97 protein-coding genes and 1 pseudogene (2 of these 98 only partly in view) are annotated in these 115,343 nt (G+C 43.9%); 46 read left to right on the top strand and 52 right to left on the bottom strand.

Annotated features, from left to right (window positions below):
* From ACXAGK_RS16235 to ACXAGK_RS16220, 4 genes are all read left to right on the top strand, one after another.
* Positions 1 to 1,029, top strand: the 3' portion of a protein-coding gene (locus ACXAGK_RS16235) for an AGE family epimerase/isomerase (protein ID WP_474857021.1). 153 nt of this gene lie to the left of the window's left edge; only the last 1,029 of its 1,182 coding nucleotides appear in the window; the start codon falls outside the window, past its left edge; it ends in the stop codon at positions 1,027 to 1,029.
* Between the two features lie 21 nt (positions 1,030 to 1,050).
* Positions 1,051 to 2,217 carry a mannonate dehydratase gene (gene uxuA, locus ACXAGK_RS16230; RefSeq protein ID WP_474857020.1) on the top strand — a complete coding sequence of 389 codons (1,167 nt, stop codon included), beginning with the start codon at positions 1,051 to 1,053 and terminating at the stop codon, positions 2,215 to 2,217.
* A 27-nt stretch (positions 2,218 to 2,244) separates the two neighbouring features.
* Positions 2,245 to 5,232, top strand: coding sequence for a glycosyl hydrolase 115 family protein (locus ACXAGK_RS16225; RefSeq protein WP_474857019.1), 2,988 nt, complete (start codon positions 2,245 to 2,247; stop codon positions 5,230 to 5,232).
* 468 nt (positions 5,233 to 5,700) lie between these two features.
* On the top strand, positions 5,701 to 5,829 hold the full coding sequence (locus ACXAGK_RS16220; protein ID WP_474857018.1) for a hypothetical protein: 129 nt from the start codon (positions 5,701 to 5,703) through the stop codon (positions 5,827 to 5,829).
* Positions 5,830 to 5,845: 16 nt separating this feature from the next.
* Here ACXAGK_RS16220 and ACXAGK_RS16215 read toward each other — a convergent pair whose 3' ends face one another.
* The 4 genes from ACXAGK_RS16215 to ACXAGK_RS16200 all read right to left on the bottom strand — a co-directional run bounded on the left by ACXAGK_RS16215 (position 5,846) and on the right by ACXAGK_RS16200 (position 11,474).
* Positions 5,846 to 6,709, bottom strand: a complete 864-nt coding sequence (locus tag ACXAGK_RS16215) for an alpha/beta fold hydrolase (protein WP_474857017.1) — start codon at positions 6,707 to 6,709, stop codon at positions 5,846 to 5,848.
* A 140-nt stretch (positions 6,710 to 6,849) separates the two neighbouring features.
* Positions 6,850 to 8,202 carry a sensor histidine kinase gene (locus ACXAGK_RS16210; RefSeq protein WP_474857016.1) on the bottom strand — a complete coding sequence of 451 codons (1,353 nt, stop codon included), beginning with the start codon at positions 8,200 to 8,202 and terminating at the stop codon, positions 6,850 to 6,852.
* Positions 8,199 to 9,728 carry a DUF3369 domain-containing protein gene (locus ACXAGK_RS16205; RefSeq protein ID WP_474857015.1) on the bottom strand — a complete coding sequence of 510 codons (1,530 nt, stop codon included), beginning with the start codon at positions 9,726 to 9,728 and terminating at the stop codon, positions 8,199 to 8,201. The genes ACXAGK_RS16210 and ACXAGK_RS16205 overlap by 4 nt, the downstream gene beginning before the upstream one ends.
* A 243-nt stretch (positions 9,729 to 9,971) precedes the next feature.
* A complete protein-coding gene (locus ACXAGK_RS16200) occupies positions 9,972 to 11,474 on the bottom strand; it encodes a catalase (RefSeq protein ID WP_474857014.1) in 1,503 nt (500 codons plus the stop codon).
* A 229-nt stretch (positions 11,475 to 11,703) separates the two neighbouring features.
* Here ACXAGK_RS16200 and ACXAGK_RS16195 point away from each other — a divergent pair, with 229 nt between their 5' ends.
* A complete protein-coding gene (locus ACXAGK_RS16195) occupies positions 11,704 to 12,375 on the top strand; it encodes a nitroreductase (protein WP_474857013.1) in 672 nt (223 codons plus the stop codon).
* Positions 12,376 to 12,478: 103 nt separating this feature from the next.
* Positions 12,479 to 13,135 (top strand): NADPH-dependent FMN reductase, encoded by a 657-nt coding sequence (locus tag ACXAGK_RS16190; protein ID WP_474857012.1) that lies wholly within the window; start codon positions 12,479 to 12,481, stop codon positions 13,133 to 13,135.
* Between the two features lie 78 nt (positions 13,136 to 13,213).
* Here ACXAGK_RS16190 and ACXAGK_RS16185 read toward each other — a convergent pair whose 3' ends face one another.
* From ACXAGK_RS16185 to ACXAGK_RS16175, 3 genes are all read right to left on the bottom strand, one after another.
* On the bottom strand, positions 13,214 to 14,320 hold the full coding sequence (locus tag ACXAGK_RS16185) for an NADH:flavin oxidoreductase/NADH oxidase (protein ID WP_474857011.1): 1,107 nt from the start codon (positions 14,318 to 14,320) through the stop codon (positions 13,214 to 13,216).
* 99 nt (positions 14,321 to 14,419) lie between these two features.
* On the bottom strand, positions 14,420 to 15,574 hold the full coding sequence (locus ACXAGK_RS16180; protein WP_269918120.1) for an iron-containing alcohol dehydrogenase: 1,155 nt from the start codon (positions 15,572 to 15,574) through the stop codon (positions 14,420 to 14,422).
* A 14-nt stretch (positions 15,575 to 15,588) separates the two neighbouring features.
* A complete protein-coding gene (locus tag ACXAGK_RS16175) occupies positions 15,589 to 16,455 on the bottom strand; it encodes a type 1 glutamine amidotransferase domain-containing protein (protein ID WP_474857010.1) in 867 nt (288 codons plus the stop codon).
* Positions 16,456 to 16,564: 109 nt separating this feature from the next.
* Here ACXAGK_RS16175 and ACXAGK_RS16170 point away from each other — a divergent pair, with 109 nt between their 5' ends.
* Positions 16,565 to 17,473, top strand: a complete 909-nt coding sequence (locus ACXAGK_RS16170; RefSeq protein ID WP_474857009.1) for a LysR family transcriptional regulator — start codon at positions 16,565 to 16,567, stop codon at positions 17,471 to 17,473.
* 75 nt (positions 17,474 to 17,548) lie between these two features.
* Here ACXAGK_RS16170 and ACXAGK_RS16165 read toward each other — a convergent pair whose 3' ends face one another.
* A complete protein-coding gene (locus tag ACXAGK_RS16165) occupies positions 17,549 to 17,953 on the bottom strand; it encodes a type 2 periplasmic-binding domain-containing protein (protein ID WP_474806144.1) in 405 nt (134 codons plus the stop codon).
* A 169-nt stretch (positions 17,954 to 18,122) separates the two neighbouring features.
* On the opposite strand from ACXAGK_RS16165, the gene ACXAGK_RS16160 reads away from it, so the two are divergent.
* The 5 genes from ACXAGK_RS16160 to ACXAGK_RS16140 all read left to right on the top strand — a co-directional run bounded on the left by ACXAGK_RS16160 (position 18,123) and on the right by ACXAGK_RS16140 (position 26,583).
* Positions 18,123 to 18,374 (top strand): hypothetical protein, encoded by a 252-nt coding sequence (locus ACXAGK_RS16160; RefSeq protein WP_474806145.1) that lies wholly within the window; start codon positions 18,123 to 18,125, stop codon positions 18,372 to 18,374.
* Positions 18,375 to 18,613: 239 nt separating this feature from the next.
* Positions 18,614 to 20,533, top strand: a complete 1,920-nt coding sequence (locus ACXAGK_RS16155) for a methyl-accepting chemotaxis protein (RefSeq protein WP_474857008.1) — start codon at positions 18,614 to 18,616, stop codon at positions 20,531 to 20,533.
* A gap of 417 nt (positions 20,534 to 20,950) precedes the next feature.
* On the top strand, positions 20,951 to 24,970 hold the full coding sequence (locus tag ACXAGK_RS16150; protein WP_474857173.1) for an ExeM/NucH family extracellular endonuclease: 4,020 nt from the start codon (positions 20,951 to 20,953) through the stop codon (positions 24,968 to 24,970).
* Positions 24,971 to 24,986: 16 nt separating this feature from the next.
* Positions 24,987 to 25,580, top strand: coding sequence for a PEP-CTERM sorting domain-containing protein (locus tag ACXAGK_RS16145; protein ID WP_474857007.1), 594 nt, complete (start codon positions 24,987 to 24,989; stop codon positions 25,578 to 25,580).
* Positions 25,581 to 25,695: 115 nt separating this feature from the next.
* Positions 25,696 to 26,583 (top strand): WYL domain-containing protein, encoded by an 888-nt coding sequence (locus ACXAGK_RS16140; protein WP_474857006.1) that lies wholly within the window; start codon positions 25,696 to 25,698, stop codon positions 26,581 to 26,583.
* Positions 26,584 to 26,647: 64 nt separating this feature from the next.
* On the opposite strand, the gene ACXAGK_RS16135 is transcribed toward ACXAGK_RS16140, so the two are convergent.
* The 4 genes from ACXAGK_RS16135 to ACXAGK_RS16120 form a co-directional block, all read right to left on the bottom strand.
* Positions 26,648 to 28,771, bottom strand: a complete 2,124-nt coding sequence (locus tag ACXAGK_RS16135; RefSeq protein ID WP_474857005.1) for a response regulator — start codon at positions 28,769 to 28,771, stop codon at positions 26,648 to 26,650.
* Between the two features lie 89 nt (positions 28,772 to 28,860).
* A complete protein-coding gene (locus tag ACXAGK_RS16130) occupies positions 28,861 to 30,051 on the bottom strand; it encodes a pectinesterase family protein (protein WP_474857004.1) in 1,191 nt (396 codons plus the stop codon).
* Between the two features lie 10 nt (positions 30,052 to 30,061).
* Positions 30,062 to 31,528 (bottom strand): glycoside hydrolase family 28 protein, encoded by a 1,467-nt coding sequence (locus ACXAGK_RS16125; RefSeq protein ID WP_474857003.1) that lies wholly within the window; start codon positions 31,526 to 31,528, stop codon positions 30,062 to 30,064.
* 32 nt (positions 31,529 to 31,560) lie between these two features.
* Complete coding sequence (locus ACXAGK_RS16120) at positions 31,561 to 32,766, bottom strand: glycoside hydrolase family 88/105 protein (protein WP_474857002.1); 1,206 nt, start codon at positions 32,764 to 32,766, stop codon at positions 31,561 to 31,563.
* A 678-nt stretch (positions 32,767 to 33,444) separates the two neighbouring features.
* On the opposite strand from ACXAGK_RS16120, the gene ACXAGK_RS16115 reads away from it, so the two are divergent.
* Both ACXAGK_RS16115 and ACXAGK_RS16110 read left to right on the top strand, forming a co-directional pair.
* Positions 33,445 to 36,144, top strand: coding sequence for a TonB-dependent receptor (locus ACXAGK_RS16115; RefSeq protein ID WP_474806158.1), 2,700 nt, complete (start codon positions 33,445 to 33,447; stop codon positions 36,142 to 36,144).
* Positions 36,145 to 36,347: 203 nt separating this feature from the next.
* Positions 36,348 to 37,283, top strand: coding sequence for a rhamnogalacturonan acetylesterase (locus ACXAGK_RS16110; protein ID WP_474857001.1), 936 nt, complete (start codon positions 36,348 to 36,350; stop codon positions 37,281 to 37,283).
* Positions 37,284 to 37,455: 172 nt separating this feature from the next.
* Here the strand turns inward: ACXAGK_RS16110 and ACXAGK_RS16105 are convergent, their stop codons facing one another.
* From ACXAGK_RS16105 to kduD, 11 genes are all read right to left on the bottom strand, one after another.
* The gene (locus tag ACXAGK_RS16105) at positions 37,456 to 38,427 is read right to left on the bottom strand and encodes a sugar kinase (protein WP_474857000.1); all 972 of its coding nucleotides are present in this window, start codon (positions 38,425 to 38,427) and stop codon (positions 37,456 to 37,458) included.
* Positions 38,424 to 39,062 carry a bifunctional 4-hydroxy-2-oxoglutarate aldolase/2-dehydro-3-deoxy-phosphogluconate aldolase gene (gene eda, locus ACXAGK_RS16100; protein WP_474856999.1) on the bottom strand — a complete coding sequence of 213 codons (639 nt, stop codon included), beginning with the start codon at positions 39,060 to 39,062 and terminating at the stop codon, positions 38,424 to 38,426. The genes ACXAGK_RS16105 and eda overlap by 4 nt, the downstream gene beginning before the upstream one ends.
* Positions 39,062 to 40,603 carry a mannitol dehydrogenase family protein gene (locus tag ACXAGK_RS16095; protein WP_474856998.1) on the bottom strand — a complete coding sequence of 514 codons (1,542 nt, stop codon included), beginning with the start codon at positions 40,601 to 40,603 and terminating at the stop codon, positions 39,062 to 39,064. The genes eda and ACXAGK_RS16095 overlap by 1 nt, the downstream gene beginning before the upstream one ends.
* A 2-nt stretch (positions 40,604 to 40,605) precedes the next feature.
* Entirely contained in the window at positions 40,606 to 42,021 is a 1,416-nt protein-coding gene (uxaC, locus tag ACXAGK_RS16090; protein WP_474856997.1) for a glucuronate isomerase, read from the bottom strand.
* 11 nt (positions 42,022 to 42,032) lie between these two features.
* Entirely contained in the window at positions 42,033 to 43,523 is a 1,491-nt protein-coding gene (locus ACXAGK_RS16085; RefSeq protein ID WP_474856996.1) for a UxaA family hydrolase, read from the bottom strand.
* 204 nt (positions 43,524 to 43,727) lie between these two features.
* Entirely contained in the window at positions 43,728 to 44,744 is a 1,017-nt protein-coding gene (locus tag ACXAGK_RS16080; RefSeq protein ID WP_474856995.1) for a LacI family DNA-binding transcriptional regulator, read from the bottom strand.
* Between the two features lie 147 nt (positions 44,745 to 44,891).
* Positions 44,892 to 46,187 (bottom strand): TRAP transporter large permease, encoded by a 1,296-nt coding sequence (locus ACXAGK_RS16075; protein WP_474856994.1) that lies wholly within the window; start codon positions 46,185 to 46,187, stop codon positions 44,892 to 44,894.
* Entirely contained in the window at positions 46,187 to 46,672 is a 486-nt protein-coding gene (locus tag ACXAGK_RS16070; RefSeq protein WP_474806174.1) for a TRAP transporter small permease, read from the bottom strand. Before ACXAGK_RS16070 ends, ACXAGK_RS16075 begins: the two co-directional genes overlap by 1 nt.
* Before the next feature lie 2 nt (positions 46,673 to 46,674).
* A complete protein-coding gene (locus ACXAGK_RS16065) occupies positions 46,675 to 47,658 on the bottom strand; it encodes a TRAP transporter substrate-binding protein (RefSeq protein WP_474856993.1) in 984 nt (327 codons plus the stop codon).
* 31 nt (positions 47,659 to 47,689) lie between these two features.
* Positions 47,690 to 48,535, bottom strand: coding sequence for a 5-dehydro-4-deoxy-D-glucuronate isomerase (gene kduI / locus ACXAGK_RS16060; RefSeq protein WP_474856992.1), 846 nt, complete (start codon positions 48,533 to 48,535; stop codon positions 47,690 to 47,692).
* Positions 48,536 to 48,664: 129 nt separating this feature from the next.
* Positions 48,665 to 49,423, bottom strand: a complete 759-nt coding sequence (gene kduD, locus ACXAGK_RS16055) for a 2-dehydro-3-deoxy-D-gluconate 5-dehydrogenase KduD (RefSeq protein ID WP_474856991.1) — start codon at positions 49,421 to 49,423, stop codon at positions 48,665 to 48,667.
* Between the two features lie 174 nt (positions 49,424 to 49,597).
* On the opposite strand from kduD, the gene ACXAGK_RS16050 reads away from it, so the two are divergent.
* The 3 genes from ACXAGK_RS16050 to ACXAGK_RS16040 all read left to right on the top strand — a co-directional run bounded on the left by ACXAGK_RS16050 (position 49,598) and on the right by ACXAGK_RS16040 (position 55,000).
* Positions 49,598 to 50,830, top strand: coding sequence for a DUF4861 family protein (locus tag ACXAGK_RS16050; protein WP_474856990.1), 1,233 nt, complete (start codon positions 49,598 to 49,600; stop codon positions 50,828 to 50,830).
* 506 nt (positions 50,831 to 51,336) lie between these two features.
* Positions 51,337 to 53,193 (top strand): alkaline phosphatase PhoX, encoded by a 1,857-nt coding sequence (locus ACXAGK_RS16045; protein WP_474856989.1) that lies wholly within the window; start codon positions 51,337 to 51,339, stop codon positions 53,191 to 53,193.
* Between the two features lie 64 nt (positions 53,194 to 53,257).
* Positions 53,258 to 55,000, top strand: coding sequence for a hypothetical protein (locus ACXAGK_RS16040; protein ID WP_474856988.1), 1,743 nt, complete (start codon positions 53,258 to 53,260; stop codon positions 54,998 to 55,000).
* A gap of 34 nt (positions 55,001 to 55,034) precedes the next feature.
* On the opposite strand, the gene ACXAGK_RS16035 is transcribed toward ACXAGK_RS16040, so the two are convergent.
* From ACXAGK_RS16035 to ACXAGK_RS16015, 5 genes are all read right to left on the bottom strand, one after another.
* Complete coding sequence (locus ACXAGK_RS16035) at positions 55,035 to 55,628, bottom strand: DUF1989 domain-containing protein (RefSeq protein WP_474856987.1); 594 nt, start codon at positions 55,626 to 55,628, stop codon at positions 55,035 to 55,037.
* Positions 55,629 to 55,652: 24 nt separating this feature from the next.
* Entirely contained in the window at positions 55,653 to 56,318 is a 666-nt protein-coding gene (gene gntA / locus ACXAGK_RS16030; RefSeq protein WP_474806191.1) for a guanitoxin biosynthesis heme-dependent pre-guanitoxin N-hydroxylase GntA, read from the bottom strand.
* Positions 56,319 to 56,365: 47 nt separating this feature from the next.
* On the bottom strand, positions 56,366 to 57,346 hold the full coding sequence (locus ACXAGK_RS16025; RefSeq protein ID WP_474856986.1) for a glycosyltransferase family 2 protein: 981 nt from the start codon (positions 57,344 to 57,346) through the stop codon (positions 56,366 to 56,368).
* Positions 57,347 to 57,677: 331 nt separating this feature from the next.
* Positions 57,678 to 58,370: a response regulator gene (locus tag ACXAGK_RS16020; RefSeq protein ID WP_474856985.1), complete on the bottom strand. Its 693-nt coding sequence runs from the start codon at positions 58,368 to 58,370 to the stop codon at positions 57,678 to 57,680.
* The gene (locus tag ACXAGK_RS16015) at positions 58,370 to 59,809 is read right to left on the bottom strand and encodes an ATP-binding protein (RefSeq protein ID WP_474856984.1); all 1,440 of its coding nucleotides are present in this window, start codon (positions 59,807 to 59,809) and stop codon (positions 58,370 to 58,372) included. The genes ACXAGK_RS16020 and ACXAGK_RS16015 overlap by 1 nt, the downstream gene beginning before the upstream one ends.
* Positions 59,810 to 60,026: 217 nt before the next feature.
* Here ACXAGK_RS16015 and ACXAGK_RS16010 point away from each other — a divergent pair, with 217 nt between their 5' ends.
* A complete protein-coding gene (locus tag ACXAGK_RS16010; RefSeq protein ID WP_474806199.1) occupies positions 60,027 to 60,263 on the top strand; it encodes a hypothetical protein in 237 nt (78 codons plus the stop codon).
* A 298-nt stretch (positions 60,264 to 60,561) separates the two neighbouring features.
* Entirely contained in the window at positions 60,562 to 61,110 is a 549-nt protein-coding gene (locus tag ACXAGK_RS16005; RefSeq protein WP_474806201.1) for a hypothetical protein, read from the top strand.
* A 16-nt stretch (positions 61,111 to 61,126) separates the two neighbouring features.
* Here ACXAGK_RS16005 and ACXAGK_RS16000 read toward each other — a convergent pair whose 3' ends face one another.
* Positions 61,127 to 62,110 (bottom strand): endonuclease/exonuclease/phosphatase family protein, encoded by a 984-nt coding sequence (locus ACXAGK_RS16000; protein WP_474856983.1) that lies wholly within the window; start codon positions 62,108 to 62,110, stop codon positions 61,127 to 61,129.
* Between the two features lie 434 nt (positions 62,111 to 62,544).
* Between ACXAGK_RS16000 and ACXAGK_RS15995 the strand changes: the two genes are divergently transcribed.
* Complete coding sequence (locus ACXAGK_RS15995) at positions 62,545 to 63,144, top strand: BON domain-containing protein (RefSeq protein ID WP_474856982.1); 600 nt, start codon at positions 62,545 to 62,547, stop codon at positions 63,142 to 63,144.
* Positions 63,145 to 63,764: 620 nt separating this feature from the next.
* Here ACXAGK_RS15995 and ACXAGK_RS15990 read toward each other — a convergent pair.
* Positions 63,765 to 64,841, bottom strand: a pseudogene (locus tag ACXAGK_RS15990) (polysaccharide lyase family 7 protein); the annotation flags it as partial.
* A 665-nt stretch (positions 64,842 to 65,506) separates the two neighbouring features.
* Here ACXAGK_RS15990 and ACXAGK_RS15985 point away from each other — a divergent pair.
* Positions 65,507 to 65,884, top strand: a complete 378-nt coding sequence (locus ACXAGK_RS15985) for a hypothetical protein (protein WP_474806206.1) — start codon at positions 65,507 to 65,509, stop codon at positions 65,882 to 65,884.
* A 130-nt stretch (positions 65,885 to 66,014) separates the two neighbouring features.
* Here ACXAGK_RS15985 and pyk read toward each other — a convergent pair whose 3' ends face one another.
* Both pyk and ACXAGK_RS15975 read right to left on the bottom strand, forming a co-directional pair.
* Positions 66,015 to 67,451, bottom strand: a complete 1,437-nt coding sequence (gene pyk / locus ACXAGK_RS15980) for a pyruvate kinase (RefSeq protein WP_118493982.1) — start codon at positions 67,449 to 67,451, stop codon at positions 66,015 to 66,017.
* 238 nt (positions 67,452 to 67,689) lie between these two features.
* On the bottom strand, positions 67,690 to 68,541 hold the full coding sequence (locus ACXAGK_RS15975) for a MurR/RpiR family transcriptional regulator (protein WP_474806210.1): 852 nt from the start codon (positions 68,539 to 68,541) through the stop codon (positions 67,690 to 67,692).
* Positions 68,542 to 68,825: 284 nt separating this feature from the next.
* On the opposite strand from ACXAGK_RS15975, the gene zwf reads away from it, so the two are divergent.
* Genes zwf through ACXAGK_RS15950 form a run of 5 tightly spaced genes read left to right on the top strand, consistent with a single transcriptional unit; the run spans position 68,826 to position 74,450 of the window.
* On the top strand, positions 68,826 to 70,319 hold the full coding sequence (gene zwf, locus ACXAGK_RS15970; protein WP_458730979.1) for a glucose-6-phosphate dehydrogenase: 1,494 nt from the start codon (positions 68,826 to 68,828) through the stop codon (positions 70,317 to 70,319).
* 1 nt (position 70,320) lies between these two features.
* Positions 70,321 to 71,013 (top strand): 6-phosphogluconolactonase, encoded by a 693-nt coding sequence (pgl, locus tag ACXAGK_RS15965; RefSeq protein WP_474856981.1) that lies wholly within the window; start codon positions 70,321 to 70,323, stop codon positions 71,011 to 71,013.
* A gap of 9 nt (positions 71,014 to 71,022) precedes the next feature.
* Positions 71,023 to 72,849 (top strand): phosphogluconate dehydratase, encoded by a 1,827-nt coding sequence (edd, locus tag ACXAGK_RS15960; protein ID WP_474856980.1) that lies wholly within the window; start codon positions 71,023 to 71,025, stop codon positions 72,847 to 72,849.
* The gene (locus ACXAGK_RS15955; RefSeq protein WP_474856979.1) at positions 72,849 to 73,802 is read left to right on the top strand and encodes a glucokinase; all 954 of its coding nucleotides are present in this window, start codon (positions 72,849 to 72,851) and stop codon (positions 73,800 to 73,802) included. The genes edd and ACXAGK_RS15955 overlap by 1 nt, the downstream gene beginning before the upstream one ends.
* 3 nt (positions 73,803 to 73,805) lie before the next feature.
* Entirely contained in the window at positions 73,806 to 74,450 is a 645-nt protein-coding gene (locus tag ACXAGK_RS15950) for a bifunctional 4-hydroxy-2-oxoglutarate aldolase/2-dehydro-3-deoxy-phosphogluconate aldolase (RefSeq protein ID WP_179983754.1), read from the top strand.
* Positions 74,451 to 74,633: 183 nt separating this feature from the next.
* Here the strand turns inward: ACXAGK_RS15950 and ACXAGK_RS15945 are convergent, their stop codons facing one another.
* The 3 genes from ACXAGK_RS15945 to gap all read right to left on the bottom strand — a co-directional run bounded on the left by ACXAGK_RS15945 (position 74,634) and on the right by gap (position 77,781).
* Positions 74,634 to 75,515 carry a hypothetical protein gene (locus ACXAGK_RS15945; protein ID WP_474856978.1) on the bottom strand — a complete coding sequence of 294 codons (882 nt, stop codon included), beginning with the start codon at positions 75,513 to 75,515 and terminating at the stop codon, positions 74,634 to 74,636.
* 244 nt (positions 75,516 to 75,759) lie between these two features.
* Entirely contained in the window at positions 75,760 to 76,611 is an 852-nt protein-coding gene (locus tag ACXAGK_RS15940) for a D-hexose-6-phosphate mutarotase (RefSeq protein WP_474856977.1), read from the bottom strand.
* A gap of 174 nt (positions 76,612 to 76,785) precedes the next feature.
* A complete protein-coding gene (gap, locus tag ACXAGK_RS15935; protein ID WP_179983752.1) occupies positions 76,786 to 77,781 on the bottom strand; it encodes a type I glyceraldehyde-3-phosphate dehydrogenase in 996 nt (331 codons plus the stop codon).
* Between the two features lie 236 nt (positions 77,782 to 78,017).
* On the opposite strand from gap, the gene malQ reads away from it, so the two are divergent.
* The 5 genes from malQ to msrB all read left to right on the top strand — a co-directional run bounded on the left by malQ (position 78,018) and on the right by msrB (position 87,236).
* Entirely contained in the window at positions 78,018 to 80,216 is a 2,199-nt protein-coding gene (gene malQ / locus ACXAGK_RS15930; RefSeq protein ID WP_474856976.1) for a 4-alpha-glucanotransferase, read from the top strand.
* 157 nt (positions 80,217 to 80,373) lie between these two features.
* Positions 80,374 to 82,548 (top strand): 1,4-alpha-glucan branching protein GlgB, encoded by a 2,175-nt coding sequence (glgB, locus tag ACXAGK_RS15925; protein ID WP_474856975.1) that lies wholly within the window; start codon positions 80,374 to 80,376, stop codon positions 82,546 to 82,548.
* A 48-nt stretch (positions 82,549 to 82,596) separates the two neighbouring features.
* Complete coding sequence (gene glgX, locus ACXAGK_RS15920; protein WP_474856974.1) at positions 82,597 to 84,696, top strand: glycogen debranching protein GlgX; 2,100 nt, start codon at positions 82,597 to 82,599, stop codon at positions 84,694 to 84,696.
* Between the two features lie 458 nt (positions 84,697 to 85,154).
* The gene (gene gndA / locus ACXAGK_RS15915) at positions 85,155 to 86,708 is read left to right on the top strand and encodes an NADP-dependent phosphogluconate dehydrogenase (protein ID WP_474856973.1); all 1,554 of its coding nucleotides are present in this window, start codon (positions 85,155 to 85,157) and stop codon (positions 86,706 to 86,708) included.
* 99 nt (positions 86,709 to 86,807) lie between these two features.
* Positions 86,808 to 87,236 (top strand): peptide-methionine (R)-S-oxide reductase MsrB, encoded by a 429-nt coding sequence (gene msrB / locus ACXAGK_RS15910; protein WP_039216559.1) that lies wholly within the window; start codon positions 86,808 to 86,810, stop codon positions 87,234 to 87,236.
* Positions 87,237 to 87,388: 152 nt separating this feature from the next.
* Here msrB and ACXAGK_RS15905 read toward each other — a convergent pair whose 3' ends face one another.
* A complete protein-coding gene (locus tag ACXAGK_RS15905) occupies positions 87,389 to 88,273 on the bottom strand; it encodes a DUF2989 domain-containing protein (RefSeq protein ID WP_474856972.1) in 885 nt (294 codons plus the stop codon).
* Positions 88,274 to 88,465: 192 nt separating this feature from the next.
* Between ACXAGK_RS15905 and ACXAGK_RS15900 the strand changes: the two genes are divergently transcribed.
* From ACXAGK_RS15900 to ACXAGK_RS15870, 7 genes are all read left to right on the top strand, one after another.
* Complete coding sequence (locus ACXAGK_RS15900) at positions 88,466 to 89,911, top strand: glyceraldehyde-3-phosphate dehydrogenase (RefSeq protein WP_474856971.1); 1,446 nt, start codon at positions 88,466 to 88,468, stop codon at positions 89,909 to 89,911.
* Between the two features lie 168 nt (positions 89,912 to 90,079).
* The gene (locus ACXAGK_RS15895) at positions 90,080 to 91,219 is read left to right on the top strand and encodes a M14 family metallopeptidase (RefSeq protein ID WP_474856969.1); all 1,140 of its coding nucleotides are present in this window, start codon (positions 90,080 to 90,082) and stop codon (positions 91,217 to 91,219) included.
* 109 nt (positions 91,220 to 91,328) lie between these two features.
* On the top strand, positions 91,329 to 92,987 hold the full coding sequence (locus tag ACXAGK_RS15890) for an alanine/glycine:cation symporter family protein (protein WP_474856968.1): 1,659 nt from the start codon (positions 91,329 to 91,331) through the stop codon (positions 92,985 to 92,987).
* Between the two features lie 265 nt (positions 92,988 to 93,252).
* A complete protein-coding gene (locus ACXAGK_RS15885) occupies positions 93,253 to 93,579 on the top strand; it encodes a zinc ribbon domain-containing protein (RefSeq protein WP_014949837.1) in 327 nt (108 codons plus the stop codon).
* Positions 93,580 to 93,873 (top strand): YeaC family protein, encoded by a 294-nt coding sequence (locus ACXAGK_RS15880; protein WP_474856967.1) that lies wholly within the window; start codon positions 93,580 to 93,582, stop codon positions 93,871 to 93,873.
* Positions 93,863 to 96,805 (top strand): DUF349 domain-containing protein, encoded by a 2,943-nt coding sequence (locus ACXAGK_RS15875; protein WP_474856966.1) that lies wholly within the window; start codon positions 93,863 to 93,865, stop codon positions 96,803 to 96,805. Before ACXAGK_RS15880 ends, ACXAGK_RS15875 begins: the two co-directional genes overlap by 11 nt.
* 12 nt (positions 96,806 to 96,817) lie before the next feature.
* Entirely contained in the window at positions 96,818 to 97,036 is a 219-nt protein-coding gene (locus ACXAGK_RS15870) for a hypothetical protein (RefSeq protein WP_049587608.1), read from the top strand.
* A gap of 83 nt (positions 97,037 to 97,119) precedes the next feature.
* Here the strand turns inward: ACXAGK_RS15870 and ACXAGK_RS15865 are convergent, their stop codons facing one another.
* The 12 genes from ACXAGK_RS15865 to ACXAGK_RS15810 form a co-directional block, all read right to left on the bottom strand.
* Positions 97,120 to 97,314, bottom strand: a complete 195-nt coding sequence (locus ACXAGK_RS15865) for a hypothetical protein (protein ID WP_025255565.1) — start codon at positions 97,312 to 97,314, stop codon at positions 97,120 to 97,122.
* A gap of 30 nt (positions 97,315 to 97,344) precedes the next feature.
* Positions 97,345 to 97,521 carry a DUF1328 domain-containing protein gene (locus ACXAGK_RS15860; protein WP_049587611.1) on the bottom strand — a complete coding sequence of 59 codons (177 nt, stop codon included), beginning with the start codon at positions 97,519 to 97,521 and terminating at the stop codon, positions 97,345 to 97,347.
* A 307-nt stretch (positions 97,522 to 97,828) separates the two neighbouring features.
* Complete coding sequence (locus tag ACXAGK_RS15855) at positions 97,829 to 98,473, bottom strand: phosphoribosyl-AMP cyclohydrolase (RefSeq protein ID WP_474806234.1); 645 nt, start codon at positions 98,471 to 98,473, stop codon at positions 97,829 to 97,831.
* Between the two features lie 550 nt (positions 98,474 to 99,023).
* Positions 99,024 to 99,602 carry a CC0125/CC1285 family lipoprotein gene (locus tag ACXAGK_RS15850; protein WP_474856965.1) on the bottom strand — a complete coding sequence of 193 codons (579 nt, stop codon included), beginning with the start codon at positions 99,600 to 99,602 and terminating at the stop codon, positions 99,024 to 99,026.
* Positions 99,603 to 99,626: 24 nt separating this feature from the next.
* Entirely contained in the window at positions 99,627 to 99,884 is a 258-nt protein-coding gene (locus tag ACXAGK_RS15845; RefSeq protein ID WP_474806238.1) for a hypothetical protein, read from the bottom strand.
* Between the two features lie 93 nt (positions 99,885 to 99,977).
* On the bottom strand, positions 99,978 to 100,502 hold the full coding sequence (locus ACXAGK_RS15840) for a hypothetical protein (RefSeq protein WP_474856964.1): 525 nt from the start codon (positions 100,500 to 100,502) through the stop codon (positions 99,978 to 99,980).
* 4 nt (positions 100,503 to 100,506) lie between these two features.
* Positions 100,507 to 100,836 carry a DUF883 domain-containing protein gene (locus tag ACXAGK_RS15835; RefSeq protein WP_474856963.1) on the bottom strand — a complete coding sequence of 110 codons (330 nt, stop codon included), beginning with the start codon at positions 100,834 to 100,836 and terminating at the stop codon, positions 100,507 to 100,509.
* 180 nt (positions 100,837 to 101,016) lie between these two features.
* Positions 101,017 to 103,110: a response regulator gene (locus ACXAGK_RS15830; RefSeq protein WP_474856962.1), complete on the bottom strand. Its 2,094-nt coding sequence runs from the start codon at positions 103,108 to 103,110 to the stop codon at positions 101,017 to 101,019.
* Between the two features lie 12 nt (positions 103,111 to 103,122).
* Positions 103,123 to 103,575, bottom strand: coding sequence for a response regulator (locus ACXAGK_RS15825; RefSeq protein ID WP_039216546.1), 453 nt, complete (start codon positions 103,573 to 103,575; stop codon positions 103,123 to 103,125).
* Entirely contained in the window at positions 103,565 to 105,082 is a 1,518-nt protein-coding gene (locus ACXAGK_RS15820) for a sensor histidine kinase (protein WP_474856961.1), read from the bottom strand. Before ACXAGK_RS15820 ends, ACXAGK_RS15825 begins: the two co-directional genes overlap by 11 nt.
* A gap of 4 nt (positions 105,083 to 105,086) precedes the next feature.
* On the bottom strand, positions 105,087 to 105,311 hold the full coding sequence (locus tag ACXAGK_RS15815; protein ID WP_474806248.1) for a hypothetical protein: 225 nt from the start codon (positions 105,309 to 105,311) through the stop codon (positions 105,087 to 105,089).
* Positions 105,312 to 105,326: 15 nt separating this feature from the next.
* Entirely contained in the window at positions 105,327 to 106,658 is a 1,332-nt protein-coding gene (locus ACXAGK_RS15810) for a sigma-54-dependent transcriptional regulator (protein WP_474856960.1), read from the bottom strand.
* A 486-nt stretch (positions 106,659 to 107,144) separates the two neighbouring features.
* Between ACXAGK_RS15810 and ACXAGK_RS15805 the strand changes: the two genes are divergently transcribed.
* Positions 107,145 to 107,750 (top strand): exopolysaccharide biosynthesis protein, encoded by a 606-nt coding sequence (locus tag ACXAGK_RS15805; RefSeq protein ID WP_474856959.1) that lies wholly within the window; start codon positions 107,145 to 107,147, stop codon positions 107,748 to 107,750.
* A 19-nt stretch (positions 107,751 to 107,769) separates the two neighbouring features.
* On the opposite strand, the gene ACXAGK_RS15800 is transcribed toward ACXAGK_RS15805, so the two are convergent.
* Positions 107,770 to 108,681 (bottom strand): LysR family transcriptional regulator, encoded by a 912-nt coding sequence (locus ACXAGK_RS15800; protein ID WP_474806254.1) that lies wholly within the window; start codon positions 108,679 to 108,681, stop codon positions 107,770 to 107,772.
* Between the two features lie 55 nt (positions 108,682 to 108,736).
* Positions 108,737 to 109,087 (bottom strand): rhodanese-like domain-containing protein, encoded by a 351-nt coding sequence (locus ACXAGK_RS15795; RefSeq protein ID WP_474856958.1) that lies wholly within the window; start codon positions 109,085 to 109,087, stop codon positions 108,737 to 108,739.
* A gap of 189 nt (positions 109,088 to 109,276) precedes the next feature.
* Here ACXAGK_RS15795 and ACXAGK_RS15790 point away from each other — a divergent pair, with 189 nt between their 5' ends.
* Complete coding sequence (locus ACXAGK_RS15790) at positions 109,277 to 109,588, top strand: ArsR/SmtB family transcription factor (RefSeq protein WP_474806257.1); 312 nt, start codon at positions 109,277 to 109,279, stop codon at positions 109,586 to 109,588.
* A gap of 75 nt (positions 109,589 to 109,663) precedes the next feature.
* Here ACXAGK_RS15790 and ACXAGK_RS15785 read toward each other — a convergent pair whose 3' ends face one another.
* Together ACXAGK_RS15785 and ACXAGK_RS15780 are read right to left on the bottom strand one after the other, a co-directional pair.
* Entirely contained in the window at positions 109,664 to 110,416 is a 753-nt protein-coding gene (locus ACXAGK_RS15785) for a PRC-barrel domain-containing protein (RefSeq protein WP_474856957.1), read from the bottom strand.
* Positions 110,417 to 110,618: 202 nt separating this feature from the next.
* Entirely contained in the window at positions 110,619 to 110,975 is a 357-nt protein-coding gene (locus tag ACXAGK_RS15780) for a MaoP family protein (protein WP_474856956.1), read from the bottom strand.
* Between the two features lie 399 nt (positions 110,976 to 111,374).
* Here ACXAGK_RS15780 and ACXAGK_RS15775 point away from each other — a divergent pair, with 399 nt between their 5' ends.
* From ACXAGK_RS15775 to ACXAGK_RS15750, 6 genes are all read left to right on the top strand, one after another.
* Positions 111,375 to 111,542, top strand: coding sequence for a hypothetical protein (locus ACXAGK_RS15775; protein WP_474806263.1), 168 nt, complete (start codon positions 111,375 to 111,377; stop codon positions 111,540 to 111,542).
* A gap of 126 nt (positions 111,543 to 111,668) precedes the next feature.
* Positions 111,669 to 112,499 carry a LysR family transcriptional regulator gene (locus tag ACXAGK_RS15770; protein WP_474856955.1) on the top strand — a complete coding sequence of 277 codons (831 nt, stop codon included), beginning with the start codon at positions 111,669 to 111,671 and terminating at the stop codon, positions 112,497 to 112,499.
* Between the two features lie 72 nt (positions 112,500 to 112,571).
* Complete coding sequence (locus tag ACXAGK_RS15765) at positions 112,572 to 112,922, top strand: DUF2750 domain-containing protein (protein WP_474806266.1); 351 nt, start codon at positions 112,572 to 112,574, stop codon at positions 112,920 to 112,922.
* Between the two features lie 165 nt (positions 112,923 to 113,087).
* Entirely contained in the window at positions 113,088 to 113,321 is a 234-nt protein-coding gene (locus ACXAGK_RS15760) for a DUF2789 domain-containing protein (protein ID WP_014949810.1), read from the top strand.
* 69 nt (positions 113,322 to 113,390) lie between these two features.
* Entirely contained in the window at positions 113,391 to 114,779 is a 1,389-nt protein-coding gene (locus tag ACXAGK_RS15755) for a ribonuclease J (protein ID WP_474856954.1), read from the top strand.
* Positions 114,780 to 115,024: 245 nt separating this feature from the next.
* Positions 115,025 to 115,343, top strand: partial view of an EAL domain-containing protein gene (locus ACXAGK_RS15750; RefSeq protein ID WP_474856953.1) — the start only. Its footprint extends 3,854 nt past the window's final position; 319 of the gene's 4,173 nt are visible here — the first part of the coding sequence; the start codon lies at positions 115,025 to 115,027; its stop codon lies off the right edge, out of view.

Genomic DNA, 115,343 nt, shown 5'->3' with positions numbered 1-115,343 from the left:
GTCAGCTCTACTCGGATGATCTTCAACTACTGCAAAGCCTATCAGCATTTTCAACGTGAAGAAGATCTCAAATGCGTTGAACACGGTTTGGCGTACTTGCTCACTTGGCATTGGGATGCAGATCGACAAGCGTACAACTGGTTTTTAGATGCTAATACACCAGTGGACCAAACCAACCATGCTTACGGACTAGCTTTTGTGATCCTTGCGCTTGCGACCTGTGTGAAAACAGGCTTTAAACAGGCTGAGGCGCCTTTGTATCAAGCGTGGGACATACTCAATGAGCGATTTTGGCAAGAGTCAGATGGTTGCTATGCCGATGAAGCCTCACCAGATTGGTCAACGCTAGGTACGTATCGCGGCCAGAATGCCAATATGCATTGCTGTGAAGCTCTATTAATTGCCTTTGATGCAACCCAAGACGAGGCGTTCTTAACACGTGCTTATACACTGGCAAAAACCTTTGCGGTAGACAAAGCAGCACAGACTCAAGGTCTTATTTGGGAACACTATCATGCTGATATGTCGATTGACTGGGAGTACAACAAAGACGACCCCAAAAATCTGTATCGTCCGTGGGGCTTCCAACCCGGTCACCAAACGGAGTGGACTAAATTACTGTTAATTTTACATCGCCATCAGCCCGAAAGCTGGATGGTGGAAAGAGCGCAAGCCCTATTTGATAGTGCCTTGTCACTGTGTTGGGACGAGGAAAACGGCGGTATTTTTTACGGCCATGCTCCAGACGGCGAAATTTGCGACAGTGACAAATATTTCTGGGTACAAGCCGAGTCGTTAGCTGCGGCAGCGTTGTTAGCGAAAGCAACGGGCAATGAAGCTTATTGGCAATGGTACGAAAAAATTTGGGCGTATTGCTGGAACGCCATGATTGACCACACATACGGTAGTTGGTACCGCGTACTCACGGCGGACAACAAGCCTTACAGCAACGAGAAAAGCCTGGCTGGCGCGAAGTGTGATTATCACACCCAAGGCGCGCTCTGGGAAATTATCGAACAGGCATTATAACTTTTATAAGAGTAACTATTTATGATTGAAACGTGGAGATGGTTTGGTCCTGATGACACCATTACCCTAGAAAAAATTAAACAGGCCGGCGCGACCGGGATAGTCACGTCATTGCACGATGTTGCGACTGGCGAAGCCTGGGAACTTGACCGCGTTAAAGCGCGTAAAACCATGATCGAAGAAGCAGGCTTAGCCTGGGACGTGATTGAGAGTATTCCTGTTCACAACGATATTAAAAGCCGCACTGGTGATTACGCTCGTATGATAGAGAACTACAAGACTTCTCTTCGCAATGTTGGCGCCGCCGGTGTGACCACGGTTTGCTATAACTTTATGCCAGTGGTGGATTGGACACGTACTAACCTCAACTATCAATTGCCCGATAAAACTTACGCCCTTCGTTTTGAATACTCAGACTTTGCGGCGTACGACGTGTACATCATGCAACGGGAAGGGGCAGAAAAGGATTATCCAGAAAGTTTACTCGCCAAAGCTAAAGCGCGCTTAGATGTTATGTCTGAAGAAGAAAAAGCCTTGCTTGAGCAGAATATTATTGCCGGCTTGCCGGGTGGTGAAGGGTCTTATGATCGCGCCAGTATCAAAGCCACCATTCAATCTTTCATCGACCTTGGTGAAGACGGCTTGCGTAACAACTTGTTTGCGTTTCTTGCAGAAGTGGTTCCCGTTGCCGAAGAAGCGGGTGTGAAACTGTGTATTCACCCTGATGATCCACCGTTCTCTTTATTTGGTTTACCTCGTGTTGTCTCAACTCAAGATGACGCACAACGCTTGTTGAATGCCGTACCCAGTGAAGCAAATGGGCTAACCATGTGTGCAGGTTCATACGGTGCCCGAGGCGACAACGACTTGGTGCAAATGGTGAATACATTCGGCAATCGCATTTACTTTGTGCATTTGCGCAATGTTAAACGCGAAGAAGATGGGTCGTTTTACGAGTCGGCTCACCTCGACGGTGACAATGACATGGTTGGCTTGATTCAAGCACTACTGCGTTGTGAAAAAGACTTTCAGTGCAAAATACCAATGCGCCCTGACCACGGGCATTTATTGGCAGATGAGCAAGGCAAAGACGGTATTAAACCCGGCTATTCTTATCTTGGTCGCTTGAAGGGCTTGGCTGAATTGCGTGGTGTAATTAGCGCGGTATCGTATATTCAATCTCGTTAATAGTATTTTCTGCAAGGAGTAAGCGCAGTGGCAGTGTGGTGGAAACCCAAAAAGTGGGTGATCGTAATATTATGTAGTGTTGGCCTGAGTGTGCAAAGTGGGGCCGCGCCTTTTTCTTTGGTTGGGGAAAAAGGCGTAGCCACGCTCTTTGTTGATGAGTCAGATGCAACAGTAGTACACAAAGCTGCGGGTATGCTAGCTGGTGATGTGGCGGCGATAAGCGGCCACAAGTTGTTACTCGCGTCACATTTTAATTCGGTTCCTCACACAGCAATTATTGCGGGAACCTTAGGTCAGAGCGCCTTGATCGATCAGTTGATCGAGCAAGACGACATTGATCCATCTTCAATTCAAGGTCAGTGGGAACGCTATCAAATTTGGTTGAAGCCTATTGCCGTTCTTGGCGATAAACCGGCGTTAGTTATTGTGGGCAGTGACCGACGCGGTACTGCCTATGGTTTACTGTCATTGTCACGTCAGCTTGGCGTGTCTCCGTGGGAATGGTGGGCCGATGTCACGCCCGCTATGCAGTTCCCTTTGTCTGTTGATGTAAAAGCATGCGCATCTTCATCACCGAGTGTGAAGTACCGTGGTATCTTCCTCAATGACGAAGATTGGGGCTTACAGATTTGGGCGGCAAAATACTATGAGCCGGAAATCGGCGATATAGGGCCAAAAACTTACGCCCGCGTATTTGAGCTTTTACTGCGTTTGCGCGCCAATACTATTTGGCCTGCCATGCACAAAACCACCACGCCGTTTTATCAAATACCCGAGAACAAGCAAGTCGCCGATGATTACGGCATTGTAGTTGGCACCTCCCATGCAGAGCCCATGTTGTCGAACATCAATGGTGAGTGGAATAAACAGACTATGGGGCAATATCGCTACGACACTAATGCTGCAGCGGTAAAGCAGTTTTTTAGCAAGCGTATTGAGGAAACCCAAGACTTCGAAAGCATTTATACCGTCGCAATGCGTGGTGAGCACGACTCGCCAATGATCATGCGCGACAGTTCTATGGCTGACCAAGTGGCGCTGCTCGATAAGGTGATCACTGATCAAAGAGAGTTGTTGTCATCCATCACCGGCGAAGAAGCCGATGCCATTCCGCAAGCTTTTGTGCCTTACAAAGAAGTATTAACGTACTATCAAAACGGCCTCGAAGTACCCGATGACATCACGTTAATGTGGACCGATGATAATTATGGTTACCTGCGTCAACTCAGCAGCCCTGAAGAACAAAAACGCGCAGGTGGGGCGGGAATTTATTATCACACGTCTTACTGGGGGCGCCCTCATGATTACCTGTGGTTAAATTCGACTAATCCTATTTTAATGTGGCAAGAAATTACTAAAGCGTGGGATCTCAACGCCAGAGAACAATGGGTGTTGAATGTCGGAGATATCAAGCCTCACGAATACAATACCGAATTGTTTATGGACATTGCGTGGCAGCGAGACCACTTTAACTCTGCAGATGATGTTTACACGCAAATGGCGAGGTATTTTGCTCGTGATCTATCGGCACAAGCATCGGCCAAATTGGTCGCTATGTTCAAGCAGTATTTTCACTTGGTGTATCAACGCCGTCCTGAGTTTATGGCATGGAGCCATGTTGAGCCTGTGTCATTGCCTCAGCCCAGCGAACTAACACAAACTCATTACGGTGATGAAGTGAGCACACTTATCACCCAGTGGCAGGCTTTGATCAAGGAAGTGGAAACCTTACAACCGCAAATCGATAAAACCCGCCAAGATGCGTTTTACCAGTTGGCTTATTACCCCATTGTTGCTGCTGGGAATATGAGCCTGAAATGGCTTTATCACTATAAAAATGCCTTTGCCGCAGCCCAAGGTCGAGGTGATACTAACTGGTATGCGGAACAAATGGCATCAAGTTATCAAACCATCCAAGACATTACCCGTTACTACAATACCGAGGTAGCAAATGGTAAGTGGAAGCATATCATGTCGGCGTCTCCGCGCTACTTGCCTGTGTTTGATATGCCTTCTTCAGCGCAGCCTCATCGCGAGCAGAAGCAGTCTGTAGGTTTTGTGTTAGAAGGCTTTGATATGCCGGCTAATTCGCATATCACCAATAGCCATGCCCGCACCTTACCTGTGTTTAACGCTTTTAGTCGCAAGCCACGTTTTATTGATATTTATTTGAATGGCGATAAAGCGAGTGAGTGGACTATTTCGCCTCAACAGCCTTGGATTTCACTGTCTAAGACCAAGGGGACATTAAGTAAAGCTAATCCTCATGAGCGTGTTTGGGTTGATATCGAGTGGGATAAAGTGCCTACTGGCGAAGCCTTGAAAGAGCCGCCGCTAGGGCATGATCACCAACTCATCCCTCCTTCATTTAAAGTGCCAGGCAAGCTAGTTTTTGCGACTGAAGGTTTTCAGACTGATATTAGTTTAAATGTGTTTAATCCTGATTTACCCGCGTTGAAGACCTTTGATGGTTTTGTCGAAGACTTGGGGTATGTGGTGTTAAATGCAGCTACATTTCAGCGTCAAACAAACGTTTCAAACCGTCGTTGGCAGAAAATTAACGGTCTGGGTTACAGTGGAAGTGTTATGCAAGCCGTTCCCGTTACTGCTGACTCGGCGTCTGTAAAACCTTTGTCCCTCAAAGGGCCCGCACTGGAATACGATTTCTTTACCTTTAATCACGGTTTAGCAGAAATTAGCGTCTATGTTGTACCCACCCATCCGATGTATGAAGGGCGTGGCGTTCGCGTTGCTATTGCTATCGACGATAACAAACCTGAGATATTGGATTTCCGTACGCAAGGTCGGAGTGATACATGGAAGCAAAATGTATTAAGAAACCAAGCCAGTGCGTCCATAAAGCAGCTTGTCGATAAACCAGGTAAACACACATTGACTGTTTATTTTATTGATGCCGGTGTAATGTTAGATTCAATGTTAATTGACTTTGGGGGCAAGAAGCCGAGTTATGCTTTGCCGCTAGACACCATTAACCAAGCTTTTGAGATTAAATAACGGTTGAGTCAGTGCAGCCAATTACATCGAAATCGTTAAAGCTAAAATACACTGATGGCACAAAAGTCTAACCCCTGAGGGCTACGCCTTGTCATTTTGAGGCAGTGGCTCTGCGGGGCTGAAATGTTCGTAAAGCTGTCATTAGATAATTGTAATTTTAGTGGCAGCTATGGCGTGAGGGGGGCATTGGGTATTACATTTTGGCTAGTCCTCTTAAAACAAGGAGCGGACCTTCAGTTTTCTGTCTATTCGAAACCAAATGAGTGGCAGTTTAATTTGTATTATTCACCTTCTGGTCTTAAAGAAGAAGCATTTTCAAATTATCAGGCTTTTAGGAGAAATGCTGGTACTGATTTCTATTGTGCATTTCACTATACGTTGACAGAAAAAGTACCAGGCTACTTTTCATTCTAGAGGGAAATTCCGAAAAAAAAGTACCACCTTGCAGAAGCTCTTTACAAGGGGCGCTTGTACAGAGTCAAAGAGCGCCTTACTGAAGATGCATCTGTTATTGAAGGGCGTATCGATGAATTTAAGAAAAGTAATATATTTATTCGCGATAGCGAATTATCAGCCAATAAGGATATACTTTATTAATCCGTTCATTTGTTTTTCAAAGTGGAGGGCTGCTAATAAACCCAATAATCGACTCTGAAACCAATTCTGCACGTTCGATCTGCGGATAATGCCCTATATCAGCAAGTTCAACTACGTCAGCATTGGGTATAAGTTCTCTATATCTTTCTACCATATGCGCACCAGAAATTGGGTCTGCCATGCCTGCGGTTAGTCGAACCGGCACGTCAGCATTTTGAAGGGCACCTACCCAACGCTCTCTGTATTGCTTGCGCTGTTTCATATAGTCCAAAAGCAAGTGCATGTATTTGTGGCCATTGTTTTCAGTTATAAGCGCCCAAAAATCATCAATGTCTTGGTCTGCAGGAGGCGTATTTGGGCCAAAAATATTGTGCGTGCTTTTTCTAATTGCGTTTTTGCTTAAAAAAGGAATAAGCAGCCCGCCAATAGGGGAAAGTAGAAGCTTTTGAATCGGTAATGCTTGATGGGTTTCAGGAAAAAGGCCGCCATTTAGCAAATGCAGCGACTGCATACGAAACGCAAGGTTGCCGTCTAACTGTCGGGCTATTAACTCCTGCGCAACAGTATCACCGTAATCGTGAGACAGCACGTGAGCATGCATAATTTGAAGATGCTCCATTAAGGCTTCTATGACCGCGGCTTGTTCTTTTATTTTGTATTTTTTGGGCGCTTTGGTGCTAAAACCAAACCCCAGCATATCGAGTGTTACACAGTGAAATTTCTGAGTAAGTGCAGGCCATAATTTAACCCAGTCAAAGCTTGCGGTAGGATATCCATGAATTAACAACAGCACGGGGCCTTCGCCTTGGGTAGTGTAGAAAATTTGCTGATCATCAACGTTTACGAATTGGCCTGAGCTACGCCATTGTGAAAGTTGCATTACGAAAAGCCTTATTATGTTTTTATGCTCAGCTTGCCTATTGCGAGGCTTTAGGTCTGTCGTAAGCGCGACATTTCACCTATGTCGCGCTTGTTGCGTCAATTTAAACAAAAAAAATGAGCGATAGGGCGGTAACTGCACTAACTCTCGACAGGTATACAAACTGCTACCGTGGTTCCTTCACCAGGCGACGATACTAAATCAATTTCGCCATTAAATTTTTGGCGAACAAGATTGTACAATATATTTAGGCCCAAACCCGTGCCGCCTTTATCGCGAGCGGTTGTATAAAAGGGCTCAAACACCTTTTTATGAAATTCTTCAGGAATGCCTTTTCCGTTATCTTGAACGCTTACCACAACGCCCTTGTCGTTTTGGCTACAGCTTACGGCAACTTTATTCACCCCATTATTTACTGATGGGCCAAAAGCATGACGTTGCGCGTTCGATATCAAATTCGTAAGCAACTGGGCGATAATGCCAGGGCAGGTAGTGATAACTAAATCAGGTGTAACATCTATACTAAGCTCTATTTGCTCCTTGCGTAGCATGGGCTTTAATGGATTACAAACCCGCGGTATGTATTCATCCAGCGCGATTTCTTCAATTTCCAGCGATGTTTGGTCGGCAGAGGTTCGCTTAAAGTCTTGAACTAGGTTCGCGGCCCGCATCAGGCTTGTTTCAGCTAACGTTAACCCCTCAGTGCAAATCGCTTCAAAATCTTTAAAACCTTCTTCTGTTAGTTCACCATTTTCGAAATCTCGATAAATCTCTTTGAGTTCTTCTTTGCAGTTACTTACCGAGGTAAGCGCAATACCTAACGGTGTATTAACTTCGTGTGCAATACCGGCGACAAGGTTACCCAGGGCAGCCATTTTTTCTGATTCAACAAGTTTTTCTTGCGCAGCCTCAAGTTCGGCAGTGCGATCTATGACTTTTTGCTCAAGATTTTGGTTAGCTTCTATAAGCTGTTGCTCATAGTCAGCTCGTTCGTTAGCGCTTACCGCTCGCCCGTAAAGATCGGCAAGCGAAGCCGCAAATACCATTTCATCGTCAAGCCATTCACGAGCCTTACCTTGGTGTTCACAGCAAATTATTCCTATCATCTTACCGCGGTGGCGAATAGGGACATCCAGCATAGAGCTTATGCCCAGAGGCGTAAGATATACTTCGGCAAATTCAAATGTCGCAACATCGGTGAGCGCGTCGTGAGCGGCGATTGTCCTACCTGAATCAAGCGCTTCAAAGTAATGCGGAAAATCCCTTCGAGTTAGCACTAAACTCTCGTTATCAAGATCATTGCCTTTGTCTATAAGCAATGTGCACTGCACTAGAGTTTGGTTTTCATCATATAACCAAATACCTGCTCGAGTAATTTCCAAGCCTTCACACACAGAGTTGATAATTAGCCTAGACGCAACGTCTAGTTCACCTTTATCAATGTCTGGGCTTTGACTAACGCGTAGTAAAATTAACTCTAGGTTTTCTTTCATTCATCTTCGTCCGGTTCTGTGGCACGGATCTCAAGTATTCTATCGAAGTGCTCTAGCATTATATGGGTGATTAGCGGGTCGAATTGTTTACCCGCATTTTCTTGAAGGTAAGCTTTTACCTCATCAACGCTCCATGCAGGTTTGTAACACCGTTTAGAAAGCAGGGCATCGACTACGTCAACAATAGCCATAATACGGCCTTCAACGGGGATGTTGTCTCCTGCAAGCCCGTCAGGGTAGCCTTTACCGTCCCACCTTTCATGGTGTGTTTTGGCAATAATAGCGCCCATTTTGGCAACAATGCGATCAGAGTCGGCAAGCAGTTCATAGCCCTTTTGCGCGTGGGTTTTCATGATTTCCCATTCATCGGGGTCAAGCTTTCCAGGTTTGTGTAAGATAGATTCTGGTATGCTGATTTTGCCCACATCGTGAAGGGCTGCAGAGTAGCGAATGGTATCTATGAACTCTCTGCTCATGTGCAGCTTTTCTGCTAGAAACTCTGTCATTAATATAACGCGTCTAACGTGGCCACCGGTTTCCTTGCTACGCATCTCGATAGCGTCGCTTAGCACCATGATGAGTTCTTTCTGTGTTTTTTGTATATCTTCTTTTTGCGTGAGATTCTGGAAAATAACCGCTACATTGGATGCAAACATTTCCAGTGTTTTTCTTTGCATTGCATCTAAAGGTTGGTCTAACTTTACGTACAAAATATTGTGGCTGTCTTCACCTGTGGGGTAATAGCCGATAAATACGGTATCGCTTTGGTAGTGCGATTTATTCGCCAGTACCTGTTTAACCTCTTCTTCAATGTCTTCTGGTATACGTGTTGAGATACCTGGTTCACATAAACCAACGAGGTCTCCGCTCGCTCCCAGTACTGTCATGCTCGTATCGCCATACAGATCGGTATGCTGGGTAGACAGGTATAACACAGAGTTGTTTAAATTGAGGAGGGTAAGCGTTTGTTTGAGTACCGCAGTACCGAATTGAGCTAGCGACTGGCTTGCCAGTACAGAGGAAGATGATTTTAATACATCTTCCATACCACGCTTACCTTGCTCTATGGTTTGTATATCACGATAAGAGCGAATAGCGGTATAAACGCATGACTTTAACTTTAATGAAGAAAGCTCCGTCTTGGCTTTATAGTCATTGATGTCATACCGTCTAATAACATCCTCTTCAGGCGCTTGCCCGGGCTGGCCTGTTCGCAGTATTAGTCGAGTAACGTGGTTTTGTAGTTCGTTGCGAATAGCATCTACCAGTTTCAATCCAGCGTCGTCGGTTTCCATCACTACGTCAACAAACGAAAGCGCAATATCAGGGTTAGCTTTGAATAGCGCTAAACCTTCTTCGCCACTATGAGCAGATAGAAACTCTACGCCACGCTTCTCAAAATGGAATTTGCGTAGTGTGAGTTTGGTAACCTCATGAACGCCTTCTTCATCATCAATAATGGCAATTTTCCACGGCGCCAAACGCGGGGTATTTTGTTCAGTTTTAGACTTTTTGAATAACGACATACACAGTGCAGTGAACGATTAGATACCCTAAACGTAAGCCACAATTTTTATTCTCGCAAATCTGTGAATAAACTTTTGTTCTAAAGTTGAATGCCGTTGATTTGTTAAGAAAAGTCGAATGCTGCATATGTAAGCAAGAGGGGAGATAAGTTAAAAATTCGTCATCTTTAATAACTAAATTACCCAGTTGGTACCTGCAATAGATACCAACCAGGTAAGAGTGTTAAACAATAACAAGCTCGTTTAACTATCTTCGATAGGGGTGTTCTCTGTAATGGGTACAGTGTTTACGTCAGTATCTAGGCTTTCAACCGCATTGCGAACACCTGCGGCGTAGTCTGGATGAACCTTTTCTAACACGGCGTACCAGCGTTCTTTTACGCTATCAGAGCATGGGCCCATCGCAGCAGCGTAGTTTTTGTATAACCGTTCTTTTTGATCGTCAGAGAACATTTCGTACAGCTTGCGCGGCTGCACGTAATCGACATCAACATCATCTTGATGATATCTGTCGGCATCGCCATCAATACGAAGCGGCGGCTCTTTCACTGAAAAATCTGCCACTGGCCCTTCATATTGATTGGGCTCATAGTAAGCGTCTGGATTGCCAAAGTCGTTGGTAAAGAATCGCATGGCGCCGTCTTTGTGATAGTGATTCACTTTACTGTTTTTTGGCGCATTAGCCGGTAGAGCCTCGTAGTGCGTGCCTAAGCGGTACCTGTGTGCATCAGCATATGAAAAAATACGGGCTTGAAGCATTTTGTCTGGGCTGAAACCAATACCAGGCACGACATTCGACGGGCTAAAAGCTGCGTTTTCAACCAACTGGAAGTAGTTCTCTGGGTTTCTGTTCATCTCCAGTTCGCCTACTTCAATAAGCGGGTAATCATCGTGTGGCCAAACTTTAGTTAGGTCAAATGGGTTATAGCTTTGCTGGCCAGCTTCTTCTTCAGGCATAGCCTGAATATACATGGTCCATTTTGGGAAGTTACCTTCGTCTATAGCGTTGTACAACTCTTCTTGGTATTTTTCGCGCGTGCTACCGATGATTTTTTCAGATGTTTCATTAGTGTAGTTTTTGATGCCCTGTTGGGTTTTGAAGTGGAATTTCACCCAGTGACGTTTGCCGTCTTTATTCCACATGCTAAAGGTGTGGCTGCCATAACCATTCATGTGCATTGGCGATACAGGAATACCACGGTCTGACATTAAAATAGTGACTTGGTGTACACTTTCTGGTTGGCCAGCCCAAAAATCAAACATGGCTTCTGGAGAACGCAGGTTAGTTTTAGGATGACGTTTCTGCGTGCGAATGAAATCTGGGAATTTGTATCCGTCGCGGATGAAGAAGATAGGGGTGTTATTACCTACCATGTCCCAGTTACCTTGCTCTGTGTAAAATTTCAAACTAAAGCCACGCACGTCGCGCTCGGTATCAGCGGCACCAGATTCACCAGCTACTGTAGACCAGCGACTTAGGACTTCTGTTTGTTTACCTACCTTTGAGAACAAGTCGGCACATGTATAGTCGGTAATGTCATGTGTGACAGTGAATGTGCCTTGTGCCCCCCAGCCTTTTGCGTGTACCACGCGCTCTGGAATGCGTTCACGGTTCTGGTGGGCTAACTTTTCAATGAGCTGATAATCTTGTAAAAGGGCGGGGCCACGCTCTCCGGCCGTTTTAGTGGTTTCGTTACTTACTACAGGGGCGCCTGCCGACGTAGTTAATTGCGGTTTCTTAGCCATTATAAAACTCCTTTCATATGCTTTTTTTTAAAGCCAAACGTCCATAAACATCATGTGTGATTGACTCATGATATGCTTTTGCTACGGGTTGCTTTATAAAAGGGTTTACAAACTTCTATATATATCTATAAAAACAATCAATCTGAATAAGCTTTCCTGCCTATTGAAGACATATCTTCTCGTGTTTACTCTAAATCAATAGTTCTAATAACCGCGTTTAAGGAAGTGTATGAATTTTGCAGAGTTTGCAGCATCAAGAAAAAGTGTTCGAGGGTTTACTAAACAGCCGGTAACTAAGGAAACGGTGGACGCTATTATTAACGCCGCGAAATGGGCGCCGTCGTCATACAATACGCAAACGTGGAAAATCCATGCGGTGACTGGTGATGTTTTAGATAAAATTCGCGAGGGTAATACCAAGAATACATTAGAAGGCAAACCTCACGTTCGAGACTTTCCCTATAAAGAAGACTATGAGGGTACACATCGCCAACGCCAAATAGATGTGGCGATACAATTGTTCGATGTAATGGGTATATCCCGAGAGGATAAAGAAAAGCGCATGGATTGGATGATGCGTGGCTTTAGGCAGTTTGATGCACCGGTTTCATTGGTGCTGACGTATGATAAATCTTTAGAGCCTGCTGGTATAACGCAGTTTGGCTTAGGATCTTTAGCGTATGGTATAGTACTGGCGGCATGGGATTTAGGGCTTGGTTGCGTTATCAATGGTCAAGGTATTATGCAGTCTGAAGTAGTACATAAGTACGCTAATATCCCTGATGACGAAGCCATTATGATTTGTATCGCGCTCGGTTACCCAGACCCGGACTTTCCAGCAAACGACGTTCGCTCAACTCGCGCTGACAACGAAGAGTTTGTGACTTATCACGGGTTTTAGCCTGTTAAGCTTATGCTTTGTTTTTTGATTGCGTAATGGTTGTGCCCTCCTTTAAGAAACACTAGGCTGGGCTACACAATGCACTAATAAAGGAGCAAGCGAGGTGAAATTCTTAGTTTTTCTCGGCACCGTACGTGACAGCACGCCTCCAAAACCAGCAAGACTTGGACTTCGAGTCGCCAAAGCCATATTGAATTGGGCCAAAGATAATATGGCTGAACACAAGTTTGAGCTGATTGACCCTCTAGATTACAAAACCGGCGAAGTGTTCAAGCCTCATTTTGCGTACGCGCAAGGAAAAGCGCCCGAAGCGTTATCAACGCTGGCTGAAAAAATAGAATCTGCCGATGGGTATGTAATGGTAAGCCCTGAATATAACCACTCAATGAGCCCCGCGTTGGCGGATTTGCTTAATCACTTTGGTAGTTCTTTATATTCTTTCAAGCCCAGCGTTATTGCCACTTATTCAGCAGGGCAGTGGGGCGGAATGCGCGCGGCCGTTGGGATGCGAACCTTTCTGTCTGAGCTTGGGTGTCTGCCTGTTTCTGCGATGATCCACGTGCCGCATGCACAAGATGCGTTTGATGAGGAAGGTTGTGCAAGCAGTGAAAAAGAAGAAAGCTGGAAAGCTTATTTTGGAAGGGCGCTTAGCCAAATGCTCTGGTGGGCTGAAGCTACGTCAAATCACCGCCAGGAAAAAGATCCGTTTGAAACCTCAAAAGCTTTTAAAGCATCGCCAACTCAAAGGAACATTACATAATAGCAAAATAAGAGCAAATTAAGCGCAAACAAAAAAGGCAGCATAGCTTAAAGCCTCTGCTGCCTTTATTTCTACTTGCTACCTTTCATCTGATGGCGCGTAACGCTCCAACCAATGTGCGTAAGGCGCAGGCATAACCCATGATGGTTTTTCAACGCCTAACTGTTTAGCTGCATAGTACGTCCAATGCGGATTAGTAAGGTGCATTCTGCCTACCATCACAACGTCAAGTTGCTGTTTTTCAACAGTGTCGTTAGCAAGTTCTGGCGTGTCTACCCCCCAGGCCGTCGCAACCGGTATACAAGCTTCATCGCGCACGCGTTTAGCGATAGGCGCTAGGAACGCTGGGCCCCATGGGATGTTCGCTTCGGGCGTATTGAAGCCCACGCTAACACTTACAAAATCAGCACCAATTTCTTTAAACTGTTTTATAAGCTCAATAGATTCGCTAAGTGTTTGCTCGTCTTCACCATCGTATTCGATAACGCCAAAACGCACTGTTAGCGGTAGGTTTTCTGGCCAAGCTTCACGCACTGCGCTTAGTGTTTCAAGCAAGAAGCGTCCGCGACCTTGTGCGTCACCGCCGTATTCATCTGTACGCTTGTTCGCGTGTTTCGAGAAAAAGCTTTGGGCTAGATAACCGTGAGCAAAGTGAAGTTCAAGCCACTCATACCCAGCTTCAAGTGCACGCTCGGCGCCTTTAATAAAGTCACCCTTAACGCGTTCGATATCGGCTTTAGTCATTTCGGTAGGTGTTACCGGAAGGTGCGCGCCAAACGCTTCTGCAGATGGGCCAATAGGTTGCCAACCGTTTTCTTTACTTGGCTGTATGTGATCGTCGCCTTCCCAAGGACGGTTAGCGCTAGCTTTTCGTCCTGCATGAGCAATTTGAATACCTGCAACCGCGCCTTGGCTTTTGATGCGCTCTGCGATGTTTTTAAGGCCACTAACGTGATCGTCTTTCCAAATGCCTAAGCAATTTGGCGTAATACGACCTTCCGGAGAAACCGCTGTAGCTTCAACGATTACAAGCCCTGCGCCACCACGGGCGAACGACTGATAGTTTGCTTCATGCCACTGGTTGGTAAAGCCGTCTTCTGCCGAATATTGGCACATAGGAGGTACAGCAATACGATTGCGAAGCGTGACGTCTTTTAACGAAAACTGTTCAAATAGTGCAGTCATATTTCTCTCTAATTAGGATAAGAATAAAAAGTACCCAGACTATGCTGGGTACTTAAATGTTGAAAAAGCATATGCGCGTTGCGTCATATGCAACCAGGCTTATGCTGCGAGGGTTAAAATTTCGCGGGCTTTTGCCAGGTCGATATCGCCATGCTCACCAAGCGCTGTTAATCCGTTGCGCTCTAAGTTGTCGATAAGCCCATCAATTGCAGACTTTTCAATGTCGTAGTCTGATAGGCGGGTTTTTACCTGCATGGTTTCGAAAAAGTCTTGTACAGCCTTAATGGTCAAGTCGATGGCTTTTTCTTTGTCATCTTCTTGAATACCGAAGACGCGCTCGCCTAGCTGCAGTATTTTTTCCTGCTTCTTGTCGCGCTGCACGAACATAAGCGAAGGCAACACAATAGCTAACGTTGCGGCGTGATCTAAACCGTGTAAGGCCGTTAGTTCGTGGCCAATCATGTGAGTACCCCAGTCTTGTGGTACGCCTTTTCCAATAAGGCCATTAAGTGCCATAGTTGCTGACCACATCACATTTGCACGTACGTCGTAGTCTTCAGGTGTTGCTAGGGCCTTTGGACCTTCTTGGATTAAGGTTTGTAAAATACCTTCTGCAAAACGGTCTTGAAGCGGCGCATTCACTGGGTAAGTTAGGTACTGCTCGATTACGTGAACAAATGCATCAACTACACCGTTAGAAACTTGGCGAGGCGGTAGTGAATAGGTGAATTCCGGGTCAAGTACAGCAAATACTGGCTGTACCGTTTCCGATGAAAACGCGCGCTTCTGTGAAGTTTCCTTTCTGTTTACTACCGAGTTGCCGTTACTCTCAGAGCCTGTTGCAGGCAGTGTAAGCACTGCGCCAATAGGTAGTGGATTTTCGAAAGATGCACCTTTGATTAATATATCCCATGGGTCTCCTTCAAAGTTTACTGCCGCTGCCACAAATTTTGCGCCGTCGATAACACTTCCGCCGCCTACAGCAAGAATGAAGTTAACGTCATTTTCACGGGCCACATTCACCGCTTTCATCAATGTTTCGAATTCTGGGTTGGGTTCGACGCCTTGAAATTCAATAACGTCAGCGCCTTCCAGCGCGGCATTTACTTTATCGTAAATACCATTTTTCTTAATTGAGCCGCCACCATACAGGAAGAGGACTTTTGCTTGTTCCGGCAAACGTGAAGACACTTCACTTAGTTGACCTTTGCCGAACAAAATTTCGGTTTGATTTTTAAATGTAAAATTAAGCATCGTGTTGCCTGCCCTTAATTAGTTTGTGAATTTAGCTGTTGTAATAGCTTCTCAGCTAGCAGTTCGTCAGAGAATGGGTTTTGGCCAGTAATAAGTTCACGGTCTACTACTACATTTGGCGCCCACATTTCTTTGTATTCCATATTTCCACCCGCTTGCGTCATGGCATCTGCTGGGTAGTATAATAGCTTTGCATCATCTAAAGTGCTTTCAAAATACTCTTCTTCTGGTGTAGAGAAGATTGTCATTTTGTAGCCTTCATAAATCCAATTGTCAGATGTGGCTTGCTCGTCTGTTTTCAATGCCAGCTCAAATGCCTTTGGGTTAGATTGCCCAGAAAGTAAGGCGATTGGGCCATGGCAAATTGCGGCAGTGGGTTTTCCTTCATTGTGAAAGTGAGACAAAATCTCGCCCACTTGAGGGTTGTTTGCTAAGTCGATAAGCGGAGCATGCCCACCGGGGATAAATACACCCTCAAACTCATCGAGCCCTTGTGCAATAACTTCATTTAATGACAATGTGTCATTAATTCCATCTATTGATGCAACAAATGTTTGAATATCTCGCATTTGTGATTCGCCGCCATCAAAGTACTGTGGAATAACAGACTTTTTATCTACCGCTGGCGCATTACCTTTAGGTGTTGCCAATACCAGCTTGTAACCCGCATCTACCAACGCTTTAGCTGGCACGCCAAACTCGTTGAGGTAGTAACCGGTAGGTTCGGTTTTTCCTTCAGCAAGCTGCATTACATTTTCACTTGAAAGTAGAACAAGCACTTCGCCTTTACTGGCTTTTGCTGACTCAGCGTCTGCAGCGTACGCTGACTGTGATAACCCTGCGATGATGGCAAGTGATAGAATTGATGATGATGTTTTCATGTGCATTTCCTGTCGCATTTGAAAGTGCGTGCATCTTAGAGTTATTGGTTTAAAAGCAGAAGTCAGATAAATTATGATGAGTCATCAAAAATCTGATGGGTGGAAAATCATGTCTTACCTAACACAGTTAAAAACCTTTGTAGAAGTTTATCGAAGCGGCAACATCACACGTGCAGCATCGCGGCTTCATATGTCGCAGCCTGCAGTGACTTCACATATTCAGGCAATGGAGCATATTGTCGGTAAAGAGTTGTTTGTACGCAAAGCTCGGGGCGTTGAGCCTACCGCAATTGCCGATGATTTAGCGCTACAAGTAGCCAGTCACATAGATACACTAGAACAAAAAGTAGCATCTATTCGAAGTCGCGCATCTACCGACCACGGTACCTTGCACTTAGCCGGCCCAGCAGAGTATTTAAGCTTTGTTGCGGGCCCTGCGTTGGCCAATTTACTTCAAGCAGATAAAGTAAATTTAGTAATCCATACAGGTAATAAAAATAACACTTATCAACTGTTAGAAGACGACGTCGCTGAACTTGCCATCACCGCATCTGAGCCTACAGACGCCACGTATGAATATCAGATGTTGGACAAAGAGCGTTTAATTTTAGTGATGAACCGGGTTCAAGGTAAATTAATTGGCGATAAAGAGATTACGGCGTCATTATTGAATCAACACAAGGTAGTAAGCTATGACGAGCAACTACCGCTTATTCGCCGATATTTTTCAGAAGTGTTTAATGCACCATGCGAGTCACCTGTAGCCGCAATATGCCCAGATATTCGCGCCATAAGTAGTATTATAAAGGCTGGTATAGGCTATTCCGTGTTGCCGGATTACCTTTGTAAAGAAGCCATCGCCAAAGGTGAACTTATTCCACTTGGAAAGAGTGGGCCTGAAAACGAGATTTACTTGGTATGGAAGAAAGGTGCGCTGCGACATCCTAGAGTAGACTTTGCGAAAGACGTGATAATGGCATTTGCCAATATTAATTATCTAGCCAGTTACCCAGACTAACTTGGAGATACACAGTGCGACACGCAGAAATGTGTGTTGCACTGTGACTAAAATAAGCTTTTTATAGGGGGCAGTTTAAAACGTGCCAACAACCTTTACTTGGTCGTCAACTTTGCTCTCATCGATAAATCCAATTGTATTTGGATTTGTCGCAACTAATTTCAACATTTCATCTTCCGATGCAATCATCTCAGGTGGTGTACCGCGACCAGTAAAAACTAGCTTCGACCAAAATGCAGAATATTGTGATTCCGATTTTCCTAACACACTGTTATTAAAAGCATCTCTCGCTGCATTGCCTTGCTCGAACGTGAGTGGAATGGCGCGGTTGCCATCTGGAAATGCTTTCACCTTTCCCAGGTAAATCTTTTTCACTGTGTCGATATCTATACCTGAATTGTTGTTGGCATTTACAATTACAGCAGTGCCCGCATAAAGTGGTGCCGATAAAATTAAAAACAGGGCTGCAATTATCTTCATTGGTATTACCTTTAGTCCTTTCTCTGTCAGCTAAATTGCTACGTTGATAAACTGCAGAGACATTATTGTGAAAGGGCACATCACCCTTTGAGAAGTATAACCAAGATTTGTAATTTGTCGCACTTCAACAAAAGGTGAAATTTCCAATTTAAGGAGAGAAAAAAACGCTATGGCAAAACCCAATGCAAAAGGGCCGGTGAAAACCGTTCAGATCTTTTGCGCCAAATGTAGATTCCAACTACTTAAATACCGAAAAGGTGGCAAGGGAGCTTTGGTGAAATGCTTTAAAGAGCGGATTGTTGAAGACTACACTAATGAAGAGGGGATCTGCCCATCATGTAATGTTCAGTTTGCCAGAAATACAATGATTCGGGGAACTCCCGCGCTTAAAATAGTGGGCGGTAAAGTGCATATGAAGTGACATTTTGAGATTGTGACAAGGTTTCAAGAAAGGTGTCGTAACGCACAAATAAAGTCATTATTTTTGTTTTTGCGGAAATTTTGAAAAATTAATCATTTGGGCAATTTGCACTGACACAAAAATTGCCTAGATTTATAAAATAACTCGTGAGCCCGCTAAAACGAAAAGGCAAGCGTGTATGGTATGGATTAAAAGTCAAAGGAGTGAGTTATTACCTAACTGTTAACCTGAGATGTTGCATGTCCATTCAAAGAAAATTTCTGTTCTCGGTTTCTGCAGTCATTGCCTTGTTCGCACTGATTGTAGCAATTATCACTGTGGTCACCACCTCGTCGTCTATTTCTGAGCTTGTTAAAGAGCAGAAGAAAAACACTGCCGACCGCTTAGTCAACATTCTAACTGTGACCGACGCCATTATGCTTGAGCGAGTGAAAAGCAGTATGGCGCTACTGAAGCAGCGAGGAGAAGCCTTAGGCGCTCCCAATCAGGGTGACTACATCAATGTAAAAGCAACGCAGGCACTAGAGCTAAGGCTAGGGAATGTTCCGCAAGCAAACGATTTTGAGTTAGTTGATGGGTTGACCAGCGTAATGGGAGGTACAGCAACGCTTTTCAGTAAAACCGGTGATGACTATATACGAGTGAGCACAAACGTCATCAAAAATGGTGAGCGAGCAATAGGCACTAAATTAGCACCGTCGGGCAAAGCGATTCAGAAAATAAATCAGCAGCAAGCTTACTATGGTGCAGTGGATATTCTAGGTAGCCCCTATCTGACAGGTTACGAACCCATGTTTGACGCCAGCGGACAAGTGGTAGGTATATGGTATGTGGGATATTCTGCAGACCTTCATGTTTTAGAGCAAGCGATAAAGCAAAGTCATGTTTTAGAGGATGGATTCGTAGCGCTACGAGATGCAAAGGGTAACATTCGCATGCATTCATCGCATGTTACCGATGCAAACGTAACCCAAGCCTTGAATCAGAATGAAAATTGGATTGTAGAAGTGGTGCCTTTTTCTAAATGGGGCTATGACATCATATTAGCTGCGTCAGCTTCCGAGAAAGCAGCGATGGTTAGCAGTTCGGTGATAACTGTAGTGCTTAAAATTGTGCTGGCCAGCGCGGGGATTTTACTCACTGTTTGGTTATTGGTGAAATATATCGTTGGAAAACCACTCGATGAGTTTATTGGTGTGGTTAATAACCTTTCTACCGGTGAAGGAGATCTTACCTTTCGCTTTGAGGCAAGCCGCAGTGACGAGTTTGGTACCATGGCTAAAGCCTTCAATGGTTTACTTACTCAACTACAACAAACACTTCAAAGCGTGGATGAAGCCACTGATAATATGTTGGCAAAATCAGAAGCGCTAAATACTACTGCAATGAGTTCTAAGGAGACCGTTTCGAAGCTTAGTCAAGAAACCGATTCCATCGACAACGCGATCACGTTGATGCAGCAAAACGCACAAAGTGTTTCTACTACTATAAGAAGTTCGAGTAACGCAGCTAGTGCTGCTGATACGGATACAAGAAACAGCGTGACCGTTTTGTCTGAAACTATCAAAGATATCCAATCGCAAGCGAATGACGTCGACGCATCAGTGCAAGTAATCAATGAACTAGCACAGGCCAGCGAGGAAATCAGTGGCGTTATGGAAGTCATTAGAAACATTGCAGAGCAAACCAATCTGCTTGCACTCAACGCGGCAATTGAAGCGGCCAGAGCAGGTGAACAGGGGCGGGGCTTCGCTGTGGTTGCAGATGAAGTGCGTTCACTAGCTAGTCGTACGCAGGCTTCAACGGAAGAGATCCGCATTATGATAGAAAGGCTACAGCAAGGAAGCCGTATTGCTTCTGAAAAAATGCAACTAAACAAAGAAACCGCGTTTAAGACTGTGGAAACCACAAAGCACGCAGGTGAGTCGTTAAACCAAGCGCTAGAGGCTGTCGCTAGAATCACTGCGCTGAACGAGGATGCCGCTAATTTGGCAGAAGGACAAACTTCAGTTGCTGCCGATGTAAACAGAGGGGTGAGCAGTATCCAGCAGGTAGGCCAAGCCAATACAGACTACGCTAAAGAGGTCGTTGATAATTGTGAAGCACTAGTGCAGCAAATAAAGACCATGCAAATGCAATTGCGCCGCTATCGGTTCTAAATTCCCATTCGAGGGAAAAACCATTATTCAGTGAAAAAGCTGTAAAAACTGTTTTCCTGCAAATCCGTAAGCGACAAAGAGGCATCATTAATCAAAGTAAGTCAGTGCGTCTAATGTCCATCACAGAACTAAAGAGTGCTTTATAGGTGCTCTTTTTTTGTGCATTTAAATTGTAACATGCGCAAGATTACAGCATGGAAATGTTTCAAAACTGAAACAACTTAGTAATGTTACAAATCAGCTTTTCCTGTACCAAAGTTCAGTCGAGTTAATGAATAAGTAAACTTATTTTAAAGCTGTAACTTGTTGATATATATAGCGTGTGACGTTTATATTATTATTTTCATTAAGTGCTTGCTGCGCATACGTATGTATAAGAATTTATACCTTCCTTATACAAATAAAGCGGAAAGCAAAATGGTTAATGAGGGTAACACACAAAAGTATAAGCTGAGTAAATCAGCTAAAGTTGTCAACGCGTTGTTGGCAGGGGCATTGTCACTGGGCGTAGTATCACTTAATGCATCGGCCGACACGGTTTGGCAGGAAGATTTTGAATCCAGTGAATTGCAAGGAAAGGGCGCAACTGGTTCTAATCCCGGTGGGGCCGTTCTAAGCCTTGAAGGCGTAGAGCGTTGGTCAATTGACGTTTCCAAAGGCGCATTAACTGCAACTTCAGATTGGTTTCGTGTAGAAAATGGCGCTATGCAAGCCCGCGATGTGGATGGCGAAGTGGTTTGGTTGAGTGAATCAATCGATATCGCTAGTGCCGGTGAAGTCACAATTAATGCAGCACTTTCTCAAAGTGGAACGTTTGAAGCGTCAGACTACATCGATATATTTTACTCACTGGATGGCGGCGCGTTTGAGCTTATAACACTTACCGAAGGGGCATCGAATACCGTAGAAGATGACTTTGATAGTGCTACGGTAAATGAGACAATTGGCAGCGGAAGCTCGTTAGTATTAAAAGTAGCTATGGCTAATAATGCCGGTACTGAATACCTGAATTTAGACAGTATTTCAGTGAGCGGCTCAGATGCCACCGATGGTGGTGACAACGGCGATGGCGGCGATAACCCCGATAACGGTGGTGAACCTTCGAACGAACTTCTTTTCTTAAGCGGTACTTGCTTTAACTGCCCAGATTTAGAAGCAATTAATTTAGCGAGTGATTTTGTAGCATCGGACTACTATGCCGCTTTAGATGCCGCTATTGCTAACGGCGATAGTGCACAAACACTGAAAGAAACAGCGCACAACATCATTGAAAACGGTCATCGCACATTATCATACTCTGAGGTGTGGACGGCGCTTACCTATACTGATGAAGACCCTTCAAATACTGACAATGTTATCCTGTTTTATAAAGGGATATCACAAGGTAAGTTTACCAACGGAAGCGGTAGCCAAAGCTCTAACCAAGAAAATTGGAACCGCGAACATGTTTGGGCAAAAAGCCACGGTTTTTCAAGTACAAGCTTAACTGCATACAGCGATATTCTTCATCTGCGTCCCACAGATATTTCGGTTAATAGCTCTCGTGGCAATTTAGATTTTGACTTCAGCGATAGCGCACTTGCCGAAGCGCCTGAAAACCGTGTTGATAGCGATTCTTTCGAGCCGCGCGATGCAGTGAAGGGTGACGTAGCTCGCTCTATGCTTTATATGGATGTGCGTTACGACGGTAACACCGCAGGTGATACCGAAGAAGATTTAGTATTGTTAAACCGCTTAACGTCTACCGACGAAGCTGCATTTGGTAAGCTTTGTGTGCTGCTTCAGTGGCACGAGAGCGATCCAGTCGATGAATTTGAGCGCCGCCGTAACGAGCGTGTGTTTGAATTCCAAGGGAACCGTAACCCGTTTATTGATAAGCCTGAACTTGCTTCACTTATTTTTAACGACAGCTGCGACGGTACAGGTGGTGATACCGGCGGTGACACAGGCGGTGACACAGGTGGTGATACCGGTGGTGACACAGGCGGCGATACAGGTGGTGACACAGGTGGTGAAACTGGGCCGTCAACCAATAGTGTTTACATTTCAGAGTATATTGAGGGTGGTAGCTTTAATAAAGCGATAGAGCTTTTCAATAGCTCGACTCAACCTGTGAGTTTGTCTGGCTACGAGTTAGTTTTACTTTCAAACGGTGATACTGCCGACGCCGACCGTAAAGTACTGGCGCTTGAGGGCGAAATTCCTGCAGGTGGCGTAGCAACATTCGCTCACGCCCAAGCCGATGCTTTACTTACAACTGGTTCTACAATCAGCAGTTTCGTAATGAACTTCAACGGCGATGATTACGTTGAGCTTGTTTACGACGGGCAAGTAGTAGATGCATTGGGTACTTTTGGCGTTAAGACTAATTGGGGCAAAGACGTCACATTAGTACGTAAGAGTACAGTGACTGGCGGAAACCCAAACCGAAACCCTGCTTTTACCACTGATGAATGGGATAGCTTTGCAAAAGATACGCTAAGTAATTTTGGTTCTCACAACGGTTCAGTAAGTGAGCCAACAGACCCAACCGACCCGACGGACCCAACAGATCCAATTGCTGAAGTAGTACTTATCAGCGCAATTCAAGGCGACGGTGAAGAATCAGCGCTTGTCGGCACGGATGTGATTGTTGAAGCAGTAGTCACCAAAGTTGTACCTGCCATGAGCGGTTTCTTTGTTCAGGAAGAAGCAAGTGATTCAGACGATAACCCGGCAACTTCTGAAGGTGTGTTCGTTTACGCAGGCTCATTTAACCTGCCAGAAGCAGGGGATGCGGTGCGTTTGCAAGGTACAGTAGGCGAACGCTTTGGTGTAACCCAATTAACCCTGTCTGCAGAACTCGAGGTTACGGGTGTAGGTAGTAATGTGCTTTACACACCTGTTGCTATGCCATTTAGCCTTGATACTGATTTAGAAGCACTAGAGGGCATGCATATTAGTTTTGAGCAAACCCTTAAAGTTTCTGATATCTACAATCTTGGACGTTATGGTCAGTTCAACGTGTCTTCAGAACGCTTATTCATTCCTACTAATCAGTTTGTAGCGGGTTCACAAGAAGCGTTGGCACTAGCCGAAATCAATGCACGAAATACCTTATTGGTTGATGACGGAGAAACATCACAAAATTTGGATGATATTCCTTTCCCTGTAGGTGGTTTATCGCACAACAACCCTCTACGTTTGGGCAACAGTATCGAAGCTTTGGAAGGTGTTTTACATTACGCCTTTGGTGCTTACAACCTTATTCCTGCTGGTGATATTCAAACCGTAGGCACTAACCCACGAATTGCTGCACCACAGCTCAATGCTATCGGTGATGTAAAAGTGGCTAGCTTTAATGTGCTTAACTACTTCAATGGCCCGGAATTCCCCACATCTCGTGGCGCAGATTCAGTTGCTGAATTCGAGCGTCAGAAAGCGAAAACCATTGCAGCTATTGTAGCTATGAATGCTGACGTACTTGGCCTTGTTGAAATTGAAAACGATGGTTACAGCAGTGAATCGGCGATTGCGACATTGGTTGACAGCGTTAACGCTGAACTCGGCAGCGATGAGTACAGCTATGTTGCATTAGAGTCTCAACTAGGCGGTGATGAAATTGCTGTAGGTATTATCTATAAACCAGCAGTAGTTTCGCTACAGGGCAACCCTGTGACTTCATCTGACGCGCCATTTGACTATGGCAACCGTCAACCTTTACTACAAAGCTTTAATGTAAACAGTAACGGCGAAGACTTTACCTTAGCGATAAACCACTTTAAGTCAAAAGGAAGCTGTGGCAGTGCTACAGGCAATAATGCTGATTTAGGTGACGGTCAAGGCTGTTGGAACGAACTTCGTACCCAAGCAGCACAAGGCCTAATTTCTCTTGTTGAGCAAAACAGTGATGTCTTGTCTGACCGCGTTGTCGTAATGGGTGATTTGAATGCCTATGCGAAAGAGGAACCTATCCTTGCGCTTGAAGAGGCTGGCTACAGTAACTTGGTTAACTTCTTTGATGGCGATAGTGCATATTCGTATAGCTTCGGCGGAGAAGTAGGTTATCTCGATCATGCCTTATCAAGCCCTTCATTAACTGAATATGTGGTAGATGCAACGGTATGGCACATTAATGCCGATGAACCTCGCGTGTTCGACTATAACGTTGAATATAAGACTGAAACCCAGCTTTCTAGTTACTACGGCGCTGATGCGTATCGCTCGTCAGATCACGACCCAGTAGTGGTAGTGCTTAACTTTCCAGAAGAAGTAACAGTTGGAGATTTTGATGGTGATAACGATGTGGATTACAACGATATCATTGCTTTCTATCAACTGTTTTTACAAGGGCAAGCGACGGGTGAAAACTACGATTTTAACGGCGACGGCCAGATTAGCTTCTTCGATATTCAGGCATTGATGGCGATGTGTACACGCGCTAACTGTGCAATTTAATTTTAGGAAAATAACAATGAAAAAATTCTTTTTACTATTAATGGCTGCCGCTACTTTCAATGCAAATGCAGCTCTAATTTCGATTACAACAGATAAAGATACTTATAACGTTGGCGAGACAATTACGGCAACAGTAAGTGCTTCAAAGCTGTCTGTAGGTGGCGTGCAGACTTACTTCAATGGCTATATTGCACTTTTCAACTTCGATAGCTTATTTTTGAGCCTAGATGTTTCGTCTATCATGGATTTAGGTGCATTAGGTGTTCGGCCAGAAGTGAAAACTTCTGATAGCGATGGAAATACGCTAAGTATAGATGCAGGTGAAAACTTATTTGCACTGTTCGACCCCACATTTCAGGGCGCTATATTTGCACAACAAGGTAAAGATGTCGTGGAACTCTTTTCGTTTAGCATGCTAGCGCTGAACGCTGGTCTCGTTGAGTTAACTCCTACTAGCATTGTATTGGGGCAGGGAGGAAGACCTCAGAGTGGGAATACTACTGAAAGCACAAGCTTCACCATCGCTCAAGTACCTGCGCCAGGTACCTTTGCGCTATCGCTTCTGGCTATAGGTGGTATGTTTTTCGCTCGTAAGCGTGCGAAGTCATAAACCATAAATGCTAAAAATTTAAGCCCAGCCAAGTGCTGGGCTTTTTTATGTCTTTTGCTATTTACATGCGGCTTTAAATGAACCACACTGAATAAAAATACAATAAGTGCGCACCATGTTAGAAACCATTTCTTTTTCTCAACGCCAACGACTGGCGTATATCGATTTCTGCCTTTTGTTTAAAGGGGCTATTCATCGCCAGGATTTAATAAATCGTTTTGAGGTAGGGCTATCGGCAGGCTCTCGAGACTTTACGCTATACAAAGAATTAGCGCCCGATAACTTAATCTACGATCCAAGGGAAAAGCGTTATTTTCAAACAGAAAGCTTCGTTCCGGTTTTTGAACACGATGCAAAACGTACCTTGGTAAAGCTTGCCAACGATATATCGGACGGTTTCGATGCTATTGGCGATGTACATTTCCCCGTAGAAAGTGCGTCTTCTTTGAATGTACCGGATATTTTTGTGGTAGCGAAAGTAGTACAAGCCATAGTAAACAAAAAGGCGATGAGCGTTATTTACACATCGCTGTCTAGTGGCAGTGGCGCACGAGAACTGGTTCCGCATAGTATTGTTGATAATGGCCAGCGCTGGCATGTGCGAGCGTTCGACAGAAAATCTCAAAGCTTTCGCGATTTTGTGCTTACAAGAATTAGTAAGGTAACGGTTAAAACCGAACCTGAAACTCATGAATGCATTGAGCAGGATGAAGAGTGGGGAAGGCTTATCTCACTTGAAATTGTGCCCCACCCGAAGAATATTAAATATTCTACTGCGATAGAGCTCGACTACGCTATGGAAGGAGGCGTGTTGACGTTAGAAGTGCGCGCAGCCATGGCAGGGTATTTGTTAAGGCGTTGGAATGTTGACTGTACAAAGCATGCCAGTTTACGCACCGGTGAATACCAGCTTTGGCTTAGAAATCAGCAGAGTTTGGCAGACACTGACAACCTTGCTATTGCCCCAGGCTATGTAGGCGAGCAAGAAGCTTATACAGCTTAGAGACCGTTTACATGCTTTAATATTGATGTTTGGTAAATCTAGCCCATAAGTACAAGCGTCTTTATTAACTGATGTATCTTTTAATCGTGGTGAGTAGGGTGTCTTTATCCAATGGTTTCGCTAGGAAGTCATCCATGCCTGCGGCCAAGCATTCTTCTTTGTCCTCGGCAAATGCGTTAGCGGTTAGTGCTATGATGGGGGTGTTGGACTCTAAGGTTTTTCTCAAAATAATTGAGGCTTCAATACCGCCCATAATCGGCATGTTACAATCCATAAGTATCAGGTCGAAGTTGTGTCGTTTACATATTTCAACGGCATCTTGGCCGTTCTTAACATGCAGATATTTGTACCCTTCAGTCTGCAATATAGCTTTGACAATCTCAGCGTTAATTTCGTTATCTTCAGCCAATAGTATCCGTTTCTTTTTATTGAGTTCTTGAATCTCTTGGCGGCTAACAGGCTTTGTTTCAATCAACTTACTTAAATCATTTTCCAGTTCACGTCGGTTGATTGGTTTTGCATGAGTCTTCCAAATACTTTCGAGTATTTCGTGTTCGTCTTCCAATCTTTCTAGCTCAGCCGAAATTAATATTACTTTAGGAAATTTGGGCGGTTTTAAATCTTTAAGATGATGAAGTAAATCTACGCCGCTCATTCCTGGCATAGAAAGGTCAAGAATTATGACATCAAAATTAAACGGTTTGTCATCTAAAAATGCTTTCGCACTTTCATAGCTACAGGGCTTAATCGACATAGACGCAACGATGTGCTCAAAGTATTCGCGACTGGTTTGTAGGTCGTCAATGATTGCACAACGCAAGTTAACGCTAGGCACAATTTCGATTTCTGGGAGCTGTGCTTCTCTTGTCAGCATTGTGAAGGTAAATGTACTGCCTTGACTTGAGAATGAGACCACATTTATGTCGCCACCCATTAAGTTAGCTAGCTGTTTTGCGATACTTAGCCCTAGCCCTGTGCCACCAAATTCTCGTGTTGTAGATTGGTCAGCTTGTTCAAATTTTTTAAAAATGTTCTCTAGCTTAGAAGAGGGAATGCCAATGCCTGTATCGATAACATCAAAGATAAGGCGATTGCCATTTTCATGTTTAGCGTGTGTCACTTTTAGCGTTACCGAGCCTTCGGCCGTAAACTTAATCGCGTTGCTTAGCAGGTTGTGTAAGATTTGCGCTATTCGCGTTATATCACCTTGAATAACATGGGGAAGATTAGCGTCTTTTAAATAGTGAAATTCGAGCCCTTTACGCTGGCAATAAACCCGTTGTAACGACACCACATCGTCTAGTATTTGTAATAAATCAACAGGGGCTTGTTCTATCTTGATTTTGCCAGCCTCTATCTTAGATATGTCGAGAATGTCATTAATCAAAACTAATAGCTGCCGGCCGGCTGTTTTAGCCTTTTTTAAGTACAAGTTACTTTTTTCCGGATTATCGATCGCCAGCTCTATCATGCCAAATAAACCATTCATAGGCGTACGTAACTCATGGCTCATGCTTGAAAGGAATTCTGATTTTGCTTTACTGGCTTTCTCGGCTTTTTCTGCGGCATTTTGTGCTAATTCTTTCGAGTGCTCTAGCGCGTTAATAGAGCGTTTAACCTGACGCTCCATAGGAAAGAAAATAAGCGCGGCTTCTATAACCAGTAGAGCAAGTGCTGCAAGCCACAGGTACATTTCAATAGTAAGGACGGTATCTACACGTGATGTTGCGTCCTGTTCGAATTGGTTCACAACACTGTCTAGCTGCTGTAGAAGCGACGTAAGCTCTTCAACCGGCATAAGGGAAGTCGTTTCGCAACGTGCATTTGTTAACAAGGTCTCAGCTCTATCGACGAAGTTTTTAACTTTTGCATCTAGCTGTCCTTGCTGAAAATAAGTATTAAAGATTTGAATTGGCAGATGTTCTAAAGAGGTAAGATACTTATGATTTTGTTCAAATTTAGCAAGGTCTTGCTTTAAATAGCCTAATTCTTGGCTGTTTCCACACAATGTCGATGAAGTTGCCAGCATCGCTATGCGTTGCGACAGCATACGCTGCTGGCCTGCAATATTGATAATTTCACCATCTTGCTTTTGTTCTTTAATTAACCCTGAAAGAATTAAAAAAGACAAGGTAATCAGCGATGCTGTTAGCGCTAAAGCAACAATATATCGAAAACGTATGGACATAAGGTAAAGAAATGCACAGTGGTAACTAAAAGATAATAGATGCCAAGTGGTTACGCAATGTGCTGAGCAAATTACTTTTTTAAGTGACCCTATTCATCATCGCTTGGAAAAACGTTTGGCTCCCAGCCACGCAATACCGCGTCCTTAGTGTAAAACTCTGCTTCTTTATCGTTTAGAAAATGGGAATCAATTGCAGGTGATGCGGCTTCTTTAGGTGCACCATCTCCAAAAGATTGGTATTCGGAAAACCGTGCTTCTGTGTGGGGACTAAATGGTCTCTTTGTACCTTTTGGTGTAGTCCCTCCCATAGTAGTCCATCGAGTTGGAGTAATATGAGTGTCCATATAGGTATTAATAAAGGTCGCTTTGCCTACAGCGAAAGGGTTTGCATAACGGCCATCTGAAAAGGTGGTTGTTGGGTGCCAAGGCCTTCCTAGTGCCACGCTTTCATCTGGAACATCGTTTTCTCTTTCAAGCCTACAGTTATTGAAAGTAAGTCCATATGGGCGCTGTAAATGGGTGCTTGGGGCGGTTATGTAGCCCGTAAGTCCTTCGCTGTCACCACCTGAATGACGTGCTCGTGAGACAATTGAAACGCTCTCAAAAAATGCTGTGCCCTCACCAAAAATGAAGTCAATATGTCCTGCTATTGTTCCGCCTTCAATCAAAGCGCGGTCACCTTTTAAATAGAGGGTGTCTTGATAACCCCAGAGTGCCACATTTTTAAGGTAAGTGCGATCTGAGTTCACATCGGTTTTAAGCGCTACTGCCTGCGTACCTGATAACCGAGTAGGGTCATCTTTTGCTTTGACCTCGTTACCGGGATAATCAAAGTCATTGGCGATTGTAATATTTTCGATAGTGATGTTATCACCTAAAATCTCTACCGTGGCAGTACGGCGGGTTCCCCATTTTTCTTCAGAGTTCTCTGCGACCTTTTGACCTGCATATCGATTGAAAACGACAGTCGTTGTTTCTTGCGACTGGCCTACCAAGTGGACATTATCAGCGTTAATGACGACACGTTCTCGATAGATGCCTTCGCTTATAAAAACGGTCCACACTTTGTCTTTTTGTGGCTCGTGAGATTCGATATAAGCAACAGCTTCGGACACAGAGTTAAAATGAGGTAACGATTCATTAGTCAAGTTACTGTCATGTGATTTAGCTACCACTACATCCGTTGTTACTGGCATTGCCGCGCTTAATCCACTGAAAAATATACCCGCCAGTAACACAAAGGCTAAACTGAGAGTGACTCGTGCTTTATCAAATTCCATAGTATTTATTCTACAACCCACGCTCGTTAAACGGTTGATTATTAATAAACACATTATTTATAGAAAGGTGCGCCACATTTTCGATAACAGCATCTTTGAGCGCACGTTTTATCGTTATGTTATTTAACGTTAAGCCGGAAATGGGCGTATGGTCATACCCGCGAAGTACAAAGGCTCGGTTAGCAGAAGCAACGTTCAAGTTCTCTATGGTGATATCTTCTAACAGAGGAGGGAAGTTGCCTGCATCACCTTCTTCGTAAAAGAAATTCACGACAACGGCGTCTTTCACCGTCCCAATATCGATATTGCGATAGTTTAGATTTTTTAGGTGCCCACCCCGAATACTGTTGGTTTTAATTCTAATGCCGCGGTCTAAATCAGGGCTACTCATGGTGCAATACTGCGCATAGAGATTCTCTACACCGCCGGATATCTCACTGCCTATTACAACACCGCCATGCCCCGCCTTCATCTCGCAATGTTCTATGACAATATTACTGCAGGGAACATTGACCCTTCTGCCGTCTGCATTACGTCCAGATTTAATGGCAATACAATCGTCCCCTGTATCAAATGTACAGTTAGAGATAAGGACGTTTGTGCAGCTTTCAGGGTCGCACCCGTCCGAATTTGGGCCGAAACTTTTACAGTACACATCGTTTACGGTGACGTTTTTGCAAAGCACAGGGTTAACCAGCCAAAATGGAGAACGCAGAATGGTAACGCCCTCAATAAGTACATTTTCACAGCGGTAAGGTTGTATAAACGGAGGGCGCAGGTAGTTATTTTCAAAAACGCGATCACTAACGGGTGTCCCATTTTCTACCATTTGCTGAAGCGTATCTCTGGTGTATTTTTGGTTTTCTACCGGATTATCACCCCATGTTGAAGCCTTCCACTTTCCTTTCCACGGCCACCAGTTGTCTTTTGCTGCACTACCGTCAAGCGTACCTTTGCCAGTAATTGCGATATTGCTTTGCTCAAACGCATAAATAAGAGGGGAGTAACCCATCAACTCCATACCCTCCCAGCGAGTAAAAACGTAAGGTTTGTAGTCATCAGGATTGGTAGAAAATCGAATTGTTGCGCCTGACTCAATATGCAAGTTTATATTCGACTGTAGGTGAATAGGGCCTTTGCATAGCCAGTCGCCTTTTGGCACAACCACTTTGCCACCACCTTGGCGTGCGACTTGGTCGATAGCTGCATGTAACGCTTGCTTAAAGTCACTGCCATTTTCATTTGAAAAGTCGGTAACATTAGCTTCGCGCTTTGCAAAGGCGGGGCGCTTTATCATCCCTTTAATAAGGTTTGCTTCAGCGTCCCACTGGCGTTGAGTCCTTCCCGTTTCGGTCACATTTGCACATCCGGATAGGAATGTAGGAACACCTACAGCCATCCCAGAAACTGCGACAGTGGTGGCGAGACCAGACTTTAAGAAGTGACGTCTGGCATTCGGTGAGTTAGGTCGGACCATCATATACCCCTTTTTTTACGATTTAGCGCTTTTTACTTATTCAAATAATGTGCAGCCAGAATGAATGGGCCTACACCTTTCGCGTCGTTTGCTCTGATTGGCTCACTCATGTAGTAGTCGAATGAACCATCTCTATATGGATTTCCACCAAGACCAGCAACAGCGCAAACTTGTTCAAGGCTGATAACGTTAGTTTCTGGATTAACCGAAATCATTTGATCAAGGAGTCCTGCAAACCCTTTTTCTGCATGAGCTTTGTATTCCTTAGAAAGAAACTTAAGGCTTGCACCTTTAGCCATAGCGTAGGTCAACATTGCTGTACCTGATGCTTCAAGGTAGTTTCCTTCACGGCTTCCCAAGTCAGTAACCTGATACCAGGTGCCTGAATTATGTTGATAGGTAAGCGTAGCGTCGATAAACGCTTTAAAGCGCGCTTTTAGCCACGGTGTTTTTGGGTGTTCGGCAGGAACAACTTCTAGCACATCCACCATTGCCATAGCATACCAACCTAGCGAACGTGACCAGTGATGTTGAGAAAGACCTGTTTCTTTATCAGCCCACTTTTGCTTTTTAGATGCGTCCCAGCCATGCAAGGGGAGGCCTGTTTTTTCGTCGTAAAGGTGCTCTTCAATGAGTTCAAATTGCAAAAATACGTCGTCTAGCTCTTTCATATCGCCGTACTTAATAATGTATTCAGCGTAGAAGGGAGCCCCCATGTATAGGCCATCAAGCCACATTTGGTCTGGATAGCGTTTCTTGTGCCAAAAACCGCCTTGCTCTGTACGCGGGTGGTCAGTGAGTTGAATTCTTAAAAGATCGGCTGCCTTTTTGTATTTAGGGTTGCCAGTTTCTTCATAAAGAAAAAATAACACCTTACCCGGGTTAACCATATCAATATTGAACTTGTTGATATCGTATGTCTTAATACTTCCGTCATCTTGAACCAGCATGTCGTAGTAGCCTTTTACATAAGACAGAAGGCGAGGATCTTTAGTATCTTGATACACTTCTGTTATCGCGAGAAGGTTGAGACCATGAACGTAGTCCCATTGTGGCGTCTCGTCCCAATCGATTTGCCAAGCTTCAGGAAAGCGCACCATTTCAGACTCTATCATTCTCATAGACCACGATTGCGTGTTATCAAGAGGCATTTTCACCCAATCATTTGCATCAGCAGCCGAAGAAACAAACGCCGTGCAAGCTATAACGGAAGCGGCGCGTAGAATACCTTTTAGCATAACAAACCCTTATTTTTATAACATTGTAAATACACTCTGTGCTACCGGTAGCATAATGATTTTTATTTGCCTGCATGTCAACGAAATTATTTATATTTTTTAACTTTTATTTTACGTCAAGTAAAAGCTGTAAGTTTTAACTAAGTATATGTATACAGGAGATTAAATTTAATTTTTTCTCTTCATTTGGCTTAGGTCTAGATTGCCTTTTGCGATCAATATTATCTTCTGAACTTATACATATAATAAATTTTTTCAATAAAATAGTTGCCACCGGTAGCATAACTAATTAGGATGTAAATCAAATGTAAAGCTTGAGGGTTTTTTCGGGGTTTACATTATTGCCGAAGGGAAGTTTTTGCGTTGATAAAAAATAGAGCTGTACCCTGCAATGCTTCTTATTCATGGTTTTGGTGGTTACAAAACCACTGTAGAGAATTAATTAGAATTGACGCGTTTTCGCTTCCTTAACAGCCAAAGCGTGCTATTGGTTAATATAGATTATTGGCGGCAATGACCTCCAAAATGTTATCCGGTGGCATAAAGGGAAGTGAAATGGTTAAATACGGTAAATGTTGAATTTGTGTTAATTTGAAAGGTCCACACGCGTTTCAGAAGCATTTTCACTTTTTCTTAGTATGTGCGTCGCTTATAAATATAAAAACCGGAGAAACAACAATGTTACCAAAGAAAAAGCAACTCGCTGTTCTTGTTACGCTAGCGTTGTCAGGCGCACATATTCATGCGCAAGAAGCCACAGACGAACAAGCCAGTGAAACCGAAGCGCAAAATATGGAGGTCATAGAGGTATCTGGCTTTCGTGGATCACTTAATAAATCACTGATGGAAAAGCGAACATCAGTTAACAGTAAAGAATCAATTGTTGCGCAAGACATTGGTAAATTCCCGGACTTAAATATTGCAGAGTCTATTCAGCGCGTTCCAGGCGTAGCGATTTCTCGTGAGGGTGGAGAAGGCCGTCAAATTACCTTGCGCGGTTTAAGCCCATCATTTACCCGTACAACACTTAATGGCATGGAAGTACCAGCAAGTACAGATGGAACAGATTCAGGCGGTGGCGTAAACGGTGGACGTGGCTTTGATTTTAATATTTTCGCTTCTGAACTGTTTAATCGTGTAGATATTCAGAAGTCGCCTACAGCTTCAATGGAAGAAGGCGGTATTGCAGGTACCGTTGATTTGTACTCCGCAAAACCGTTCGATTATGACGGCTTTAAATTCGTATCGTCCCTTCAAGGTGGCTATAACAGCATTACTGAAGAGACCGATCCTCGCGCAGCTTTCATGATCAGTAACCGTTTCGCTGACGACAAGGTGGGCGTGCTTTTCTCGGCCGCTTTCTCAGAGCGCACAGTAAGGCAAGAAGGCTTCGGTACCGTTCGTTGGACAACACCGGTTCGTGATGGCGGCGGTATTTTTGCAGACACGTCTGATACTGTGGTGAACGGCACGCCAGACGTGGGTAATTGCGAGTTTCAAGGCGAATCTGTTGATCCCATCAACTGCTTGTGGACGCCACGCCTTCCACGACCTGATTACTTTGGTAATGACCAAGAGCGTACCGGTTTTACGGGTTCTATCCAGTGGGCTGCCACTGATAATTTCACTTTAACCTTAGACGGTTTGGTATCTAAACTAGATAACACCCGTACTATGTACAATTTCTTCCATATGTTTAGAAGTACGTTTTCAGAGATTACACCCACTTCTATTACAGTACATCCTAATGGCAAACAGGTTCTAGCCGGAAGTTACGACGGTATCAAGTCACGTATAGAGAGTCGTTTGCAGGAATCAACCACTGACTTTAGCCAATTTGTTATCTCAGGCGAGTGGTTTATTGGTGAAAATATTAAATTAGATATGATGGCCGGCACTGCAGAATCTGATGCTCGTTCAGAGCAGTATCGTTACAACATGACGCTGTTAGAAGAAACCAGCTACGGTTTTGATTTTAGTAATAACATTAACGCTCCGCAGCTCACTTACGGTTATGACGTTAACGATGCAAGTAACTATAATCTTTCAGATGGTCGTTTACGCGCTACTGATGTATTGCGCGAAAACGATACGGTTAAGTTTGATGCCACTTACCTTGGCGACGAAGTAACTATCAAGGCGGGCTTCGCCTACAACGACCGCGTAGTAACCTACAGTGAAGAGCAAATTAATGGCTTTCCAGATCAAGATTCGGCGGTCGGCTTTGCTGAAATGATGCCGGTAGACGATTTCGGTAGTGGCTTTGATGGTCCTCTAGACCCATTTCTTGTTGCTGACTTTGACGCAATAAATAGTCAGCTTCTAGACGTAGTTTGGACACCGCGCTCTGCACAAAGCTGGCAAGTAGGCGAAGAAACTTCTGCTGCTTATATTGAGATGGACACGAGTTATGAGATTGGCGATATGCTGCTTCGCGCTAACTACGGTGTACGCTATGTGAAAACAACCACCACCTCTGAAGGCTTTATTCAAGGCGAAACGGTACAAATTGAAAATGACTACAATAACTTTTTGCCGGCAGTTAACTTAGCACTTGAGGCCACTGATGACGTTGTTGTACGCCTTGGTCTAACCCAGTCAATGACGCGCCCAAGCCTGAACTCATTAAACCCTGGTAACCCTAGCTTTGATTATATTAACGGCTCGGTAAGCGTGGGTAACCCGTTCCTTGACCCGTTCACTTCAGACAACGTAGATTTTGGTGTTGAATGGTACTTCGACGACGAAGCGCTACTGGCAGCAACCGTGTTCTACAAAGACATTGATAACTGGATTGTTCGCGCATCTGAAGAGCGTCTAGTTGATAGTGCCTACTACGACTTTATCGATAACGATGCACAGTTTGACCCTGTAATTGCGCTAGACCCTCGTACTATTCCATACGAGCATAGTAGCCCAATCAACGCTGAGGACAGAAGTGTAAGCGGTTATGAGCTTATTTATCAGCAGCCGTTAAGTTTCTTACCAGGCCTGTTCGAAAACATGGGTATTGTGTCGAACTACACTCACGTTAACGCAGACGACATCGAAGGTATGAGTGAAACATCGTACAACTTTACGGTGTATTACGAAACAGACCAATACGGCGCGCGTGTGTCAGTTAACAAACGTGACGATTACCTGACAGACTTTACTGGTAGCAATGGTAACGTTGCACACGGCACGACAGGGCCAACGCAGGTAGATTTCTCGTCATTTTATAACGTAAACGACGAACTCACGTTAACCTTTGAAGTAATTAACCTAACTGACGAGTACGAGCGTTTGTTTACCACGGGTGATGGCTCATTGGATTTGGTACGTGAATACAACCATACGGGCCGTCAGTTCTTCTTGGGCGCGCGTTATACTATGTAAAATAACAGACTGACCAAGCATATTGGTGAGCCTAAGATAATAATTAAATGTTGTGTTCCGTGAAGACGGGTGTGTTTGGCCATCGTAATGATGGCCTTTTTTATTTGTGACAAGGCGACATTGCGGATTGTTTTTGAATGCGTCTATCTGCTTTATCACTTAATTGGAGCGCAACTCTACTAATATTGAGAAGGAGAAAAGGTGTGAGAAATTCAAGTAACTCCACCACAGGAAAAATATTCAACGCGCTTCGCTACAGTTTTGCAAGCGTTATTGCTGTAGCCAGTAGTTTTGCATTGGCAGGCCAAGAAAGTACGACGGCTCTTCAAAACAGCTACGTGCCTCATTCGAGCACTTTGGTTCTCGCTAGCTCAAATGCCCACATTGCTAAGGAACAAAGTGCCGGAATTGTAGAGAACGAAGGAAGTGCAAAAGCTCCGCCTTACAAAAAGCCGGTTACCCTACATTTGGTTGGCGATTCAACCATGTCAGACAAGCCTATGTTGTCATATCCAGAACGTGGGTGGGGGCAATTACTTCCTGAATTCATGCTGCCAAATCTAAATATCAAAAACCACGCGGCTAACGGCAGGAGCACGAAGCGATTTGTTGACGAAGGGCGTTGGCAAGTGCTGTTATCTGATCTTTCTGAAGGTGACTTTGTGGTAATTCAGTTTGGTCATAACGATCAAAAACAGTCGGATCCTGCTCGCTATGCCGACCCGGAAAATGCTTATCCAGCTTACTTGAATCAGTTTGTTCAAGATGTTGAAGCAAAAGGGGCATCAGTGATTATCGCAAGTAGCATTTGCAGGCGTCATTTCACTGAGGAAGGTGTATTAAAACGGACGTTGCTGGCGTATGCCGATGCAGCGAAGAAAGTGGCAGCACAAAATAACGTGCCATTTATCCCTATGAACGCTTTAACTTGCGATTTTCTTGCTCAGGTAGGCGAGCCTAACAGCAACCATTACTTCATTAAGGTGCCCGCCGACCTATATGCGCGCTATCCTGAAGGTAAGAATGACGACACTCACTTGAACGTAGTTGGTGCTGCAAAAATGGCGCAAATATTTGTGCGAGAGCTAAAAGCAACAGCACATCCATTAGCAAAATACGTTTATCGAGACACTCTATAAATCAAACTAAACAAAGCGGTGCGCCAACATGTGGTGTGCCTCGCCCATTTAAACTAACGCACTGCAACCTATCTTAGCTAACTTGCTGAGGCATCGTCATCAATTTTATATGTGGCGAGTGATTAGTGAGGAGGAGGGAAGACAAAAGAGAAAAGGGAAGGTCACATACCGACTATAGCGACGGTATGTGATTTGTAAAGGCATCACTTGATATAATGGCACCTGGGTAGGTTATTACGGTGGCTGCCACTTTTGCTCCATAGCTCGCGCTTTCAACAGGCTTTCTACCTGCAAGTCGAGCTGCCATATAACCGCCATTAAATGCATCGCCAGCAGCCGTTGTATCAACCACCTGTTCAACACGCTCAACAGGCACAATACATTGTTCATGTTGACGGAGTATATGAACGCCAACTGCCCCGTTTTTCATAACGATTTCTTCAATCTGTTTGTTGGCTAAATAGCTAAATATTTCATCAGCATTAGTGTGGCCAAACAGCATTAAATGGTCGTCAGCACCTGGGAACGCTAAATCTGCTTCGTCATAAGCCTTACCCGTCCAGTACTTGGCATCTTCTTGAGATGACCAAAGGCGAGCTCGATAATTAGGATCAAAGGCGATCTTACTGCCTTTGGCCTTGAGGGATGAAATTAGTTCGAAAAGCGTAGTGCGCTGTTCGTCATCTAAAATAGCAATAGAGATACCGCTCAAGTAAAACCAGTCACACGTAAATTCAGCGCCGTTCATTATATTAAGCGTTTGAGTTGCAGCAGACTGGTTACGCCAATAGGCAAAGGTTCTTTCACCTTCATTGTCGTTGCGGATCATATACAAACCGAGATTACGCGACGACGAGCGAAATACTAAATCAGTGTTTATTTCGTGCTCACCCATTTTAAACAGCAGCCCATCGCTTAAAAAGTCTGCGCCGATCGCCGTTAAGTAACTAATGGAAGATGAAGGCAAGCAGCGTTTTAAATAAACCGCAGTGTTGTACGTGTCGCCAGCAAAGCTTTTCGCCATCATATTATTATCTGCGTTTTCATCGCGCGTACTAACTGATGACTCACGCTGAGTGCTTCGAAGCTCTACCATGCACTCGCCAAAAATAACCATTCTTTGGTTGGTATCAACTATGCTCATGCCGCAGCCTCATCAAACAATGTGAGGCTTTGTTGACATGCCAAAGTTATAGCTTGCCAATTTTTTGCGTCAATGGCTGCCTTCGGCATCATCCATGTACCGCCTACTGCTCGAACATTGCCAAGCGAGAGATACTCATTCGCGTTGTCGCCATTAATGCCGCCGGTAGGGCAGAAGCAAACATCGCTAAATACACTTGAAATCGCTTTAAGAAAAGGGGTTCCGCCGCTAAGACTCGCAGGAAAGAACTTCATCTCGCGAATGCCTTTTTGGTGCGCCAAAAGAATATCGGCAGGCGTAGCGACGCCAGGCAAAAAGGGTGCATTAGAAGCAATCAGAGTATCGAGCAACGCTTCTGAGCTTGTGGGCGTTATCAAAAATTGCGCGCCTGCATTCAACGCTTCAAATACGTGGTTGCGATTTAACAATGTGCCCATACCCACAACGAGTTCAGGAAACTGTTTTCTAATCGCTGACAGGGCTTCGAATGCTGCGTCGCTGCGTTTCACTACTTCTATGTTGCACAGGCCGCTATTTGCAATTGCTTCTGCTAGGTGAAGCCCCTCGTCAACAGATTTAGGCTGAATAATAGGGAGCAATGGGGCGCCTTTAAGCATGGAAAAGGTACTTTTCATCACGCGGTTCCTTTTAGTGAATCTAGCGAACTTTCTGTTAACGTAGTGGGAGCAGAACCTTGCTGACTTTCGTTGCTGTTTTCGTGCGATAAAATGTTAAGCAGCTGATCAACTTTTTCGAGCACTTTATCTTTGAACGTAGTGTTTACCGACAGTTCGGCGAACATGATTTCAAGAGATAGCAATTTTTTTGCAAGTTCTATTGCCTGAAAGTCTACTGATTTTGCTGTAGCCCTTAACATACTATCTAGCGGGTCGGTGATAGTTTCGTTTAAACGTGCCTTGTTGTTTACAAATAGGCACCATGCCGCAACGGCACTGCAGAGCAAATCAATGTTTCGTTTTGCTTTTAGGTTATCGCGTACTGTGTCGAGAATTCGAAATGGGATTTTCTGTGACCCGTCCCAAGCAATTTGCGATAACAGGTGGCGAATATGCTTATTATCATAGCGCTTAACAATGTCTTGTGCGTAAGCGTTCAGATCGAAGTCTTGAGTTCCGCTATCGGCATTCTCGTTATCACTGGATAGAGACGGCACAATTTCTTCTTTCAACATGGTTTGAATCAGTTGCTTTATGGCTGGGGTACGCATTGCGTCGAATACGGTTTCCTTGCCAAGCAATAACCCTATGTAGGCCAGTGTAGAATGTGTGCCGTTTAGAATGCGAAGCTTAGCTTTTTCAAAGAAGCTCACATCATGAGTAAAAGTAACGCCAACTTTATCCCAAGCAGGTCGTGGGCCAGAAAAATTATCTTCAACCACCCATTGAGTATATGTCTCACGCTGAATAGGCCAGTTATCGGTTAGACCCAGTTCATTGGCAACATTAGCTTTAAAGCTGTCTTCAGTTGCAGGCGTGATGCTGTCGACCATAGTACAGGGGAAGGCGATGTTCTCGCTGATCCATTGACCGAGTGATTCATCCGTTTTGTTGGCGAACTCGGTCACCGCTTTTTGCAGCTTTTTACCGTTGTCTGACACGTTGTCACAGCTGATAATGGTAATATCTGCATAGCCTGCCTGCTTACGTTGTGCTAGCGCTTGCACAATTAGGCCAACTGCACTTACCGGTGTTTCTGGCGTGACCAAATCAGCTTTAATATCCGGATGATCAGTATCTAGATGGCCTTGCGCATTAAGGCAATAGCCCTTTTCTGTCACGGTAAGCGTCACAATTTTAGTTTGCTTGTTTACCAGCGCAGCAACAATGTCTTCACGATCATGTGCTAATGTAGAAAGGGTCTTAATTGCGCCAATAATGTGAGTTTCAGGCTCGTTGTCAACAATACACAAAGCATACAGGTTGTCTTGCGTAGCTAACGCTTCTTTAAGTGATGCGCTGCGCATTGACACACCGTGAATGCGCCAGTCACCGCCATAAGCCAGCGCCTTTTCGGTATAATACGCTTGGTGTGCACGGTGAAAGGCGCCTGGACCAATATGCACAATGCCACAACCAGTTGCTTCCAGATCGTAATTTGGTTTACTTACGCTGTCACTTAAAAGAGGTAGCGTTGAAATTGATAACGGCTTTGTCATGATCACCCCAGTTTGTACGCTTGTTTAGCAAAATCATAAGTGAGTTTTCTTGCAATGCTGGCCGCTTCTGTTTCGCTGATGCGGTGCTCCACAACTAGCTGTGCAAGGAAGCGACAATCAATGCGTCTGGCAACATCATGACGTGCAGGTATAGACAAGAACGCGCGCGTATCGTCGTTAAAACCAACCGTATTGAAGAAACCTGCGGTTTCTGTCACTTGCTGTCTAAAGCGCAACATGCCTTCAGGGCTATCATGGAACCACCAAGAAGGACCGAGTTTCAGGCAAGGGTAGTGGCCTGCAAGTGGCGCTAATTCACGGCTGTACGTGGTTTCATCTAATGTAAATAGAATAATGTCGAGGTTAGGCTCGTTACCGTATTTACCGAGTAACGGGCGAAGCGCTTTAACAAAATCTGTTTGCATTGGAATGTCGTGGCCTTTATCGCGACCAAACTGTGTAAACAGCTGACTATTGTGGTTTCTAAACGAACCAGGGTGAATTTGCATCACCATGCCGTCTTCTACACTCATTCCCGCTAATTCGGTAAGCATTTGCGCTCTAAATAGCTCTTGCTCTTCAGCGTTACTGTTTCCACTTCTTACTTTATCGAATAAAGCAATACACTCAGCTTCACTTAAATCAGCTGTGTTCGCCGTTGGGTGTCCGTGATCGGTTGCTGTCGCCCCGTGCTCTCTAAAGACGGCACGTCGTGCACGAATTGCATTCAGGTAGCCCTGCCAGGTTGCAGTGTCTTCACCGGTGAGCTCACCCAGTTTCTCAATGTTTGAAACAATATCTTCGCGTGAAGCATCGACTACATCATCAGGTCTAAAGGTGGTAATAACCCGCTTTGCCCACGGTGTATCTTTAATCGCTGCGTGATGGGGAAGGGCATCAAGCGCACCTTCGGTGGTAGCAATCACTTCAATATTGAAGCGGTCCATCAAGGCGCGAGGCTTAAAGTCATCCCCTTGAAGCTGCGCGGTAATATGGTCGTAATAATGCGTTGCGTTGTCGCTACATAGCATCTCTCGCAAACCAAACACATCATGAAATACAGTGTCTAACCACAAACGGGACGGTGTGGCAGCAAACAGGTGATAGTTATCTGCCAGAAGCTTCCAGATTTTACGTGGATCCTTTTCCGTCTCGCCGCCATCCCAACGTGGTACACCGATATCGGTTAATTTAATGCCTTGGCTATACAGCATTCTGAACACATAGTGATCAGGCGTGATAAATAGCTCGGTTGCATTGGTGAAATTATTGTTTTGTGCAAACCAACGTGGGTCAGTATGGCCATGCGGACTTATGATAGGGAGATCCCGAATTTCCTTATACAAAGCCTTTGCAACAGTACGAGTTGCTTCATCGGCAGGAAAAAGTCTATCTTCATGTAATAAAATCGATTCCATAACGCTCTCTTTTAGAGGGTGACGCCACGTTTCCAAATAGCAATCTCATGGCTGCCATTTTTCTCGTTGCAGGTTTGTTGACCAGATGCCACTGCCAAGCAGTGTTGGAGTAGCGCTTCGGCACACTTATCGATAGATACGCCTTCTAGAACTTGTCCAGCGTTAAAATCTATCCAATGTGGCTTCTTATTAGCGATATCTGTATTTGACGATATCTTAACTGTGGGTACAGGAAAACCAAGGGGCGTGCCTCGGCCTGTGGTGAATAAAACGATATGTGCCCCTGATGCTGCCAGCGCCGTTGAGCTAACGGCATCGTTACCAGGTGCTTGTAATAAACTTAAGCCTTTATCTTGCTTGGGCTCGCCATATTGCAAGATAGACTGAATAGTAGACGTTCCACCTTTTTGAACCGCGCCGAGTGACTTTTCCTCTAGCGTGGTCAAACCGCCTGCTTTATTACCTGGAGACGGGTTTTCGTAAATAGGTTGGTTGTGGGCGATAAAGTAGTTCTTAAACTCATCAATCAGCGAGTTAAATGCTTCAAATACGTCTTTGTTTTTAGCGCGATTCATTAAGAGCTGTTCGGCACCAAACATTTCTGGCGTTTCTGTTAAAATGACCGAGCCGCCTAGATTACACATTAAATCGGTAACACGCCCTACTGTTGGGTTGGCAGTGATACCGCTAAAAGCGTCACTACCACCGCATTTCATACCTAACGTGAGTTCACTTGCGTCAATGGGCTCACGTTTGTCATTAGCCATTACTTTTAGCAAGTCGTAAACCGCGTTTACCCCTTCTTCTAACTCGTCTACCACTTCTTGTGCGTTATAAAAGCGAATGCGATTTTCAGGTTTATCTACGTGAGGTAGTAGGTTTTTTAGCTGGTTGTTTTCACATCCAAGTCCCACAACTAACACCGCACCAGCGTTCGGGTGAGATGCGAGAGAGGCTAAGATAGTGCGCGTGTCATCTAAATCATCGCCAAGCTGAGAGCAGCCAAAAGGGTGGGTGAATGCGCGGAAACCTTCGCATTCGCTGGCGAAACGACGGTTACATTCATCAGCAATTCGGTCCGCAGTACGGTTTACACAACCCACGGTATTTATGATCCACACTTCATTGCGAATACCCACTTTTCCATTTTCTCTTCTGTAGCCCATGAACTGTAACCCAGAAGTAGAATGTGTTTGCTTCGATGCGGAGTTTGACGGGGCGTAAACGTATTGTTCTGTGCCTTTTAACTTAGTCTTTGCGTTGTGGCTGTGAACATGTTCACCGGCGTTTATTTGGCTTGTTGCTGCACCAATGCTGAAACCATATTTTACAATGTTGTCACCATCTGAAATGGTGGTTAAAGCAACCTTATGGCCGGCGGGAATGTCTTGGCGAACTGTAATGTCATATTCAGTGATGTAGGTACCAGCCTCGACAGGGCAGGTTGCGACCGCAACGTTATCGTTATTATGCACTTTTACTAGTTGTGTTTTAACGTTCATTCCAAGTCCTGCTTTATCTTAACGGCTTACTTAACTGCCAAACGTTGTTAAATGAGCACCGGGTATTTGAAAGAGCGAAAAATTAGAAATGTTTTTTACGCTCTGCTTACAAATTTTTTGTTTTTAACATTCTCGTCCATTGTTGTGCCACCGGTGGCATATTAGGATGAAATGGAAGTGTAAGCAACACTTCTTTATAAAAAATCACACTTTTTTGATGGAATCGCGAATAATTAAGTGGGGCTTAACTAAATAGGTTTCAGATTCACTGACTTCATTGCCTTCGATATGAGCAATGATTTTACGCGCTGCGATAGCTGCCATATCACCAACAGGACGTTGAACCGTAGTAAGGGCAGGGATCACGCGAGCGGCGAGCAAGTTGTCGTCAAACCCTGCGACGGAGAGCTCGTCTGGCACGGTAATGCCCATTTCATGAGCCACTTTCAATACGCCTGCTGCCATTTCATCGTTGTTTGCAAAAATAGCTTTAACTCGTGGCGACTGAATAAGCAATTGACGCGCGCATTCTATACCGCTTTCGAAGCTGTTTTTACCTTCAATTACTCTGTTTTTAGGTACATCGACTCCTAAACCGTTAAGCGTCTCAACAAAGCCTTCCAAACGCTCTTTTGAGGAATAGTATTGTTGTGGACCGCTGATAATACCAATATCTTTATGGCCCAGTGATACCATATAACGGGCTAGGTCGCAAAGCGCAGCTCTGTCGTCACTGACTACGATATTTTGATGGTCATCTAAATCTACTGACGCCATTCGAACATAGTTTATGCTCTTTTGCTGCAGTGCGTCTGCTAAAAGCTTAGACTCGGATACCGGTGGCAGTATGATGACGCCATCAATGTTCGAACGACGTACAAAATTGACGCAGTTTTCTACAAAACCATCTGCGTTGTAGCGGCAAGGGTGAACGACTAATTCGTAGCCCTTTTGAGAACATATGCTCAACACACCTCTTTGTACTTGGTCGATATACAAGGCATCGGGGTTGTCATAAATCAAGCCTATCAAATAAGAGCGGCTAGTACTTAAACCTCGCGCTTGCTTGTCGGGGGCAAAGCCCGTTTCTTGAATGACAGCTTCAATGCGCTCACGTGTTGTTTTACCTACATTGGTTGCGCCGTTAATCACACGCGACACGGTACGCTTTGATACCCCTGCAAGGGCTGCAACATCATTGATAGTCGGGCGCTTGTTCATAGTTCTCTATTCTTTCTGCGCTAAGTCGTTGTTATTTTCAATATTACCACACAATTTGTAGCAACATGTTCTTGTTATTTATTCTTGAAGGGTAGTGCGGTCACAATAAATGCAACCACATCTACCCAGTTTTATAATTTAACGTTACTAGAACCCTAACGCTCGTGGCAATGCTTCGCTAAACCAAGAAACATAGGTAACTAACATGAGAACCACGAACATAGCCACATACAAAGGAATGAGCGGTCTTATGATGTTCTCAAGTTTGGTTTTAGCAATAGCACAGGTAATAAAAAGTACCGCGCCTACGGGCGGTGAGCATAATCCAATAGATAGGTTGAGTACTAGCATGATGCCAAACTGCAACTCGCTCATACCAAGCTCTAGCGCCACTGGTAAAAATATGGGCGTAAAAATAAGTACGGCAGGTGTCATATCCAAGAATGCACCAACCACAATGAGTAACAAGTTGATAAGAAGAAGAATGAGTAATGGGTTATCGCTTATCGATAACAGTGCATTACTTAAAGTTTGCGGGATATTTTCAAACGATAAAAGCCATGACATCGCGGTTGAAGCCGCGATAAGCAGCATTACAATTGCTGTTGTTTCCGCTGCTTTTAAGAATATATCGGGTAAGGCTTTCGCTTCTACTTCTTTATAAAACACCACAGCTAACAGCAATGAGTAAACTACCGCAATGGCTCCCGCTTCAGTAGCGGTAAAAACGCCGCCTACAATGCCGCCAATCACTAAGAATATGAGGAACAGGGAAGGGAGTGCTGCGATAGTTTTTTCGACAACTAGTTTAAAAGGAAGTCGTGGCGACAGCGGGTATCCCTTCATTTTTGCATAGACAAAGCACACTAGCATTAGCGCTAAACCCACCATAATGCCTGGGATATAGCCAGCCATAAAAAGGGCGGCGATGGATACGCCACCGCTAGCGATTGCGTATACAATTAAGATATTACTTGGTGGAATTAACATGCCTGTGGTTGATGCAGCTGCAGTGACTGCGGCACTAAAATTCGGCTCGTAGCCCGCTTTTTTCATTTCGGGCAACATGAAGCTGCCAATAGCAGACGTAGTCGCTACCGCAGACCCTGAAATTGCACCAAAAAGCATGCAAGAAACAACATTCACCAAGGCTAAACCACCGGGAAGCGCACCAATAAGCGCCATTGCACATTCAATTAATCGCTTGGCTATCCCGCCGCGTCCCATGATAAGGCCAGATAAAACAAAAAATGGGATTGCCAATAGTGCAAAGCTATTAAGACCACCTGCCATACGCTGCGCAATGGTGATAGTAGCAGGGGCGATATCCATGCTCATTACCATAGCAAGCAGCGTGGCGACACCAATACTGATTGAAATTGGCACATTTAAAAGAAGAAGTACGAAAAAAGCGACGACTAAGATAATACCGGTCAGTTCCATTACGCTGTTCCCTTATTGTTGTTTCGCCAAAGCGTTGTAATGTTGACCAGTGCGTAGGCAATAATGAGGCCACCAGACAGGGGAAGCACGCTATAAATAAGGCCCATTTTAATGCCAAGTGCCGCCGAGATTTGTTCCAATTCTAAGGTGAGAGATACAAGCTCGGAGCCGCCGTATACCATCACTAAAACACAAAAAATAATGACGATAATTTCAACGCAGGTAAGTAAAAGGCGTTTCACTTTACGCGATTGACGCTCAACAATTAGGTTGAAACCTAAATGCGCGTTTTGACGATACGCATAAGCCGCACCTAAAATACCAATCCAAATAAGTATGAACCTAGATAATTCTTCGGTGATTGATGCGGGGTCTTTAAGTACGTAACGTGAGACCACTTGCCAAATCACGGTAAGTAAAATACTTACCATGGCAACTATAAGTGTGCCGGCTAAGGCTTTATCGATAAGGCGTATTATTGTCATTGTTACATCGCTTTTATTTGCGTAATTAAGTCGCCAATAGGCGTGTCTTCAAAGCTCTTATGAAAAGGCTTTACCGCTTCAACGAAAGGCGCTTTGTCAGGCGTAATAACTGTGACGCCTTCGGCTTTTACCTTTTCTAAAGATTTTTGCGTAGATGTTTTCCAAAGTTCGCGTTGGTATTCAACAGAGTCTTCCATTGCTTTGGTTAGCCACGTTTGCTGCTGTTCATTCAAACTTTCCCATACCGGCAGCGATGCCAGCATGACATCTGGCACGCTCGTATGCTCATCAAGGCTGTAATACCGAGCAATTTCATAATGACGAGAGAGGTAGTAGCTAGGTGGGTTATTCTCAGCACCATCCACAACACCTTGCTGAAGCGCTGTGTACAGCTCTCCCCAAGAGACGGGCGTTGCTGCTCCACCCAGTGCGCGAACTGTTGCTACTGCAGTGGGGCTATTTAGCACGCGAATTTTTAGCCCGTTCAGATCGCTTGGTGTCTCTATAGGTTTGTCGTTGGTATAAAAGCTACGGCTTCCCGCATCGTAATAGCCGAGACCTTTTAGTCGAAAATCTTCAATACCAGATAGCAATTGGTCGCCTAAGTCGCTGTTCAACACTCGCCAAAAATGATCATTATCGCGAAAAATGTAGGGAATACTGAATATCTTCATTTCAGGAGCAAACCCTTCTAGGGGGCTTGCAGACACCTTCGTCATGGCAAGTGAGCCAATTTGCAACAGTTCTACCATTTCTCGCTCGGTGCCCAGCTGGCTGCTCGGATAAATAACCACACTCATTGTACCGTCAGAATAGTAATCGAGTCGCTCTCCAAGGTATTCCATAGCCTTATGCACAGAGTGTTGCGTGTCCAACGTATGCCCCAAACGCAATACGGTGACCTCGCCTTGCAATTCATTTTGCGAACACGCCCCTGTTAGCAACAGCGCAGTAGCAGACAGTGTGAGTTTTATATACCGCAACATAATTATTACACCTAATTTAGAGCAGGGCTGCTTAACGCAACTGTGAAGGCGGAAACTTATCCATATCATCGTAATCTAGGTTTTCACCTGCCATTCCCCAGATAAACGCATAGCTTCCTGTACCCACACCACAGTGAATTGACCAAGGTGGCGATACCACAGCTTCTTCATTCGCAATGAAAATGTGGCGGGTCTCCTGTGGTTCACCCATGAAGTGACATACTCTGCTTTCGCTGTCCATATCGAAGTAAAAGTACACTTCATTGCGTCTGTCGTGTTGATGAGCTGGCATAGTGTTCCAGACAGAACCGGTATGCAGTCGCGTCAGTCCCATCTGAAGCTGACAGGTATCAACAACAGTATTGATAAGCAATTGTTTAATATCGCGCTGATTTGACGTTTCTTGGCTACCTAAATGGAGAACATTCGCGTCTGCACTACCTATTTTTTTGCATGGATAGGCGTGATGAGCCGGCGCTGAATTCAAATAGTATTTGGCGGGATTAGAGGCGCTGTCTGACTCAAATATTACTTCTTCAATGCCCTGGCCGATATATAGGGCTTCTTCGTTATCTAAATGGTAAGTCGTGCCTGAAACAGTAATGGTGCCCGGACCGCCGATGTTTATTACACCTACTTCGCGACGAGCGGTAAAGAAGGGCATTTTTAACTGATCTTCAATGGTTTCTAGCGTCAATGGACTCGTTGTAGGTACGGCGCTTCCAAGCATAAAGCGTTCGTAATGGGTGTATATCCATACGACTTTGCCCTCTGTCATTAGGGTGTCGACCAAAAAAGCGTCGCGCAGTTCTTGCGTATTGTAAGCGTTGGCCTCTTTACGGCCTATGGCGTATCGTGTGTCTATTTTTTCATTCATGACTTTTTTCCCATTCATCGTTGTTTTGCTGCTCAAGTCAATTTGTTTGCTCAGGGCTATCTTATCGCTCAGGGCTATTTGTTTGCTCAAGGCTTCTTCATCGCTCAGGGCTGTGACCCTTGTTAGTCACTAGCGTGCTAAAAAGCCGCCGTCGACCGCAAGGATATGGCCGTTAACATAGTTGCTTGCTGCGCTCGCAAGAAATACTGCTGCCCCTGCTAAATCGTCGCTTTCTCCCCAGCGGTTAGCTGGAATGCGTGCACAAATTTCAGCACTGCGTTTTTCATCATCTTGCAGCGCTTGGGTGTTATCGGTTTTGATATAACCTGGGGCAATAGCGTTTACCTGGACATTGTGCTGTCCCCATTCATTCGCCAGCGCTTTTGTTAATCCGGCAATCGCATGTTTGCTCGCAGTGTAGGCAGGAACAGTAATACCGCCCGTATAACTCAACATTGAGGCAATGTTGATGATCTTGCCTTGCTCGCGCTCTACCATCTTCTTGCCAATAGCTTGGCAAAGTAGGAAAGCTGAATCGATGTTGACCGCAAGTACGTTTCTCCATTCGTCAAAAGGAAAGTCGGTGGCGGGCGCTCTGAAAATAGTGCCACCGTTATTGAGCAGGATGTCGATATGACCTTTAACGCTCAACGCATCTTCGGCAAGTTTAACCACAGCGTTGGCATCGGCGAGGTCACCATCTAGTGCCATTGCTTGCCCGCCTTTACTTTGAATTTTACGTAATGTCTCATCACAGCCACCTGGTCGAGAGCTCGCGCAGATGACAAACGCACCTGAAGTGGCGAGTGCTAAGGCAAGCGCTTGACCTATACCTCTGCTTGCGCCTGTCACTAATGCTGTCTTACCTTCTAGGCTGAAATTGACCATGTAATTCACCTCTACCATCTGCGTTATCAAATGCCTGACTTTCATCGATATACTAAGTTGAAATATCTCGTTAACAAAATTTAAAATAATTGCCACCGGTGGCAATTGTCAATATATTGTTTACAAATATCGTAAATTAGTTCAGCGCGTTAACAACCAATGGAGAGCATAAAAGTGATTAAATTGAGTAAGATAGGTCTAATTTTGGTGCCATTATTGGCAAGTTGCTCACAAGGGGATTTAAATTCTGCTGTGTCTGTTAAGGTCAAAAATCCAGCAAACGGTGGTGACGGGAAGCAAGTTTTCGAAATTTCACTGCCTCCGCAATATGCAGGCTGGAAGTTAAAGCAACACCCTTCAGAATGGATAGAAAATGATGAAGGGAAAGCGGTGCTTTTAGGTGCGGCATCTATAGTGCCAGGCAAGAGCATATCGTTGGAACTTTTACCACCCAAGCAAAATTCAAATAATAATGTTCAAGACAGAGCGCACGCGGAACTTTCAGTAAGAACGGGAGGAGAGTGGCAAGATACAGCTTATAGCGCTGAAGGCTTTTCGTTTAAAGAAGTCACTTCGTTTACGTCACCACCTCAGTTAACCGATCATTCTTACTTTTTGCGTTACGAAGGGCCTGGTTGGGAGTCTGATCAAATGGGCTATCGCCTTTATCTAGATTGGCGCAACGCAATAGATGTCTTTGTGAAAACTGATGACAGTGTAGTGTTACCCGAAGTTGGGCAAGACGGCTATGATAGCTATCACACTTTATCTTCGTGGGGCGGAGACGCGCTTAAAGTTGGCAAATCGTTGGGAGTGGGTGCACTAGGTCGATTAATAGAACAAGAAACCCAAGACTCCTCAACGCAGACAGTCATGCATTTTCAGCATGTAGAGAATACACAATACCAATTGGTATCGAATTCTCAGTTGCGGGCTGAGTTCGAGGTTGGCTACGAAGGGTGGACATCGTCTGATGCGAAAGCGGACAGCATCGACGTTACCACGCACTATCGAATTGATGCGTTCGACCCAACGACCCATATCAGTGTTTCTGTATCAGAGCCTTCGGATAATATTGTCGCAGGTTTAGTGGCGCATGATGGAATGCAGGTGATTAAAGCCGAGCACGGCGATTGGGGCGTGATAGCTACTTGGGGGGCTCAAAGTATCTTGGCAGATAATGACGACTTAGGATTGGCCCTTGTTTACCGGCTAGATCAGGCCGAAAAGGTATTTGAGGGTGAACATGACCACCTTGTGTTGTTTAAACCTTCAACCGCTTTTGACTATAAAATTCTTGCGGTTTGGCCCAAGCGAAGCACCGATATACAAACTGCCAAGCAATTCGAAGATTATTTGGTTAATAAATTAAAAATGTATAGTCATCCGCTTACCATTTTAAATTGAGCGGCATTGCTCAATTTGGCGAGTAGAATATTGTTTTATGCTGTGGCCTGATGATCTTTGATGCAGGGCAAAGATCAACAGGCTCTAGGTCCGTTTAATCGTTATGGTGTATTTTTGTGTCTTTGCCTTCTTCGTACATTTCTTTTTAATATCTTCCGTAACGTTCTTTAACTATCTCGACATTGACTTTTCAAGTATTGAGTCGAGTTAAACCTCTTAGATAGCCCCATGAAACAAATAATTCATAAACTGACTAAGTGGACCACTCTTTCTTAATTGAACATTCAATAACCCTAAGCACTGCGCCGCCTTCGTGTACGTTTACTCTCCTTTCCCTTTTACTTTCAGGTTGTTGTGTCAAAAATCTTTCATGTTGGAGTCAATAACTTGTCACCCAAGTGTCATAAATCTTATCCACACTCTTTGTCCGCTAAGACCATTTAACGAGGTAAGCCATCTGCTCTCCTCATCTCTAATTATAAAACAAGTATAAGCAAGGAACCGTAATGAAAAGCGACACTCTTCGTGGAATTAAGTATTCAGCGATTGCACTAGCAGTAACACTTGGCATGTCTGCCTGCTCACTAGAGGGTGATGATGGTGAAGACGGCGTTCAGGGTCCAGTGGGTGAACAAGGCCCAACAGGCGAACAGGGACCTGTGGGTGAGCAGGGCCCAGAAGGTACTACAGCAGGCACGCTTACTCGTATTGCGACTGTTCCTCTTGGCGCAGAAGTAACGGGTATTTTCCTCACTGATGAAGGCGACCTGTTTTTCAATGTACAGCATCCATCTGGTACGAATGCAGCAACGACAAGTGTTAACGACATGCCTATCAATACAGGTACTGTGGGTGTGCTAGCAGGCGCTAACTTTAATAACTTGCCTGTTACTTTACCAAATTCTCCAGTACCTAGCTCTGACGAAGAGAAAGAGCTGGTTGTTTCTGCTATCGGTCAGTATCAAGTGCTAGGTCAAACCGGTGATACCTTTGGTTCTGACCTACCAGAAGGTTTAGGCCACATCTACACACTCGATGGCGAAGAGCTAGTTCTTGAAAACGATATGCCTGACTTTAACGGCTTTATTTCAACTGCCGAAGGCGAAGGGTACCTGTTCTCAAACTGGGAAGAACTACCTGGCGGTATGAGCCGCATGAAAGTAGAAAAAGATGAATTCGGTATGTGGGAAGTCACAGAAGCCATGATGCTGGATTTCTCACCAGTATGGGGCACGGCAGCAAACTGTTTCGGCTCGATGTCACCTTGGGGCACGCCGCTTACCTCTGAAGAATGGGTAGTTGATTCGGAAGTAGATACCACGACGTCGCCTAACTGGAATAACCCAGAAGCAGTATCTACAGATGCACGCTTAGGTCGTATGTGGCAGATGACTGCGCCAGATGCGCCAAACCCTTATAACTATGGCTACATTGCAGAAGTAACAGAGCCATTGGCTGATGAGCCGGTAATTGTTAAGCACTTCACTATGGGTCGTTACGAGCACGAAAATTCAACAGTAATGCCTGATGGAAAAACGGTTTATCTTTCTCAAGATGACACCGGCGGCGTGCTATTTAAGTTTGTTGCAGACACGGCAGAAGACTTATCTGCAGGTACGCTTTACGGCGCTAAACTAACTCAAGATGCAGGGCAAAATGACCCAGCAACTACAGGGTTTGCTGTTGAGTGGGTTGAGCTAGCCAGTGGTGACAATATGACTATTCGCGCATGGATTGACGAGTACAACGGTATTGGTACCGACGATTACGTAGATGGCCAAAGTTCTTACATCACAATGGCAGACGTTCAAGCGTGGGCAGATGGTGATGCAACTTACCCAACGGTTGAAGAGGGCGGTTCAAGCGTTACAGCCGGTGAGCCAATGGATGACCGCGTTGCATTCCTAGAAAGTCGTGCGGCTGCTCGTCTTAAAGGCGCAACGGCAGAGTGGAGAAAGCTAGAAGGTATCTCTATTAACCAGAAGCGTGCGCAAGAAGCTGTTGAGGGTGTTGATACCATTGAAGGTGAAGTTGTCGAAAATGCATACCTTTACATTGGCATTGCAGATATCGATAACACGATGATCGATGGTGAAGGCGATATGCAGCTTTCTGCCCGTGTTAAAGATTGCGGTGGTGTTTATCGCGCCAAGCTCGAAGAAGGCTACAACATTTCACGTATCGAACCTGTAGTGATGGGCGGTACGTACCGTTCAAGCCTCACAGGTGCTGAGCGTTGTGATGTTGAGCAGCTTTCTCAACCAGACAACGTTGTAGTTATGAACGACGGCCGTATTCTTATCGGTGAAGACGGTTTCCAAGAGAACAACACGCTGTGGATGTATGAGCCAGCAGATAAGTAAGGTTTCTCTTTAATTTAAAATATGCCGGGTGTTTACACACCCGGCTTTTGCCGTTGTGATGATTATGAAAATACTAAAAATAACCTCAAGTGCAGGCATTCTGCTTTCGCTACTTATCAGTGCAGGGTGCACTGAAAGCACAAGTGCTGATTTAAGCAATCAATCAAATGCCGGCGTAAGCGCGAGTACTTACCCTGCTAATGGGAAAGGGTCTTCATCTGCACATACAGACGCCGATAGCGCGCATTCCTACCCATACCGAGAAGGGGACGATATTCCCGCTCTTGCCTATATTGAGCATAATGAAGTGTATAACCCTGAGTCGGTTATCCCACCCCAGTGCTATACCAAAACAGAAGGCGTAAATAACCCTTGTTACGCATGTCACCAAAGTTACGATTCGATAGAAAAGCGCCCTAACCAAATGGGTGATGGTACCTTGCAAGGCAACTATGAATTTTCCGATGTGGGGCTAACAAACAGCTGGAAGAATCTGTTTATTGACCGCACATCACTTATAGCGGGTATTGACGATGCCACAATAAAAAAATACGTAGAGCAAGATAACTACACCGCTTCACTTAAAAAACACGCAATGCCAGAGTACATGCGTATTGAAAACTTGAGCGCCGCTGACAAAGCCTTTGATGGCGACGGTTTTGCTAAAGATGGCAGCGGATGGGTGTCATATAACTACAAACCTTTCCCAAGTACTTTCTGGCCGACCAACGGGTCGACGGGCGATGCTATGATTCGCCTTCCAGAAAACTTTCAAACGCTAAATGGCGACTACAACAAAGCTATTTACACATTGAACCTAAGCCTAGTTGAAATGACGCTAAAGGAGCTTAATAAACTAAGCGTAGCGCCAGTAGATGAGACTGCCATTAAAGTAGACGTTAACCAAGACGGTGAGTTGTCGCCATCTGTAACTGAAATTGTTCGCACCTCACATTATGTGGGTGATGCGAGTGCTGTACCTCTGGCTCATATGCTTTACCCTGAAGGCACCGAGTTTTTGCATACCGTACGCTACATTGGCGTGGATGATAACGGGAATATTTATAATGCGCCGCGCATGAAAGAAGTGCGTTATATGAAAAAGCATATGTTTAGAAGCCGAGAAAGCCTAGCTTCTGCCTATTATGCTGAGGCAAAAGATAAACATTTTGAAAAGCTGCCTCAAACTCGCTACCTAGGCGAAAAGGGGATAGACAACGGCTTTGGTTGGACAATCAATGGCTTCATTGAAGATGAGCAGGGTGAACTGCGTGCGCAACACGATCAAGAGCTAGCGTTTTGTAACGGCTGTCATAAAACAGTAGGGTCAACCTTTGACCAGACATTTTCATTTGCCCGTAAAGTTCCTGGCGAGGCAGGGTGGGGGTATATTGATTTGCGTGCCATCGAAGATGTGCCAAATATCAATGAAGAAAAAGGCGAATTCCTTACCTACATGGAGCGTGTAGGCGGTGGCGACGAGTTTCGTCAAAACGGCGAAATGCTAGCAAAGTGGTTTGACGAAAAAGGTATGGTTAAAGCGGAAGAAGTGCAGCGCGCCAAATCAGTGTACGAAATCATCACGCCTTCGCCAGAACGCGCTTACGCGTTAAATAAGGCCTACTTAACCATAGTGAAAGAGCAAAGTTATTTGTTTGGTCGCGATGCTACGCTTACCGAGGCAACCAATGTCTTAAGTAATATTGATGCAGCGCAACCACCATTAAAGCCTGAACACCGGTTTAAGTGGGATATGCGGCTTAACTGGCAACAAGGCAAGCCGAGCGCTATCGCAGAAGCACAATAATGCTCGCTCCATTTGCTAAAATAATGCTCGCGAATTACAACGGGTTCGCGGGCATTATTTCAAATTGTATTGGTTTATATCGAAAGTTGTTAGATTCACCAGCAGAGCAAGCCGTTAACCCTACAATCATATCCATTTTAGCTTCAAATATCGTGTAATCGCCGGCTTTTGACTTCGGCGGCAAAACAGCGATTTTACCCGTACTGTCTACCTCAACATTCATAAATGTATTGAAGGTCGTGCATACATGATGCTCTGGAATATCAAATTCAGCAAAAGCGGCAACTAAGTTACCGTGACAACCAGGAACTGGCTCTTCATTGGGGTAGAAGTGTTTGAAGGTATCTACGCTACAAGGCGTTAGTAAAAAATCATGATCCTCTACCTTATCTTCGATAATTTCGAACATGATGTTGCTTTGATTTGAGTAAAGCAAACTGCCTTTTTTAAATTTAAGGCTTTCGTTGTAATCCAGACTTCTACCCGAGGAGATGAACTCGTTCTTATTATGCTCGTTAAAGGCATAAAGGTCGGCCACTTGTTCCCCTTCAGGGTCAATGACTTTAAGGCGTTCACCTTTCTTGATAGTAAATGCAGTACCGCTTCTCGGCTGTATTGTTTGTCTCATACTGTGCCTTTTATATTTTAAGAGTTAATTTTCTACTTGTTTAAAGGGGCACTCCCAGCTTTCTGAGTGCTTTTTACCACTGTATTGATAAACTTCAGAACTTTCACCATGGTTAGCAAGCAATGGGTTTTTACTGCCGCAGTAGGCGGCATCACGCTTCCTGATATGATCTCTAAATGCTTCAAACTTCTGTTGTTTACGAAGCAGTTCAAACTGTTCGTGTAAATTAAATACAATTGCGGGGTGAGAAAAACGGCGGCTCTTTCTAGAGGCATTTGGGTGCAATCCAATTACGAAAAAGCCTTTCCCACCAAGGCTTAAACTGAATTGCGCACTATGCGGATCGCTTGATACTTTGCTATCCCAACTTTTTAAGCATGCGTCTACTTCATGAAGACGTTGAAGTTTTTCCCATAAAATCTTATCAAACTCAGTTTCGGTAATGGTATCGGGCTGTTCGAAGGTAACCACAAGTGAGGAGTACATATCACGGTTCAGCTTGAATGCTTCCACGAATTTGTGAATTGAAGCCAAGATATCAGGTTCATTACTTTCGCAGTAGATATCGTCAAATTGCAGAACGTGTATTTGCTTCTTAGTTAGCGCCGATTTAGCGCCTACACAGGGGAAGTCACCTTCCCCTACAAATGATAAAAAACGGTGTGTTAGATCGGGTTTAAGTAAAGACATTCCATATCTCCCTATTCAAACAGTGCCGCTCATTCCTTTTAAAGAAATTAAGCCGTGTTGCTTAAACGCTCTTGATTTTTAGCTGGCGAATGAAACGAAGTGAATTCGTATCCCGTAGAAGCCGGGGCAGCGCTTGAACCGCTCGTATCTATTTTGATTGAGTCATCTTCCTGCTCGGGCAACTGAATAATCTTCAATCCCTTTTCTTCATAGTTTGACTCGATGAAGCCTTTATCCGCGTAAGCTTTGAGTACTTCAGTGCAAGGGTAGAAGCCCCATTTAGCGTGAAAGCGCTGTGCATTATGTACAAAGTCTAATAAGTGATTGACTGGGCATTGATAATTAGGGCGCTGTGGAGCGAAAGTGCGGGTGGGCAACTGTTCTAATGAGTAGCCAAGTGCCCGGCAGTTGGTGAAAAAGTCTTCGTCGTTTAGTCCGAAACCCGCGTAGCCTTCATCGAAGCCGCCGGTTTTCTGAAAGTCTGTCTTACGAATAAAAAACACTGTAGAACAAATACTATCGTCACTAAACTTTCCATGATTATTTTCCTGATCTCTTGAAGGTATTTCGTTGTTATCCTCTTTTGGTAACGTTTCGTCGTTACTTGCTAGATAACCTATTTGCTGTTCATTTTTTGAATTGTCTGAATACGGCTTGTTACAGCGTTCGTTGGGTAAAAAGACGACCGAAGTAAACACCACCGTGTTGTCTTTCAACGCCAAAAGTCCATCTTTACAAAGGGTAGGTGATATAACCGCATCAACATTTAAGTAAACAAGGTTTTCATGCTTAGCCGCCAGCATTCCCTTATTTCGCGCTTTCGCAATTGGTAGTTCTTCTTGGGTAGTGAACTTGTGCACAATATCGAATTTTTCGCTTTGAATGAGGGACAAGTCAGAAGGAGGTGCCATCCACACAATAACAAGTTCATCTGGCGTTGGTGAGCATTGCTCCAACTGCGAAATCAAATTGCAAAGCTTCTCGGTTCTATTTTTAACAATAGTTACTGCACTTACTGGTGAACGCATACTCAACCTCCTTTGCTAACCTTTCTAAAGCCATAGGCTTAAACGGTGTACCTTGTACGTTATACTTTCGTATAAAGCAAAGAGTGCTCCAAAGTTGCAAGTTGTTGAAGATACGTGGTTTTTTTGTTTTTATTTTCCAGTTCAGCAGTGGCAAGGCTTTAAAAGCGAGCAAGAGCTGCAAAGAAAGAGAAAAATTTACAAACCAAAAAAGTGGGCAGGTTTTTTAGTGAAGTAACTTTGAAAACAGGTTATTTTCACCATTCTTGAAGTGGGTGCCTAGTGTCCGTGCCCGCTATGTGCAAAGCTGAGTCAGATAAAAGATAAAGAAAAGCTAACTCAGTTTATAACCTATACCGTATACAGCCTGAAGCGGCGAGATTTCGTCATCCTGCATTAGCTTGTGGCGCAAGTTTTTCATGTGGCTATCAATAGTGCGATTGCTAACGATGCGACCGTCCACATAGCCTTTGTCCATAAGCTGTTCTCTGGAAAATACATGTCCTGGCTTTTCTATAAATGCTTTAAGCAATCTAAACTCAACTGGAGTGAGCTCTATGGTTTGGTTTCTTCGTTCACAGACATAAGCGTCTAAATCTAACGAAATATCTTTGAATACTAGTTGTCTCGAGCCTTCACCACTTATGTTATTAGTGGTTTGCGTTCTTCTTAAAATAACTTGTACCCGAGCTACAACCTCGCGTGGAGAAAAGGGCTTGCATATGTAATCGTCGGCTCCTGCATCTAACCCAATAAGCCTGTCTATTTCATCAATTCGAGCGGTTAGCATCAAAAGAGGCACATTTGAAAACTGCCTAATTTGTTTGCATAAGGTTAGTCCATCTACCGCAGGCAACATGCGATCGAGAATGACTGCGCTAAAGGTGTTTTCTCTCATTTCAGAAATAACCTTTTCACCGCTGTGCAGTACTTTTGTGTTGAAACCCTCAAGAGTAAAGAAATCTACAAGTATTTGGGCAATTTTCTCTTCGTCTTCAACAATTAGGACAGGATGTTGAGTAGACATTAGATAACATTTCCCCTAATCGGTAGCTCGATTGATATTTTAACGCCTCCAAGCTCAGAACTCGCAGCGTTTATCGTACCTTTGTGCGCTTTAATAATTGACTGACTTATCGATAAACCTAAGCCAGCGCCTTCAGTTCTCCGTTTTCGAGATGAATCCTCTCTATAGAGAGGGTCAAATACTTGCTTTTCATTGCCGGTGGTTATGCCAGGTGCACTGTCTTCTATGTCGATGGTGGCTTTATTTCCGGTTTCAACTAATGTGACCCGAACTTGGCCTGGAGGATCTGTGTATTCAACACTGTTGCTCAAAATATTCGAAAACACTTGGCGCAGCCGTTGAGCGTCCGCATGAACTTTTATATTGCTAGGAATATAAGTACTAACGGTAATGCTTTTGGCCTCTAGAGCTAGATTAAACTGTGCCAAACTATCATTTAATAAGTCGCCGATATCAACCACCTTGAAATCGAAATGCATGCCTCCTATATCTGATAAGGACAACTGATATAAATCATTAACCAAGCGCGTCAAACGGCTAACCTCGTCTTGGAATGAAGCGAGTTGTACTTTATCGAACTGCCTGACACCGGCTTCAACTAACTCCATTTCACCAGCAAGTATTGATAGCGGCGTGCGCAATTCGTGAGAAATATCTGCCAACCATTGTTTTTGCGTAGCCTCATGTTTTTGTAAAGCCTCGGCAAGGGAGTTAATGTCTTTCATCAACACGCCAAACTCATCGCTGGGCGGCTGCCTAAATTTTACATCGTACTCGCGTCTAGCTAGTTGTTCGACAGCTTTTACTATCTTTTTAAAGGGCGATAAAAGTTTAGGCACAATGATCACCGCAGTAATCAATGAAACCAGCAATGCTAATGCACCTACAGCGATAAATGATGTGCGCTGCTGTCGCATAAACTCTTGCGCCATTGTAGAGCTTGGTGAAGGGGGGAGATAGCTTTCCAATGCGCCAATCTTGCGACCTTCGCTAACAATAGAGACAGATACTTTAATATCTTGGTTAGTCGCAGCGCCGCTAGGCATACTGCCAGCGATGACGTTACTTTGTGAGTCAAGTAATGTAGTAGGAGGGCCTATGTGCTGTTGGTCCCGACCAGGTAGCTGATTGGCGCGCCTTTGTGGAGGATGCTGATTGATACCTCTATGTTCTTGGGCTCCAAACTTGCGCCCAGGCGGAGGGGGGCGATTACTTTGGCTAGAAAATGCATAGGGCGATATACCTTCCCAGCTTCGCTCATTCAGTGCGTACTCTAACGCGAGCATTTCTCCAAGCTGACTGAGCCGCTCTTTTTCCTGAGCTATAATAAATTTGTTGAAACCTTGTTCAAAACTCCAACGGGCAGTAGCGAGCGCAAGCATTAAAGACATGCAAGAGAACGCGAGCAAAATGATAGTAAGTTTATGAGATAACTTCATATTTCGAGTATAGCGACCTAGGGGCCATCTCTACAATATCCACAGCCTGATTAACCCGCAAATCATGGGTTAATACTCATGTTCTGCACTATTTCTGCACATTTGAATTCTATGATTGGAACGATAGAGCCGGCGCCATTTGCGGTCACTGCATTTGGCACCGATTACAGTAGATTTTGTATATATTTTGGATACAGAAGTAAGGAGTAGTAGCAATATGAATAAGACGGCAATGTTAATTGGTCTACTTAGTTTGAGTACCGCCGGTTGCTTCGCGAAAGGCGATAGAGAACATCCAAGGCAACCTCCTCCAGAGGCTATAGAAGCTTGTGAAGGAAAAGCTGAAGGCGAAACCGTGTCTTTTGAAACGCCAAGAGGTGAAACCGTTGAAGGTACTTGTACGCTAAAAGATGAAACCCTTGTTGCGATGCCAGAGCGTCGCCCGCAAAGGTAATTTTAAATTCTTCATATAGCGCGGTGTTGTACGATGTTTGTTATGTCGTTTTTCACCGCGTATTTAGTGCGTAATAGCTTTGCCCCCGATATAAATTTTGATATGCTCACCTAGTAGGTTAAGCATTACATTTCAATAGTTTGCATATTCCTACAATTATTACTTAACACGTTTCCTTTCGAGTAAAATTCGTCTTTTAAAATTGGTGTTTACTCATTCAGAGTGTAGGTAAATCTTCAGCCTTACTTGTAACGTATTAATTTCTGTATTTCGTATTTTTCTTTGGTGGACAAAGGCTGTGGAATCACAATCGTCTGTAATTATTCGAAACTATGACAAGCAATCTCTAAAATTGGTTGATGTTATTTCAGGTATCTCACCAAACGCTATGCGTAGAGTCTTCGGTGGTTGGATATTTTTTGCGGCTGTTGTTGGGGTTATTGTAAGTGTGGCCCCTGATTTAAGCGCGCAGTTTATTGGTTTAACACTTTTCGTGCTTGTTGCTTTTACACTTATCATGTTCGGGCAAAGTAGAATAACGGAAGGCTGGCCTGCTATCATTTGTGACAATGACTATATCGGTGTGGTACGCGACCCTGTAAAGCGAGAGTATATTTGTGTACGCTCAGCTTTGGTTAAAGACGCTAAGCCTACGCTGATAAAACCCAATAAAAAAGCCATTGAGATTATGCTAGATAGCGAGCAACTTCTTGCAAAGGATAAAGAGCTTCTTAACCAAGCTGTTTGGCCAAGAGAGCATAGTTTAATTGGTTTGGCGCACTTCAAAAAGCGTGAAGAGGCTTGCGACAGCCTCATGTGGTGTGTAAAACATCGTGGGGCGCGTTAAACATCATTGAACCGCTTTATCCTTTGTCGGTCATTAACGCAAGTTCGGTATAAAGAGGGTAGTGATCAGATCCCACACCCTCTAACTTCTCAATGTTTACTAAACCAAAGTGTTTAGAGTGAAAAACGTGATCTAGCGGCCACTTCACTAATGGGTACTTTGCGTGGAACGTATTAAAAAAGCCTCGGCCTTCCCTAGGGTCTAATAGGCCGCTTATTTTCTTAAAGTTCCTGGTAGTAGGTGACCACGCGACGTCATTTAGATCGCCAGCGACTATGATTGGACCTTCTGTTTTAGCAATTTCCTCGCCTACTACGGTCAACTCGACATCCCTAGGTTTAGCATAGGTATTTTCCGTAGGGCTTGGCGGTTTTGGATGAAGAAAATACAGCAGCACATCTTGACCATGATGATTGATTTTTACCCTCATAGATGGCACATCGTCTTCTATCATAAAACGAAGTGTAGCCTCTTCAAATGGGATCTTGCTGTATAGATGCATGCCGTAAAGATTTTCTAGAGGGCAGAATTTGCGGTAAGGATATTCTGACTCTATTTCGCTAATGCCCTTCTGCCACTTTTCATTAGATTCAAGAGTAACCAGAAAGTCGGGGTGTTTATTGCGCACGTGCTCAATGAGTTTGCGAAAATCGTTGTTTGGCATATATACGTTACTGGAAAGCACGCTAAGTTTACGGCTCGTGTCCTCATTACCCACGCGTTGTACTTCACGCTTGTACAGGGGAGTGTAGGGGATTATCCAAACAATCTGGTAAATCAAGCTAACAATTAAGCCTACCACCAAAATTAGCGAAAGGCTATTTAATGGGGCGTAGTACGATGCTTTAAAAGCGAACCCAATAAGTAATAAAGAAATAATAGCTGCTATTTGAAGTCGTGGAAACTCCCATACTCTTACCAACCAGTGTGAAGAGGGTAAAAGGGGAGCCCAGCTTACAGCGATAAAAAAGACTGAAGCAGCAGTGAGTGCAGTATCCATGTCTAGATGGTCCTTGAGTAAAACTGACAAAACACATCTTACCTAAACCAAGAAAGTTAGTTGGCATGTCAAAGGCGATGTAGATGATGTGAAAACAATGGTTATAATTACGGCGGTTTTCTAAAATAAGTTTAACCTTACCTTTCTATTGAGCGTCAGTATCTGTGCATGGTTCTATGGATCTTTTCAATGTTAATTCCACCGTGTTATTTCCACAGGGACATTAAGTGGCAAATTATAAATAGAGCACTTTCCATAGGGCATACGCTGTTTGCTTGTGTTAAGTAAAAAATTCTCGAAATAAGGCAAAGTTTGCAAATTCCAGAAGTCCGTTATAATCGAAAATCAATAATTAATGTATATAAAACAACAGGATATTATGTTGGCAAGGTTTTAGCACCTGTAGTTGTGAGTTTCGACAAAGGAGAAATGTTATGAAACGTTCAATTATTTCTGTGATTGTTGCTACAACATTAACTACAGCTGCTTATGCTGGTGATATGGACACAGACAATAAGTGGGAAAAAGGTGCTAAAGACGCATGGATTGACGGTAAAGCAGAAGCTACGCTGTTGTTCAATGGCAATCTAGATTCATTCGACATCAACACCGATGTGAAAGATGGCAATGTCGTTCTTACAGGCAAAGTTGAAAACTCTGTCGATAAAAAATTAGCTGAAGAGTTGGTAGCTAACATCGACGGTGTATCCTCTGTAGATAACAAGCTTACTGTTGTTAACGACAACGATATGCATAAAGAGATGTCTGACGACATGGAAGACACTGTAGATGAAGGCACAAGTGAATTAACTGACGCCAAAATTGCTACAGTAATTAAGACTCGCCTTCTCATGGACACAGATATTTCAGGCTTTGACATTGACGTTGACGTAGAAAATGGCGTGGTAACACTGACTGGCGAAGTCGATTCTGACGCTGAGCGTGACCTAGCAGTAGAAATTGCTAAAAATGCTTCTGATGTTAAAGACGTAGAGAGTGACCTACGTGTTGTTACTGAAACTGCAATGAACTAAAGTTTCTTCATCCGACATTATGAAAAAGGGGCATGCGCCCCTTTTTTCTTGCCTAACGAAAGTAAGGTAAAATGGTTAGCAAATCGACATAACTAATGTTTCCACTCTTCATCCAATAGGACAACTTCACCGTTTTCAGATTTAATTTCTTTTCGGGATTCAGTGCCATTTTCTTTCACAAGATAAAATTCATAAATCGTAATATCAGTTCCGTATTGTTTACTTTCAATGATACGCCTAACTTGGTCAGAGTTTTCCTGCTTATTGATAAGTGTTTTTACAGCGGAAGGTAAATCTTCCATAGTTAAATCCCGCTGTACTTCAACAATTTTCCACTGCTCTCCATCTTGCAGCATATCGAATTCTATTTCATTTCCATTAGCGTCTTCACCTTCAACATCAAGATATACATGATCGTGTTTGTATTCTTTCTCAACTTCTTGTATCGCAAAATTAGGCGCAACGCTTTTTATTGCCGTTAACGCGGAAGTAGGAATAGCATCTATGGATATCGCTTCTTTTTTGTTTAGCGTAGCGCCAATCTTAACATTGTCGCTTTTCGCCACAGGTCTTTGCGCCCCAGGTTTTTGCGTAATTAGGTTCGCTTTGAAGGTTTCAGTAGGTTCGCTGCTTTCACCTACCGTTAAGTTGGAAAACGCAACCTGTACATAGTCACCATTTTTCTTATCTTCTTCCCAGTTTCCTGTACCCATACATGCAGCGTACCAAAAGCCGTCATCATCTTTAGTACTGCACTGGTTATAAGCGCCAGCTTTAAAATAATTCCAATCTAGCGTATAGCCGTAGGGGTGATCGTGTTGGTCCAACTCTCCATAAGCATTTACCCCATTGGCAAGATTAATAGCATAATTAACGGTTTTGTGTTCGTCTGATTTAAAGCTTAGGTACATCACGTCACCGTGAACGTTCACTTCATAACTAAAGCTCTCGTTAAGTTTAATACCTTCGCTACCCGGGTTTTCTGGGTCGGTCCATAAATTTCCCCAAACTGGATAAGCAATATCAGTACGGTTTTTATCATTCTTGGGCAAGTTGCGCTCGTAAGTCCAGAATACAGAACCAGTTTCATGCTGTGGCCACTTTTTATAATAAATCTTGAGTGGTTCATTACCCCAACCAAATCCTTTGACCTTTTTCTTCCATTTACTGGCGTGTATTTGGCCTACTACCACTGAAAAAGCCGGCGCTTTGTCGGGATATTTAGCTCTGGTAGCGACGTGCTGCACTTTAAGCGTGGCATTTAATTTTCCGCCGACTTGCGCAAAGCGATCTGAAATAGGGTTGCTGGCAACAGTAAAGTTATTCTTTGGGGAGTGAGTTTTTATGCGTGTGTTAGAGCCGCGAAGCATATGTCGAAGTTCGCTACGAGTATTAGATGAATTTTGAGTGGTTAGCGCTTTATTAGGCGCAGCAAATACCATATTGCCGTCATCGTCAACATAGAAAAAATCTTTGTGCTCAAAGCTCTGAATATCCTTTACGGATATTTCGTCAACTTTCCCATTGTTGTCTTTATCTGTAGGGATTGTAATTTTCCATTCGCTTAAATCAAACTTCTCAGCTGGAAGTGCCTCAGCATTAGTAAGACCTGAAGCGAAGAGTAGTGGAAGGCACGTCAACAGGGGCTTTGTCCATGGGGAAACAGAGACGATAAATAACGAAAAGGCAGTAGGCATTGTTTTTATTTTAGACATTTAAACCTCTTAGTAGACAATCGCTTACCAATACAACTCATACTTAAGTTAATATTATTGGTAAGTCCAGTTTTGGGTTGAAGTTTTACTTTGTAATGCCAATTTATCACTCCTGTAAACCAATTGCAAAATGTTATCAAGTCGTTAACGTTAAAGAGGTCTGAAGGGAAGAGTGATTATATAACCTTCATTTTTATTGTTGATTTCGATTTTTTTTTATACTTATGTCTATGCGCTTCGCGATATTTAGCGCGAGAAATAAACTTTTTGGTAATACCAAATATGCATTAGACACTATATTCTTTATCTACTGTTTGTTTGAGCCTATTTCACTAACTTAAGTTTAGAAACGCTTAAATTAAACCTGAAGGAAAGACACGGAAAATTTCTCTTAAAGTGTGTAGAAAGTTCTCTATATACATTTTGCAGTAGCAGTCTTGTTTCATATCTTCCTGATATTAAAAGAAATATATTGTGGTATAGAAGCTGCAATCTCAAATTATAAATTACATTTAGCAATTAATATTAGCGCGCTGTTTGGCATACGATAACTTTTCATCGCCGAAGAAGTTAACCAAATAGAAGTCGTTAACCAAATAATTGTTATCCAAATTATGAGCAGTTCACAGTTAGTCAAGGAGTGAGGCATGAACATTTTAAAGTGGGTTTATTCAGCTATTGTTGTTTCAGTTGTCATAGCACTAATCGGCATGTTTGGGCAGGGTAAGCTTTCAGTTAGCCAAGCAACGGCCGATGACGCAGAACGCACTGTTCACGCCGATATTGTTAAGGTTGAACAGACCTTATCACTGGTAGAGTTTGATTTATCCAAAAAGGCGCATTTGCTTAGAAAAACACGCTTAGATTTTTATGTTAAGCAGGCAAAACAAGCCGATTTAAGAGGTTGGAAGTTTAAACGTGATGAGTTCGTTGAACGGGCTGAAAACATCATTAGCCACCATCTTACACAATATGCGAACGATATAACTCAAGAGACAGAGACCTACACTGCACAGGCAATCTAGCCTAAACAGTATTAACAAAAACGCCCCTTAAATCATAAAGGTGTAAGGGGCGTTTTTAGTTTCCAAACCCATTAAAATTTCAGGCAAAAAAAAGCGAAGCTTAAGCTTCGCTTTCAATATTCGTTTCAGGCTATTCAACTTCTACAATTTTCAAAGTGTTAGTTGCGCCTACTTTTTCCATTTCATCGCCATAAGTAAGGATGATGCTGTCACCGCTTTTCACTAAGCCTTTGTCTTTTAGCGAAGCAATAACATCGTACTTTAATTTGCCTGGTTCGCTGTTAGATGAGTCAAAGTAAACTGGCTTCACACCACGACACAATGCCATAGTGTTAAGCGTAGATTCGTGACGAGACATGGCAATTATTGGTAGTGACGTAGTAATACGAGACATCAAGGTTGGCGTAGTTCCACTTTCTGTCAAACCGACAATCGCCTTAACGCTTGGCAGGTGGTTCGCTGCATACACAGCTGAAAGTGCAATTGATTCGCTCGTTGATGAAAACTTCTGATCCATGCGGTGCTTAGAAATTTTAACGCTTGGATGAGTTTCTGCACCTTCACAAACACGGGCCATTGCTGCAACCGTCTCGATAGGGAAGTTACCCGCAGCGGTTTCAGCTGAAAGCATAACCGCGTCCGTGCCGTCTAGTACAGCGTTTGCTACGTCCATAACTTCAGCACGTGTCGGCATTGGGCTATCAATCATCGACTCCATCATTTGAGTCGCTGTAATAACAACCTTGTTCAGTTGACGAGAGCGGGCAATTAACTTCTTCTGAACGCCAACAAGTTCTGCGTCGCCAATTTCTACACCCAAATCACCACGAGCTACCATTACAGCATCAGAGGCTACGATAATATCGTCCATGGCTTCATCAGAAGCTACAGTTTCAGCACGTTCAACCTTTGCACAAATTTTGGCGTAGCAGCCTGCTGCTTCAGCAAGTTCTCTCGCGTAGTTTAAATCTGCGCCGCTTCGTGGGAATGACACTGCAAGGTAATCGACACCGATTTTTGCTGCAGTTTTAATGTCTTCTTTGTCTTTGTCAGTAAGTGCATCTGCTGAAAGGCCACCGCCTTGACGATTAATGCCTTTGTTGTTTGAAAGTTTACCACCAACGGTGACTTCAGTAACAACTTTGCGTCCTTCAACACCTGTCACACGAAGCTGAATACGACCATCGTCCAGAAGAAGGATATCGCCAGCAGATACGTCGTCAGGAAGCGCCTTGTAATCAATACCTACTTGGTTGATATCGCCTTCGTCACGACCTAACTCAGCGTCTAGGATGAACTTAGCACCGATATCTAAATGAACAGCACCCTCGGCAAAACGGGCAACACGAATTTTAGGGCCTTGAAGGTCCCCCAAAATGGCTACGTATTTACCTAAGTTCTTTGCAGCCTGACGAACGCGTTTAGCTCGCTCGATGTGGTCTTCAGCCTGCCCGTGTGAAAAGTTCATTCGCACTGTATTCGCGCCAGCGGCTATTAGCGCCTGAATTTTCTCAAGTGAGTCTGTTGAAGGTCCTAGGGTGGCAAGAATTTTAGTTCTTCTGGTCATGTGATTCCGTCGCTGTTTCTAAGTTAGAAAAGACAAAGAGTGATAGGCGTTGGCTATTAAATGAACGCCTGTAATCGCTTTACGTAATTTTATTACAGAATAATAGTTGAATTTGACAATAATGTGAATGAAATAAACAAAAACGCCCAACTGGCTCGACCAGTTAGGCGCTCTTCTGGATTCATCAGTCGCTAATTGCTACGGCAATAAAGGCGACTATGATCAGAGTAGTGGTGATTTAATCGCCACGTTTTTCGTATCGTGAACCACGCAATGTGTCTTTTACGCGCTTAAGGTTTTCTCTGAACTTATTACCGCGGCGCAATGTAAACCCTGTTGCCAACACGTCAATAAGGGTCAATTGCGCTATACGTGAAGCCATCGGCATATACATGTCGGTATCTTCTGGCACTTCCAATGACAACACATAGGTACACTCTTGAGCGAGAGGGCTTTCTGCCGATGTAATACCAACAACTGTTGCATCGTTCATTCGAGCGATTTGAGCGATTTCAACTAAGCTTTTAGTACGACCAGTATGGCTTATCAAAACCACGACATCACCGGCCGAACAATTCATACAGCTCATACGCTGCATTAGGATATCTTCAAAGTACACAACAGGCACGTTGAATCGGAAGAACTTGTTAAGTGCATCGTGAGCCACAGAAGCCGACGCACCTAAACCGAAAAATGAAATTTTCTGAGCCTGGGTGAGTAGATCAACTACGCGATTAACCACATTGACGTTCACTGACTGACGGGCAACTTCAAGCGATGCCATAGTAGACTCAAATATCTTGTTCGTATATTCGTCAGGGCTGTCATTTTCATCGACGTGACGATTAACATATGGCGTGCCGTTAGCTAAGCTTTGCGCCAAATGAAGTTTAAAATCTGGAAAGCCTTTTGTATCCAGTCTTCGACAGAATCGGTTAACAGTGGGCTCACTAACATCCGACATTTTAGCGAGGGTTGCTATACTCGAATGAATGGCTGTTTGTGGGTTAGCTAAAATAACTTCAGCTACCTTTTTTTCAGATTTACTGAATGCCGCTTGGTTTTGTGTGATTTTTTCTAAAATGTTCATACAGATATAGCAATTGGTTAGCACAAATTATTGTAAGGTACATCTGTAATAGTACCCAATGTGACGTCTGTGACAAGAAAAATGTAATTTTTTGACAAAATTTGTTGTTTCAAACAGGTTAAATCAGGGTAAACTGAGGGAAATAGTAAAGATTCAGATCCTATAGTTGGTTCAAGTTGTAATTTTACTACATTTGGTGTTAACTATACGGTAAAAATAGTCGTTAGTGTTGTAAATAACTGTACAATACGCCGCGCACACATACATTTAAAAGGTCGACGAATATGGTATTGGATAATTCCTACGAGCCCTGTGATTTTGTACTTTTTGGTACGCTGGGAGATCTTTCACGACGCAAGTTATTGCCTTCTTTATATCAGTTAGAAAAAGCTAACTTGATGCACCCAGACACTACCATTGTTGGTGTGGCGCGTCAGGAAATGGAGCTTGAAGCGTATATCGAAGAAGTTCACGCTAACCTTATTAAGTTTGGTGAAAAGAACTTATGTGAAGAAACTTGGGAGCGCATGAAAGCACGTTTGCATTACGCATGCGTAGACATGAAAGATGTGGAAAGTTACTGCGTTTTAGACGACCACGTTGACCCAACTCGCACCATGGTGTGTTACTTAGCTACACCTCCTGCTATTTATGGCGACATTTGTCGCGGCCTGCATAGCTGCAAAATTATCGATTCAAGCGTTCGCGTAGTGCTTGAAAAGCCAATTGGTCATGATTTGGAATCGTCAAAAGTTATCAACGAACAAGTTGCTGAATACTTCGACGAAAAACAAATATATCGTATTGACCATTACCTAGGTAAAGAAACCGTTCTTAACTTAGTGTCGCTTCGTTTTGCCAACTCTATTTTTGCTACAAACTGGGATCACAACTGTATTGACCATGTTCAAATTTCAGTTGCTGAGTCAGTAGGTATTGAGGGGCGTTGGGGTTATTTCGACGATGCGGGACAAATGCGTGACATGGTACAAAACCACCTGTTACAAATTTTAAGCTTGGTCGCGATGGAACCGCCAACAACGTTAGATGCCGATAGCATTCGTGATGAAAAGCTTAAAGTGCTTAAAGCGCTTCGCCCTATCAACTCGTTTAATATCAACGAAAGCACGGTACGTGGTCAGTACACGTCTGGTTTTGTTAAAGGCGAGGAAGTACCTGGGTACCTTGAAGAAGAAGGTGCAAACACGCAGAGCAAAACCGAAACCTTTATTGCTATTAAAGCGGAAATTGATAACTGGCGTTGGGCCGGCGTGCCATTTTACCTGCGCACAGGTAAACGTATGCCAACTAAGGTGAGTGAAGTTGTTATTTACTTCAAGCGCCAGCCGCACAATTTATTCGGCGATAGCTTCAAAAATCTTCCGCCTAACAAGCTTGTAATACGTCTACAGCCTGATGAAGGTGTAGAAATCACTGTAATGAATAAAGTTCCAGGTCTAACTAGCTCAGGCTCGATGGATCTACAGAAATCTAAGCTTAACCTAAGCTTCTCGGAAGCGTTTGCTGACGAGCGTATTCCTGATGCTTACGAAAAACTACTGCTTGAAGTGATGCTTGGTAACCAAGCGCTATTTGTTCGCCGAGATGAAATTGAACAGGCCTGGACATGGGTAGATTCAATTCTTGAAGCGTGGAAGCAATCAAGTGAGCCACCTGAGCCGTATCAGGCAGGAACGTGGGGCCCGGTAGATTCTATTGGTCTTTTAGCCCGCGAGAATCGCAGCTGGTACGAAAGCAAAACAGGGAAGAAAAAGTAATATGGCGTTAACAACTCTATCATTTGAAACACCTGACGCGCTAACCGATGCATTTGCACAAGATTTGGTAAGCATTCTTAAAACAGGTATTAAAACTCGTGGCCGCGCATCTCTTGTAGTTAGTGGTGGACGTACACCGCTAGCGCTTTTCAAGCAGTTAAGCGAGACCGACCTTGAGTGGGATAAGGTTGATATTACCCTTGCTGACGAACGCTGGGTTGAAGAGGGCCATGAAGCCAGCAATACTAGCCTAGTTAAAAACAATCTAATTCAAAATAAAGCCGCAGCAGCTCGTTTTATCGAACTGAAAAGCGATGTTGACGATGCAAACGAAGGTGTAAATGCAGCCGAGTCTAATTTGGCTAGCATGTCACAGCCTTTTGACGCATTAATTCTTGGTATGGGGGAAGACGGGCACACTGCATCGCTTTTCCCTTGTTCTGAGCAAGTACTTGACGGCTTAGATATGAGCAGCGGCAGAACCTGCATTGCTGTTCAACCTACAACAGCACCTCATCAACGTATTTCATTAACGCTACCTGCGTTACTCAATAGTCGAAACATCTTTTTACACCTAACGGGTGAAAAGAAAAAGCAAGTGCTTTTAGACGCTATTGAAAATGCTACCGAAGCGCAAAAGCCCATCACTGCCGTTGTAAATAGAGCACCGGTGACTCTGATGTGGGCGCCATAGGAGACAAGAATGAATCCAAAAATTGCTGAAGTTACGCAACGAATTATCGAGCGTAGTAAAGAAACGCGTAAAGCGTATCTAGAAAAAATTGAAGACGCGCGCCGTCAAGGCCCACACCGCGGTGTACTATCATGCGGTAACTTGGCCCACGGCTTTGCCGCATGTGGTTCAAGTGAAAAGGCAGACCTTCGTTCCATGACCAAAGCCAATGTGGCTATTGTGTCAGCATACAATGACATGCTTTCTGCTCACCAGCCTTATGAGACTTATCCTGCGCTTATCCGCGAAGCGGTAAAAGAAGTGGGCAGTGTAGCGCAGTTTGCCGGTGGTGTACCTGCAATGTGTGATGGTGTGACGCAAGGCCAGTCTGGTATGGACTTAAGCCTTATGAGCCGTGACAACATTGCTCAGGGCGCAGCTATTGCGCTTTCACATAATATGTTTGATAGCACCTTGATGCTGGGTATCTGCGATAAAATCGTACCTGGACTTCTGATGGGCGCACTTACGTTTGGCCACTTGCCAACGGTGTTTGTCCCAGCCGGTCCTATGCCATCAGGCTTACCGAACAAAGAAAAAGCGCGCGTTCGCCAAGAATTTGCTGAAGGTAAGGTTGGTCGCGACGCACTTCTTGAAGCTGAGTCTCAGTCTTATCATTCTGCGGGTACTTGTACTTTCTACGGTACAGCAAACTCAAACCAGCTTGTGGTTGAGATGATGGGTTTACACTTACCGGGCTCTTCGTTTGTTAACCCAGGTACGCCACTGCGTGATGCGCTAACAAAAGCCGCTGCGGTTCAAGCGACTCGCCTAACGGACCTTGGTGACAACTACACGCCAATTGGACACATTGTAGATGCTAAAGCCATTGTAAATGGTCTTGTAGGTCTACTTGCAACGGGTGGTTCTACTAACCACACCATGCACCTTATCGCTGTTGCGCGCGCTGCTGGCTACATTGTTAACTGGGACGATTTCTCAGATATTTCAAATGCGGTTCCACTACTTACCCGTATTTACCCTAACGGTTCAGCAGACATTAACCACTTTGTTGCCGCTGGCGGTATGTCTTTGCTTATCAAGCAACTGCTTGACGCAGGATTACTGCACAACGATGTGAAAACTATCGTTGGCGATGGCTTAGAGCTATACACCAAAGAGCCTGTGCTAAAAGACGGCGAGCTAGAGTGGCGCGACGGCCCAACAGAATCTCTGGATAAAGAGGTACTAGCAACAGTTGACGCACCATTTAAACCTGATGGTGGTTTGAGCGTGCTTGACGGGAACTTAGGCCGCGGCGTAATCAAAACGTCTGCGCTTCGTACTCCGCATTGCACTATTAAAGCGCCAGCGGTTGTATTTGAAGATCAGTTTGAACTAGATGACGCGTTTAAATCTGGCAAGCTAGATAAAGACTGTATCGTGGTTGTTCGCTTCCAAGGGCCATCGGCCATTGGTATGCCAGAGCTTCACCGCCTAACGCCGCCGCTTGGTGTAATTCAAGACCGTGGCTTTAAAGTAGCCCTTGTTACTGACGGTCGTATGTCGGGTGCATCAGGTAAAGTACCTGCTGCTATCCACGTGACTCCAGAAGCTTATAAAGGTGGCCTACTTGCTAAGGTACAGGAAGGCGACATTATTGAGCTCAACACCGAAACCGGTTCCCTAACTTTGCACGTTGATGACGAAACCCTTGCTACTCGTGATGCTGCGCCGGCAAGCTTGGCGAAGCATCATGTGGGAATGGGACGTGAAATGTTTGCGGGTATGCGTGCCATCCTTACTGGTGCAGAGGAAGGAGCGTGTTCACTGTTTTATACGCAGGAGCAAGCATAATGAGCCAAAAGTTTGTGGCTGATGTTGGCGGTACCAATATTCGCGTTGCGAGAGTAACCGAGTCGGGCGTCACTGACATTAAAAAATACATGTGTAATGACTTTGCTAGCATCGATTTAGCTATTTCACAGTATTTTGAAGACACGCCAGAGCACAACTTTACCCAAGGTTGTATTGCAATTGCCTGCCCAGTGCTAGGTGACCAAGTTGTAATGACTAACCACAGCTGGGCTTTTTCTCAAAACGCTTTGCGTTCGCAGCTTAAGCTAGACGCGCTGTTCGTTATTAACGACTTCACAGCGGTTGCCCATTCATTGCCTGTGCTAAGTGAAGACCAAGTTGTTCAAATTGGTGAAGGTACGGCAAAAGAAAACGGCAATATTGCGGTGTTTGGCCCAGGCACTGGCCTTGGCGTTGAGCACATCACGATGACCTCAACGGGTTGGCAAACATTAGACGGTGAGGGTGGTCATGTTGACTTCGCTCCTGTTGATGAAACCGATGTTGTGGTTTGGCGTCATTTGCAATCAACATTGGGGCGTGCTTCTGCTGAAGAAGTGATGTCTGGACGTGGCTTGCACAATATCTACACTGCGTTAGCTAACGATGCGTCTGCCCCTGTAGCCTTTACTGAGCCAGCGCAAATTACAGAAGCGGCGTTAAACGGAACTTGTGAGTTAGCTGAAGCAACACTGACTCAGTTTTGTCGAATCATGGGAAGCTTCGCGGGTAATATAGCGCTGAATATGGCGACTACTGGCGGTATCTTTATTGGTGGAGGTATTGCAAATCGTTTCCCTGAGTTTATTCAAAACAGCGACTTCAGAGCGCGTTTTGAAGCGAAAGGGCAAATGAAGCATTACGTTAAAGACATTCCCACCTATCTTATTGCAGAACCTGATCACGGTTTATTGGGTGCGGCTGCATATCTGAATCAAAATACAGCGAGCTAAATTATGACATCAAAATGGAAAACCTCTCCAGAGGAAATTTTTGCGGCGGGCCCAGTTGTACCTGTGTTGGTTATCAACGACGTAGAAAAAGCGGTACCTCTGGCAAAAGCGCTAATGGAAGGTGGAATTAAAGTTTTAGAAGTTACTTTACGTACACCTGCAGCAATTGACGTAATTAAGCGAATTGCAGAAGAAGTACCTGATTCTTTGATCGGGGCAGGAACGGTAACCAACGCACAACAGCTAAAGGCGGTTGTTGAAGCCGGCGCTAAGTTTGCTATTAGCCCAGGCATGACGGCTGACTTGCTTAAAGCGGGTATGGATGCTGATATTCCACTTATCCCAGGTATTTCTTCAACGTCAGATCTTATGAAGGGTAAAGATGCGGGTTACACCCACATGAAATTCTTCCCCGCAGAAGCGTCAGGTGGCGTTAAAGCTATCAAGTCTATCAGCGGTCCTTTCCCTGATGTAACCTTCTGCCCAACAGGCGGCATTGGTCCAAATAACTACAACGATTACTTAGCACTTAAGAATGTTAAGTGCGTAGGTGGTTCGTGGTTAGCGCCAGATGATGCAATTGAGTCAGGTGATTGGGCGCGCATCACGCAGCTGGCTAAAGAAGCCGTTGCAGGTGCTAAGCAGTAGGATGCGACAACCTTATTTCTTTTAATGGAATAAGTTGCCATTTTAAAGCTGTAGCGAATGAAAAAAAGAGACGCTTATAACGTCTCTTTTTTTATTTATCGTAAAAGAACTATGTTTTTACGAAGATAGAGTCTGTGGTTTCATAATGGGCATAAGCGATGTTAAGCGTCATTTAATGACCCTTTATGAACCTTTCCCGCATGTTTTTTGATTTGACTCACATATCACACCAGTTGTGTGCAGACTTCTCTCTACGTCCGTACTTAATATATTAGAGATAAAGCGTGCTAATAGTTCTTCATCCATTAATGAAGACATTTCTAAGTGATTCAGGTTTGGAAAAGAGTGTTGTGTTATACCTGAGCTATTAACAGCTTCCCAATCTCGCTCTAAAGCGACTCTATCGGTGGGTGAAGTGTAAACATAGGTCGTAAGAACAAATTGTTTTAATTTCCCTATAATGTCTATGTCACTTTCCTCAGCCTTTGCGTTGCTATAAACAATAGCTACAGCCTCTTCAATGTTCTGTTCAGATATAAATGATGAATACACTTTACCTTTGTGCAAAATATTCCATAGTGCCAATGTAGAGTGATGGAAGTCTGTCATTGGCGCAATCAAGTGTAGTCGCGCCCCTTCAATCTTGGAAGCAATGTGAAACGCGGCGACGCTTCCCATAGAAATACCGATTAAATCTACTTTAGCTGGCTTTTGTTCTTCGATTGCTGAAACTATTGGAGTCACGGCGTTCAGGCCAAAAGCAAAATGTTCAGCGCTATCTGCGCTTTCAACGACTATCACATCGGCGCCCGTCATTAACGTAAGCCATTGTTGATGCATAGCCACAATAGCCTTCGCGGTGCCGAACCCCGGGAAAATAAATATCAAATGACGTCCATCACTTGTGCTGGCTCTTCCATTATCTTTAAAAGTCCATACCTTGGTTTTATTGTTGATGGTGAGAGAAAATTCTAATTGGCTTACTGCGATATCTGGCGAACGTTGAACTTTAATGCATTCACTACTAGTTGAACATAGACGTGATGTTTTAAATGTCTCAGACAAATTTCCACTTACCGAGGGGGTATGCTGGGAGGCTATTTGATAAGCAATAAGGCGGGCGCAGCCCGATAGAGATATCGCCAAAAAAAGGAGAAACAAAAATCTAACTAACTTGAATTTCTTACCCTTGGGCTTCATTCCATTGAAAAGCATATAACTATACCAACGATTAATGTTGATTTTGGTTAGATTGATAGCAGTAGTGGGGCTTTATTAGCTCCACTACCAAAACATAAATAACTGATACCTAACATGGAACAATAGTCTGTCTAAGAGTGTGACTTTCACCAGGTGCTAATGTTCTGCCTTGTGTTAACGACGTCTCCACGCATAGCATGTGCTTATAGCCAAATGGGTCCATATCTGAAATGGACGCGGCACCTTGCCACGGGTTCCACACAACAAGTGAATCATTGCCCTGTGAGACAACTTCCGTAAATGAATTGCCGCCTACTTCAATATTAACGTTTTTAATGGGCGCAAGATGGATTCGGTCGGTTTCTCCGGTAATGGTGTAAGGCGTTGGCGTAGGCTTTATCGCCCAATCGTCAAGCTTGTCTTTATATTCGCCCTTAATTCCTTTTATAACTGCATGCTGAATATCATCAACATGAAAATAAGTGTGCAGAGCACAGTTAAAGTCGAATGCTACCACCCCTGTGTTTTCAGTGACCAAAGATACCTCCATAGTTTCACCGATAGCGACAACCATGGTTACAGTGCAGTCATTTTCAAACCCCTCAGCCCGAGTAAAGCTTGGTGAAAGGGTTATAGTGGTGCAGTTTGCTGATTCTTCAGAGTTAACCAGCTTCCACACCTGTGTTCTTAAAAAGCCGTGAGAGGGAAGGGCTCCTTTTTCGCGACCATGGTCATCACTAAACCACGGCCAGCATACTGGAATACCCCCGCGAATTGGACGCTCGCCACTTAAGTATGCGTGTGGACTCACCCATAGTCGCTCTTTGTTATCACTTTTAGGAACAAATGATAAAATATGGCCGCCAAATAAGCTTATGCGCGCTGTGGCGAAAGCGTTATCCACGTCTAAAAAGGTAAGACCATTAGACTCGCTAACGGTAACTGAATTCACAGATGGCATACGTCCCCCTTGGACTGAATACTAAACTTACAAATAGGCGACGGGAAAATGTGTGTCGCTGAAAAACCGTCTTTATTTTTGAGACAACAAAAAAGGTGCAAACATAATGTTTGCACCTTTAGATTAACTCAACTTTAGAACAAATAGTTTAACTATTTGTTCTATATTTTTTTATTACTTAGAAATATGAGCTACTAAGTCAAGAACCTTGTTTGAGTAACCCCATTCGTTGTCGTACCAAGATACAAGCTTAACGAATGTGTCAGTAAGTGCGATACCTGCAGTAGCGTCAAAGACTGAAGTGCGTGCATCGCCTAAGAAATCGTTTGATACAACTGCATCTTCAGTGTAACCCATGATACCTTTTAGCTCGCCTTCTGAAGCTTCTTTCATTGCAGCACAGATTTCGTCGTAGCTAGCAGCCTTCGCTAGGTTAACCGTAAGGTCAACAACTGAAACGTTAGGAGTAGGTACACGGAAAGCCATACCTGTTAGTTTACCGTTAAGCTCAGGGATTACTTTACCTACTGCTTTGGCAGCACCCGTTGATGATGGAATGATGTTTTGACCCGCGCCGCGGCCGCCACGCCAGTCTTTCATTGAAGGACCATCTACAGTTTTCTGTGTAGCAGTTGTAGCGTGAACGGTTGTCATTAGACCGTCTACAATACCAAACTTGTCGTTAAGCACTTTTGCAAGTGGAGCAAGACAGTTAGTGGTACAAGATGCATTTGAAACGATAGTTTCGCCAGCATAGCTTTCTTGGTTAACGCCCATTACGAACATTGGCGTGTCGTCTTTAGACGGCGCAGACATAACCACTTTCTTCGCGCCAGCTTCAATGTGCTTCGCTGCAGTTTCTTTAGTTAGGAATAGACCTGTTGATTCAACAACAACATCTACGTTTACTTCATCCCACTTAAGCGCTGCTGGGTCTCTTTCAGAAGTAATACGGATAGTTTTGCCGTTTACAACTAGACTGTTGTTATCAACTGATACTTCACCGTCAAATAAACCGTGCGTCGAGTCGTATTTCAAAAGATAAGCAATGTAGTCTGTGTCTAGCAAGTCGTTAATAGCTACAACTTCAATGTCGTTGCGCTCAGCTGCTGCACGCATTACTAGGCGACCAATACGGCCAAAACCATTGATACCGATGCGGATTGTCATAACGTACCCCGATTGTTCAAATAAAATGAAAATAAATTACGTAAAGTATGGATCAAAATGCCATAATTAGCAAAATAAAAAGCTAAAGTGTTGCAAAATTACGAATAAGTGCTATTGCAATCGTATTCACATATCGCGAAGCCTTTGTTTCTAGAATAATGTTAAAAATTTGTTTGCAGACGCACTTTGCACCTTTGGCCTATGCGTCTTTCACCGAATAATAGGAATGACACACCATGACACAACAACTTCTGCAACAACTGGTTGAAATGCGGGGAATTGAAACCCAATACGTCGACGCATGGGGAAAACCAGCAACCATCGCAGAATCAAGCAAAGCGAAATTGCTAAACACGCTTGGCTATGACACCAGCAGTGATGAAAAAATTCAGTCACAAATTACACAAGATATTAAATCGGTATGGTTGTCGCCTTTAAATCCTGTTCAAGTTGTACGAAACACCCAAGAAATAAATTTAGCCGTTCGCTTACCCATCGAGTTGGTCAACGACGACCATACACTTACTGTTACGTGTGAAAATGGTGACGTACAGACCCATCAATTTACGCCTGTTGATCAAGAAATGACGACAATGGCGCACATTGATGATGTTGAATTCCATGAATACGTAGTAACCCTACCTTTGGATTTACCACTTGGATATCACGATGTAGCATTAAGTGCAGATGATGATGAATTCGCACGCTCTCGCTTAATTGTGGCTCCAGAGGCATGCTATACACCGAAAGAGATTAAAGAAGGCAAAAAAATCTGGGGCCTAAGTGTTCAGCTTTACTGCGTTCGCAGCGAAAAGAACTGGGGCATTGGTGACTTCTCAGACCTTGCACTACTTATCGAAAAAGCCGCGGGCGTCGGCGCAGATTTTATCGGGCTTAACCCAATTCACGCGCTTTACCCAGCTAACCCTAACGCGTGTTCTCCTTATGGGCCGAGCTCACGTCGCTGGTTAAACTATTTATATATCGATGTAACTGCTATTGACGGTTACGACGATGCATCAGTGCAAAAGGTAGTTAACAGTGATGAGTTTAGAGCTACGCTAGAACATGCCCGTAATGTTGAGCATGTAGACTACGAAGCAGTAGCCCATGTGAAGTTAGCAGCGCTTAAAGCGGTGTTTGATGTTTACGATGCTAAATACCTTCGTAAAAGCACCAAACAAAATAAGGCGTTTAATGCTTTTGTTGAAGCAGGCGGCGAGAGTTTAGATATGTTAGCGGTGTACGATGCGCTGCAGTCACACCTAAAAGCCGATGGTAAGGAAAGCTGGGGTTGGCCAGTTTTTCCACAGGAATACAAAGACTACCACAACCCAGCAGTGGCTAAGTTTAAGAGCGCTAATCAGCATGAAGTTAAGTTCTATCTGTTCCTTCAATGGATTGCTGCCCAGCAACTTGAAGTAGCAAGTGATAAAGCAACAGGTGCAGGCATGACTATAGGTCTTTATCGCGATCTTGCTGTAGGTGTGAGCGAAGGCAGTGCCGAGATTTGGGGTAATAAGGACCTTTACTGCACAGGTGCAAGTGTAGGTGCTCCACCGGATATCTTGGGGCCGCTTGGTCAGAACTGGGGCTTACCTCCAATGGACCCTCGCAAACTTTATGAACAAGCCTATCAGCCAATTATTGACTTGTTTTCTTCGAACATGGCATCTTCTGGGTCGTTGCGAATCGACCACGTTATGGCGTTACTTCGCTTGTGGTGGGTAGTAAAAGGCGACCACGCAAAAGACGGTGGCTATGTTTATTATCCTGTCGATGACTTGCTCGGTATTCTAGCGCTAGAAAGTCACCGTAATGAAAGTTTGGTTATAGGTGAAGACTTAGGCACCGTACCCGAAGAAATTCGCAGCAAACTCGCCGACAACGGTGTGTACTCATACCGCGTATTTTTCTTCGAACAAGCAGAAGACGGTGGTTTCTTCTCGCCTAGTCATTATCCAGTTCAGTCGATGTCAACCTTGACTACTCACGATATGCCGACGTTGATTGGTTACTGGCACTGTTTAGATTTAGAGTTGGGTAAAGAAATAGGGCTGTATCCGACAGAAAAAATTCTTCAAACGCTTTATGCAGATCGCCATGAAAATAAACAAGCGATACTTGATACGCTGCATGGACACGGTTCAATTGGCGACAATGTAGGTCGCGATGTAAATCACACGGGAATGAATCGCGATTTAAATAACGGTATGCAGGTGCATATGGCAGGGGGGTCAAGTGCGCTATTAAGCCTTCAGTTAGAAGACTGGTTAGAAATGGATAAGCCGGTGAACATTCCTGGTACATTCGATGAATACCCCAATTGGCGCAGAAAGCTAACTGAGAATATTGAGTCGATGTTTGATAGACATGATATAAATGAGTTAGCGTCTAAACTTACTCATGCTAGAAAACAAGCAAGCCAAGGTTAATTGTCATTATCAAAGAATTGATAACAGACAGTTGCCTAGGCAACTTAAACGAGTAAGATAAAGTACCATGACGGTACTGGATAGAGCTTAAATGTTAAAACGCATTTAAGCTCACAATTCAACCCGCTGTAATGCGGGTTTTTACTAGGAGTAGCGAATGCAATTAGCGCAGCAGTTTGAACAGGTATTATGTTCTCAACCGTTTTCCCACTTAGGTATAGTGTCAAATGAGCAAAGTTCTATACTTCGTGTTTGGAACCCAAACGCAAGTGAGATAACGATTAAATGGGGCAATCCTGCGCTAAAGGAAACAACCGTTACTTCCAGTAATGGTTTGTTCGAGACACCACTGCCAGAAAAGTATCAAGGCGAAATTTATCGCGTTCTCGCTAAAGGCGAAAGCGCTTATATCGATCCTTATCAATTTACCGACCAGGCTTATCACGCTGTACATTACATCGACAGCTCGCCTGCGAACTTATATGAGCAAGCTGGCGCGCAACTGATTACATTGGCTTCACCAGAAGGTGAAGCTGTAAGTGGTGTAAGGTTCTGCGTATTCGCCCCTAATGCCAGTACGGTGTCACTTATTGGCGATTTCAATCAATGGGATGGCCGTTTACATCCTATGGAAAAAACGTCTATGGGTTACTGGGTGCTGTTCGTTCCAGAACTCAGCGATGGGGAGCGCTACAAGTATCAGCTTAAAGATGCGTACGGCCATGACCTGCCGCACAAAGCTGACCCCCTAGGTTTCAGCGCAGAGCAATACCCATCGCACGCGTCGAAAATTTATGACCACAACATCTACAAGTGGAATGATAGCGCTTGGATGGAAAAGCGAAAGGGCAATAAATACAACCGCCCGATGAGCATTTACGAAGTACATCTAGGGTCTTGGAAGCGCCCCGGCATTGAAACGGACGCGCGCTATCTGACTTATAAAGCATTGGCCGATGACTTAATAAGCTATGTCAGCGATATGGGCTACACTCACGTTGAATTGCTGCCCATTTCCGAGTTTCCTTTCGACGGTTCGTGGGGCTATCAGCCCGTAGGAATGTTCGCACCAACCAGCAGATTCGGAAACCCAGATGAATTTAAATACTTCGTTGATTGCGCGCACCAAGCAGGCATTGGCGTAATTATCGACTGGGTACCAGCGCACTTTCCTGAAGACGGCCATGGCTTGGCGCGATTTGATGGTTCTTGTGTTTATGAATATGAAGATCCGAGGAAAGGTTGGCATCCGGATTGGAATTCTTGCATTTACGATTTCGGCAAAGACACAGTTCGTCAATTTTTAGTTGCAAACGCATTGTTTTGGCTAGACAAATTTCACGTTGATGGACTCAGGGTTGATGCAGTGGCATCCATGCTTTATCTCGACTATTCACGCAATGACGGAGAGTGGATCCCGAATGTGGATGGTGGCAACGAAAACTATGAAGCTATAAGTTTACTCAAATGGATGAATGAAGAAGTGTACAAGCACTTCCCCGACGCTATGACCATTGCGGAAGAGTCAACGTCATTTCCAAAGGTTTCTCGACCTGTTTTTGACGGTGGTTTGGGCTTTGGCTTTAAGTGGAACATGGGGTGGATGCATGACTCTTTGCATTACATCGCTAAAGACCCAGCGTATCGCAACTATCATCATGGTGATATCACGTTCAGCATGGTCTACGCATTCGATGAAAACTTCGTGCTGCCTATTTCACATGATGAAGTTGTGCATGGCAAAGGCAGTATGCTGCACAAAATGCCAGGCGATGAATGGCAGCAAGCTGCTAATCTGCGTTGCTATGCCGGTTTTATGTATGGCCACCCCGGTAAAAAACTTAACTTTATGGGTAATGAACTTGCACAGGCCCGTGAGTGGAACCATGACAGCAGCCTAGACTGGCATCTGCTCGATTATGATAAACACAAGGGTGTTCAAACACTTTATAAAGCGCTCAATAACCTTTATACATCAACACCAGCGCTATACGAGCAAGATCACGAACCTAGTGGTTTCGCATGGCTAGATCACAGTAACGCAGATCAAAGCATAGTATCATTTGTGCGTACGTCGAAAGATGCAAAGCAGAAAGTGTATGTGGTGTCTAATTTTACGCCCGTGCCACGTGAAAACTTTAGAATAGGCGTAGATGATGCATGTACGTTATCGCTTGCACTTAATACCGATGACAGTGCGTACTGGGGGAGCAACTATGACGTTGTATCTACTGTAAATACGCAACCTCAGCCTTGGAATGAGCGCTCCCATTCTGCTGAGATTACTTTACCGCCGCTAGCCACCGTATTTTATGTAGCCAATGTAGATTAATACTTCTAGGGCACGTAAGCCCTAGTATATGAATAAAGTGAGAACGCAGTGAACGAAATTTCAGATATAGCGCAAATTGTTGAAAGTGGGGTGGGTAATGCACACCCACTTGGCGCCACACTGACTCACGATGGATGTAATTTTGCCGTTTATGCCCCTGATGCTAAAGCGGTCGTATTGTGCTTTTTCAATTGCGATACTGAAGAAGCAATAAGTGAACATCCACTGCCAGAAAAAACTGGCGATGTTTGGCACGGTCATTTTAGCGGCGTAAGTGCGGGCCAGTACTATGGGTATCGTGTAGAGCGTGGAGAAGGTGGTTTACATTCTGTCCCTACTGACAAATTGCTTATAGACCCGTACGCTAGAAAAATCAGCCGTGCAATAAAGTGGGATGCAAGGCAATACAAGCACGACTCTCAGTTTATGATCCCAAAGTGCATAGTCATAGATCATAATGACTATGCAACTAATCATGTTAGTTCGCCCAATATACCTAAACACAAGCGCGTGGTGTATGAAGCTCACGTAAAAGGATTAACAAAACTTCACCCTGATGTACCAAAAGAACACAGGGGGAAGTTTATTGGTGCAGCTCACCCCAGCGTCATTAAACACATTAAAGCATTAGGCGTAACGACAGTTCAATTTATGCCTTTGTGTTCATTTATGCCAGAGCCTTTTATCACCGATAAGGGTTTAACAAACTATTGGGGATATAACCCAGTTAACTTCTTTGCGCCCGAACCTCGCTATGGTGTTTCTGATGCGCTCGCTGAACTTAAGTCTATGGTTGACGCTTATCACAGTGCAGGCCTAGAAGTGATAGTTGATGTTGTATTTAACCATACAGCAGAGGCCGGTGTTGGCGGTCCAATTCTATCCTATAAGGGTTTTTGCCCTTACCAAGCTTATTTGCTAGAACAAACGAAAAACGGAGAGTTAGTTTATTCCAACCACTCTGGCTGTGGTAACACAGTGAATACTGCCCAGCCATTTATGATGGGACTTATCTTGGATGCCATGCGTCATTGGGTATCCGCAATTGGCGTTGACGGTTTTCGCTTCGATTTGGCAGTTTGTTTAGGAAGAGAGCCGCAGGAATACAATAAGAAATCAGGGTTACTAAGAGCCATCAGTAGCGACCCAGTTTTAAAAGACAAGGTGCTGCTCGCTGAGCCTTGGGATATTGGGCCAAACGGTTACCAAGTCGGCAACTTCCCGTCACCATGGTTAGAGGTAAACGACAAATACCGCGATACAGTGCGCGCGTTTTGGCGGGGAGATGGTGGTGTAACAGCAGACTTTGCTACTCGCTTGATGGGCTCACGAGATATTTTTCATAAAGGCCGGCGACATATTAGTACGTCAGTCAATAATGTGACTTATCACGACGGTTTTACGCTGCACGATATGGTGACCTACGCCGAACGTCACAATCTCGATAACTTAGAAGAAAATCGAGATGGCCACGGACACAACCTGTCTGCCAATTATGGTATTGAAGGGGAAACGAATGACGAGCAGATACTCGCTATGCGAGAGCGTCAAAAGCGTAATCTGTTCGCTACTTTGATTTTTTCCCAAGGGACACCCCATATACTTGGTGGTGATGAGTTAAGTCGTACCCAAAATGGCAACAATAACGCCTACTGCCAGGATAATCCGATTAGCTGGATGAATTGGGAGCTGAACAAGCGTAAACAGGACTTTTTAAGCTTCTGTCAGTACGTGGTGCGTTTACGTCAATCATCATCGCTGCTTAGTGAACTCAAGTTGCATGACGACACTTTTACATTATCGAGAAACGTTAAAGAGATTAATTGGTACAAACCGGATGGGTCGGACAAAGCGTCTGAAGATTGGAATGCACACCACAACAAAGCGTTTGGTGTTGAAATAAAGGGTTGTGCCATGAGCCAGAGAGAGCCCGACCAAAAGCCCGAGCACTGGTTCTTGTGTGTAAACGCTAGCGATAGCGACGTGCGTTTTCACTTGCCAACTGTGATGCCGAAAGGCGGGTGGACCATGCATTTAGACACGCGCTATAGTTCACTAGAAGAGCAACCTTCTATTTGTATTCAAAAGGTGTTTTTACAAGCCAGTAAATCTCTCACGCTGTTTAGTTTTTCCCAATTTTCCGAATAGAAATTGCCGACTTTCGGGATAAAAGTTGTGGTTGAATGTTCAGAAAGGTTTAAAACGACAACGCGGTATATAGGGTGTTAATTACCTGCCACTTGCTTTACCAAAGCTCACAGCGGTCGCTAGCGGGCACGAACCTAATTGCTCAGCGCTAGGCGAAATACAGCCAGCGAGATAAATCAAATTGGATAAAAGCAGCGCTCAGCCACCGTCTAACAGCATGCTAAGTAGGAGAATGCTGCCGTGTCTTTACAGTTGTACGAATTTTGTTCGTCGTGGTGATGCGTGTGTTATTCGGTATTAAATAAAAACAAATTTCTCGTTCAAACTGGCCTTAAAAACCTGCTAATGTTTACCGCTGGTGACATTTACACCAGCGCGTACTAATTTGTTAGCTTAGACTGTTCTTTATTCTTTCAGGTGGTATCATTCGCAGCCATCTGAAATGTGAGGGTGTTCCTATGCAAAAGAAAGGTGGTAATTCGCACGAAGACAAGTCGTGTGATATTGGTTTTATCGGTTTAGGGGTGATGGGTAGTAACCTAACCATGAACCTAGTGGACCATGGCTATCGTGTAGCGTGTTTCGATTTAGACCAAAATAAAGTTGAGTCTATTCTAGCCAAAGACGCAAGCGAAAGAGCTGAAAATACTGAGCCTCGTGTTGAAGGCTGCAGTTCTTACACCGAGCTTTTAAGCAAGTTAAAAGCCCCGCATCTTATTATTATCTCTGTGCCTGCTGGCGATCCTGTTGACCACGTTTGCAATCATCTTATTGACGCCGGAATTCACGCTGACGATATCGTGGTTGATACTGGCAACAGTTTGTGGACAGACTCTGTAGCACGTGAAGAGCAGTACAAAGGTAAATTTATCTTCTTCTCTACCGCCGTGTCAGGTGGTGAAGTAGGCGCTCGTTTCGGGCCATCTCTTATGCCTTCAGGCAACCCTTATGCATGGACACGCATTGAGCCTGTTCTTAAAGCTATTGCTGCAAAGGTTGACCCAGAAACAGGTAAACCATTAGAAAGCCATACGCCCGGTCAACCAGTGTTAGAAGGCGAACCATGTGCGACCTACATCGGTCCGGTTGGAGCCGGGCACTATGTAAAAATGGTGCACAACGGTATCGAATACGCCGACATGCAGCTTATCTGCGAAACTTACCATGTTATGCGCGAAGCGCTAAATATGGCGCCTGCTGAAATAGCAGAGGTGTTTCGTCGCTGGAACGAAGGCAAGCTGAATAGCTACCTGATGGAAATTAGTGCTGAAGTTCTTGAACAAATGGATCCAGAAACACAGCAGCCGTTAGTTGACGTGATCTTAGACAGAGCAGGTCAAAAAGGAACAGGCCTTTGGACTGCAGTAAGCGCATTACAGGTAGGTAGTCCGGCACAGACCATCACTTCTGCGGTATTCGCGCGCAGTATTTCTAGTTTGAAAGACGAGCGTGTAGCAGCGAGCAAGGTTCTTGCAGGGCCTGATGCGCCATCATTCAGCGATGATGAGAAAATGTCGATCATCAACAAGCTAGAGCAAGCGCTTTATTGCTCTAAAATCTGTGCATACGCACAGGGCTTCCAGTTAATGGCAATGGCAGGCAAAGAACACGGCTGGACACTGGAGTTTGGTGAAATAGCTAAAATATGGCGTGCAGGCTGTATTATTCGCGCCGTATTTCTTCAGTCTATTTCTCAGGCCTACGAGAATAACGAAGACTTAGCCAACTTGCTTATGGACCCATTCTTTGCGGAACAAATTACGCAGTACCAATCTGATTGGCGCGAGTCTATCGCCCAAGCTACACTGGCTGGCGTGCCTTGCCCTGCCATGATGTCGGCGCTAAGCTATTACGATTCATATCGCACAGCTGTGTTACCTGCTAATTTGCTGCAAGGCCAGCGCGATTATTTTGGCGCACATACTTATCAGCGTGTAGATAAGCCAGCAGGTAAAAAGTATCACATTGAGTGGAGTGATCCTGCACGTCCGCAAACCGCTATCAAAAAATAGTATGAACTAAATAGTGTTACACGCGCTCATAATTGAGCGTAAACTATCGAAAGGTGTATTTGTTTTCAAATACACCTTTTTTGTTTTAAGAGGTAAGTTATGTCGACAGATGAAAAAGCAAACGCATCAATAGCTAAAAAAGACTGGAAAACTGAGCTCACTGACGAGGAATATTATGTATGCCGCGAAGCGGGTACTGAGCGACCTTTCACTGGAGTATTGCTAGACGAGCAGCGAGATGGATTGTACGTGTGTAAGTGCTGCGAAGCGCCACTTTTCCCCTCAGATACTAAATTTGATGCTGGTTGTGGATGGCCTTCTTTCTATAAGCAGCTAGATGACGGTAATGTAGATTACAGAGAAGACTTGAGTCACGGTATGCGTAGAGTTGAGATTTTTTGTAAGCAGTGTGGCTCCCACTTAGGCCATGTATTTCCAGATGGTCCTGCGCCAACGGGTCAACGCTACTGCGTAAATTCGCTATCTATGACCTTTAAAGGCGAAGATGATACACAAATTAAAGGTTAAAAAGCCCTAGGTGAGCGCTTGATTAAGGTAAACATCTGATTAAATTTTGACCTCATGTGGGAAGTCGAGAGATCCAATCAAAAAAAACCGCCCATAAACGGCGGTTTTTTTAATTATTTACCAATGAAATTGTGTAATTGAGTTTCAAAAAATCAGAGCTTATCCAGTTTCAATGAATCTGCGTTGAAGGTCGCGCTATTCAAATTACTGACTATTTCATCAACAATGTTATCTAGAATGCCTACTGGAAGGGCATAGCGTTGTCCAAGTTGAACACGCTGAGTGTCGTTAATTCTCTCATCGAAGGCTTCAGCCACACCATACCAAACATAGGCAAGGCGATAGTTGTCCATATCCATTCCCATTGAAGCAAGCGAGTAGAAAATGCTGACGTCAATGTCGTCGCTGTCTGTATATAAACTTAGCGCGCGATATAAGGTTTCAATAGTACGCTTTTGGTCTGTTTTAATCTGAACAGAGGCCAGTGCGACCAGTAGCTTTGGGTCGCTTACGCGGTTGCTGGCAGCGTAGCGCTCAAAGCGATGAAAAGCCTCTTTGTCGTTATATCGTGTCCAATGATAGTAAGAAAGGTAAGGATCAAGGGAATCTTTCGTTTCGCGGCTTAGGCGTTTAATTTCACGCTGAGCAGTAATAACGCCTTTTAGCCGTGTCGCTTCCTTGCCTTTGCGTTTAACGTGTTCGATATGCTGCACTTCTTCAACGCAGGTGAGATACTCTTCGAAGTTCAGAAGGAGCGGGTACTTGTAAGCGTCGTCTTTTGAATCTTGATTGTAGTAACGTAAGCGAATAATCTCAGCTCGCTCGCCGCGACAACGGGCATCCAAACTCAAATCTAAGCAAATCTCGCTGTGAGATTCACAAATTTCACTAATAGTAGGTTCAAAAAGATCGCCGCAACCGGTGAGTGTTGTCGCTGCTGCCAGCCACACTGTCGCTAGATGCTTTTTTGTTGGAAACTTACTAAATAAATTCGTTGTTGTACGAGTTTTCATAGAGGTTTTGAAACTTATCAACAATTTGGTCTTCCTTGCTTGTTTATTTAAGATACTGCTCGTCACCGTCAGGCGAAAACTCACCTAGTGTACCCTAAAAATAATAAAAAGCTGACGCGTAATTAGGATTAGTTAGAAGCGTTTGGGCCAATAATAAATTGGTTGCGCAGACAACAATGACAACACCGTTAATTTAATATCGATGAAGGCAGAAGCATGAATCAACAGTTTGAGCAGGAATTACAAAGCAGCTGGCAAGAGCGTCAGGAATACGCAGAAATGATGTTGCCCCTTATTGGTAAATTGTATCGCAATAAGGCAGTTGAAATTTCGGTTTATGGACGCTCGCTACTGAACGCCAGTGCTATTGATGTTATTAAAGCGCACCGCAAAGTGCGTCTGCACGAAGGTATTAAGCTACGCCTACGCGAAAGCTATCCAATCTTAGAAGCCTTGAGCAACATGAAGCTTGCTCCTGCACAAATTGATATTGGTAAATTGGCTTTTGATTTTCACTACGGTTCTGCGGTCGACAACAACGACCTTACGGCCTACCTTAACGAAAAACTAAACGACGTTGCCGACAAAGAGGACGATCAGAAACCTCAGGACGTTGTACTATATGGTTTTGGCCGAATAGGTCGTTTACTTGCTCGCTTGCTTATTGAACGCCAAGGTAAAAACAATAAGCTTCGCTTACGCGCCATTGTAGTTCGTGGCGGGCGCGATGGCGACCTAGAAAAACGCGCAAGCTTACTGCGCCGCGATTCAGTGCATGGGCCGTTCAACGGCAGCATCACAGTTGACCATGAACGCAATGCATTAAAAGCAAATGGTTCGTACATTCAAGTGATTTATGCCAATAGCCCTGATGAAGTGGATTACACCCAATATGGTATCGATAACGCTATCATCGTAGATAACACAGGTATTTGGCGCGACCGCGATGGTCTTGGCCTTCACCTTAAAGCGAAAGGCGCGGCGAAGGCTGTTCTTACCGCACCAGGTAAAGGTGACATTAAGAATATTGTACACGGTGTGAACGATGAAGAGGTGACGCCAGAAGACACTATTGTTTCTGCTGCTAGCTGTACGACTAACGCTATTACGCCAGTACTTAAGGCGCTTGACGAAGAGTACGGTATTGAAAACGGTCACGTTGAAACGGTTCACTCTTACACTAACGATCAAAACCTTATCGACAATTACCACAAGGGCGACCGTCGCGGACGTAGTGCGCCGCTTAATATGGTTATTACCGAAACGGGCGCAGCGAAAGCAGTTGCCAAAGCCTATCCGAAACTGGCAGGCAAACTTACCGGTAACGCTATCCGTGTACCTACGCCAAACGTATCGCTAGCGATTTTGAACCTAAACCTCAAAACGCCGGTGGATCGCATTGCAGTTAATGAGTTCCTGCGCGATACCGCGTTGTTCTCAAAGCTTCAACACCAAATTGATTACACGGCAAGTAAAGAGATTGTATCTACAGATTTAGTCGGCTCTCGCGCTGCATCTGTGGTTGACTCTCAGGCAACTATCGCCGCCGATAACCGCCTGACGCTATATGTATGGTACGACAATGAATTTGGTTACAGCTGTCAGGTACTGCGCGTAGTTCGTGACATGGCAGGACTAAGTTTTCCTACGTTGCCGCTGTAAGTAACACGCATTACAAGAAACTGTACAAAAAACCGACCTAAGTGGTCGGTTTTTTGATGGTGTAAACATTTTGTATACTTTCGACAGTACAAAACCCGCTGAGTGCGTGGAATTTGTGTTTATGTCTATGCTAAATTAGCGCTCAAATAATGAGGAAAACGACAGTCTATGCATATTTCCAGTCAATTCGACAGCGGTAACATTGAAGTTGTTAGCGCACAATCACCAGACGACATTCGTCTAACCATTCCCAACGACAACCAATCTGAATTTGCACAGTGGTTTCATTTCCGTTTAGTAGGCGAAACTTTCGTTACGCACACAATGACCATTGGTAATCTAGCAAAGTCAGCATATCCAGAAGGTTGGAAGGGATACAACGTTTTAGCGTCTTACGACCGTCAAACTTGGTTTAGAATCCCTAGTGAATTTGATGGTGACAACCTTACGTTCTCACTAACACTAGAACAGCCTAGTGTTTACTTTGCGTATTTCATTCCGTATAGCTACGAACGTCATCTCGATCTTGTGCACGACGCGCAAATGTCATTACTTTGCGAGCATAAATTCTTAGGCCTTACCCTTGATGGCCGAGATATGTCTATGCTGGTTATCGGTGAAGAAACGCCAGAAAAGAAAAAAGTCTGGATCACCGCACGTCAACACCCCGGTGAAACCATGGCCGAGTGGTGTGCAGAAGGTATTATTTACCGTTTGCTCGACGAACAAGATGGTTTGGCTCGACAGTTGCTTGATAACGCTGTGTTCTACATTGTGCCAAACATGAATCCAGACGGCAGCGCACGCGGTCATCTGCGTACCAACGCTGTAGGTACCAATCTTAATCGCGAGTGGGCGACACCTTCGCAAGAAAAAAGCCCAGAAGTGCTTTACGTACTGAATGCAATGAGCGAAATTGGTGTAGATATGTATCTTGATTTGCACGGTGATGAGGCATTGCCGTACAACTTTGTTGCAGGAAGTGAAGGTAACCCTAGCTACAATGACACTATAAAAATGCTAGAAAACACCTTTAAAGATGCGTTGTTAAATGCAACGCCAGAATTTCAAGACGAGTTTGGCTACGATAAAGATGAGCCAGGCAAGGCTAATTTAACCGTCGCGTCAAATGCAGTGGGCGAGAAATTCAAATGTATGGCGTACACGGTAGAAATGCCATTTAAAGACAACGCAGATGTACCAGACGACATCTATGGTTGGTCGGTACAGCGCAGCCGTCAATTAGGTGAAGATTTGCTTATTGGTGTGAATGCAGTTGTTAAAAAGCTAAAAGCATCAGAGCAATAATATAAAAATAAGGAAGCAAAAGCTTCCGCAAAAAAGGCCTCGACAAAAAGAGGCCTTTTAATTATTAAAATAAAACAACAGTTAAACATAATAAAAAAGGGGAATAACGTTGGAAGGGTTATATGGTTTTCTAACTATGCTCGATGGTTTCTTAGGGGGCGCGTTCTGGTTTCCTTATGTACTGTTAGGCGTAGGTCTTTTCTTTACGGTTTATCTTAAGTTTCCGCAAATTCGTTTCTTCAAACACGCTTGGCAGGTTGTTACCGGTAAGTTTGATAAAGAAAGCGATCCAGGTGACACCACGCACTTTCGTGCACTAACTACTGCACTGTCTGGTACCGTAGGTACAGGTAACATCTCAGGTGTTGCATTCGCTATTTTCCTTGGTGGCCCCGCTGCACTATTTTGGATGTGGGTAACCGCCTTTCTAGGTATGACTACAAAATTCGTTGAAGTTACTCTGTCGCACAAATATCGCGTAAAGACAGAAGACGGCACCATGGCCGGTGGCCCTATGTATTACATGGACCGTCGCCTAAACATGAAGTGGTTAGCGGTTGCATTTGCTGTTGCAACGGTAGTCAGCTCATTTGGTACCGGAAACCTTCCTCAAAGTAATGGTATCGCGCAAAGTATCGAAGCTACATTTGGCTTCGAACCTTGGATGGTAGGTAGTGTACTGGGTATTCTTCTAGCCTTGGTCATTCTAGGTGGTATCCAACGCATTGCCGCGTTTACGGCGCGTGTTGTTCCCGTTATGGCTGTAATTTACCTTATTGGTGCTCTTGCTGTTATTTTCGCAAATCTAGAAAATATCGGTCCATCATTTGCCGCAGTTATTGGTGATGCGTTTACTGGTTCAGCCGCCGCAGGCGGTTTCTTGGGGGCTTCGTTAGCTTATGCGTTTAACCGTGGGGTTAACCGAGGCTTGTTTTCAAACGAAGCGGGTCAGGGTTCTGCACCTATCGCTCACGCCGCAGCAAAAACAAAAGAGCCTGCGTCAGAAGGTATGGTGTCACTGCTTGAACCTTTCATCGACACTATTCTAATTTGTACCGTAACGGGTTTAGTTATTCTGTCGTCAGGCGTGTGGAAAGAAAAACACGAAAATGTTTTCGATCGTTCAGACATGTACTTTGTTGCAGGTCAATACGACGACTCGAATCAGGATGACGTAAACAAACTATATGGTTACTTGAACGAAATTGAAGGTAACAATGTACAGCCTTATACTGGCTCAATTACCGTTGTTAACGGCACGGCTGTAAGCGATGGTTTTACACTGCTTAACGCTAGGTCTGTAGCAGAAGACGTGAAGTATGCAGTAGGTAGTGAAGACTTGTTTACTGGCACGCTTAAGATTGTCGACGGAAAGCCGGTTAAAGAGAACCTTGAAGTAAGCGGTAAGTCACTGGTTCACTCGGCAGCGCTTACAACCATTGCCTTTACTCGCGGTTTCTTTGGCGATGCGGGGCAGTATATTGTATCCATTGGCTTAATGTTATTTGCGTTCTCAACTGCTATCGCGTGGTCTTATTATGGTGACCGCGCTATGACCTACCTGTTTGGTCCACGCTCTGTAATGCCGTATCGCGTTATCTACGTAGCAGGGTTTGTTTGGGCGGCATTCTCTGATACTACACTTGTTTGGGCGCTTTCTGCCGTAGCAATTGTAGTAATGACCTTGCCAAACCTGTTCGGCATCATGTTGCTTTGTCAAGAGATGAAAGAAACCGTTAACGACTACTGGTCTCGACATAAAAAATAGTATTTAAGCTACCTTTAGTACTTTTTCTTCGGGTATTTAGAAGAAAGAGAGTACGGAAAGCTAGCCAGTAAAAATGCGCAGTGGTGAACTTTGTACAAAAGTTAACACCCTGCGCATTTTTGTTTTGTAACGAAGAGGGTATTCAACAGAATCGACTTCATTGTTGTGTTGAACTTCAGTATGATACCCGTCCGCGTATAAATGCTCATTCGCTTAAAAGCGTACAGTGCATTTCGAATTCGCACTCAATAAACAGGAGCAACATATGGCATTAGTTGACTGTCCTTCATGTAATAAGAAAACGTCAGATAAAGCGAAGACGTGTCCTCACTGCGATTTTAAAATCGGTGATGCGACCTCTGAAGATATAGAACGCAAGCAAAGCTTACAAAGATTTAAAAAGTTAGCCAGTATCCAGAACCAGTCCCTTCTTGCTATGCTGATATTTGTTGCGAGTTTTGGCTTCATGTATTGGGGCGGAACACGCCCAGGTGATTTGCAACACAATTTAGCTATTTTGGGCGCTGTGGTTGGCTTTGTTTGGTACTTAGTAAACCGCGCGCGTATTGTTTACATAAAGCGTTTTTCCTAAATGAATATAGAAGCACTATTAGCCAGCATGACGCCGGAGATTTACGAGCGTCTGCGTCAGGCGGTTGAGACAGGCAAGTGGCCTGATGGCACGCCTTTAAATGAAGAGCAAAAAGCAAGCAGCATACAGGCTGTTATGCTGTATCAAGCAAAAATAGAAAAGTCCTCTGAGCATATGACAGTAGGTGAAAGCGGCGAAATTGTTCATAAAAGTAAAGCCGACTTTAAACGCTCGTTACGCGATGAGCAGGATGATAATAATACAATAGCGCGGTTTAAACAGGATGATATTTAGTCGTATATTTGCGCCTTCACACCAAAGCCCTAAGCCTGAGAAACGGATGCAGGCAATAGAGAATCTTTCTCCCGAAAAGGCACAGGAAAAAACAATTCTTCACGAACTGGCATTTAATGACGAAGATGCAAATGTCAGTTTAGCAGCACTCGAAAAGCTTAATAGCTTTGTGCTGTGGCTTAAAATGTCACAAATTGCCAAGCAGTCTCGCGTTAAAAAAGCCGCCGAGAAAAAGGTAAACGCTGCTTTGCTAGGCGAGGGCGATGTCCCACTTTCCCGCCAAGAGATATTCTCTTTTTTAACTGAAACAGCCAACGCTGATCTGGTAGTGCAGTTAGTTCCGCAAATGTTGAAGAAAGAGCCTACGCTTCTGCAAGATGATGCCCTAGCTAACGCGCTAATCGAAAAAGTAGCGAAGCCATCTTTCACCCAGTTTGTCTTTCTAGAAGGGGCAAGTCCCCAACTGCAGACTCAACTAGTCAACGCACATTCAGACGTGTCAGATTTGCAAAAGCTTGCTAAGAAAGTGTCAGATGATGCGCTTGTAACGCAAATTAATGCGCGGATCGATGCTATTAAAGAGGCTGCAAAGCGCCCCGTAGAGCTTAAAAAGCAGCTTACTTTGGGGCTTTCAAAATATCAGGCTTTACTCGACAAATCAGATGTAGAAACCATTGATGAAAAGCGCAATGAGCTTGAGAGCGAATTGACAGGGCTGTTTGCTCAAATTGACTTACTCACTTCAGAAGAACGCGCTGATTATGTAGAAAAGCGCGCGCGTATAGGTGAGCAGCTCGAGCGATATTTAAGCCGTATCCGCCCAGCATGGGAAGAGAAGCAACAAGCGTCGCAACGTGCCAATACCAAAGCATTGTGCGAACAGCAGCTTACTTATGCCAAGGAGCAGGTAGCTTGGTTGTACAATAACAGGCTTTATGAAGCTACGCTTGCTGATGTTGCAACCGTTAATGAAAGTGTACGCGGTGTCGAAGCAACGCTCGAACAGCTAGCGCGTCTCGATGATGAGTCGGCCGCTGATAAGCGTAGCACACAGATTAAGCACTCTGTCGACGAACTAAACGAGCAACTTGATCGCTTCTCTATGCAGCAGCAATACGGCCAAAAGCTACAGATAAAACTTCAGTCGCTCGAAGATATCGCCGCTAAGATCGTTTCAGCGGCTGATAACTTGTCAGATAAAGATACTCGTGATGTAAGCACTGAAGAAGCTAGCGCATCAGCTGAAGATTTGAGTCAAGTAAACGGTGGCGACGCAGTACAAAGCAGTAGTGTAGTGGCTCTCAAAGCGGAGTTTGACGAAGCACGTCAAGCGTATAAAGCGCTTAGCCGCGAAATCGATGCCATTCCTAAGGCGTTGTCTAAACGTTTTAACGCTGCCACAAACAGTGTAAATGCCAAAGAGCGTGCTCAAAAATCCAAAGAAAATGAGCAAGTAAAACACATTAGAAAGCACATTAGCGTTATCGACAACTTAATTGATCAGGGCAAGTTTCGCGTTGCTATTTCAAAGTTTGCAAAGCTTCAAGAAAGTTATGCTGCGCTTCCTGATTCAGCTAAGAAATATGTAGAGAAGCGTTTTGAAAAAACGGCTGGCGAAGTGTCACGCTTAGAAGGGTGGCAGGATTATCTTGCGGCGCCGCGCAAACCCGCTCTTTTAGAAGAAGCAAAAGCGTTAGCCAGTGCTGATGCAGAAAATATTAAGCAAAGAAGCGAAGCTATTAAGTATCTGCGCAAGCAATGGTTATCATTAACGCCTTCATCGTCTAGTAACGAAGAAAGCAGCGAAGACGCGTTATTACAGCAGCAATTCGATGATGCACTTGAAAAGGCCTTCGAGCCTTGTAGAGCGCATTACGCGAAGTTAGATGCACAGCGGGCAGCTGCCCGTGAACAGCGCATGTCGATTATCGCTACCGTTAAGACAATGGACATTAACACGCCAGAAGCCGAGTTAGTGAAGGTTTTTGATAGAGCGTCTAAACAGTGGCATGCTGCAGGTCAGGTTGAACGTGAAATTTATGAACAGCTGAAGCAAGAATGGAAGGCGGTATCATCGCCCATCCAGGCTAAAGTGACTCAGTGGCAAAGCGATAATCAAGCTCAAAAGCGTGCGTTAGTCACTCAAGCTTGTCAACTTGCCACGGAAGAAGATGTCGCTGGCGCTGCCGACAAAGCTCAGCAATTGCAAAGCCAGTGGAAGCAAGTAGGCCATGCAGGTAAACGTGAAGAGAGTAAGTTGTGGGCAGAATTTAAAGCTGCCAATGACACCGTATTTGAACGTTTAAAAGCCGAGCGGAAAGTACAGAATAATGCATTTAACGCGTTAGTAGATTCGCTACTCAAGCAAGTGGAAGCGGTTGATATCAACAGCGATGATGTCACGTTTAGTCAATCAATGAGCGACGTTCGCGCTCAGTTAACCGACTTGCCTAAAGCGCAACGTACGAAAGTAGATAAAAAGATAGATACACTTGAAAGTAAGCGTGCTGCGCAAGCGAAAAACGCACAATCTCAAGCCCGATTGGCGCGGGCTCAGGCTCTGGTTTCTTTACTACAGCTAAGTGTAGGTGAGGGAAGTGGTGACGAGCAGGCTCTAGCGGAAACGTTAGGGAAGCGTTGGGCGAACGTATTGTGTCAGTCTACTGGAAATGAAACAACTCAGCACGACAGACAATGGTTAACGGTAGCATTAGAAGTTGCAACTGGTATGCCAAGCCCGGATGCAGATGCATCTATACGCTCTAGTGTACAGCTACAAATGATGACGTCTAAGTTGGAACAAGGAGAGGCGGCGACCGCCCCCGACATTCTTGCCGACTGGTTATCCTACGACTCTATAGATAAAGCGGACAATAATCTGCTTCAACGTGTTGTGGCAGTAATTCACGCTCACCCAGAAATTGTGGCTTAATCGGGAAAATAAATGGAAAACAGTGTAGAGTTTCAATTTGAAACAGAAATGTCTGCGTATCGTTTTTTAAATACCGTAAAGCATGTTGATGCTGAAGGGTTAAGAGTGAAGTTTGGGCGTACCGACCATCACGTAAGCGTACAGTATCGTTATGGTGTAGGGGAGTTTGATTCTACGCTTTCTACACTGGATGACCTTGCTCGAGAGTTAGGTGGTGAAGAAGTTTCTTAACGAGAACGTAAGTCTGGGCAGATTAAATCAGTACAAACAAAAAGGGCCAGACATTGTCTGGCCCTTCTTTTATAAAGACGTGATTAACAGTCTTTATCTTCAGCGTTTGCGCCTTCTTTCACATCTTCACAAGCGTCTTCAACGGCGTTACCTGCATCGGTAACCATCTCGTCTAGCTCTTCGCCTGCGTCTTCTGCCTCACCGTCACCGCACGCTGCTAGTGATAGTGCAAATGCTGATGCTACTAGTACCTTTGATAGATTTTTAAATGAAAACATATCCTTACTCCTTTTTCCTATTAGATATTCTTAGGCCTTTGGTGCCTTTCCACGTAACGCATTAGCGATAAGTGAAATTACCAACAACGCGATAAACACAAAGAAAAGAAACTGTGCGATACCTGTTGCTGCACCTGCGATGCCTCCAAAACCAAAAACTGCTGCAATAATGGCGATGATAAAAAATGTGATTGCCCAACCTAACATAACTAGATCCTCGTATTGCTTCCGTTACTTTCACAATAACTAATGCTATCTTTATGCCTATTTTTTAAGTGCATGAATTATATAGATTAAGTTTGTTTCAGATTGCAATTTTGAAACGTAATTTTCAGTGGCAGGAGTCACGATTACACAAGCGAATGCATTTTTTACATGATAGAGCAGAAGCCCTTTTCTCATCATTTAATTCAAGATGAAAAAAGAGGCAAAGCGAAAGGGAAAAACGCTTTGCCTATAAAAGGGAGGTGGTGACGCCCCACATAATCTGAGAAGATTGGGGGCTGAGCGTTACCTAGTTACCATTTGGGTTGTAAGGTAACGAAGATTGGTGAGCGACAATACGCAGGTCGCCATCACTGTCTTTCACATAGGCAAAGGTGTACTCTACTTTTGTTTCTCCGCCCTTAGTGTCAGTAAAGAAGTAGTTACCCATCGCCACCGCCATCCGACAACTGTTATTAATAATTCCTACATTGTCGAATTTCACGTTTGTATAAGGCTTAATCGCAAAACCCTTATCTTCCTGATAAGCGTCATTTCCACCGACAAAGTAAGAAAGCGCTGCATCAAAGCTTGAACGGAACTGATCATTTGCTGCAAGGGTTGGTTTAAACAGTACACTACTTAAATCATATCCGTACATGTCCTGGATAAAATCAGCCGCCTCGCCAGAGTAGTCACCGTCGTTACTAAACACTGCGCCAATACGTACAATGCCTTCACCCCACATCTTTTGTGCTGCTACAACTTCACGCTCTGTAATACATTCATCCGAATACAGTAATGCATTATCTAGCGCCTTAGCCTTCAATACACCAACGTTCGAAGTGGCGGTCTCATTCATTTGCGGTTTGGCCACTGCACTGCAGCCTGTTACTAGCATAATCGAAGCTGCAAGAAGCGTTGTTTTTGTCATTAACGAGTTTAGCTTTTTCATCGCGTGACTCCTCAGTCATTTGCAAAATAAATACGTGTTATTACCTAATTAAATTGCTGGGAGCAGAAGCTGTATAACGTTGTAAAAAGCGGTCTACAAATCTGCTCTGCAGTTCATAGGTTTAATGATAGCTAGATTGGGTGACGGAGACTTTTGTACAACATTAATAGAAGATTAATGGGTCATTAAGAATAAAGATGTTAAGACATGTATCGGTTCTGAACGAATGAATGTCTCATCTATCATGTTGATTAGTGTGTTTTAATGTCGTTTTACTTCATCGATATTACGTAATTTATACGCAAGCTTATTCGTCTACTTATAAACGAAGGACCGGATTTACTCGATTTTGCAGGCCCTTAGTCTGCTTTATAGGATGCATTTCAGGGAATGGGTGGTAGCTATGAATTTAAGGTAGTGGGTTTTAGGGCGTTCCACAGACTTGCTCGTGCAATTAAGCTATGCTTTTCAGTAACACTGATTGCGTACCGAAAAGCATTTTGTCAGAACACTGATGATGCAGTGTATAGATGTACAGAATGACGTTCAGCTAATTTGTATTCTTTGGCTCTAGAGGCTGTGACAGCACTTCTAAGACAGTAAAGGCGTTTTTACCTAAACGAGTTTTATCATTCGCCATTTTTACATCAATAGTAAAGTAGATGTCGTTAATCTGAGTATTTACAACATCGTTTGAGCTCGGGGCGGCCATCGGTTGAGCAACTTCCTCACAGCCTGACATAGTGCATTGCCTATCTGTTTGAAATATTGCTGGCTCATTTTTGCCAGCCGTTACTTCCCGCGCAATAACAGGCTTTTTATCAATATTTGTATTAATCACCTCTAGATAAGTAAAGCCTTGCTCTTGTGCGACTTCAGCGGCGCGATATAGAGCGTACTGCTGTACTTTGTCGGCCGGAGTTTTATCAGTCGCTTTAAAAAGAACCTGATACTGATTTGCAGATACTTTTTCGCTCGAATAACCATATGAGGCTTTAGAGTTCGCTGATTTGTATGGGGTAGGGGCAGCTACTGGTGTCGATGAACACCCTGCTATCGCAAAGCTTAGTGCCGCACCTGCGGTGGCAAGAAGTACGCGGCCACTTTTAATTTTACTTTTGATGTTCATCTCACAAATTCCTTAATACTGTGATTACTGAAACAAAGAGAACAGCGCGGTTCTACCTAAAACCATTAACGCTCGGTTACGCTTTGCTTTAGGCTTAGCATCTACTGCACCTTTATATGCGCCAACAGAAGCTATGCCAAGTAAGGTCTCTGGCTTACCCATCATTAACGAACATTGCCTTTTTGCTTGTGTAAGTGCAACATCTGCGTGATGTTTTTGAGAAAAATAGGCATGTTCTTTTTGCGCAATATCTTTTATATTCGCTTTCAAAAAGATGTTCATAGTACTCACCTCATTATTGTTGACAGGGCACTGTCCATGGATTTGATCAAATGAACTTAATCAAAAGGGCTAATGCGCCTTTAAATCTATGCCTTACCCAAAGACCCTACGCCATGTTTGAATTAATCTGCTCAAACTTAGATAGTTAAACGCATTTTGAGCAAGCTTAAAGAAACCGAACGCCGCAAGACTATTAAGTGCTAATAACACAAGTGGTACCACAACGTAGTGCACGCCAACATTGTGAAGTATAGCGCCTATAGCAATATTTAAAATAAGCCAACAAACTGTACCAACCGCAAATGCTGCGAGGCATGCAAAAACAGTGACGAAAAAACTCTTTTTGACAAGCATGAGTTCACTATTAGTAAGCTCAAGAAATGCAAAGCCTTGTTCTTTTCTCTGAGAGAATGCTTCTTTAAATGCGTTGAATACATCGGAGAAAGACGGGTCGGGGTATTGTTGCTGTGTTGACTGCTCGTCAGGTGGCGTTTCTTTGGGTGTACTTTCTCCTGTCGCGTTTTCATGGAGCTTCGCCTGCGCCGAAGGCGGCGTCAGACGAAATGGATTTTCATTGCACGTGCGAAACCGTGCTTTGTGAAAATCTAGCGCTTTCATGAATCTACTTCTTACGGAGAAGTGACGTTACTAGCATACCTGCCGCAAAAGCGATACCTGCAGTTTGAACAGGATTTTCAATTGCAAATTTGCGTACTTTTGATGCCTGCCATTTCTGCTCTGCTAAACGCTTTCTTTCAGACATGTTTTCAGCAGATGATGAGGCTGTGCGACGAATATTTTCTTCCGCCACGCCCGCACTATCGGCAAGCTTGTCTACTGACGCATGAAGGGTATCTTTTAGTTGATCCGTTACTGGGTGACTCGGTTCAGCCACACCGTTAGTGCTATTAGTTTTAACGGTTTGTGGTTTTGCTGAAGCTTGTGTAGCCATAATACTCTCCTTAATATTTTGGGTTCACAATAACTGTTGCAACGGCTGTACCAATCGAATAAATCCTTTATTTACAATTAGATAGGGGGGTGAGTTATTTGGGAGGGTGAAAGGTTTGCAAGAGAAATGCGTTATCCTTGCAAACCCCTGTAATATTTTCTTAGTCGCTAAAACGAAAGCTTAGCTTCCACCTACGACAGATGCGAGGTCATCTTTTGAAACCGGCTTAAGCAGCGCGCTATCTATTCCTATCGATTCCATTGCTTCTTCTTCGGCTTCGTGTCCACTAACTATGGTAAGCAATGCATTAGGCAATTTTTCTTTAAGTTCGCCAGCCAAGTCATAACCATTGTAATCGGGTAACGTCAAATCCATTAACACGTGATCAAAGTCATTGTCTTGTGCGGTGCTAAGCGCATCAACACCACAGTACTCGGTGGTGACTTCATGACCTAAATGAACTAAAAACAACTGCAATAGCTCTGCAGCATCTTCATCATCTTCAATTACTAAAATACGTTTACTAGAAGGGCTTCCGTCACCTTTTTTCTGAGGGGTATCTTCAGCTGCAATGTCTAAATTCGTATTGGATTCAAATCCATTGCTTGACGGCATGTTTTCCTCTGGTGCGTAAGGTTTCTGTATCGGCATGTCAGCAACCTGTGCTTCCACATTGGTAAAAGTAACGTGATCGCCAGGAGGAAGGTATTGTGAGAGAAGTTGAGCGAGTGCAAAGCGGTCTATTGGTTTACCTATAACGTCATTAAAACCTTCGCGTATTAGCGACTCTCTTAATCCTTTACGACTGGCTGCGGTGACCGCAATAACGGGAATATCTTTACCATGGCGACGAATAGCGTGTAACGCTTCAATGCCATTCATCACAGGCATGTGAATATCCATGAGAACGAGGTCAAATGGTTGATTGTGTTCATCGGCCTGTAATACAGCTTCTAGTGCCTTTACACCGTTTTCCGCGTAACTAATATCTGCCTGAGACTGACTTACAAGATGGCCGGTAAGGCGCCGAATTTCTCTTAAGTCATCGACAATCAGCACTCTGCCGGTAACATTTAAATCGATACTGCTAGATTCGACGGTTTGTATCTGACCGAGTTCTAGGTCGACGAGAGGTTGCTTGGAAATATCGCCAGGGTCAATATCGAATGTGAACGTACTACCTTCTCCAAGTCGAGATGACACGTCTATATCGCCGCCAAGCTTGGTGACAAGCTCTTTACAAATAGCTAAACCTAAACCAGCACCACCGTGATTAGCGCGCATTACATCTTCAATTTGCTCGAAAGGTTGGAAGATGTTGATCAACTTGTCTGGTGGCATACCTATGCCAGTATCGTCTACGGAAAATCTAAGTAGCTGAGGTTTTTCACTATCTGTTGGGTTTTCATCAAGGGTTATAGTAAGTGTAATACTGCCCTTATCGGTGAACTTAACCGCATTAGAAATGAGGTTAAGCAGCACTTGGCGAAGTCGGGTGGGATCTGTCTTAATAAATTCAGGGATTTTGGTGTTAGACACCACATTCAAACTTAGCCCTTTATCTTTGGCGTTCAAGCGCATTAAGGAGTGAATATCGGTAAGAAAAGCAGATAAGTTTACATCTTTAATGTTTAATTCTAGCTTCTCAGCCATTATGCGTGACATATCAAGTAAATCATTGAGCAAGCTCAATAAGTGTTTGCCGTTTGAATGAATTATCGATAGCTCCTGCTGAAACGGGCTATTCCTTGCGTCATCAATGAGAAGTTCTGTATAGCCCAAAATAGAGGTGAGAGGCGTGCGCAATTCGTGGCCAAGGTGGGCTAGGAACTTGTCTTTTGCTTTGTTTTTTTGTTCAACCTTATTGCGCTCAATTCGCTCGTTTTCTATATCGCGACGAACCATGGCATAACGGATAGTACGCATAAAACGTGGCGATTCTATCTCGGACTTTTGAAGATAATCTGCGGCTCCCGCGCGCATCACCATTTCATCTACAGTAGCGTCTGACTGACCCGTTAAAATAACCACTGGCAGACTAAATTGGTTCGATTTAAGAACACCCAGAACGTCTATGGCATTCTCAGCGCCCAACAAATAGTCAAGCAAGCATAAATCAAAGTCTTCCGTCTTAAGCGCTTCTATGGCGTCAAGACTGTTTGTCACCCACGTTAACTCAAACTTAGGTGACTCACACTGTTCTAGATAGTCAGAAGTTAAGAAGTAATCATCTTCATCGTCTTCTACCAATAGAATTTTAATAACCTCTGACATCTAGTACCTCTTTTACTCGTGTGGTAACTCTACAAACTCGATCCAATAACGACCTAAAGCACGCATTAATTCAACTAATCCTTCAAAATTAACGGGTTTAGTAATGTAAGAAGCGCAACCGAGGTCGTAACCACGGAGCATATCTTCTTCTTCTTTCGACGTTGTTAGGATTACAACCGGAATACTGCGTAGTTTGGGGTCGTTTTTAAGTTCCTGAAGTGCTTCGCGACCATCTTTTCTTGGCATGTTTAAGTCAAGCAATATAAGGCTAGGGCGAGGCGCCGATGCTGGATCAGAATATTTTCCCTCGTGACGAAGAAACTCTAACAATTCCACACCGTCTTCAACGCAAAACAGATTGTTGAGGACGCGACTTTCTTGCAGCGCGTCAACGGTTAATAGGCGATCATCCTCATCATCATCGGCCATCAAGATATTTATTGGCTGGGTTTGTTTACGCGTCATTGTGTGTCTCTCCATTATTGTTGTTAGAACCAAACGGCTCGCTATCTACCGGCACTATTATTGTAAAAGTAGCCCCGTGTCCTGGTGCGCTCATAGCAGTAATTTGACCATTATGCCTTTCTACTATGCGTCGGCATACCGCAAGCCCTATACCCGTACCTTTATATTCACTTCTACCATGCAGGCGTTGGAACGGAGCGAATATTTTCTCTGCGAATGACTGGTCAAAACCAATGCCGTTGTCGGTAATTGCAATTTTTATCCAGTTATACTCTTCGGACATAAGTATATCCTGAGTATCTTCTTCGCTGGCTTCTTGTAAATTGACTTTGACAACCGGCGTTACACCTTCAGTTTGAAATTTGAGCGCGTTAGAGATTAAATTTAGAAATAATTGTTCAAGCTGTGTCTTATCCCCTCGAATGGAAGGCATATTTTCGCTTACATCTATCTGTGCTGATTTTTCATCAATGGCGATCTCTAAATCGCCTAGAACGCTCTGTATAACTTTATTTAAGTCTACATCATCAAAGTCTTTTCCCCGGGTTGATACACGAGAAAAGGCAAGAAGATCAGATATGAGCATCGACATGCGCTCTGCTGCGTTTAGCATTCGCGCTAAATAATCCTTGCCTCTCTCATCAATAACATCCTTGTATCCTGACTCTAGTCGGTTTCCGAATGCCCGAATTTTGCGAAGGGGTTCTTGTAAATCGTGTGAAGCGACAAATGCAAAATCTTCCAACTCTCGATTACTTCGTGCTAATTCATCGGAGTAAATACTGAGCTCTTGTGTCCGTTCATCTATGCGATTTTCTAAGTCCTCATTGACAGATTCAAGATCGGCCTGATACTTCTCGTGCTCTCGCGAGTTAATTTTCAATAATAGGAAAACTGCAATAACGAGTAGTAGGGTAGTAGCTGATGAGATGATTAATGTGTTTACTGAGTCTCTTCGCAAGCTCATCAAATTTGCTAAATGCGTACCTTGCATACCGCGTTCGGACCCATCGATTTCGCGAAAAAGCCCTTCAAAACGTTTATATAGCAGTATACCTTTGTCGCTTTTAACTAGACTAATAGCCTCTTGCTTTTTCCCTTCCTTAACAAGTTCTACTACTTGAATAACCTCGTTGACCTTTGCTTTAGTTAGCCTTAGCAATTCCTCAATTCTTGCAGATTGCTCATTAATATCAGACGAAAAAGAACTCACTTCTACCTCGTCCATCAACTCACCGATGACACCAAGTGTTTCAGTATAGTCAGTTAAATACTCTTCATCGTCTGTGAGCATATAGCCGCGTTGACCAGATTCCACTCGCAGCACCGCTACATGAAGCCTATTCACTGCATTGATTACACGATTAGTTGTAAATAGTCGCGCCTCAAGTGCTGAGAGGTCGTTAAGAGTACTTACTACATAAAAAGAGTTTGCAGTCATAACGACAATGATGACAACAACCAAAATTATCCAGCTGTAAATGGAAGACAGAACTTTAGAGATCATTTAATTATTCCGCATCGTTCTTACCCAGTTCTGACGTCATTTCAGAAAGGGTCTCGCTGCAGTCTTTTGCACTGCTTATTATTTTATCTAACGCCGCTAATGCTTTTTCGGGCGCAACATCACCATTTAGTGCCATTTTTACTAGCTCCGCCTGCATAGATATTCTATTTAAAGGCTTGCGAGCATCATGTACGAAAACACTTAGACGTGAGAATTCCTCGCTCGTCATATCGAGCACCCCTTATTATTCATCTTTGCTTAGATCGCCGTAGGCATGAAGGCGGTTGTACAGCGTTTTAGTACTTATCCCTAACATTTCTGCGGCCGTGGTTTTATTGCCACTTACTTTTTCTAACGTGGCGTAGATAAGCTCTTTTTCTACATCTTCAATCGTTCTTCCAGCTTGAAGGGCAGGTGTCGTACTCTGCTTCTGTGCAAAAGGAGATTCAATAGTTTTAGGAAGTTCAATCTCACTCTTCTCAGGGTCACTCATAATTGCTGCACGGTGAACGAAGTGTCTTAACTCACGAACGTTTCCTGGCCAATCATAGGCTTGAAGCGTTTCAAGTTGATTATCTTCCCATTTAAAATTAGAACCGTTATCTTTGTTAAATTCTGCAATAAAAGTTTTCGCTAGCAGCGGAATATCTTCTTTTCGTTCACGTAATGGTGGGATAGTGATTGGGAAAACGGCCAATCTAAAATAGATATCTTCGCGCAACACTTTGCTTTGCGCTATTTCTTCCATTGTTCTGTTTGTTGCAGATACTACGCGACAATTTACAGGTATAGATTTTGTGCCACCTACGCGAAGCACTACTTTATTTTCAAGTACGCGCAAAAGGTTGGGCTGCATATCGATGGGCATTTCTGTGATTTCATCTAAGAAAAGGGTGCCACCTTCCGCCTGCTCAAACACACCTTCTTTACGACCTACCGCACCAGTGAAGGCACCTTTTTCATGGCCAAACAGTTCACTACCAATCAATTCTTTAGAAAAGGCACCACAGTTTGTGGCGATATAAGGACCTTCACTTTCAGAAGCTCGGTGAATTGCAGCAGCAACCACTTCTTTACCAACGCCACTTTCGCCTAACAGCATGACGTTAGCACTTGTTTTACTGACTCTTGAAATGAGTTTGTATAACTCTTTCATCACGGGAGACTCGCCTATCAGCAAATCGAAGTGTTTTTCAATTGTTTCTTCTTTAGGTGTTGTGTCTTTTTGTTTTTTACTTAGAACAGCCTCAATTTCTTCGCGCTGTATTGGCTTTACAAGGTAGTCTACGGTAGGGCCACATAAGCCTTTAATCACGCTTTTAACCGAAGGGTGACCAGTAATTAGAGTAACGCGAGGACGCTTAGGAAGCGCATCAAGTTCATTAAATAGATGAGCGCCACTACCATCAGGCAGCATAAAATCTAACAGTACGTGATCGAATGTTTCTTTCTCAAGCCAATCACGGGCTTCAGCTAATGTAGCAGCGGTTAGAACGTCGTGGCCTAAAAATTCAATAATAGTACAAGCTACTTCTGTAAACTCGGCGTCATCATCAACTAAAAGTACGGTTAGCACGTGGATGTCCCTCTCTATTACTTTCCATTTAAAATATGGAATAAAATCAATGTTATAGTTTTATCATAAACAGCAAGGAAAAATAACTAGATACCTAGTTTTGATCGTTTATTTCCAAGCGTTATGTTGTATAGGTCATGTAACACTACATTAGCATTTAAGTAACTCACCTCAAGCATGTAAGCTTAATTCAGCGAACGACTGTTTAATACTTCGTTTCCACTATTTGCTCTAACCGGGTTTCGATCTATCAAATACAGTCTGAGTGTTACCTATTTACAAACGACTGCAAAAAGTATTCCCATTACCTTATGAATTGTGTGTGCATAGAGCTATGGCACATTTTTCGCACAATTTGTTGGGGGAGCAATTTTATAATTGGTGGAAAGAGTAGATAAAATTTACCGAAGGTTTGCGCATAGTAGGTCCGCATTTGCTCTCTGAAATTAGGGGATTACAGCTAAATTTATGTCAAAGGAATTGAAAATGTGGGCAAAAACAGCTGAGAGATCAATGACCTTAACCGAGCTGCTGACAAAAATGCAGCCTCGGGCTAGTCAAAATTTATTTTATTTTGCAGACTTTTGGGAAGTAATGGAAAAACGGGGATTTGGCCCGATGCTAGCGCTTCCTTCCTTTATCGCCTGCACCCCTATAGGCGCTATTCCCGGTGTACCTTCTTTAACCGGTGTGACGATTTTACTTATTGCATTGCAAATATTACTCGGTAGCAGACATCCATGGTTACCTCAAAAAGTTATGGATATACATTGCGATGCTGATCAACTACGCCATATAGTGGAAAAAATAAAACCCTATGCGGCTAGTGTTGACCGATTTCTCGTTCCCCGTTGTTTTTTTATGAGACAGCCCGTGTTCCGCTCTTTAATTGCATTGAATTGTGTGGGCTGCGGCTTGGTAATGGTTCCGTTAGAGCTTATTCCCTTTATGGGTCTTATTCCCGCATTGGCAGTGTTCATTATGGCGGTTGGAATGGCTACAGACGATGGTGCAGTAGCCTTGATAGGTGTAACAATCTCGTTGTTTGGATTTGTGTTAGGCTTTCAACATTTGCCTGCAGTGGTGAGCTAATGCGCGAGCTACTTATACATCAATCAAGCATAAACTCAGAGGTAGGCAAGTTCATTGTTTGGTACCTCAGTTCTCCCATAAATGCGCGTGCCGCTGGGCCTAACGTGTCTCCATCTTCGAAAGAAAGATAGAGAAGGGCTTTTCTCAACGCCGCATTGTTATCCAAAGGAAGCGGTACTAACGTACCATTTTCTAATTCATCCTTGATAATGGCTATAGGTAGCCATGCAAATCCTAATCCTTGAGCGATGATATCTAAAGATGTTCTCACGTGACTCACTGTCCAGCGCTGTTCTGCACCCAGCCAACCCACATCCGCCTTGCGCTCTGCAGATGAGTCGCGAACGACAATCTGACGATGAGTTTTAAGATCCTCTAAGGTAAGAGTTCTATTTAATTGATGCAAAGGATGTTTAGCATGAGCCACCGCGGCGAACTCGATTTCACATAAGTCTTCGCTAAAACCATTCGGAAAGACAAAGGGAGAAATGCCCAAATCTACTTTTCCGCTACTTAATAACGCGTTAGCTCCGCTAAGGACGGTTTCCTCTATTTCTATGCGTAAGAGAGGAAACTCTGCAGAGACTTTGGCAAGCACGTTATACAATAACTCAGAAGGGAAAATAATATCCACAGCTATACGTAGTGTTGTTTCTGTTCCTACTTTTAAGCTACTTGCTACCGCTTCAAGCTTGTGAGCTTCGTTAAGCAAAAACGAAGCGCGGCGATACATGAGCTCACCCTGCGGAGAAAGCTGTACTTTACGGCCAATATTTTCAAATAGTGTTACACCAATGGCATTCTCAAGTTTTTGAACAGCGTGATGAACACTAGATTGACTTTTATGTACTTCTGCAGCTGCTTGATTGAAACCACCAGCATCAACAACGGCTTTAAACATACGCCATTGTTCGAGTGTAGATTTAAGCATACGACGCCCTTAACCCGCTTTATGGGCTACTTATAGCATAGACTGATTATACAAGTCACTTTTCAAGAGCGAGGTTAATAGATGATACAGGACACGTTACTACTGATACGTTCTCGTATCCCATAAGCATTAATTGCTCAGCGGCTAATTTGGCACGAACGCCAGATGCACAATGAATGTAAAGCGGTGTAGAGGCATCTTTGAATTTCTCCAGTGCTTTCATCTCGAGCACGCCTCGTGGAATGTTGTGGGCAGAGGGGACTGGCTGGCTCGCTGCTTCATTGCTTTCCCTGACATCGATGAGAGCGCCATTATTGTGCACTAGCTCTTCTGAAGCTTTTTCTGCAGTGACGCATCGAATATCGAAACTGATGTTCTCAATCCGAGTTTTAATATCTATTAGCATAATACTTTCAATTGATAACAACTTTATGTAATTAAGATAAGGTTAATCTAATGTAAGGATCGAATCTCAATAAAACAATATGAATTACCGGAATTCGTCGCATATAATGGCAAGTCGGCAAAATGTCTTATACTTTAGTATAATTAATAGCTAAATTATTGCCAGAAATGTTAAAGAAAGGAAGTGCTTATGTCTGAAGATATGGTAATAGGTTCAGAGGATATAATGGAACATGCGGTGGAAGCTGAGATCTTCCTTAAGCAATTTGCGAATAAAACACGTCTTATGGTGCTTTGTTCATTGTTGAAAGAGGAAAAGTCGGTAACCGAGCTTTTAGAAGTAGTCAATGTTTCACAGCCCGTGATTTCTCAACACCTTGCGCTATTGCGAGAGTCGAAAATGGTAGCTACGAGAAGGGAAGGGCAAACAATTTACTATCGACTAGCGGATGAACGTGTCAAACGACTTATTGCGCTTATGGACGAATTCTTCTGCAAGTAACTTTTTCGTATCCATTATTACAACGACAATGTCCGTGCCAACACGGACATTATATCGTTTAACATTTATTCAAATTCAAATCTTAGACGATTTATCCAGTTGCTTTCTCAAAAGGGCAATGTAGTCCTCTTCTGCAATCCTATCACTATCAACCTCTGGTCTATTGACCAATTCGTCATGACTCAGGTTGACCGCAACACAGTGTGCCGCCCAATCGATATTTTCAATGTCTCTCGGTAATAGCGCAAGATGTTTACCGCCTGGAAGCCAGTTATTGGTATCAACCACTAGCATCACAATTTTCCAACTTCGCGTGTCGATTATAAAATTGCTTATGTGTCCAACGTTGTCGGTAGTCGTAGCAACCTCATAACCTCCCACTTCGCCAACAGCCCTCAAATGATTACTCGTTTTTTCAGGGTGAAGTGTTTCGGATTCTTCTGCTTGCTGTAATTCAACGAGCTCATTGGGATGTGCAAATTCTCCCCATGCCCCTGGCCCAATCCAGTAGTAGCCGTAACCAAAGTACTTGAAGAGGTTTTCTTCATACTCTCTAGAAACGGGCTTATGTTCATCAATTGACGGACTATTCTTTAACTTTTTAACAGTCATATTTACGTGAACAGTGTCATCACTGCTATCTAGCTCTGTCACAGCGATAGGAGAAATAACAACTTTTCTGCTAAGAGGAAGCCACGTATTTGTATCTGCAACCAAATAACGTACGGTAAACGTTTCATCGTCAAAGAGAATATCGCGAACACCGCCTACCTTGTCATCAACGGCGTGAATAGAAAAGTGAGTAAGCTGTTTTGAACTAATGATCATCGTTGCGCCTCCTTTGCTAGGGCTCTTTGTATAGAGTGACAGTTACCATTAGTTAATGTCACTCTTTAATACTCTAAGTGTAGACAGTCCTTAACCTTTCTTCATTTTCTTCTTGCATAGCCTTGATTGAGATCATTTATCATCTAAAACAAAAAAAGCTCGCCTGAGCGAGCTTTATAATGTGAACTGGTATGATTTTAACTTAGGCTACATCAAATTCTTCTTCAGAGTAATCATCATCGTATTCTGATTGATTGCTAGCGCTGCTGTGGAGGGTATAAAAGTGTTTTTTCCCTCTTGCCAGCCTGACATATTTTGCCCACGCTTTTTCAAGGTTATTCACTGCTTCAACTTTGCCATTGATGAATGCAACGAAATGTTGCTCATCTTCACTTTCTGGCGAAAGTTCACCGCTTTCAAGGCCTAATAAGGTCTTGCCATAGTTAGTTAAAAGATCTGCTTCAGTGATACTGAAGTCACCTGATTTACGAAAGCCATAGGGAAACTTTTGACGGTCAATATATGGTTTTGGAGATAGTCGAATAGCTAAACTTTTCATGTTGTACCCAACGTATTGTTTTGTTCAGCGCACTTTTAAAATAAATAAAAATGAAGATAAAACAAAAGATTTTTCTCTTATCAATAAAAAATTTTTTAACGGGTTAAAAAGTAACGGAGACTCAGAGGAATATTCTTGCAAATGGGCCTTTTTAGAAACTGTTCGCAAAAGATTTGTATTCTTTAAATGCATGAAAAATAAGAGTATATCCGAATTTTTTTAAAGGGTTGCTGTTGTGGGCGTATTGTCACAAAAATGACATATGGATTAGCAAAACACGCATGTGAGAAAGCAGCAAAGATATCATCAAAAATTCTTGTCGCTACGATGATTAAAATTCGTTTTCTATTTTTCGGCTTAGGATGATAATTAAAAAGTGTTAACAACCCAGAGAAGTCAATGAGTAAAGACTATCGTTACCAGCGTGATGAATGGGACTCGGTAGAAGAGGAAGATCTTCACGCAAAGAAAACAAATTCTAAACGTCATAGCTCTGTAAAAGTAAAACAGAAGCGTGACTTGCAACGTCGTGAAAAGCAACGACGTTTGCATCAAGAAGAGTATTAATTAAGCGAGTTGATGAATTTTTAATTAAGCGCACCGGTTATAGTGGTGCGCTTCTGTGCATTTGTATTTACTTACCGTATTATCTATGTCAGTTTAGAGTCATATCAATTCGGTTGTAAATTAAGCATGGATATACGCTTTCTCACCACTTTTATAGAGGTGACAAAAACACGTCACTTCGGTAAAGCCGCTGAAAATCTCTACCTTACTCAATCTGCCGTTAGTGCTAGGATAAAGTTACTTGAAGAGTATTTTCACACGACGCTTTTTATTAGGCAGCGCAACAGTATCCAACTTACGCAGTCCGGAGAAAAGTTGCTTCCCTACGCTAAGCAATTATGCGCCACACTCAACGAAGCCAAACAAGAGCTGCAAATACAGTCATCTGAGTATGTAGTTTGTGGAGCGACACAGCTCGCCAGTGAATTGCTATTGCCTACAATGCTAAGCCATCTTCACAACTCATTTCCTGATTGGTCTGTAAAGGCAGAAGTCTTGACCCTAGATACTCTTTCCCGCCAACTGCACGAAAGAGTTACAGACCTCGCTTTTTCTACAGAGCCACTCAAATCTGAGGAAGTAAATAGCACAGTTTTGATGGAACATGAAATTGCACTCTATCGTGTTGGAAAGAATTCGGATGCTGTTAATGCCGCTGATTTTGTAGCAATTGACTGGGGTACTAAGGCTAGGGACTGGCTTCTTACCGCCTACCCGCAGCTTCGCGATGCAAAATTAAGGACCAATTCGTTAAATCTTGCTCTTAACAACTTACTTAGCGAAGGTGGGGTAGCCGTGCTACCCACTAATATAGAAAAACAGATACCAGCCAATGTTAACGTGACTAAAATTGCGACCCTTGAAAACGTATCATTGAAATTATACATACACAGTATGAAGCAAATACGGCGTGTTGGCCTTGACGAGATTATAGACAGCGTATCTACAGTAAGTTAAATGCAACCAATAGGTTTTGCGCGAGTGCCACTATATATGGCACATAAATGACAGAATTAAAAAGAGAGTACTATGTCCCAAATACATCCTTTACTAGAAAAAAACGCATTTCAGCGCTTAGAAGCTAGCTTGGAGACGATTAAATCCGAAAAAAAATTGTTTATCCTTAAAGATGAACACGGTTGTGTCATGCTAACCACTGACGAAGAAGATGGTGTGCCGGTTTGGCCAGACGCTGAACTTGCGCTTTTGTGGGCCACAGAAGATTGGGCACACTGTGAAGCAATGGAACTCACTACAGAAGAATTTTTAACTAAGTGGGTTCCAGGTATGACGCAAGACGAACTCATGGTTATTGTTTGTCCAGTTCCAGCTGAAGAAGGTGAGGTAATTTCACCACAAGAGTTTGCTGAGTACCTTTAATGTATTATTCAGGGCGCTGCAAGTTCAAAAGTTCCGGGTGATCTTAAGCACAGAGCTTGGGGTAGTCATTTAGTAACTAGGTAGAAACAATTGAGCGGTAGTGTAATCAACACGCCACTCGTTGTCTCTACAGCTCTTGTTATTAGATAACCCAAGGGAGGTGTTATGTTTACTGAACAACCCACAATGAACAGCTTATTTAGTCAACTCGGTCTAGGAAGTTCAGATGAAGAGATCGCAGAGTTTTTCGAAACTCATAGAGGGCTAAATAAAAGCCAGCACTTACACGAGGCGCCGTACTGGAATGAAAGCCAGTCCGCATTTCTCAAAGATGCTATCGTAGAAGATGCAGCATGGGCTGAGGTTATTGATCAGCTCAATGCAGAACTACACGAATAATACTATTTAGCAGGCATCTACCGCATTCGTGGCTTATTTCTAATTTTTTGAAAAAAGGCAGTATACGCTTTGTTACACCCAAACATTGATGATTTGTGGTTTGTCCCCTTAGGGGGGACAGGCGAAATTGGTATGAATCTGAATTTATACGGACACAATGGTCAATGGCTGATGGTAGATTGTGGAGTATCATTTGATGAACCCCTCGTCCCGGCGTACAAAAGCGACGATTCGGTTGGTGGCAGCACTTCGCCTAAGGGTGCTAAGCATCGAGTAGTAGCGCCTGACCCAACTTTTATAGCGAAGCAGAAAGATTCATTGGCCGGCATTGTGATCACTCATGCTCATGAGGATCATGTGGGCGCTATCCCTTACCTCTGGGAACGGTTTCAAACGCCGATTTTCACTACCCCATTTACTGCTGAGGTACTAAGACGCAAGCTAGCTAGGAGCAAGCTTGCGAATCGAATCCCCATCGTTGAAGTAGACGCTGGTGACACTCGGCAAATAGGCCCTTTCAGCGTGAATTGGTTGGCTATTACACATTCTTTACCTGAGCCCTTCGCACTTAAAATTGAGACACCCGCAGGCACTGTTTTACACACTGCTGATTGGAAAATCGACGCTAACCCCATCACTGGATTGCCCTTTGATGTAGACCTTTACAAGCAGTTAGGTAATGAAAATATCCTTGCGTTAGTAGGCGACTCTACTAATGCACCTAAGCCTGGGTTTTCTATCTCTGAACGAAATTGTTATGACGGCTTACTCAGTACTATTTCCCCGCTTAAAGGCAGGGTGGTTGTGGGGTGCTTCGGCAGTAACATTGCAAGACTTGTTTCATTGGCTAGGGTTGCTAAAAAAACTAAGCGCTACATGGCGCTTTATGGACGTTCACTGTTAAACATGTACGGCATTGCAAAACAGCAGGGTATCTGGCCCGATGATTTACCGATAACCGACCCTCAACACTTGGGTTATTTGCCCCCTCATGAAGTTTTAGCAGTAGCAACGGGAAGTCAGGGCGAGAAAAATACAGCCTTAGCCCGCCTGGCTCGCGACAACCATCCACATTTAAGTTTGGACAAAGGCGATACTGTTATATTTTCATCCATAATTATCCCTGGTAACGAAGAGAGTGTAGGTCGTATGAGTAAGGCGTTGTCGGCAAAAGGCGTTGCGGTGATTCATAGCGAGGACAGTTCCTTGCCTATTCATGCCAGTGGCCACCCTTGCGCAGAAGAGTTAAAACTTATGTATCACTGGGTAAAACCTAAAATTGCTATACCGGTGCATGGTGAGCATGAGCATTTACAGGCACATGCAGATATTGCTAAGGCGTGCGGGGTTAAGAAACACTACGTGGGACAAAATGGCGATTTATATCGGTTATCTCCTCAGCCCAGCATTCGCCGCCAAGTTGTTCCAGTGGGGCGGGTGCCAGTTCAACAAGACTAAACTTTTCGAAAAAAGTAGGGTAGAAAGAAAAAGTATTTGCATAATTTAATCATTCTTTAATCCTTTTAAGACTTACTTTTTGCGTTATTAAACTTCTTGTCGCTAGTGTAATTAGTTTATTAATATCAATGCGATACCAGTATCTTAAGGAAGTGTAAAAACCTTCTTTTGAAATTGCCCATGTTTCGAACATTCTGGTACACTTAATTGCATAATAAAAATTTAAATTATGCGAACAACTTGTGATGAAGTTTTTATCCTACCTGATTCTTTTGGTTTTTACTTTTTGTACTTATGCAGAAGCTTCTCCACGGCTTACCAATCCAGTTTTCCAATCGCTCTCGACAAAAAATGGTCTGCCACAAGATGTCGTTAACGACATTGCAATAAGTGATGATGGGTTTGTATGGATTGCCACAGAAGGTGGGTTAGTGCGCTGGGACGGCGTTAGAACAAAACGGATAACAGATTCATCTAACACGCTACTTGATTCGTCAGTTTACAGATTAGCGCTGCAAGGCTCTGAAGGACTTTGGTTTAGCATTTTCGGAAAAGGCAATTACT

The organism is Alteromonas sp. ABM1_013 (genome assembly GCF_056160505.1).
Note: the sequence above shows the minus strand (reverse complement) of the source record. Positions and strands in the feature narration are given on the sequence as shown.

What these genes read in the sequence shown, in the direction of transcription:
- ACXAGK_RS16080 (WP_474856995.1), bottom strand. Translation starts at nt 44,744, where the DNA reads ATGAACAAGCGCCCGACTATCAATGATGTTGCAGCCCTTGCAGGGGTA.
- ACXAGK_RS16125 (WP_474857003.1), bottom strand. Translation starts at nt 31,528, where the DNA reads ATGGTCCGACCTAACTCACCGAATGCCAGACGTCACTTCTTAAAGTCT.
- ACXAGK_RS15790 (WP_474806257.1), top strand. Translation starts at nt 109,277, where the DNA reads ATGTCTGAAGATATGGTAATAGGTTCAGAGGATATAATGGAACATGCG.
- ACXAGK_RS16135 (WP_474857005.1), bottom strand. Translation starts at nt 28,771, where the DNA reads ATGTCCATACGTTTTCGATATATTGTTGCTTTAGCGCTAACAGCATCG.
- ACXAGK_RS16195 (WP_474857013.1), top strand. Translation starts at nt 11,704, where the DNA reads ATGAATTTTGCAGAGTTTGCAGCATCAAGAAAAAGTGTTCGAGGGTTT.
- ACXAGK_RS15940 (WP_474856977.1), bottom strand. Translation starts at nt 76,611, where the DNA reads ATGCCATCTGTGAATTCAGTTACCGTTAGCGAGTCTAATGGTCTTACC.
- ACXAGK_RS16065 (WP_474856993.1), bottom strand. Translation starts at nt 47,658, where the DNA reads ATGTTGCGGTATATAAAACTCACACTGTCTGCTACTGCGCTGTTGCTA.
- ACXAGK_RS15765 (WP_474806266.1), top strand. Translation starts at nt 112,572, where the DNA reads ATGTCCCAAATACATCCTTTACTAGAAAAAAACGCATTTCAGCGCTTA.
- ACXAGK_RS16035 (WP_474856987.1), bottom strand. Translation starts at nt 55,628, where the DNA reads ATGAGACAAACAATACAGCCGAGAAGCGGTACTGCATTTACTATCAAG.
- ACXAGK_RS16010 (WP_474806199.1), top strand. Translation starts at nt 60,027, where the DNA reads ATGAATAAGACGGCAATGTTAATTGGTCTACTTAGTTTGAGTACCGCC.
- ACXAGK_RS16175 (WP_474857010.1), bottom strand. Translation starts at nt 16,455, where the DNA reads ATGAAAACATCATCATCAATTCTATCACTTGCCATCATCGCAGGGTTA.
- ACXAGK_RS15815 (WP_474806248.1), bottom strand. Translation starts at nt 105,311, where the DNA reads ATGACGAGCGAGGAATTCTCACGTCTAAGTGTTTTCGTACATGATGCT.
- ACXAGK_RS16020 (WP_474856985.1), bottom strand. Translation starts at nt 58,370, where the DNA reads ATGTCTACTCAACATCCTGTCCTAATTGTTGAAGACGAAGAGAAAATT.
- ACXAGK_RS15805 (WP_474856959.1), top strand. Translation starts at nt 107,145, where the DNA reads ATGTGGGCAAAAACAGCTGAGAGATCAATGACCTTAACCGAGCTGCTG.
- ACXAGK_RS16105 (WP_474857000.1), bottom strand. Translation starts at nt 38,427, where the DNA reads ATGAGCATAGTTGATACCAACCAAAGAATGGTTATTTTTGGCGAGTGC.
- uxaC (WP_474856997.1), bottom strand. Translation starts at nt 42,021, where the DNA reads ATGGAATCGATTTTATTACATGAAGATAGACTTTTTCCTGCCGATGAA.
- ACXAGK_RS15995 (WP_474856982.1), top strand. Translation starts at nt 62,545, where the DNA reads ATGAAACGTTCAATTATTTCTGTGATTGTTGCTACAACATTAACTACA.
- ACXAGK_RS16165 (WP_474806144.1), bottom strand. Translation starts at nt 17,953, where the DNA reads ATGAAGATAATTGCAGCCCTGTTTTTAATTTTATCGGCACCACTTTAT.
- ACXAGK_RS15875 (WP_474856966.1), top strand. Translation starts at nt 93,863, where the DNA reads ATGATATTTAGTCGTATATTTGCGCCTTCACACCAAAGCCCTAAGCCT.
- ACXAGK_RS15955 (WP_474856979.1), top strand. Translation starts at nt 72,849, where the DNA reads ATGAGCCAAAAGTTTGTGGCTGATGTTGGCGGTACCAATATTCGCGTT.
- ACXAGK_RS16115 (WP_474806158.1), top strand. Translation starts at nt 33,445, where the DNA reads ATGTTACCAAAGAAAAAGCAACTCGCTGTTCTTGTTACGCTAGCGTTG.
- ACXAGK_RS16150 (WP_474857173.1), top strand. Translation starts at nt 20,951, where the DNA reads ATGGTTAATGAGGGTAACACACAAAAGTATAAGCTGAGTAAATCAGCT.
- ACXAGK_RS15885 (WP_014949837.1), top strand. Translation starts at nt 93,253, where the DNA reads ATGGCATTAGTTGACTGTCCTTCATGTAATAAGAAAACGTCAGATAAA.
- gndA (WP_474856973.1), top strand. Translation starts at nt 85,155, where the DNA reads ATGCAAAAGAAAGGTGGTAATTCGCACGAAGACAAGTCGTGTGATATT.
- kduD (WP_474856991.1), bottom strand. Translation starts at nt 49,423, where the DNA reads ATGGTCAATTTCAGCCTAGAAGGTAAGACAGCATTAGTGACAGGCGCA.
- ACXAGK_RS15835 (WP_474856963.1), bottom strand. Translation starts at nt 100,836, where the DNA reads ATGGCTACACAAGCTTCAGCAAAACCACAAACCGTTAAAACTAATAGC.
- ACXAGK_RS15840 (WP_474856964.1), bottom strand. Translation starts at nt 100,502, where the DNA reads ATGAAAGCGCTAGATTTTCACAAAGCACGGTTTCGCACGTGCAATGAA.
- gap (WP_179983752.1), bottom strand. Translation starts at nt 77,781, where the DNA reads ATGACAATCCGCATCGGTATCAATGGTTTTGGCCGTATTGGTCGCCTA.
- ACXAGK_RS16070 (WP_474806174.1), bottom strand. Translation starts at nt 46,672, where the DNA reads ATGACAATAATACGCCTTATCGATAAAGCCTTAGCCGGCACACTTATA.
- ACXAGK_RS15800 (WP_474806254.1), bottom strand. Translation starts at nt 108,681, where the DNA reads ATGCTTAAATCTACACTCGAACAATGGCGTATGTTTAAAGCCGTTGTT.
- ACXAGK_RS15895 (WP_474856969.1), top strand. Translation starts at nt 90,080, where the DNA reads ATGCATATTTCCAGTCAATTCGACAGCGGTAACATTGAAGTTGTTAGC.
- ACXAGK_RS16130 (WP_474857004.1), bottom strand. Translation starts at nt 30,051, where the DNA reads ATGGAATTTGATAAAGCACGAGTCACTCTCAGTTTAGCCTTTGTGTTA.
- malQ (WP_474856976.1), top strand. Translation starts at nt 78,018, where the DNA reads ATGACACAACAACTTCTGCAACAACTGGTTGAAATGCGGGGAATTGAA.
- ACXAGK_RS16015 (WP_474856984.1), bottom strand. Translation starts at nt 59,809, where the DNA reads ATGAAGTTATCTCATAAACTTACTATCATTTTGCTCGCGTTCTCTTGC.
- pyk (WP_118493982.1), bottom strand. Translation starts at nt 67,451, where the DNA reads ATGACCAGAAGAACTAAAATTCTTGCCACCCTAGGACCTTCAACAGAC.
- msrB (WP_039216559.1), top strand. Translation starts at nt 86,808, where the DNA reads ATGTCGACAGATGAAAAAGCAAACGCATCAATAGCTAAAAAAGACTGG.
- ACXAGK_RS16075 (WP_474856994.1), bottom strand. Translation starts at nt 46,187, where the DNA reads ATGGAACTGACCGGTATTATCTTAGTCGTCGCTTTTTTCGTACTTCTT.
- eda (WP_474856999.1), bottom strand. Translation starts at nt 39,062, where the DNA reads ATGAAAAGTACCTTTTCCATGCTTAAAGGCGCCCCATTGCTCCCTATT.
- edd (WP_474856980.1), top strand. Translation starts at nt 71,023, where the DNA reads ATGAATCCAAAAATTGCTGAAGTTACGCAACGAATTATCGAGCGTAGT.
- ACXAGK_RS15900 (WP_474856971.1), top strand. Translation starts at nt 88,466, where the DNA reads ATGAATCAACAGTTTGAGCAGGAATTACAAAGCAGCTGGCAAGAGCGT.
- uxuA (WP_474857020.1), top strand. Translation starts at nt 1,051, where the DNA reads ATGATTGAAACGTGGAGATGGTTTGGTCCTGATGACACCATTACCCTA.
- ACXAGK_RS16215 (WP_474857017.1), bottom strand. Translation starts at nt 6,709, where the DNA reads ATGCAACTTTCACAATGGCGTAGCTCAGGCCAATTCGTAAACGTTGAT.
- pgl (WP_474856981.1), top strand. Translation starts at nt 70,321, where the DNA reads ATGGCGTTAACAACTCTATCATTTGAAACACCTGACGCGCTAACCGAT.
- ACXAGK_RS15825 (WP_039216546.1), bottom strand. Translation starts at nt 103,575, where the DNA reads ATGACGCGTAAACAAACCCAGCCAATAAATATCTTGATGGCCGATGAT.
- ACXAGK_RS16185 (WP_474857011.1), bottom strand. Translation starts at nt 14,320, where the DNA reads ATGACTGCACTATTTGAACAGTTTTCGTTAAAAGACGTCACGCTTCGC.
- ACXAGK_RS16205 (WP_474857015.1), bottom strand. Translation starts at nt 9,728, where the DNA reads ATGTCGTTATTCAAAAAGTCTAAAACTGAACAAAATACCCCGCGTTTG.
- ACXAGK_RS16120 (WP_474857002.1), bottom strand. Translation starts at nt 32,766, where the DNA reads ATGCTAAAAGGTATTCTACGCGCCGCTTCCGTTATAGCTTGCACGGCG.
- ACXAGK_RS15985 (WP_474806206.1), top strand. Translation starts at nt 65,507, where the DNA reads ATGAACATTTTAAAGTGGGTTTATTCAGCTATTGTTGTTTCAGTTGTC.
- ACXAGK_RS15950 (WP_179983754.1), top strand. Translation starts at nt 73,806, where the DNA reads ATGACATCAAAATGGAAAACCTCTCCAGAGGAAATTTTTGCGGCGGGC.
- ACXAGK_RS16095 (WP_474856998.1), bottom strand. Translation starts at nt 40,603, where the DNA reads ATGACAAAGCCGTTATCAATTTCAACGCTACCTCTTTTAAGTGACAGC.
- kduI (WP_474856992.1), bottom strand. Translation starts at nt 48,535, where the DNA reads ATGAATGAAAAAATAGACACACGATACGCCATAGGCCGTAAAGAGGCC.
- ACXAGK_RS15855 (WP_474806234.1), bottom strand. Translation starts at nt 98,473, where the DNA reads ATGAAAAAGCTAAACTCGTTAATGACAAAAACAACGCTTCTTGCAGCT.
- ACXAGK_RS16140 (WP_474857006.1), top strand. Translation starts at nt 25,696, where the DNA reads ATGTTAGAAACCATTTCTTTTTCTCAACGCCAACGACTGGCGTATATC.
- ACXAGK_RS15830 (WP_474856962.1), bottom strand. Translation starts at nt 103,110, where the DNA reads ATGTCAGAGGTTATTAAAATTCTATTGGTAGAAGACGATGAAGATGAT.
- zwf (WP_458730979.1), top strand. Translation starts at nt 68,826, where the DNA reads ATGGTATTGGATAATTCCTACGAGCCCTGTGATTTTGTACTTTTTGGT.
- ACXAGK_RS15975 (WP_474806210.1), bottom strand. Translation starts at nt 68,541, where the DNA reads ATGAACATTTTAGAAAAAATCACACAAAACCAAGCGGCATTCAGTAAA.
- ACXAGK_RS16180 (WP_269918120.1), bottom strand. Translation starts at nt 15,574, where the DNA reads ATGCTTAATTTTACATTTAAAAATCAAACCGAAATTTTGTTCGGCAAA.
- ACXAGK_RS16040 (WP_474856988.1), top strand. Translation starts at nt 53,258, where the DNA reads ATGAAAATACTAAAAATAACCTCAAGTGCAGGCATTCTGCTTTCGCTA.
- ACXAGK_RS16155 (WP_474857008.1), top strand. Translation starts at nt 18,614, where the DNA reads ATGTCCATTCAAAGAAAATTTCTGTTCTCGGTTTCTGCAGTCATTGCC.
- ACXAGK_RS16210 (WP_474857016.1), bottom strand. Translation starts at nt 8,202, where the DNA reads ATGAAAGAAAACCTAGAGTTAATTTTACTACGCGTTAGTCAAAGCCCA.
- ACXAGK_RS16025 (WP_474856986.1), bottom strand. Translation starts at nt 57,346, where the DNA reads ATGCGTTCACCAGTAAGTGCAGTAACTATTGTTAAAAATAGAACCGAG.
- ACXAGK_RS16000 (WP_474856983.1), bottom strand. Translation starts at nt 62,110, where the DNA reads ATGGATACTGCACTCACTGCTGCTTCAGTCTTTTTTATCGCTGTAAGC.
- ACXAGK_RS15785 (WP_474856957.1), bottom strand. Translation starts at nt 110,416, where the DNA reads ATGATCATTAGTTCAAAACAGCTTACTCACTTTTCTATTCACGCCGTT.
- ACXAGK_RS16160 (WP_474806145.1), top strand. Translation starts at nt 18,123, where the DNA reads ATGGCAAAACCCAATGCAAAAGGGCCGGTGAAAACCGTTCAGATCTTT.
- ACXAGK_RS15870 (WP_049587608.1), top strand. Translation starts at nt 96,818, where the DNA reads ATGGAAAACAGTGTAGAGTTTCAATTTGAAACAGAAATGTCTGCGTAT.
- ACXAGK_RS15880 (WP_474856967.1), top strand. Translation starts at nt 93,580, where the DNA reads ATGAATATAGAAGCACTATTAGCCAGCATGACGCCGGAGATTTACGAG.
- ACXAGK_RS15865 (WP_025255565.1), bottom strand. Translation starts at nt 97,314, where the DNA reads ATGTTTTCATTTAAAAATCTATCAAAGGTACTAGTAGCATCAGCATTT.
- ACXAGK_RS15770 (WP_474856955.1), top strand. Translation starts at nt 111,669, where the DNA reads ATGGATATACGCTTTCTCACCACTTTTATAGAGGTGACAAAAACACGT.
- ACXAGK_RS16045 (WP_474856989.1), top strand. Translation starts at nt 51,337, where the DNA reads ATGAAAAGCGACACTCTTCGTGGAATTAAGTATTCAGCGATTGCACTA.
- glgB (WP_474856975.1), top strand. Translation starts at nt 80,374, where the DNA reads ATGCAATTAGCGCAGCAGTTTGAACAGGTATTATGTTCTCAACCGTTT.
- ACXAGK_RS15860 (WP_049587611.1), bottom strand. Translation starts at nt 97,521, where the DNA reads ATGTTAGGTTGGGCAATCACATTTTTTATCATCGCCATTATTGCAGCA.
- ACXAGK_RS15845 (WP_474806238.1), bottom strand. Translation starts at nt 99,884, where the DNA reads ATGAACATCTTTTTGAAAGCGAATATAAAAGATATTGCGCAAAAAGAA.
- ACXAGK_RS16085 (WP_474856996.1), bottom strand. Translation starts at nt 43,523, where the DNA reads ATGAACGTTAAAACACAACTAGTAAAAGTGCATAATAACGATAACGTT.
- ACXAGK_RS16145 (WP_474857007.1), top strand. Translation starts at nt 24,987, where the DNA reads ATGAAAAAATTCTTTTTACTATTAATGGCTGCCGCTACTTTCAATGCA.
- ACXAGK_RS15820 (WP_474856961.1), bottom strand. Translation starts at nt 105,082, where the DNA reads ATGATCTCTAAAGTTCTGTCTTCCATTTACAGCTGGATAATTTTGGTT.
- ACXAGK_RS15850 (WP_474856965.1), bottom strand. Translation starts at nt 99,602, where the DNA reads ATGAACATCAAAAGTAAAATTAAAAGTGGCCGCGTACTTCTTGCCACC.
- ACXAGK_RS15795 (WP_474856958.1), bottom strand. Translation starts at nt 109,087, where the DNA reads ATGCTAATAGATATTAAAACTCGGATTGAGAACATCAGTTTCGATATT.
- ACXAGK_RS15775 (WP_474806263.1), top strand. Translation starts at nt 111,375, where the DNA reads ATGAGTAAAGACTATCGTTACCAGCGTGATGAATGGGACTCGGTAGAA.
- ACXAGK_RS15780 (WP_474856956.1), bottom strand. Translation starts at nt 110,975, where the DNA reads ATGAAAAGTTTAGCTATTCGACTATCTCCAAAACCATATATTGACCGT.
- gntA (WP_474806191.1), bottom strand. Translation starts at nt 56,318, where the DNA reads ATGTCTTTACTTAAACCCGATCTAACACACCGTTTTTTATCATTTGTA.
- ACXAGK_RS16200 (WP_474857014.1), bottom strand. Translation starts at nt 11,474, where the DNA reads ATGGCTAAGAAACCGCAATTAACTACGTCGGCAGGCGCCCCTGTAGTA.
- ACXAGK_RS15760 (WP_014949810.1), top strand. Translation starts at nt 113,088, where the DNA reads ATGTTTACTGAACAACCCACAATGAACAGCTTATTTAGTCAACTCGGT.
- ACXAGK_RS16170 (WP_474857009.1), top strand. Translation starts at nt 16,565, where the DNA reads ATGTCTTACCTAACACAGTTAAAAACCTTTGTAGAAGTTTATCGAAGC.